The following is a 99,703-nucleotide window of genomic DNA, read 5'->3' as shown; positions in this document are numbered from 1 at the left end:
GCCGGGGGGAAAGAGGGGAGGGGAGGGAGGGGTTCTGGGGCGGTGGCCTTGGCCTCGGGGGGGGGGAAGGGTGGGGGGGAAAGGGGGGGGGGGCCCCGGACAGGGGGTGTTCCCTCCCCCCGCCGTCGTTTTCCGCCCGCCCCTCCAGGGGGCGGGGCGACGCATGATCGGGACGTGTGCGGCGGAGCCGCCGAGCGCCCGCCGGCCCTACGCGGTGTGCTGCGCCACCAGGGCCAGAGCCGCCACGAGGACCACCAGGAGCGCGATGAGCACCATGGGGTTCAGGCCTGCGAAGGGACCCTCCTGCTGGAGGCGCTCCCGGTTCGCCCGGCACACCGGGCAGCGGCCCTGACTGACGGGCGCGGCGCAGTTCGCGCACACGAGCCGGTCATATGTCATGCGCTCTCCTCCTCTCGTCCCCTTGTACAACGCGCGGGGGAACGAGACCGTTCCCCCTACCACTGTGCCAGCTCCGGAGGCATTCGGCGCGGCCCGTCCGGGCAATCGCGGACAGCCTCCCCCGTCCCGCGGGACATATCGGGCAACTACGGGCGCCGGGTCCCCACCCGGTGCCCGTTCGCGTATGGTCACGCACACCTACTCCCGGCGACCGTGGTGCACCCGTGATCCGATTCGACAACGTCTCCAAGTCCTATCCGAAGCAGAACCGCCCCGCACTCAGAGATGTCTCCCTGGAGATCGCGAAGGGCGAGTTCGTCTTCCTGGTCGGCTCCTCCGGCTCCGGCAAGTCCACCTTCCTGCGGCTCGTCCTGCGGGAGGAGCGGGCCACCCACGGCCAGGTCCACGTCCTCGGCAAGGACCTCGGCAAGCTCTCCAACTGGAAGGTCCCGCAGATGCGGCGCCAGTTGGGGACCGTCTTCCAGGACTTCCGGCTCCTGCCCAACAAGACGGTGGCGCAGAACGTCGCCTTCGCGCAGGAGGTCATCGGCAAACCGCGCGGCGAGATCCGCAAAGCCGTCCCGCAGGTGCTGGAACTCGTAGGCCTCGGCGGCAAGGAGGACCGCATGCCGGGCGAGCTCTCCGGCGGTGAGCAGCAGCGCGTCGCGATCGCCCGCGCCTTCGTCAACCGCCCCGCCCTGCTCATCGCGGACGAGCCCACCGGCAACCTCGACCCCCAGACGTCCGTCGGCATCATGAAGCTGCTGGACCGCATCAACCGCACCGGCACCACCGTGATCATGGCCACGCACGACCAGCAGATCGTCGACCAGATGCGCAAGCGCGTCATCGAACTCGAACGGGGCCGCCTCGTCCGCGACCAGTCGCGCGGCGTCTACGGCTACCAGCACTGAAAGGGCCCACCCAGACGTCATGCGCGCCCAGTTCGTCATGTCGGAGATCGGGGTCGGTCTCCGCCGCAACCTGACCATGACCTTCGCGGTCGTCATCTCCGTGGCCCTGTCGCTGGCCCTGTTCGGCGGCTCCCTGCTCATGCGCGACCAGGTGAGCAAGATGAAGGGCTACTGGTACGACAAGGTCAACGTCTCCATCTACCTGTGCAACAAGAGCGACGCGGAGGACAGCAGCGAGCTCGGCAGCCGGGCCTGCGCCAAGGGCGCGGCGACGCCCGAGCAGAAGCAGCAGATCCAGACCGACCTGGAGAAGATGGAGCTCGTCCAGACCGTCCACTACGAGTCCTCCGACGAGGCGTACAAGCACTACAAGGAGCGCTTCGGGCACACTGCGCTCGCCTCGGTGATCACCCCCGACCAGATGCCCGACTCCTTCCGGGTGAAGCTGGTGAAACCGGAGAAGTACAAGGTCATCACGACGGCGTTCGCAGGCCGCGACGGCGTCCAGTCGGTGGCCGACCAGCACACCGAGCTGGACAACCTCTTCCAGATGCTCGGCTACCTCAACTGGGCCGCCCTCGGCATCATGCTGATCATGCTGGTGGTGGCGCTGCTGCTGATCGTCAACACGGTGCGGGTGTCGGCGTTCAGCCGGCGCCGCGAGACCGGGATCATGCGGCTGGTCGGCGCCTCCAGCTTCTACATCCAGGTGCCGTTCATCATGGAGGCCGCGTTCGCCGGGCTGATCGGCGCCGTGTTCGCCTGCGTGATGCTCGGTGCGGGCCAGTACTTCGTCATCGACCACGGCGCCTCGCTCCGCACGAAGATGGAGCTGATCAACTTCATCGGCTGGGACGAGGTCCTGACCAAGCTGCCGCTCGTGCTGGCGATCGGCGTGCTGATGCCGTCGCTTGCGGCGTTCCTCGCGCTGCGCAAGTACCTCAAGGTGTGACGAGTGCCCCGTGTGCGCCGGGTCCAACGGGCCGTGCCCGAAGGGCCCTTGTCCTAGACTCGGCCGTATGCAGGGTCTCCCCAGCTTCTGTCTGCGGCCCCGCGACCTGCGTCGCGGGGCCGTCCTCACGTGGGCGTTCGCCACGGCCGTCACCACCGCCGCCGCCATGGGCTGCTGGGACGGGGCCGGCGCCGCCGGCGCCTCCTCCGGCACCTTAACGGCCGCCGCAGCGCCCGCCGGAGGGGCCGGTCCCGGGCCCGGCGCGGCGGCCACCGCCCCGGGGGGCGGCACCGCCGACCGGGAGGCCGTCGCCCGCGCCGCCGCCGAGGCCGTCGCCGAGGGCAAGTCCGGCAAGAAGGCCGCGCAGGAGGTGGTCAGCCGCAGCGGCGACCGCTGGGGCGTCGTCTACGACCGCGGCGAGTTCCAGGACTTCGCCGACGAGCTCGACGGCCGCTGGACCGGCGTCGGCCTCTGGCCCGAACGCGGCGCCGACGGCGCCATCGGGATCGCCCGCGTCCAGCCCGGCGGGCCCGCGGCCCGCGCCGGCATCGCCGCCGGGGACCGCCTCGTCGCCGTCGACGACCGCCCCGTCACCGGCCTGAAGACCGCCGAGGTCGTCGCCCTCCTGCGCGGCGAGGCCGGCACCCCCGTCGCCCTGCACACCGCCCGCGAGGGCGCCGAGACCTCCCGCACCGTGCGCCGCGAGCAGCTGCGGGCCGAGCCCGTCACCGTCCGCACGCTGCCCGGCGGGGTCACCGTCATCAAGGTCGCCGCCTTCACCCGCGGCTCCGGCGCCCGCGTCCGCGACGCCGTACGGGCCGCCCCGCCCGGCGGGGGCGTCATGCTCGACCTGCGCGGCAACCCCGGCGGGCTGATCACCGAGGCCGTCGCCGCCGCCTCCGCCTTCCTCGACGGCGGGCTCGTCGCCACGTACGACGTCAGGGGCGAGGAGCGCGCCCTGTACGCCGACCGCGGCGGCGACACCGCCCGCCCCCTGGTGGCCCTCGTCGACGGCGGGACCATGAGCGCCGCCGAGCTCGTCGCCGGCGCCCTGCAGGACCGCGGCCGGGCCGTCGCCGTCGGCACCCGCACCTTCGGCAAGGGGTCCGTCCAGATGCCGACGCAGCTCCCCGACGGCTCGGTGGCCGAGCTGACGGTGGGCACGTACCGCACCCCCGGCGGCCGCAGCCTCGACGGGACCGGGATCACCCCCGACCTGGCCGCCCCCGACCGGGCCGAGGAGCGGGCGCGCACGGTATTGGGTGGCCTCGGGGTGGGCCCGTAGTGCGAAAATGACCAGCACTATGGCTAAGGAAAAAGGGCGCAAGCTGATCGCCCAGAACAAGAAGGCGCGGCACGACTACGCCATCCTCGACACCTACGAGTGCGGCATCGTGCTCACCGGCACCGAGGTGAAGTCCCTGCGCCAGGGACGGGCCTCGCTCGTCGACGGCTACGTGTCGGTGGAGGGCCGCGAGGCCTGGATGTACAACGTGCACGTGCCGGAGTACAGCCAGGGCACCTGGACCAACCACAGCGCCCGGCGCAAGCGGAAGCTGCTGCTGCACCGGGAGGAGATCGACAAGCTGGAGTCGAAGGCGCAGGAGAGCGGCCACACCGTGGTGCCGCTGGCCCTGTACTTCAAGGACGGCCGGGCCAAGGTCGAGATCGCGCTGGCGAAGGGCAAGAAGGAGTACGACAAGCGGCAGGCGCTGCGCGAGAAGCAGGACACGCGGGAGACGAGCCGCGCGATCGCGGCGGCCCGGCGCCGGCAGCGCGGCGAGCGTTAATCACCTGGCACGCGGTGGTCCACTTCGCGTACCATGGGCTGCGCACCCACCCCGCGGGGCGGGCGCACCTTGAAAAATCAACATGGGGATGATCGGTTTCGACAGCGGATGTCGATGTAGGGGAAGCGAGCCGAGGAAGCGGCAATGATCTCGCTAACCACATGTCGCAAAAAAATAATCGCCAACTCCAAGAGCGATAACTCCCGCTTCGCCCTCGCTGCCTGATAGCAGTGAGCTGAAGCCTCTGTGAGGAGCGTCAGCCCGGAAGTGGTCCCGGTCCGGATCCTGGCGTCGACTAGGGATCTAAACCTCTAGCCCCGGTCACGGGGGTTGGAGGGAAATCAAACAGTGACTGAGCCCGTCGGAGACTTGTCCGTGTGATCTCCGGGGCCGAGAAAATCGCAGCGGACTGCGCTCGGAGAAGCCCTCCTTTGGCACCGTTGGACGCGGGTTCGATTCCCGCCATCTCCACTCATCCCATGTGGGCGAAGGCCCCCTGACCTGCGAATCTCGCCAGGTCAGGGGGCCTTCGTCATGCGGGAGCACGACGGGAGCACCGCCTTTCGGGGAGCGTCGCGGATACGGTGGTGTGTCAGGTGCCTGGGCGCGGAGGCGGACCGCTGTCGGCAGTGATGACCTCGATCTGGCAACGCGGCTGCTGAACGCCTCGTTTGATGCGCACGTCCGCCGTCAGCAGGGGGACGCCCAGTGCCTCGGCGAGCGCGACGTACGTGGCGTCGTAGGCGGAGAGGTTGGCGTACAGCTTTCGGATCCGGGGGAGCAGGGGGCCCGTCTCGTGCCGCTGTACGCGCAGCCCCTGGTAGGTCTTGAAGTGCTCGTCGAGGCTCGCGGGGGCGATTTTGGAGCCGCGTGCCATACCCAGAAGGACGGAGGTGATCTCGGTGTCCAGCAGGTAGGGAGCGCCGAGAAGGTCTTCCTCGCCGATGCGCCGGCGCGCAGCGGCGCCCCGGGAGCCCCTGTCCGTGAGGAACAGGACCAGGGCGGAGGAGTCCACGACGATCAACGGCCCGTCCTGCCCGCGTCGATGGCGTCGAGGACGTCCTGGATGTCGATGTCCTCCGTGGCGTAGCGCTCGGCCCGGTCGGCCATTTCGGCGAGCGTGGGCTGGGTGGCATCTCGGATGACGAGGCTGAGCAGGTAGCTCTGGAGGGACTGCCCGGCCTCGGCGGCCCGGACCTTTATGCGGCGGGCGATGTCATCGGGGACTTCCCGGATCGTGAACGCAGTCATGACCGCATTTTATCGTCGGTGCAGTCACTTTGCAGTCAATCCGGATGGCGCGACCGCCGAGCCTCCGGTCGCCTGCCGGCCGCGGGGCCTTCGTCATGCCGCCCCGCCTTCCGGCGAACCGATGTCAGTCGGAGTAGTGGTACCGAGCCATGAGAATCTTCACTTCCTTGTCGTCGGCCCGGTAGACGAGGCGGTGTTCGTCGTCGATCCTGCGGGACCAGTAGCCGGTCAGGTCGCCCTTGAGTGGTTCGGGCTTCCCGATCCCCGTGAAAGGAGACCGCTGGACTTCGCCGATCAGGCGGGTGATGCGCCTCGCCATCTTCCGGTCCGCCCCCAGCCGGAAGAGGAAGTCCTCCCAGGCCGCCGGGTCGAAGTGGATGCTCCTCACTCCTCACCGGCCAGCGCTTGGAGCTCTTCCATGCTCTTGGCGACGGCAGCCGTACCGGCCCGGTCCCGTTCCACGGCCTCCATGAGTCGCCGTGCATTCGCCGGCGAGCGCAGGAGGTACACCGTTTCCTGCCAGGCGTCGTAGTCGTCCGCGGACATCAGAACCGCATCCCCGCTCTTGGAGCTGATCCGCACGGGTGTGTGGTCGTTGTTGACGCGCTCAATGAGGGGGAACAGGGTCTTGCGGGCTTCGCTCGCACTGATGGGCACGTGGCGCACCTCCTCTGGTACCCAAAAGGGGTACCAGTCTGGTACCTGCTTACGGTACCGGTTGAGTCGCTCGGCGGCGCAGGGTGGCGGACAGGAGGAGGGCCGTGGCGGCGGCGGCCGCGGGGAGGGCGTAGGGGACGGTCGTGCCGAAGCGGTCGACCAGGGCGCCCGCCGTGGCGGAGCCCGCGGCTATGCCGGCCAGGGTCGCCGTGACCGCGAGGGTCATGCCCTCGTTCAGGCGCTCCGGCGGGACCGCCGCGTGGACGCGGGACATCGCCGTCACCATCGTCGGGGCCGTGGACATGCCGGCCAGGAGCAGGGCGCAGCCGGTCAGGGCCACCGAGTCCGCGGCCGCCGCCGCCCAGGGCAGGGCCATGGCCGCGGCCGTCGCCGCCAGGCACAGCCGGAGGTCCAGCGGCCTGCGGGTGCCGTACAGCAGGCCCGCCGCGCACGAGCCGGCGGCCTGGAGGGCGAGGATCGGGCCGGTGGCCGCGCCCAGGCCGTGCCCGTCCAGGTAGGCGATGGACGCGACCTCCATCGTGCCGAACACCGCGCCCAGGGGCAGGAACAGCGCGAGCAGCGGGCGGACGGCGCGCAGCGGGGCGGAAGTGCGGAGGACCGGGGAGGCGGGCGGCTCGGTGGCGCGCTGCGAGGTGAACAGCAGCATCCCGGCGAGGAGGAGCACGGCTCCGGCCAGGGTGCCGGCCTCGGGGAAGACGGCCGAGCACAGGAGCGCCGCCACGACTGGACCCAGCATGAAGCACAGTTCGTCGGCGGCCTGCTCGAAGGACATCGCGGTGTGGTGCGCGGCCGGGGAGCCCTTCAGCAGGTGGGTCCAGCGGGCCCGCGACATGCCGCCGATGTTCGGGGTCGTCGCGGTGGCCGCGTAGCTCGCGAACAGCGTCCAGGCCGGCGCGCCGGTGCGGACGCACGCGACGAGCGCGAGCGAGCCGAGCACCGCGACCAGCGTCGCGGGTACGGCGATCCGGGCCTGCCCGTACCGGTCGACCAGGCGGGCCGTCCACGGCGCGACCAGGGCCGTCGCCGCGAGGCCCGTCGCGGTGACCGCGCCGGCCAGGGCGTACGAGCCGCGCTGCCCGGCGATCATCATGATCGCGCTCACTCCGAACATCCCCATCGGCAGCCTGGCCAGCAGGTTCCCGGCCGTGAAGGCGCGGGTGCCGGGCAGGGCGAACAGCCGCGCGTACGGGCCGGGGGCCCTGCGGCGGGCGGGGGCCTGGGCGGTGCGGGCGATGACCAGCGTCGAGCCGGTGACCGTGAGGCGCGGGCCGTCCGCCGCGGGGCGGTGGGCGCGGGCCGGGCGGAACGGCGCGGGGGAGGGCAGGCGGCGGGGGGAGGGCAGGGCGCGGTCGGGGGCGGTGGTCGTGTGCGGCATGCATCCAGGTTCGGCGGCGGGGGGCCGCCCGGTCCAACACCTCTTCCCCGCCCATTGACCGCATCCTGTTGTTAGTCTCGGCGCGTGAATCCCCGCGACGTCGACCCCCGGCTGCTGCGCGGCTTCCTCGCGGTCGCCGAGGAGCTGCACTTCACGCGTGCCGCCGCCCGCCTGTACACCGCCCAGCAGGCCCTCAGCCGCGACGTGCGCCGCCTCGAACAGGGCCTGGGCGCCGCCCTGTTCACCCGCACCACCCGAGCCGTCGAGCTGACCGCCGACGGCGAGCGGCTGCTGCCGCTGGCCCGCCGGGTGCTCGCCGCCCACGAGGAACTCGCCGCCGCGTTCACCGGCCCCCGCCCGCTCCTCGTCGACGTCAACACCGACGGCCCCAGCAGCGCCCGCACCGTACTGGACCGGGCCCGCGAACTCGCCCCGGACTGCGAGCTGATGGCCCGCTTCGAGAGCGGCCTCACCCACGCCGCCGCCGAGCTCGCCGCCGGCCGGCTGGACGTGGCGTTCGGCTACGTCCACGGCCTGGAGCCCGCGCTGCGCCGCCGCCTCGACCACATGCCCGTACGCTACGAGCCGCTCGCCGCGCTCCTGCCCGACGGGCACCCGCTGGCCGACCGGCCCGGCGCCCCGCTGCCGGTCGGCGCGCTCGCCGGGCAGCAGGTGTACGCGGGCGCCGGCAACCCGCGGACCCTGGAGTGGACCCGGCTCGCCCGCGAACTCTTCGAAGGGCGCGGCATCGCCCTCGCGCCGCACGCCCCGGTCGCCATCGGCAAGGAGGAGTTCCGCCGGGTGATGGCCAAGACCCGCAACCCGGTCCTCGTCACCGTCGACTTCACCGACCTGCCCGCCTGCACCAAGCACCCGCTCGCCGACCCGCTGCCGCTGTCCCCGCTGTCCATGGTGTGGCGCAGGGGCTTCGCCCACCCGGGCCTGGACGCGCTGCGGCGCGCCGCCCGCGGACTCGCCGCCGAACGCGGCTGGCTGGAGGTGCCCGCCGGCGCCTGGCTCCCCGCCGCGGCGCTCACAGGGGCCCCGGGCAGCGGGTGAGTGCAAGGTTTCCCGCCGGTCATCCGGCGGGGACCAGGGCCGAAACGCGCCGTTCCTAACGTCGTCCCCACGGACCGACGGCAGTGGAGGCCTGTGATGACCCGTACGACCGCACCGCGCAAGGGGGGCCGCTGGATCGAGCGGTGGGACCCGGAGGACGAGCAGTTCTGGAAGGAGACCGGAGAGCGGATCGCCCGCCGCAACCTGCTGTGGTCGGTGGTGAGCGAGCACATCGGCTTCTCCATCTGGTCCCTGTGGTCGGTGATGGTGCTGTTCATGGGGCCCGAGTACGGGATCGACCCGGCCGGGAAGTTCTTCCTGATCGCCACCGCCACCTGCGTCGGCGCCCTCGTCCGCATCCCGTACACCTTCGCCGTCGCCCGGTTCGGCGGCCGGAACTGGACCGTCGCCAGCGCCCTGCTGCTGCTCGCCCCGACCACGGCCGCGCTGGTCGTCATGGAGCCCGGGACCCCGTACGGCGTCTTCCTCGCGGTGGCCGCCCTGACCGGCGTCGGCGGCGGCAACTTCGCCTCCTCCATGACGAACATCAACGCCTTCTTCCCGCTGCGCAAGAAGGGCTGGGCGCTCGGCCTGAACGCGGGCGGCGGCAACATCGGCGTCCCCGTGGTGCAGCTCGCCGCGCTCCTCGTCATCGGGACCGCGGGCGCCGGCCACCCCCGGCTGCTCCTCGCCTGCTACCTGCCGCTGATCGTCCTCGCGGCCGTCCTCGCCCTGCTGCGGATGGACAACCTCGCGCCGCTCCGCAACGACGGCGGCGCGCTCCGCGAGGCGGCCCGCGAGCGCCACACCTGGCTCATGGCGCTCCTGTACGTCGGCACCTTCGGCTCCTTCATCGGCTACAGCTTCGCCTTCGGGCTGGTGCTCCAGACACAGTTCGGCCGGACGCCGCTCCAGGCGGCCTCGATCACCTTCGTCGGGCCGCTCCTCGGCTCGCTGGTCAGGCCGGTCGGCGGGGCGCTCGCCGACCGGTTCGGCGGGGCCCGCATCACCCTCGGCAGCTTCGCGGCCATGGCGGCCGCGACCGGCGTGGTCATCCACGCCTCCCTGCGGGAGTCGCTGCCGGTCTTCCTCGTCGGGTTCACCGCGCTGTTCGCCCTCAGCGGCATCGGCAACGGCTCCACGTACAAGATGATCCCGGGGATCTTCCAGGCGCAGGCCCTCGCCCGCGGCATGTCCGGCGAGGCCGCCGCCGCGTACGGGCGCAGGCTCTCCGGCGCGGCCATGGGCCTGATCGGGGCGGTGGGCGCGCTCGGCGGACTCGGCATCAACCTCGCCTTCCGCGAGGCGTTCCGCACCACCGGGTCCGGCACCGGTGCCTTCGCCGCCTTCCTCGCCTGCTACGCCGTGTGCGGCGCGGTCACCTGGGCGGTATACCTTCGCCGGCCCTCGGGGCCGTCCCGCCCGGAGCCCGAGGTCGAGGCGAAGCCGCAGCTCACCTCCGTGTAACGGCGGTTAACGGCCCCGAAATACGACGGAACCGGCCCTGACACGCAGAGTTGACAGGCTCGGTTCCGTCACGCGGCACCCGCGCCGCGAACGTGCTACAGAGCCACCGCCGAGGCAGGTCACCATGGACGACGACACGCACCCCGCCGCCCCCGCCGACACCGCCGACGCCGCGCCCGCGGCCCCCGCCGCCGGCGCGCCCGCTGGGGCGGGGCCCGGGCCGGGGCCGCTGGCCGGGTTCACCGTCGGGGTCACCGCGGCGCGCCGCGCGGACGAGCTGATCGCCCTGCTGCGCCGGCGCGGGGCCGCCGTCCTGCACGCCCCCGCCCTGCGGATCGTCCCGCTCGCCGACGACAGCGAACTCCTCGCCGCCACCGAGCAGCTCCTCGACCGGGCGCCCGACGCCGTCGTCGCCACCACCGCGATCGGCTTCCGCGGCTGGATCGAGGCCGCCGACGGATGGGGCATCGGCGAGGAGCTGCTGGGCCGGCTCCGGGCCGCCGAACTCCTCGCCCGCGGGCCCAAGGTCAAGGGCGCCATCCGGGCGGCCGGGCTCGTCGAGGCCTGGTCCCCGCAGTCCGAATCGCTCGCCGAGGTCCTCGACCGGCTCCTCGCCGCCGGCGTCGCCGGCCGCCGCATCGCCATCCAGCTGCACGGCGAACCCCTCCCCGGGTTCGTCGAGGCGCTGCGGGCCGGCGGCGCCGACGTCGTCGTCGTGCCCGTCTACCGCTGGATGGCCCCCGAGGACCCCGCGCCGCTGGACCGGCTGCTCGACGCGGTCGCCGCCGGGAGCGTCGACGCCGTCAGCTTCACCTCCGCGCCCGCCGCGGCCTCGCTGCTGGCCCGCGCCGAGGAGCGCGGCCTGTCCGGCCAGGTGCTGGCCGCGCTGCGCGGCCCCGTCCTGCCCGCCTGCGTCGGCCCCGTCACCGCCGTACCGCTCCAGGCCCGCGGCATCGACACCGTGCAGCCCGACCGGTACCGCCTCGGACCCCTCGTCCAGCTGCTGTGCCGGGAGCTGCCCGGCCGGGCCAAAACCCTGCCGGTCGCCGGCCACCGCCTGGAGATCCGCGGCCACGCCGCCCTCGTCGACGGCGGGCTGCGCCCCGTCCCCCCGGCCGGCATGGCCCTGCTGCGGGCGCTCGCACGGCAGCCCGGCTGGGTCGTCGCCCGCGCCGAGCTGCTGCGCGCCCTGCCGGGGGCCGGCCGGGACGAGCACGCCGTCGAGACGGCCATGGCCCGCCTGCGCGGCGCCCTCGGCACACCGAACCTCATCCAGACGGTGGTCAAACGGGGCTACCGGCTGGCCCTGGACGCCGGCGAGTGCACACCGGACCGCTGACCGCGCGCCGCCCCGCCTCCTGGATGCGGCGACCCGCTCGGGCTACCGTGCCCGGATGATCATCGACGGGGTGGGGATGCGGTACGCCGAGCCGGGCGACGCCGCCGCGCTGGCCGGCGTACTGGCGCGCAACCGGGCGTACATGGCTCCCTTCGAGCCCTGGCGGTCCGAGGTGTTCTACACCGAGGCCGGCCAGCGCGCCCGCATCGAGGGCCTGCTCGCCGAACGCGACGAAGGGCGCCTCCACCCCTACGTGGTCACCGACGCCGCCACCGACGCGCCCATCGGCGTGATCAACCTGGGCGGCGTCTCCCTCGGCCCCTTCCGCAGCGGCGGCGTCGGCTACTGGATCGACCGGGCCCACACCGGCCGCGGCGCGGCCACCGCGGCCCTCAGGGAGGTCTGCCGGATCGCCCGCGACGAGCTGCGCCTGCACCGCGTCGAGGCGTCGACCCTCGTCGACAACCCCGCCTCCCAGCGGGTCCTCGCCAAGGCCGGCTCCAGCCGGATCGGCCTCGCCCCCGGATACCTGCACATCAACGGCGCCTGGCGCGACCACGTCCTCTTCCAGCGGCTCCTGAACGACGACCCGCCGCTGTAGCCCCGGCCGCCCCGCCGCCCGTACGGGGGGTTCCGCAACCACCGCGGGCGCGGCACTCTGAAAGGCGCGTCCCTCGACACGAGGCGGTGACGGGCATGTGGTTCGACTCCGGGCGCGTGTGCCTGGACCTGGTGGCCACCTCCTCCGCCCCCGCGGGCGCCGAGGAGCTGTACGACGGCGACGAGCTGCGGCTGTGGCTCGCCGGAGCCGGGCTCGTGCCCGACCGGACGCCGCTCGCCCGCGTCGGCCCCGACTGGGTCGCGGCCTTCCGGGCCCTGCGCGCCGACGTGGCCTGCCTCGTGCGCGCCGCGCTCACCGGGACCACCCCCGACGGGGGCGCACTGGCCCGGGTCAACGCGCTGGCCGCCGGCCCACCCCCGGGTCTGTGCGCCGTACAGGACCGCGAGGGGCACCTCGTACGGGAGCTGTGCGGGGGCGTCGAGTGCGGGGCGCTGCTCGCCGCGGTCGCCCGCGACGCGGTGGAACTCCTGACGGACCCAGGCGACCGGGCCCTGCTGCGGTGCTGCTCCTCTGCCGGCTGCACCCGCATCTACCTGGACACTTCCCGCGGGCACCGGCGCCGCTGGTGCTCCAGCGAGCTGTGCGGGAACCGGGAGCGCGTCGCCCGCCACCGCCGCCGCACCACCGGGTCCCGCCCACGGCGGTGATCCTCCCCCGGCGACCGGAACGGGAGTGCGGACAGGGTGCGGCTTCGCGTACGGTTGACGGTCGCCCATGCACGTCAGAAGGGGGCCTTTGGTGGCCGCGCAGGATGCCGCTGTCGACAACACGGCGGATTCCGTCCGCGATCGGGAGATCGCGATCGAGCAGACGCACCTGGACCAGGTGTACCGGCGCCTCGAGGAGAAGATCGACGAGGCCGAGTTCCTCATGAACGACGCGGCCAAGCGGGGGCAGGTCGGCACGCCCGGCGCGCTCGCCGAGCGCGACGCGCAGGTCTTCCGGGCCGGGATCCACCTCAACCGGCTGAACAACGAGTTCGAGGACTTCCTCTTCGGCCGCATCGACCTGCTGCTCGGCAAGGACGGCGAGCGCGGTCCGGACGGCGCCCACACCTCCGTCGAGCCGGCCGACGACGCGATCCGCGAGGACCTCACCGCCGACATCGCCGAGACCCTGCACATCGGCCGCATCGGCGTCCTCGACGCCGACTACTCGCCGCTGGTCATCGACTGGCGGGCGCCGGCCGCCGCCCCGTTCTACCGGTCCACGCCCAAGGAGCCCGGACGGGTCGTGCGCCGCCGCGTCATCCGGTCCAAGGGGCGCCGCGTCCTCGGCGTCGAGGACGACCTGATGCGCCCCGAGGTCACCGCCTTCCTCGACGGGCGCGAGCTGCCCGCGATCGGCGACGGCGCGCTGATGGCCGCCCTCGGCCGGGCCCGCACCCACTCCATGCGCGACATCGTCTCCTCCATCCAGGCGGAGCAGGACCTCGTCATCCGGGCGCCCGCCGCGTCCGTCGCCGAGGTCGCGGGCGGCCCCGGCACCGGCAAGACCGCCGTCGCCCTGCACCGCGCCGCCTACCTGCTCTACCAGGACCGGCGCCGCTACTCCGGCGGCATTCTGATCGTCTCGCCGACCCCGCTGCTCGTCGCGTACACCGAAGGAGTCCTGCCCTCCCTCGGCGAGGAGGGCCAGGTCGCCATCCGCGCGCTGGGCTCGCTCGTCGACGGCGCCGAGGCGACCGCGTACGACGAGCACGCCGTGGCCCGCGTGAAGGGCTCCTCCCGGATGCTCAAGGTGCTCCGCAAGGCCGTCCGCGGCGCGCTCGAACTGGGTGACGCCCCCGAACGGCTGCGTGTCGTCGCCTTCTCCCGCCGCGTCGAGCTGGAGGCCGAGGAGCTGGACCGGATCCGGCAGAACGCCCTCGGCGGCACCGCCCCCGTCAACCTGCTGCGCCCCCGCGCCCGCAAGCTGCTGCTGGACGCCCTGTACGCGAAGACGGGCGCGGCCGGGCGGCACAGCGACCCGGAGCTGGCCGCCGAGCTGCGGCAGGCCTTCGACGAGGACGTCTCCACCGAGGACGCGTTCATCGACTTCCTGAACGCCTGGTGGCCCGAGCTCACCCCGCGCGCCGTGCTCGCCGCGATGGCCGACGAGCGGCGCCTGGGCCGCTGGGCGCGCCGCGTCCTCGCCCCGCGCGAGGTCCGCAGGCTGGCCCGCTCGCTGCGCCGGGTGGGTCCCGCCGGGGACGGCCCGCTGTCCGTGCACGACGTGGCGCTGCTGGACGAGCTGCAGCAGCTGCTCGGCGCCCCGGCGCGGCCGAAGCGGAAGCGGGAGGCGGACCCGCTGGACCAGCTCACCGGCCTGCAGGAGCTGATGCCGGTGCGCGAGGAGAGCCAGTGGGAGCGGGCGGAGCGGATCGCCGCCGAGCGCACCGAGTACGCGCACGTCATCGTGGACGAGGCGCAGGACCTGACGCCGATGCAGTGGCGGATGGTGGGCCGCCGCGGGCGGCACGGCACCTGGACGGTGGTCGGCGACCCGGCGCAGTCCTCCTGGATCGACCCGGAGGAGGCGGCCGCGGCCCGTGACGAGGCGTTGGGCACCCGGCCGCGCCGGCGGTTCACCCTGACCGTGAACTACCGCAACCCGGCGGAGGTCGCCGAGATCGCGGCCCGCGTGCTGAAGCTGGCCATGCCGGGGATGGAGCCGCCGTCCGCGGTGCGCTCGACCGGGCTGCGGCCCCGCTTCACCGTCGCCCACGGCGACCTGGCGGCGGCGGTGCGGGAGGAGGCCCGGAGGCTGCTGGAGCAGGTGGACGGCACGGTCGGCGTGGTCGTCTCCATGGACCGGCGCGAGGAGGCGGCGGGCTGGCTCGCCGAGCTCGGCGAGCGGGCGGTGGCGCTGGGCAGCCTGGAGGCCAAGGGCCTGGAGTACGACGCGACGGTGGTGGTCTCCCCGGCGGAGATCGCCGGCGGCAACAGCCGCGAGGAGGTCGAGGCGGGCGAGTTCCCGGCGGGCCTGCGCGTGCTGTACGTGGCGCTCACCCGGGCGACGCAGCAGCTGACGGTGGTCTCCACCGAGCGGGACGCCCCGGACGCGTCGGGCCTGCCCTCGCTGCTGCGCCCGTAGGGCCGGCGGCCCCGCCCGGGCTGCGGCCCGCGGGCGTAGGCCACCCGCGTGGCGGCGCGAGCGGGACTCGACCGGAGGGGGACCGCCCCGGCGGATCCTTTGTTAGCCTGGGTACGACACCGGCTCGATCCAAGCCCCCGGGCCCAACCTTCGTCGCTTCGAGCGACCACTTGCCGCGAGGCGAGCATGGCGGGCCGGTGTCTCGGCTTCAGGGTCCGCGCCCCTCACCACGAGGGGCGCGGACCCTTTTTCGCGTCCCGGTTCGGGTTCCACGTGCCCCACTTCTCTCGTATGGTGGAAGAGTTCTTCCGAATTTCGTAGCTGGTTACCGGCTACCGGTCGGTAGGTGGGACGATCGGACAACAGGTCCCGCCGCGCCCAAATGCAGCGGGCCTGTGCACAGACGTAAAAACAGGGACAGAAGAGGAAACACGGCCATGGCAACGGCGCCCAGCGTCTCGTACTCGATGACGGTCCGCCTGGAGGTGCCCGCGAGCGGAACCGCGGTCTCCCAGCTCACCACGGCCGTGGAGTCGTCCGGCGGGTCGGTCACCGGCCTCGACGTGACCGCGTCCGGCCACGAGAAGCTCCGCATCGACGTCACCATCGCCGCGACCTCCACCGCCCACGCCGACGAGATCGTCGACAAGCTGCGCGGCATCGAGGGCGTCAGCCTCGGCAAGGTCTCCGACCGCACCTTCCTGATGCACCTCGGCGGCAAGATCGAGATGGCGTCCAAGCACCCCATCCGCAACCGCGACGACCTGTCGATGATCTACACGCCCGGCGTGGCCCGCGTCTGCATGGCGATCGCCGAGAACCCCGAGGACGCCCGACGCCTCACCATCAAGCGCAACTCCGTCGCAGTCGTGACGGACGGCTCCGCCGTGCTGGGCCTCGGCAACATCGGCCCGAAGGCCGCCCTGCCGGTCATGGAGGGCAAGGCCGCCCTCTTCAAGCGGTTCGCCGGCATCGACGCCTGGCCGATCTGCCTGGACACCCAGGACACCGACGAGATCGTCTCCATCGTCAAGGCGATCGCCCCCGGCTTCGCGGGCATCAACCTGGAGGACATCTCCGCGCCGCGCTGCTTCGAGATCGAGGCCCGCCTGCGCGAGGCCCTCGACATCCCCGTCTTCCACGACGACCAGCACGGCACCGCGATCGTCGTGCTCGCCGCCCTCACCAACGCACTGCGCGTCGTGGGCAAGGCAGTTGGGGACGTGAAGGTCGTCATGTCGGGCGCCGGGGCGGCCGGCACGGCCATCCTGAAGCTGCTCCTGGCCGCCGGCGTGAAGAACGTCGTCAGCGCCGACATCCACGGCGTCGTGCACGCGGGCCGCCCCGACCTGGTCGACGCCGCCGAGGACTCGCCGCTGTGCTGGATCGCCGCGAACACCAACCCCGAGGGCTACACGGGCACGTTGAAGGAGGCCGTCGTCGGCGCCGACGTGTTCATCGGCGTCTCCGCCCCGAACGTGCTCAGCGGGGAGGACGTCGCCGCGATGGCCGAGGGCGCGATCGTGTTCGCGCTCGCGAACCCGGACCCGGAGGTCGACCCGGCGGTGGCCCGCCAGACGGCCGCCGTAGTCGCCACGGGCCGCTCCGACTTCCCGAACCAGATCAACAACGTGCTGGTCTTCCCCGGCGTCTTCCGCGGCCTGCTGGACGCCCAGTCCCGCACCGTGAACACCGACATGATGCTCGCCGCCGCGACCGCCCTCGCCGACGTCGTCGGCGAGGACGAGCTGAACGCGAACTACATCATCCCGTCCGTCTTCAACGACAAGGTCGCGGGCGCGGTCGCCGGCGCCGTCCGCAAGGCCGCCCAGGGCGCGGCCGCCGCTGTGACGACGCCCACGTCCGGCTGAGCCGCGTCCCGGCGCGTCGCGGGATGCGGGCCGGGCGGGCCCCCTCTAGTGTTGCGGGGATGCCCACGAGGACCGGGACGCGCATCCCACCAGTGCGGACGGAGCGTCACCGGGGCGTGACTGTGGCGCTTTTCGTGTGACCCTGGCGGGTGCCGGATTGGCGTTCCCGCCGCTGGTGGGGGCAGGATGCGTAACCGGGCGCGAGGGTCTGACGTTCAGACCCGGGTCCGGGGACTGTCCGAGGGCCCTGGCAGCATCGGCTTCGATCTCACGCCTCCAAGGCAAGTTGAACACGGGAGTACAACATGAACCGCAGTGAGCTGGTGGCCGCTCTGTCCGAGCGCGCCGAGGTGACCCGCAAGGACGCCGACGCCGTTCTGGCCGCGCTCGCCGAGACCGTCGGCGAGATCGTCGCCAAGGGCGACGAGAAGGTCACCATCCCCGGCTTCCTGACCTTCGAGCGCACCCACCGTGCCGCTCGCACCGCGCGCAACCCGCAGACCGGCGACCCGATCCAGATCCCGGCCGGCTACAGCGTGAAGGTCTCCGCGGGCTCCAAGCTCAAGGAAGCCGCCAAGGGCAAGTAACTCCGCCCTTGCGCCGAGGGCCGCACAGGCACTCGGGACGGCAGCGGTACGGAGAACGCCGAAGGGCGGCCACCCCGCGGGGGTGGCCGCCCTTCGGCCTGTCTGGATGCCCGGTCCGGTGCTGCTGCCCGGATCGGCCCGGCAGGGCCCCCGCAGGGGCCCCCGACGCCTCAGACGAGGTCGCCGCCCGGCAGCTCGACCTTCGCACCGAGCTCGACGAGCTTCTCCATGAAGTTCTCGTAGCCGCGGTTGATCAGGTCGATGCCGTGCACCCGCGAGGTGCCCTCGGCCGCCAGCGCCGCGATCAGGTACGAGAACCCGCCGCGCAGGTCGGGGATGACCAGGTCGGCGCCCTGGAGGCGGGTGGGGCCGGAGACGACCGCCGAGTGCAGGAAGTTGCGCTGGCCGAAACGGCACGCGGAGCCGCCCAGGCACTCGCGGTACAGCTGGATGTGGGCGCCCATCTGGTTCAGCGCCGAGGTGAAGCCGAGCCGGGACTCGTAGACCGTCTCGTGGACGATCGACAGGCCCGCCGCCTGCGTCAGCGCCACGACGAGCGGCTGCTGCCAGTCGGTCTGGAAGCCGGGGTGCACGTCCGTCTCCAGGGCGATGGCGTTCAGCGGGCCGCCGGGGTGCCAGAAGCGGATGCCCTCGTCGTCGATCTCGAAGGCGCCGCCCACCTTGCGGTAGGTGTTCAGGAAGGTCATCATCGAGCGCTGCTGGGCGCCGCGCACGTAGATGTTGCCGCCGGTCGCCAGGGCCGCGGAGGCCCACGAGGCGGCCTCCAGGCGGTCCGGGAGCGCCTTGTGGTTGTAGCCGCCGAGGCGGTCCACGCCGGTGATCCGGATGGTCCGGTCGGTGTCCATCGAGATGATGGCGCCCATCTTCTGCAGGACGCAGATCAGGTCCTCGATCTCGGGCTCCACCGCGGCGTTGCTGAGCTCGGTGACGCCCTCGGCCAGCACGGCCGTCAGCAGCACCTGCTCGGTCGAGCCGACGGACGGGTACGGGAGGCGGATCTTGCAGCCGCGCAGCCGCTGCGGGGCCTCCAGGTACTGGCCGCCCTCGCGCTTCTCGATCGTCGCGCCGAACTGGCGGAGCACGTCGAAGTGGAAGTCGATCGGCCGGCCGCCGATGTCGCAGCCGCCGAGGCCCGGGATGAAGGCGTGGCCGAGGCGGTGCAGCAGCGGGCCGCAGAAGAGGATCGGGATGCGGGACGATCCCGCGTGGGCGTCGATGTCGGCGACGTTCGCGCTCTCGACGTGCGTCGGGTCGAGCACCAGCTCGCCCGGCTCCTCGCCGGGGCGCACGGTCACGCCGTGCAGCTGGAGCAGCCCGCGCACGACCCGCACGTCGCGGATGTCGGGAACGTTGCGGAGCCGGCTGGGTTCGCTGCCGAGCAGAGCGGCGACCATGGCCTTGGGCACGAGGTTCTTCGCACCGCGGACACGGATCTCGCCCTCCAGCGGGGTACCGCCGTGGACAAGCAGGACATCGTCTGTGCCGGTCATGAATCTCGCGTTCCGGAGGGGGTCCACCCGGCAGGGCCGGGGGAGACGGGCAGGGGCCAGGGAAAAGGGTAAGGGGCACGGGGGGTCTGTCCGTAAGGCCGACGCGGCCGTGGGGCTGTCATGAATTGGCCACAACACCCACCGTGTCCACCCCATGGCGGAGTGTCGTATTCCGCCGGGTCGGAGCGGCCGGGCGCCGCCGTGCGCCGCACGGAACCGGAACAGGCGCTCGGCGCTGCCGCCGTGCGCCCGCCGTCCCTCCGGTCCGATGCCGCGCCCGCTCCCCCGAAAGGCGAATGTGCGGGATCATGTCGGCATGACCGAGGTGTCCTCCCTCACGGGGCGGCTGCTCGTGGCCACCCCCGCCCTCGCGGATCCGAACTTCGACCGCGCGGTCGTCCTCCTGCTCGACCACGACGAGCAGGGCTCGCTCGGCGTCGTCCTCAACCGCCCCACCCCCGTCGGCGTCGGGGACGTCCTGCTGCCGTGGGCGGCACTGGCCGGCGACCCCGGAGTCGTCTTCCAGGGCGGCCCCGTGGGCCTCGACTCGGCCCTCGGCATCGCCGTCATCCCCGGCGAGGAGGGCCCCCTGGGGTGGCGCCGCGTGCACGGGGCGATCGGCCTCGTCGACCTGGAGGCCCCGCCGGAGCTCCTCGCCGCCGCGCTCGGCTCGCTGCGGATCTTCGCCGGGTACTCGGGCTGGGGCCCGGGCCAGCTGGAGGCCGAGCTTGGCGAGGGCGCCTGGTACGTGGTGGACTCCGAGCCCGGCGACGTCTCCTTCCCCGACCCCGAGCGGCTCTGGCGGGCGGTGCTGCGGCGGCAGCGCAGCGAGCTCGCCATGGTCGCCACGTACGCCGACGACCCGTCGCTCAACTGAGCCGGGCACGGATCGGTACCCTGGCTGCATGAGCACTCTTGAGCCCGAGCGCGGGACTGGTACGGGAACCCTCGTAGAGCCGACGCCGCAGGTGTCCCACGGCGACGGCGACCACGAGCGCTTCGCCCACTACGTCCAGAAGGACAAGATCATGGCGAGCGCCCTCGACGGGACCCCCGTCGTGGCGCTGTGCGGCAAGGTGTGGGTGCCGGGCCGCGACCCGAAGAAGTACCCGGTCTGCCCCATGTGCAAGGAGATCTACGACTCCATGGGCCCCGGCGGCGACAAGGACAAGGGCAAGGGCGACAAGGGCAAGTAGCCGGCGGCCCCCCGCTGCGGCGCGGAGGCCGCCACCGGCGAGCCGGTGCGCAGGCCGCGGCCGCCCGCCCGTTCGGACCTGCCCCGCCCCTGCGGGGCCGAGGCCCCCGCAGTGCGCTCGCGCGTACCGCGGGGGCCTTCGCCGTACCGGCCGCACACGCGGCCGCGCGGTGCGCCGGGGCGCGACGGCCCGGCCGTCTGCCCCGTACGGCGGAACATCGGGGCGCGTGCGTGCGTGGGGCGGAGGCGCAGCAGGGCCCCCGCCGGGCGTGCGCGGGCCGGAGGCGCCGCAGGGCCCGTCGCGGGGGTCCGTCCGCGCGCCGGAAGCGCCGCGGGACCCCTGTCGGGGTCCGTTCGGGGGCCGGAAGCGCCGCGCAACCCGCAGGGGGCGTGCGTACGCGGCCGGAGGCGCCGCAGGATCCGTACGGGAGGGCCGCGGCCCGGTGACGTTTCCCGGCTGCCGCACTAGGGTCGGCCGCTACGAGCGACCCGGGGGGACCGCCTGCCCCGCCGGGCGCAACGTGCCGCTGCGAAGGGCCGCCGCATGGACCTGATCCCCGCACCCCGCACCCACGCCTTCCGCCCGGACGCGCCGCCCTGCCTCCTCGGGCCGAGCCCGTGGCTCGACGCCGGCCCCGGAACCGCCGGCACGGCGCGCTGGCTGCGCCGGGAGCTGGGCGCCGCCACCGGCTGGGACCTTCCCCCGCCGGGCCCGGAGGACACGGACGCGGCCGAAGGCGGCGGCGCCGCGGGCATCCGGCTGCGCCTCGACCCCGCCCTCGCCGCCCGCCTGGGCCCCGAGGGGTACGCCCTGGCCGTCGGCGGCGCCGGCGCCGACCTCGCCGGGGCCTCGCCCGCCGGGCTGTTCTGGGCCGCGCAGACGCTGCGCCAGCTCCTCGGGCCCGACGCCCACCGCCGCGCCGCCCCCCTCGGCCGCGGCCGCACGTGGAGCCTGCCGTGCGGCACCGTCGAGGACGGCCCCCGCTTCGCGTGGCGCGGCATGATGCTCGACGTCGCCCGGCACTTCACGCCCAAGGAGGGGGTGCTGCGCCACCTCGACCTGCTGGCTGCGCACAAGCTCAACGTGCTGCACCTGCACCTGACGGACGACCAGGGCTGGCGCATCGAGATCGCGCGCCACCCGCGGCTGACGGAGGTCGGCGCGTGGCGGCCGCGCAGCCGCCGGGGCCACCGGGCGTCGCCGCTGTGGGACGAGAGCCCGCACGGCGGCTTCTACACCCGGGACGACATCCGCGAGATCGTCGCGTACGCGGCCGAGAGGCACATCACGCTCGTCCCGGAGATCGACCTGCCGGGCCACTCCCAGGCGGCGATCGCCGCCTATCCGGAACTCGGCAACACCGACGTCGTCGACACGGCCGCGCTGGGGGTGTGGGACGACTGGGGCGTCAGCGAGCACGTCCTCGCGCCCACCGAGGCCGTCCTGCGGTTCTACGAGGGCGTGTTCGAGGAGGTTCTGGAGCTCTTCCCCGCCGAGGTCTCGCCGTTCGTCCACGTGGGCGGTGACGAGTGCCCGAAGGCACAGTGGCGGGCGTCCCCGACGGCCCGGCAGCGGATCCGCGAACTCGGTGTCGACGGCGAGGACGGCCTCCAGGCCTGGTTCATCGGGCACTTCGGCCGCTGGCTCGCCGAGCGCGGCCGGCGCCTCATCGGCTGGGACGAGATCCTTGAGGGCGGCCTCGCCCCGGGCGCCGCGGTGTCCTCGTGGCGCGGCTACGCGGGCGGGATCGCCGCAGCCCGCGCCGGCCACGACGTGGTGATGTGCCCCGAGCAGCACGTGTACCTGGACCACCGTCAGGCGCCCGGCCCCGACGAGCCGGTGCCGATCGGGTACGTGCGGACACTGGAGGACGTGTACCGGTTCGAGCCGGTTCCTGCCGAGCTGTCAGGGGAGGCGGCGCAGCACGTCCTCGGGGCGCAGGCCAACGTGTGGACCGAGGTCATGGAGGACCAGGGGCGCGTCGACTACCAGGTCTTTCCGCGGCTCGCCGCGTTCGCCGAGGCCGTGTGGTCGCCGCTGCCGGGCCCGGCCGAACGGGACTACGCCGGCTTCGAGGCCCGGATGGCCGTTCACCGGCGGCGGTTGGACGCGATGGGCGTCCGACACCGGCCGCCCGGAGGCCCGTTGCCGTGGCAGCGGCGCCCCGGCGTGCTCGGGCGGCCGCTCGACGGGGAACCCCCGAACGTGTGAGGAGGGTGGCCCGGGGCGCCGCGCGGGGTGCGGCGAGCCGTCTGCGCCGGGGGTGTGCGCGGCGCCGGCGGGCGGGCGTGGCGGGCGCCGCGGAGCCGGGAAGTCACGGGAGGGTCGGGACTCTCGTGATCTGCGGGACGTGTGGGGAACCGCAGGGGATTCCGGGGCGTCCACGACCTTGGGTGCTGTCGGGAACTTTCGTCTGCCGAGGGCGAATTCACCCCTTCCTCGGCCCTTTCGTGCGTACCGAGCCATACGGGGGAAAACGGACGCCGTGGGGTCGAGGGGGCGCCCGGCCGACCCTCGCGCCAGGCGGGGCGGATGATGTGCCAGAGTTGCCACGTCCCGGCGGTGAGCACGTACCGTACGGCGGACAGGCGTGAGCGCCGGGACCGGGACATCGGGAAGGGGCAGCGGGTTGACCACGCACGCACCGCACACACCTCAGGCGGCGCAGTCCGTGATGCTGCCGGCCTCGCTCGACGAGGCCGTGGCGGCTCTCGCAGCCATGCCCGCCGCCGTGCCGGTCGCCGGGGGCACCGACCTCATGGCCGCCGTCAACGCGGGACTGCTCAGGCCGGCCGGCCTGGTGAGCCTCGGCCGGATCAACGAGATCCGCGGCTGGCAGTACCAGGAGGACGGCCACGCCCTCCTCGGCGCCGGCCTCACCCACGCCCGCATGGGCCGCCCCGACTTCGCCGCGCTGATGCCCGCCCTGGCCGCGGCCGCGCGCGCCGCCGGCCCGCCGCAGATCCGCAACGCCGGCACCCTCGGCGGCAACATCGCCAGCGCCGCGCCGACGGGCGACACGCTGCCCGTGCTGGCTGCGCTGGAGGCCGCCCTCGTCGTCGTCGGCCCGGACGGCAGCAGGGAGATCCCGGTCTCTTACCTGCTGGCCGGCCGCGAGATGCTGCGCACCGGCGAGCTGATCGGCTTCGTCCGGGTGCCGCTGCTGCACGCCCCGCAGGTGTTCCTGAAGGCGACCGGGCGCACGGGCCCGGGGCGCGCCGTGGCGTCCGTGGGGCTCGTGCTGGACCCCGCACGGCGGGGGGTGCGCATCGCGGTCGGCGCGGTCGCGCCGATGCCGCTGCGCCCGCTGGACGCCGAGCAGTGGGTGGCGTCGCTGATCGACTGGGACGGGGAGCGGCAGCTGGCCCCCGAGGCGCTGGAGGCCTTCGGCGACTACGTCGCCGCCGCCTGCGTCCCCGACCAGGGGGAACCCGTCGCCCCCGGCGTACTTCACCTGCGGCGGACGGTGGCCGTGCTGGCACGGAGGGCCCTGGGGAGGGCGCTGACCTCATGAGTGGGAACGAGAACGTGAGCGGAACGACGGGCGACCCGGGCGCGGGCGCGCCCGGCTGGGGCTGGGAGCCGGTGCCGCAGGGCGGCGAGTACGACTCCGACGCCACGGCCTTCGTGAGCCTGCCCCCCGACATGCTGGAGGGCCTCGGCACCGGGGAGCCGCTGGCCGCGCCCGGGCACGGCTACGTGCCCCCGCCGATGATCGTCCCGCTGGGCACCGGCACCGCCGACCCGGCGGCGACGGGGACCTGGTCGATGCCGGTGCAGTGGCCCGAGGCCGACGCGGCCCCGGCCGCGGGCGGCGGCACGGGCGGCGGGGCTCCCGTCGGGGCGCCGATCCCGGCGTCCGTCCCGATCCCGGCGTCGGTCGCCGCGGCGTTCGCGGACGCCGGCGCGGGCCACGCCCCCGCCGAGGCGGAGCCCGACTCCGCGGACGGCGAGGACCCGGGCGCGACCGCCGAGTGGCACTTCCCCGACGCGGTGCGCGGCGCCGACCCGGTGTCGACGGGCCAGTGGACCCTGCCCGAACTGCACGACGGCACCGGCGAGTTCCACACCGGCGCCCTCGACGCGGGCTTCAGCGGCGCCCCGGCGACCCTGCCGGGCGGCGCCCCCGCCCCCTGGACGGCGCAGCCCCACCACGAGGCGGCCGCGCCCGTGGACGCCCCGCTGACCTCGGGCGTGCTGCCGGACGACCGGACCGACGGCTCCGACAGCGGCCGCCGCCGGCTCGGCGGTCCCGGCGTCGGCGGGCCCGCGGGCGCCCCGCGCGTGCTCGGCGGCCCCGGCGTCGGCACCCTCCCCGAGGGGGAGCCGCACGGGGCCGACCACGGCCCCGCGGACACCCCCGCGGGCGGCACCGCAACGCCGCACACGGCCGCGTATGCGCACGCCCACGACGGCCGCCACGCGCACCCCTACGCCACCGACCTGCCCGGCCACCCGCACGCACCCCAGGAGCCCGCACAGACCCCCGCGCACGGCGTGCCGTACGGCCACGCCGAGGCCCCGCAGCAGGGCGGGGCGGGGCAGTACGACGGACACCCCGGGCACGGGCTCTACGACGGGCGCGCCGGGGACGGGCTGTACGACGGGCGCGCCCTGTACGACCAGGGCGGGCATGGCGCGCAGGGCGGGCATGGCGCGCAGGGCGGGCATGGCCCGTACGACGAGCATGGCCCGCACGAGGGTCACGCCCCGCACGAGGGTCACGCCCCGCACGAGGGCCACGCCCCGCACGAGGGCAGCGCCCCGCACGATGGCCACGCCCCGCACGACGGGGCCGCGCCCTACGGCGGCCGCGGCCGCGGGGAGGCGCACGCCGGGGAGCACAGCGCCGCGGAGTACGCCCCCGCGGGCACCGCGGGCACTCCGGCCGGGCATGCCGGGCCCGACGGCCACGACCGCCTGGAGCCGGCCGCGGCGCAGCCCGCGCCCGCCCCTGCACCCGAGCCCGCGCCGGAGCCGTCGCCCGAGCGGGAGGCGGAGGCGGCGGCCGCCGCCGCGCCCGAGCCGGCCGAGCCCGAGCCCGCCGCGCAGGCCGCGGACGCCGCCGGGCAGGAGCCGGGCCCGCGGGCCGCCGCGGAATCCGGACCGGCGCACGAGCACGGCCTCACCGAAGCCGCCCACGACCCGGCGCCCGATCCGGCCGCCACCGACGGCCGCGGCCTCGCCGCAGCCCCCGCGGCCGAAGCGGGCAGTGCGCCCGTGCCGGGTGCGGACACCGCCGACCCTGCCGGGGCACCGCCGGGTGCGGACACCGGGGAAGGGATCCCGGGCGGGGAGGCCCCGTACGCGGAGGAAACGGCTCCGGCCGTCGCGCACCACGAGCACCCGCTGTCCTCGTACGTGCTGCGCGTCAACGGCGCCGACCGGCCCGTCACCGGCGCATGGATCGGCGAGTCGCTGCTGTACGTGCTGCGCGAGCGCCTCGGCCTCGCCGGCGCCAAGGACGGCTGCTCCCAGGGCGAGTGCGGGGCCTGCGCGGTGCAGGTCGACGGCCGGCTCGTCGCCTCCTGCCTGGTCCCGGCCGCGACGGCCGCCGGGAGCGAGGTCCGGACCGTCGAGGGGCTCGCCGCGGGCGGGGAACTCTCCGACGTGCAGCAGGCGTTGTGCCGTTCGGGTGCGGTGCAGTGCGGATTCTGCGTACCCGGCATGGCCATGACCATCCATGACCTGCTGGAGGGCAACCACGCCCCCAGCGACCTGGAGACCCGCCAGGCGCTGTGCGGGAACCTGTGCCGCTGCTCCGGCTACAAGGGCGTCCTGGAGGCCGTCCGCGAGGTCGTCGCCGAGCGGGAGGCCGCCGAGGCCGAGGCGGCCACCGCCGCGCAGGCACAGGGACAGGCCCAGGTGCAGGGGCAGGCGTACGCCGCCGGGCCGGGGGATCCGTACATCCCGCACCAGGCCCAGCCGGGCGAGGGCGGCATCCACAACGGAGGCATGGCGTGAGCGGGCAGGACGCGGCCACGGCGACGTCGACGACGACCGTGACGTTCACCACGACCACCGCGGCGGGCGGCGCCGCCGACACCCCCGGAGCCGCACCCGGCCCCGGCCCCGAGCAGGCCGCCCCGGCGGTGCCGCGCGGCATCGGCGCGTCCGTTCCCGCCGCCGACGCGCGCGCCAAGACCGAGGGCACCTTCCCCTACGCCGCCGACCTGTGGGCCGAGGGCCTCCTGTGGGCCGCCGTGCTGCGCTCCCCGCACGCCCACGCCCGCATCCTGTCCGTCGACACCTCCGCCGCCGAGCGGATGCCGGGCGTCCGCGCCGTCGTCACCCACGCCGACGTCCCCGGCGCCACCACCCACGGGCGGCGCATCGCCGACCGGCCCGTCTTCGCGCACGACGTCGTACGCCACCACGGCGAGCCCATCGCGGCCGTCGCCGCCGACCACCCCGACACGGCCCGCCTCGCGGCCGCCGCGATCACCGTCGAGTACGAGCTGCTCGAAGCGGTCACCGACCCCGAGCAGGCGTTCGGCGCCCCGCCACTGCACCCCGACGGCAACCTGATCCGGCACATCCCGCTCCGATACGGCGACCCGGACGCCACCGGCGAGGTCGTCGTCGAGGGCCTCTACCGCATCGGCCGCCAGGACCCCGCCCCCATCGGCGCCGAGGCCGGGCTGGCCGTGCCGCGCCCCGACGGCGGCGTCGAGATCTACACCGCCTCCACCGACCCCCACCTCGACCGCGACCTGGCCGCCGCCTGCTTCGGCCTCGAACCCGACCGGGTCCGCATCGTCGTCACCGGCGTGCCCGGCGCCACCGCCGACCGCGAGGACGCCGCCTTCCAGCTCCCGCTCGGCCTGCTCGCCCTGCGGACCGGCTGCCCCGTCAAACTCGCCGCCACCCGCGAGGAGTCCTTCCTCGGCCACACCCACCGCCACCCGACGCTGCTGCGCTACCGCCACCACGCCGACGCGGAGGGCCGCCTCGTCAAGGTCGAGGCGCAGATCCTGATGGACGCCGGCGCCTACGCCGACTCCTCCTCCGAATCCCTCGCCGCGGCCGTGGCGTTCGCCTGCGGCCCGTACGTCGTCCCGCACGCCTTCGTCGAAGGCTGGGCCGTGCGCACCAACAACCCGCCGTCGGGCCACGTCCGCGGCGAAGGCGCCATGCAGGTGTGCGCCGCGTACGAGGGCCAGATGGACAAGCTGGCCGCCGCCCTCGGCCTCGACGGCGCCGAACTGCGGCTGCGCAACGTCCTCGCCACCGGCGACCTGCTGCCCACCGGGCAGACCGTCACCTGCCCGGCGCCGGTCGCCGAACTGCTGCGCGCCGTACGGGACTCCGAGTTGCCGCCGCTGCCGAAGGACACCCCGGAGGAGGAGTGGCTGCTGCCGGGCGGCCCGGAGGGCGCGGGCGAGCCCGGCGCGGTGCGGCGCGGCGTCGGATACGGCGTCGGCATGGTGCACATGCTCGGCGCGGAAGGCACCGACGAGGTGTCCACGGCGACGGTGAAGGTCGTCGACGGCGCGGCGACCGTCATCTGCGCGGCCGTCGACACCGGCCAGGGCTTCGCGACGCTGGCCCGGCAGATCGTCCAGGAAGTCCTCGGCGTGGACGAGGTGGCGACGGCCCCCGTTGACACCGACCAGCCGCCGGCCGGCCCCGCCGCGCACGGCCGCCACACGTGGGTCTCGGGCGGCGCCGTGGAGCGCGCCGCGAAGATGGTCCGCACCCAGCTGCTCCAGCCGATGGCCCACAAGCTCGGCATGTCCACGGAACTCCTCCAGGTCAAGGACGGCCGGATCACGTCGTACGACGGCGCGTTCTCGACGACGGTCGCGGAGGCGATGGCCGGCAAGGAACTGTGGGCGACGGCCCAGTGCCGCCCGCACCCCACGGAACCGCTCGACGGCGACGGGCAGGGCGACGCGTTCGTCGGCCTCGCGTTCTGCGCGATCCGCGCAGTCGTGGACGTCGACATCGAACTGGGCACGGTGCGCGTGGTCGAGCTGGCGGTCGCCCAGGACGTCGGCTGCGTCCTCAACCCCCGCCAGCTGGAGGCCCGCATCGAAGCGGGCGTCACCCAGGGCGTGGGCGCTGCCCTCACGGAGAACCTCCGCTCGGTCGGCGGCCTGGTCCGCCACCCCGACCTGACGGGCTACGCACTGCCGACGTCGCTGGACGCGCCGACGGTACGAATCGTCAAACTGGTCGAGGAACGGGACGTGGTAGCCCCGTTCGGCGCGAAGGCGGCAAGCGCGGTCCCGGTGGTCACGACCCCGGCAGCCGTGGCCTCAGCGGTCCGCGCAGCCACGGGACGCCCGGTCAACAGGCTCCCGATCCGCCCCTCGGCGGCAGTCGCGACGGCCAACTCCTGACCGTGTGACCCGCATTGCACGTGCAACCCGAGGTTGGGGCTGTCGCTGCCGGTCGCTAGAGTGATCGGTAAGCCCTGTGGCACGCCCGCGCGAACGGCAGCTCACAGGAGCGAACGGGGTCGGAGAAGCGGCGGCAACGCCGCCCTCCCACGGGGAACGGGTAAACGGGGAGGCCATCGTGGCAGAGGAATCGGTATTCAGCTTCTTGGAAGGGTCGGCGAAGAGCCAGTCGGCGGCCATCATGGCGCAGGCCAAGGCACTCGCAGTCGACTACGAGACGATCAGCGGCTACAAGAAGGTCGTCGACGACCTGCTGACGAAGCTCGGCAACTCGGAGGCCTCCGACAAGAAGCTGGCCCACACGACCCTCCCCGAGGGCACCTTGGGCACGGGCTTCGCTGAGGCGACGGACCTGTTCAGCGCGTACGAGAAGGTCCAGACCGAGCTGCAAAACCTCTCGAAGGGCCTGGCGGGGCACATCGAAGCGCTGGGCCTTGCGGTCCGGACGGCGGGCAAGGATCTCGCCGCGGTAGACGAAGAGACCAAGTACCGCCTGGCGGCAATCGCCAGGCAGGCGGAGGCCGCGTACGTCAAGGAACGGGACCCGTTGGCCAAGGAGCAAAAGTTGAAGCAGGACGAGGCAAGGCACGGCACCAAGGGCACCGGCAGCACGGCTGGAGGCGACGTCTGATGGCAACGAACTTCGAGGGGTACACCCACCAGCAGCTGCTGGTGATGGTCAAGACGCTCAACCCCGAGCTGGTCCAGACGCGCAGCACGCAGCTGACCAAGGCCGCAACGACGATCGAGTCGATCGGCAAAGCGCTGAGGTCCCACAAGGTCACAGGCTGGGAAGGCGAGACGGCCCAGGCCTTTGAGCAGTGGGCACGCCAGGCGGGCAACGCGACGGTGCAGCTGTCCGAGTACAGCAAGGCCGCCGGTACGTGGATGCAGCGCGCCTCGGAGACCATGTACGACGTCAAGAACAACATGCCGGCGTACGACGCGACGGCCGCGAAGAACCTCGAGGTCTCCAAGGACTTCCGCAACGACCCGGACGCGCAGCAAATGGGTCGGGAGGCTCACGCCAAGCTGTCGGGCGACCACACCAAGGCGATCGACGCGCTGACGAAGCTCGCTCAGTCGTACGAGCAGTCGAAGACCCAGATCACCGCCCAGCCGATCCCGACGTTTCCCAAGATGCCGGATCCGTTCGTGCCGAAGGGTTATGCGGGCGAAAACGGTTACCTCCAGAGCTCCGGAGGAACCGGATCCTACGGCGGTGTTGGGCAGGCCCCTGGCTACGGCCCGTCGTCTCACCGTGAAGGCTCGTCAGGGGATTCAGGTTTCACTCCCCGACTGCCGGATGCTTCCCTGTCGCCGACAGGTGGTCCAACCCCGGCCCCGAGCCTGCCGGACCGTGACGTGAACGTGGACCTCGACAACGTCGCCGTCCTCCCGGACAAAACGATGCCGCCGGTTACCAACATGCCGCCAACCTCCGGTCTCGGGCCGGTCACGCCGGGGCCTGTTGCACCGATGCCACCGGTGCTGCCTCTCCCGCCCGGTGCCGGTCCGACGCATGGCGGCGGGGGCAGTTCGTTCAACAAGGTCCCGTCCGTGGCGGGCCCTCCCGGCGGCGGCAAGCTCGGCATGCCGCCCCTGATGCCGCGTGACACGGGCATCATTGGCGGCCGCCAGGTGCCCAGCGCGACGGGTCCCACCGCGGGGCTTCCCCGCGGCCTCGTGGTCGGCTCCGAGGGGGGCCACCCCGGCGCTCGTCCGCCCGTAGGCTCGGGGATGCACCCCGGCATGGGGGGAGCGCACCCGAGCGGTCCTGGCGGCACTCCTACCGGTCGCCGACTGGCCATGGAACCGGGCGGCGTCATCGGTGGAGCCCGTCAGCCCGGCGCGATGCCGCCCGGTGTGGTCGGCCGTGCGGCCCCGAGCGGGCAGCCGTTCACGCACGGTGGCTCCGGCCTCGTGCGGAACAGACCTGCCGGTGAGTCGGCTCGTGGGGCGATGGGGCACGCTGGTGCGGGCGCCCACGCGCCGGGCAGCCGGAACGAGCGCCAGGGCGGCGAGCGCCCCGATTATCTGGCCGAGGACGAAGAGACGTGGCGGAGCAATGACCGTGTCGTTCCGCGAGTGATTGACTGACAGAACGGACGTTGCACGAGATGCGCATGCGCAAGGCGACCTCGGCTCTCCTGGGCCTCCTGCTGGCCGGGGTCGCCGCGACCCCGGCTCACGCGAAGACCATCCGTGAGCAGCAATGGCATCTCGACGCCATGAAGGCCGACGACATCTGGAAGATCAGTACGGGCAAGGGTGTGACCGTTGCCGTGATCGACAGCGGGGTTGAGAGGGTTCCCGAGCTGGAGGGTCAGGTCCTGCCGGGCAAGGACTTCGCCACGTCGTACGGCAATGACGAGCGCACTGACTATGACAAGCACGGCACCAGCATGGCCGCGATCATCGCTGGTTCAGGCAAGCGTCAGGGCGGTGACGGTGCGGTCGGCCTCGCCCCAGGAACCAAGATTCTTCCGATCCGTGTCCCCCACGAGGAGAGCGCGGTGGCGCCTTCCTGGACGGAGGCCATTCGCTACGCGGCGGATTCGGAGGCGAAAGTCATCAACATCTCGATGGGGATATCCCGGGACGACCCGGCTCGCCTCGACGCGGTCAAATATGCCTTGTCCAAGGGTAAGTTGATATTTGCGGCTGTGGGCAACAGTGGCACCCGCGAGCTCAAGTACCCGGCCGCAACGCCCGGCATTGTGGGAGTGGGAGCAGTAGGGCCGGACGGAAAGGCGACAGAGGAGTCGCAGCGCGGACCGCAGGTGGACCTCGCAGCCCCCGGCGTCGACATCGTCTCCGCGTGTGCCGGCGGTACGATGCTCTGCAAGGCGCACGGGACGAGCCACGCGACCGCCATCGCCTCCGCCTCGGCCGCGCTCCTGTGGTCCGCGCACCCCGAGTGGACCAACAACCAAGTGCTGCGAGTTCTGCTGAATACCGCCGGCAAGCCGACCGATGGTGTGCAGCGCAACGACTACATCGGCTACGGCATTGTGCGCCCGAAGGTTGCGCTGCCAACCCCAGGGGATCCCGGGCCCGCCGACGTGTTTCCGTTGCCTGACCTTGCAGCGGCCGATGCGAAGAACTCGCCCGCTCCGTCGGCCTCGGCGAAGGCGCCCGAGTCCGCCGCACCGCAGGCGGAGGTGAAGGCTGGCGGCGTCAGCGGTATGACGTGGATCGCGCTGGGGCTAGGAGCCTGTGTGCTGGTCGGCGGTGCGGTCACTGCAGTGGTCGTCCGCCGCCGGAACGGCTGACCGGGTGCAGGCACGCAAGGCGGCTTCGGCGCTGGTGAGCCTTCTGCTGGTCGGCGTCGCCGCGACCCCTGCTCACGCGAAGACCATCCGTGAGCAGCAATGGCATCTCGACGCCATGAAGGCCGACGACATCTGGAAGATGAGTACCGGCAAGGGCGTCACTGTTGCGGTCATCGACAGTGGCGTCGACCGGATCCCCGAGCTTGAAGGCCAAGTCCTTCCAGGTAAGGACTATGCGACGCAGAACTCAGGAGACGAGCGCACAGACTACGACAAGCACGGCACCACGATGGCTGCACTGATTGCCGCTACAGGCAAGCATCCGAGCGGTGACGGAGCATTTGGTCTTGCTCCGGGTTCCAAGATCCTTCCGATCCGAGTGCCGCACGAGTTCAACGACACGAGCCCGACCTGGACTGAGGCGATCAGGTATGCGGCAGACTCCGAAGCTAAAATCATCAACATATCCATGGCCACGGAACAGGATGATCCTGGGCGGCTCGATGCAGTGAAGTACGCCCTGGCCAAGGGGAAGTTGATTTTTGCTGGCGTGGGCAATGACGGCGACACCCTTAACAAGGTCATGTACCCCGCGGCGACGCCCGGTGTTGTGGGTGTGGGAGCCGTGGGACCTGACGGCGTTGCGACCAAGGAGTCGCAGCACGGCCCCCAGGTCGACATGGCTGCTCCTGGTGTAGGCATTCTGACGGCATGCGGCGGCAAGACTGGCCTTTGCAAGAACCGTGGCACTAGTGACGCAACCGCGCTGGCCTCCGCCTCGGCAGCGTTGCTCTGGTCCGCCCATCCGGAGTGGACGAACAACCAGGTGCTTCGTGTCCTTCTGAACACAGCAGGCAAGGCCGACGACGGCAAGGAGCGCAACGACTACCTCGGCTACGGCATCGTGCGTCCGAAGGTGGCCCTGCCGACGCCGGGGGATCCTGGGCCCGCCGATGTGTTCCCGCTGCCCGACCTGGCCGCGGCCAATGCGAAGGACTCGCCCGTGCCTTCGCCCCCGGCGAAGACGCCCGAGTCCGCCGCACCGCAGGCGGAGGCGAAGGCCGACGACGTCAGCGGTATGACGTGGATCGCGCTGGGGCTCGGTGCGTGCGTGTTGGGCGGCGGTGCGGTCACTGCGGTGGTCGTCCGCCGCCGGAACGGCTGACCGGATGTGCATGCGCAAGGTGATCTCGGCACTGGTGGGCCTCCTGCTGGTCGGGGTTGCCGCGGCCCCGGCTCACGCGAAGACCATCCGTGAGCAGCAATGGCATCTCGACGCCATGAAAGCCGACGACATCTGGAAGGTCAGCACCGGCAAGGGCATCACGGTCGCCGTGATCGACACAGGTGTCGCTCAGATCCCTGAGCTTGAAGGCCAAGTCGTTCAGGGCCGAAACTTCGCTTCACCCGGATACAAGGGTGACGAACGAACCGACTACGACAACCACGGCACGAAAATGGCGGCCGTCATCGCCGGTAACGGCAAAGGCGCAGGCGGTATTGAAAGCGCCTTCGGCCTAGCTCCCGGTGCCAAGATCATGTCTTTGAGGATTGACCCCGGTGGTGACGGGACGAAGCCCTACAAGGCCATGATCGAAGCCGTCCGCTATGCCGCTGACACGGACGCGAAGATTGTCAACATTTCCATGGGCAACCTGCACGACAGTGCGGAGCTTGCAGAAGCGGTCAAGTACGCGCTCGGTAAGGGCAAGTTGATATTTGCTGCTGTCGGGAACGACGGGGCTTCGCTGAACGACCTCCGGTATCCCGCGGCGACTCCTGGAGTGGTGGGTGTCGGGGCTGTGGACCCTAACGGGGCGGCAACAGAGGAGTCCCATCACCACGCGTACGTGGACATGACTGCCCCTGGCGTCGACATCATCTCCGGTTGCAGTGGCGGCTCCGGCCTCTGCAAGGCCAACGGAACCAGCCACGCCACGGCCCTCGCTTCCGCTTCGGCCGCGCTGTTGTGGTCGGCGCACCCCGACTGGACGAACAACCAGGTGCTGCGGGTGTTGCTGAATACAGCCGGCAAAGCCGACGACGGCAAGGAGCGCAACGACTACCTCGGCTACGGCGTCGTGCGGCCGAAGGTGGCCCTGCCGACGCCTGGGGATCCCGGGCAGGCCGATGTGTTCCCGCTGCCAGACCTGGCTGCGGCCGATGCCAAGAACTCGCCCGCTCCGTCGGCCATGGTGAAGGCGCCCGAGTCCGCCGCACCGAAGGCGGAGGCCGGCGGCGTCAGCGGTATGACGTGGATCGCGCTGGGGCTCGGCGTGTGCGTACTGGTCGGCGGCGCGGTCACTGCGGTGATTGTCCGCCGCCGGAATGGCTGACCAGGTGCACATGCGCAAGGTGATCTCGGCCCTGGTGGGCCTCCTGCTGGCTGGGGTTGCCGCCGCCCCGGCTCACGCGAAGACCATCCGTGAGCAGCAATGGCATCTCAATGCAATGAACGCTGACGCGATCTGGAAGATCAGTACGGGCAAGGGAGTGACCGTCGCTGTCATAGACAGCGGCGTCGGCCGCATCCCCGAACTAGCAGGTCAAGTCGTCCCGGGCAAGGACTTTGCCACGTCGTATGGCAACGACGAGCGCACCGATTACGACAAGCACGGCACGGCCATGGCGGCAATCATCGCCGGCTCCGGCAAGCACCCGAGCGGTGATGGTGCCTTCGGCCTTGCCCCCGGGGCCAAGATCCTCCCGATTCGCGTCCCGCACGAGACGAATCAGCTGGCCCCTTCGTGGACCGAGGCCATTCGGTATGCAGCCGACTCGGAGGCGAAGGTCATCAACATTTCGCTGGGGATGTCCGAGAAGGACGACCCGGGTCGCCTCGATGCCGTCAAGTACGCCTTGTCAAAAGACAAGCTGGTCTTCGCGGCAGTTGGCAACGACGGAGACACGACGAACGACGTCAAGTACCCCGCCGCCACGCCAGGCATCGTCGGAGTCGGGGCAGTCGGGCCCGACGGAAAGGCGACCTTGGAGTCACAGCACGGGCCGCAGGTGGACATCGCCGCTCCCGGCGTGGACATCGTCACCGCATGCCTCGGTAACACCGGTGTCTGCAAGAATCACGGAACTAGTGACGCGACAGCCCTCGTATCTGCTTCCGCCGCGCTGCTGTGGTCCGCGCACCCCGAGTGGACCAACAACCAGGTGCTGCGGGTCCTGATGAACACCGCCGGGAAGCCGACCGATGGTGTGCAGCGCAACGATTACATCGGTTACGGCATCGTGCGGCCGAAGGTGGCGCTGCCGACGCCCGGGGATCCCGGGCCCGCTGATGTGTTCCCGCTGCCCGACCTGGCCGCGGCCGATGCGAAGAACTCGCCTGCGCCATCGGCCGACGCCAAGGCCCCAGAGTCCCCCGCTCCGCAGGCCGAGGCGAAGGCCGACGGCGTCAGCGGCATGAAGTGGATCGCGTTGGGGCTCGGTGCCTGCGTGCTGGTCGGCGGTGCAGTCACTGCGGTGGTCGTCCGCCGTCGGAACGGGTGACCCGGTGGTGCACGTGTGGCTGCAGAGGCGGTAGAGCGGGCCCCGGGGCCGGCGGTTGTGCCTGGCCCCGGGGTCCTGGGAGAAGCCGTGACCGGATTCGAACCGGTGTAGTCCGCTTTGCAGGCGGGTCCCTGGACCACTCGGGCACACGGCCGGGTTGTGCTGACAGCGACGACCGTACGGGCGGCCCCGCGCCGCTGGAAGGCCCCGGCGGGGGCTGCCATGTGACTGTCATGTGCCGTTCACAGGTGACCCCGCCCAGCCCCCCGGCGTAGGTCCTCCGGACGAGCCGGGATCCGTCGTACGGACAGGGGCGAAACCCCGCTTCGCGGCTTACTCTGGGGCGATGAGCGCCCTCGAACCCGGCCTGTCGGAGCCGCAGTCCACCGCACCGGTCCCGCCCCCGCCCGAGGGAGGGATCCTCTCGTCGGCGTACCGGACGCTCAGCATCGGCATCGTGTCCGTCATCTTCCTCATCGCCTTCGAGGCCACCGCCGTCGGCACCGCCATGCCGGTCGCCGCCCGCGATCTCGACGGGATCGGGCTGTACGCGTTCGCGTTCTCCGCCTACTTCACCACCAGCCTCTTCGGCATGGTCCTCGCCGGCCAGTGGTCCGACCGGCAGGGCCCGCTGCGCCCGCTGGGCCTCGGTATCGGGGCGTTCGCGGCAGGGCTGGTGCTGGCCGGGACGGCGGGCGCGATGTGGGTGTTCGTCCTGGGCCGGGCCGTGCAGGGCTTCGGCGGCGGGCTCGTCATCGTCGCCCTGTACGTGGTGGTGAGCCGGGCGTACGAGGAGCGGCTCCGGCCCGCGATCATGGCGGCGTTCGCGGCGAGCTGGGTCGTCCCGTCGATCGTGGGCCCGCTCGCCGCGGGGACGGTGACCGAGCACCTCGGGTGGCGGTGGGTGTTCCTCGGGATCCCCGTGCTGGTGGTCGTCCCGCTCGCCGTGGCGCTGCCGGCGATCCGGCGGACCGCCTCGGGGCCGGTCGATCCGCAGGCGCCGCCCGCGGCGTTCGACCGGCGGCGGATCCGGCTGGCGCTCGCGATCTCGGTCGGGGCGGGGCTGCTCCAGTACGCCGCCCAGGACCTGCGGTGGCTGTCGCTGCTGCCGGGTGCGGCGGGGGCGGCGCTGCTGGTGCCGGCCGTGCTGGGGCTGCTGCCGCGCGGCACGTACCGGGCGCGGCGCGGGCTGCCGTCGGTGGTGCTGCTGCGCGGGCTGGCGGCGGGCTCGTTCATCGCGGCGGAGAGCTTCGTTCCGCTGATGCTGGTCACGCAGCGGGGGCTGAGCCCGACGCTGGCCGGGTTCTCGCTGGCGCTGGGCGGTGTGACCTGGGCGGGCGGGTCCTGGCTGCAGGCCCGCGGCTGGGCGGAGCCGTACCGGGAGCGGCTGATGGTGCTCGGCATGCTGCTGGTGGCGTCGGCGATCGCGGCCGCGCCGGCCGTGCTGGTGCCGTGGGTGCCGGTGTGGACGCTGGCCCTGGCGTGGGGCGTGGGCTGCCTCGGGATGGGGCTGGTCCTCGGCTCGACGAGCGTGCTGCTGCTGAAGCTGTCGGCGCCGGAGGAGGCCGGCGCGAACTCGGCCGCCCTGCAGATCTCCGACGCCCTCGCGAACGTCGTGCTGCTGGCCGCGGGCGGTGCGGCGTTCGCCGCGCTCGGCGGCGGCTCGGTCGGCGCGGCCGCGCACACGGCGGGCGGGGCGGCGGCCGCGGGGGCCTCGCACCCCGCCGCGTTCGTCATCGTCTTCCTTCCGATGGCTGCGGTCGCCCTGGTCGGCGCCTGGGTGGCCACCCGCCTGCACGAGCGGCCCGCCCCGAAAACCGGCTGACCGGCGGGCGGGCCGTCGCTAGCCTCGGCGCATGGACGACCTGACCATCCGGCTCTCCGCCGCCGAGTACGCGGACCTCGCCGACCTCGCCGACGCCACCGGCTCCACGCCCGAGGAGCACGCCCTCGCCGCCGTACGGGCACACCTGCGCCGGGAGCGGCAGCAGGTCGGCGACGCGGCGGCCCGGCTCGCCGAACGGCACGCGCCCCTGCTGAAAAGGCTCGGCGAGTGAGCGCGCCCCGCGCGGCCGAGGCCGTGCGCGGCACCCGCCACCTCACCGTCGCGGAGGTCCTCGACCTGGCCCGGCACGCCTGCCTGGCCCACGACCAGCCCGTCGTGCTGCGCAGCCCCCGGCTGCTGGAGTCGGCGGTGCACCGGCCGCGGGCCCGCATGTTCGGGACGCCCGCGTACGAGGACCCGTTCGAGCAGGCCGCCGCGCTGCTGCACGGCCTCGCGAAGAACCACCCGCTGGTCGACGGGAACAAGCGGACGGCCTGGCTCGCGGCGGCGGTCTTCCTCGCCGTGAACGGGATCGACCTCGCCGACGCCGACCAGGACGCCGCATACGAACTGGTCGTGGACACGGCGGGCGGCGCGCCCGGCGACATCCCGGCGATCGCGGCCCGGCTGCGGGGGCTGTGCCCGGGGGAGCCGGTGTGACGCCTGGGCGGCCTCCGAACGGCGACGCGGCAACCCGCTGAGGCGGGGCGGAGGTTTCCGGGGGCGGGATCGACCTCCACCACCCACCCGCATCAAGGACCTCAGCCCTGCCGCCCGGCCGCCGCTGATCGCTACGCGGTCCCGGCTGGGCGGCGGCTGCCCGCCGTCCGGGCCCCCGGGGCGCCGCCGATCGCCATGTGGTCCCGGTGGTGCGGCGGCTGGCCGTCGTCCAAGCGCCGGGGCGCCGCGGATCGCTGCGCGCTTCCGGCCCGCCCCGGACACCATCGGACTGCGCGGGACGCCCGTCCGCCCGCGCCTTTCCGTCCCCTTGGCCACTCCGCCGCGCCCCGTACCGCCGCTCCGCCTTCCACCCCCGCCCCCCGGCTGGGCCTTCTCCCCCCGCGGCCCCCGGCCGCCGTCCGGGCGTCCGCCGCCCCCCGATGTGACGCTCGCCGCACCCCCCGAGGTCGCGGCCCCGCCCGCCCGCGGGGGCGGGCCGGCCCCGGTAGGGTGGCCCGGTTGTCTTTCGAACGACCGCCGCCGAGAGCCCGAACCGGAGACCGTGACTACTACCGCCTCCCACCACCTCTCACCCGCCTTCCCCGGCCGTGCGCCGTGGGGTACCGCCAGCAAGCTGCGTGCCTGGCAGCAGGGCGCGCTGGACAAGTACATCCAGACCCAGCCGCGTGACTTCCTCGCCGTCGCCACCCCCGGCGCCGGCAAGACCACCTTCGCGCTCACCCTCGCCTCCTGGCTGCTGCACCACCACGTGGTGCAGCAGGTGACGGTGGTCGCGCCGACCGAGCACCTGAAGAAGCAGTGGGCGGAGGCCGCCGCCCGCATAGGCATCCGGCTGGACCCCGAGTATTCGGCGGGGCCGCTGAGCCGCGAGTACCACGGCGTCGCCGTCACCTACGCGGGTGTCGGCGTCCGGCCGATGCTGCACCGCAACCGCTGCGAGCAGCGCAAGACCCTCGTGATCCTCGACGAGATCCACCACGCCGGCGACTCGAAGTCGTGGGGCGAGGCCTGCCTGGAGGCGTTCGACCCGGCGACGCGCCGGCTGGCGCTGACCGGGACGCCGTTCCGCTCGGACACCAACCCGATCCCGTTCGTCACGTACGAGGAGGGCAACGACGGCATCCGCCGCTCCGCCGCCGACTACACGTACGGCTACGGCAACGCGCTGGGCGACGGCGTCGTCCGGCCGGTGATCTTCCTCTCGTACAGCGGCAACATGCGCTGGCGCACCAAGGCCGGCGACGAGCTGGAGGCCCGCCTCGGCGAGCCGATGACGAAGGACGCGATCAGCCAGGCCTGGCGGACCGCGCTCGACCCGCGCGGCGACTGGATGCCGAACGTGCTGCGGGCCGCGGACCGCCGGCTGTCGGAGGTCCGCAAGAGCATCCCCGACGCGGGCGGCCTCGTCATCGCCTCCGACCAGGACGCGGCCCGCGCGTACGCCAAGCTGATCCGGGAGATCACCGGCACGAAGGCGACGCTCGTGCTGTCCGACGACGCGGGCGCCTCGAAGCACATCGACACCTTCAGCGGAAACGACGACCGGTGGATGGTCGCCGTCCGGATGGTGTCCGAGGGCGTCGACGTCCCCCGCCTCGCGGTGGGCGTGTACGCGACGACGATCTCGACGCCGCTGTTCTTCGCGCAGGCCGTCGGCCGTTTCGTGCGTTCGCGCAGGCGCGGCGAGACCGCGTCCGTGTTCCTTCCGACGATCCCCTACCTGCTCGGCTTCGCCAACGAGATGGAGGTCGAGCGCGACCACGTCCTCGACCGGCCGAAGAAGGCGGGCGAGGACGCCGACCCGTATGCCGAGTCCGAGAAGGAGATGGCGGAGGCCAACCGGCAGGAGGACGAGGACACCGGCGAGGACGAGCAGATGTCCTTCGAGGCGCTGGAGTCCGACGCCGTCTTCGACCGGGTCCTGTACGACGGCGCCGAGTTCGGCATGCAGGCCCACCCGGGCAGCGAGGAGGAGCAGGACTACCTCGGCATCCCGGGCCTGCTGGAGCCGGAGCAGGTGCAGCTGCTGCTGCAGAAGCGGCAGTCGCGGCAGATCGCGCACAGCCGGCGCCGGCCGGACGCGGAGGCGGACCTGCTGGAGCTGCCGGCGGAGCGGCGGCCCGTCGTCTCGCACAAGGAGCTGCTGGAGCTGCGCCGGTCGCTGAACACGATGGTCGGCGCGTACGTCCACCAGAGCGGCAAGCCGCACGGGGTGATCCACACCGAGCTGCGCCGCGTGTGCGGCGGTCCGCCGAGCGCGGAGGCGACGGCCGGGCAGTTGAAGGAGCGCATCAAGAAGGTCCAGGAGTGGGCCACCCGGATGCGGTGATACGTCCGCGGATGCGGTGATCCTCCCGTTGTGCGGGGCGGGCCGGTGCAGAGCTTCGTACGGGGCTGCGCCGGTCCGCCCCGCCGCCGTTTCGACATGCGGCCGGTCGCCGCCCAACTCGTGGGATGCGACAGGGGTTCCGGGGCGCGTGGGGCGCATTCCCGTACCGAAAGCGGTCGTGAACCGACACAAAAGACCCGTTCGCGCCCGGATTCTGGACGAGGACTTCCGCTGAGCGGACCCGCTCGCTACTGTCCCCGCATCGAAACGCCCCGTGGCAGCGCCGCCGCGGGAGCGCAGCCGGTGCCATGGCCGCTACCGGCGGCCTCTCCGTGCGTCGCCGTGGGACCGGCGCCGCTCAACCGAAGAGAGTCACCGCCGCTCACCAACGAGGGAGGGGCGTCGTGACCGCGGAAACCTCACAGACTCTCGACCGGGGGCTCCGAGTCCTCAAGCTGCTCGCGGACACCGACCACGGTCTGACCGTCACCGAGCTCTCCAACCGCCTCGGCGTCAACCGCACCGTGGTGTACCGCCTGTTGGCGACGCTCGAACAGCACGCCCTGGTCCGCCGCGACCTCGGCGGCCGGGCCCGCGTCGGGCTCGGCGTGCTGCGGCTGGGCCGGCAGGTCCACCCGCTCGTACGGGAGGCAGCGCTGCCGGCCCTGCGGTCGCTCGCCGAGGACATAGGCGCCACCGCGCACCTGACGCTCGTCGACGGGACGGAGGCCCTGGCCGTCGCCGTCGTGGAGCCCACCTGGACCGACTACCACGTGGCCTACCGCGCCGGCTTCCGGCACCCCCTGGACCGGGGGGCCGCCGGCCGGGCGATCCTCGCCGCCCGCCAGGGCACCCTCATCGAGCCCGGGTACACGCTGACGCACGGCGAACTGGAGGCAGGCGCGAGCGGCGCCGCCGCCCCGCTGGTGGGCATCACCGGGCTGGAGGGCAGCGTCGGCGTGGTCATGCTCTCCGACGCCGTGCCCGAGCGGGTCGGCCCGCGGGTCGTGGACGCCGCCCGCGAGGTCGCCGACGCCCTGCGCTGACGGGCCCGGGCGTCCGTACCGCCGGACGCCGGATCCCGGACGCCTGCCCCACCGGCCACCGGACGCCGGACGCCGGACGGCCGCCCCGCCGGGCGCCGGAGGCCGGGCCGGGCGGGCCGGCGGCGGCGCCGCCCGCCCGGTGGGCGCGGGCGTGACCGGCGGGCCCGATAGATTGGCCGGGTGCTCTCCGTCCTCACACGCCTCTCGCGTCCCGCCGCCCTGGCCGTCTGCGCCGTGCCCGTGCTCGGCCTGCTCGCCGTGGCGGCCCTGGCGCCGCTGCCGTTCGTGATCGCCCAGCCCGGGCTCACGGCCGACGTGCTCGGCGCCCGCGACGGCAAGCCCGTGATCACCGTCAGCGGCGCGCCGACCAGGCCGACCAAGGGCGAGCTGCGGATGACCACGATCCAGGCGACCGGCCCGTCGGCCGTGGTCCGCCTGCCGCAGCTCCTGGACGACTGGTTCGACGGCAGCCGGTCGGTGCTGCCGAAGGAGGCCGTCTACCCCTCCGGCGGCAGCGACGAGGAGATCGAGGCGCATAACCTCAAGCAGATGACCGCCTCGCAGACGAACGCGACCTCGGCCGCCCTCGGCTACCTGCGCCTCGACCCGAAGGACGTGAAGGTCGAACTCAACCTCGCGGACGTCGGCGGGCCCTCCGCGGGCCTGCTCTTCTCCCTCGGCATCGTCGACAAGCTCGACGGCGACGGCAGCGGCGGCGACCTGACGGGCGGCCGGAGCATCGCCGGTACGGGCACGATCAGCGCGGACGGCCGGGTCGGCCCGGTCGGCGGGGTGGCCCTGAAGACGCAGGCCGCCCACCGGGACGGCGCGAGCGTCTTCCTCGTCCCGGAGGCGGAGTGCGCGGACGCGAAGGCCGAGGCCCCCGAGGGGCTGCGGCTCGTCCCCGTCAGCTCCCTGAAGGGCGCGGTGGAGTCGCTGCGCTCGCTGAACCGGGGCGAGGAGCCCCCGTCCTGCTGACCGCGGCGGCGGGTCCGCCCTCCCCGGCTGCCGGCAGCGGCGTGCGCTCCATCGACCGCCAGGACGGGAAGACCAGCGGGGCGAGCGTCACCACCAGGTAGACCCCGCCGAACGCGAGCAGGGCGGCCGGCGCGCCGTACGCGTCGGCCAGCAGACCGGCGGCCAGGCCGCCCATCGGCATCGCCAGCTCGCATCCGGCGGTGCCGACGCCGGCGACCCGGCTGCGCAGCTCCTCGGGGACCTTCTCGTACATCACGGTCGTCAGCACCGGGTTGAGCATGCCGGCGCCGAGTCCGGCGAGCGCCATCGTCACGGCGAGCGGCAGCGCGGTGTCGGTGAGGGCGGCGACGGTGTAGCGGGGCGCGCCGGAGAGGAGGAACGCGGCGGCGAAGACGGTGCGGCGGGGGAACCGCTCGCCCCACGCCCCGTAGAGCAGGGCGCCGAGGAGCGCGGAGCCGCCGAAGAGGGACATGAGCAGGCCGACGGCGGTGGCGCCGCCGAGGTCGTCGCGGCCGTCGACGGGCAGCAGGACGGCGGCCCAGCCCTGGTCGAGGCCGTTCGTCGCCATGACCATCACGGTGATGCCGAGCAGCAGCCGGGACCGGGTGAGGAAGGCCCAGCCCTCGGCGAGTTCGGCCCGGTACCGGGCGAACGAGGCCTTGCCGGCGGCGGGTTGGGGGTCGGCCGCGGGGACGCCGCGGACGAGCGCGGTGACGAGCAGCGCGGAGACGGCGTAGGTGGCGGCGTCCACCAGCAGGACGGCCTCCGCGCCGAGGGCCGCGATGAGGACGCCGGCCGCGGCGGCCCCGACCATGCGGGCGCCGCGGGAGGCGGCGTCGTAGAGGCTCGCGGCGCGGACGACGGTCGTCCCGGCGTGCTCGGCGAGGTTCGGCAGGAGGACGCCGCGGGCGGTCAGCCCCGGGGTGTGCACGAGGCCGGTGAGGGCCATCAGCGCGCACAGCATCCAGAACTCCAGCAGGTGCGCGCCGTGCAGCAGGGGGATCGCGGCGACGGCGAGCGCGCACACGAGGTCGGAGGCGGCGGAGATGCGGCGGCGGCCGATCCGGTCGATGACGGGACCGCCGACGAGGGCGGCGACGACGACGGGCAGGGTGGCGCAGAAGGCGACGACCCCGGCCCGCCCGGCGCTGCCGGTGGTCTGGAGCACGAACCACGGGACGCCGATCAGGGTGAGTGAACTCCCGGCGGTGGAAACGGTGTTGGCGGCGAGCACGGCCGCGAGGGGCCGCCTGCTCACGCGGCGGCCCGGGTGGAGCGGCGGGCGGCCTCGACGGGCTCCAGCAGCCGGGTGCCGGCCTGGACGAGGGCCTCGCCGAGGCGGGCGCGCAGGGCGGGCGCGAGGGGTGTGCGGGGGCGGGCCGCTTCGCGGGCGAGGTGCTCGGCCGCGGCCTCGGCGGCGAGTTCGGCGGTGCGGGCGGCGTGGGCGCGGGTGGCGAGGCCGGCGACGACCTCGGTGTGGGCGAAGGTGTGCATGACAAGACTCCTTCTGTGAGGCGTGGAGGCGTGAGGGCGCCCCGGCGGGCAGCGGCCCAGCAGGGCGGGCGCGGGCGCGGCGGCGGGATGCGGAGGGCGGCCCCGGTGCGACGGCTGCCGGTACGGGCTCCCTGTGTGGCGCCCCGGTGCGGCGTCCTCGGTGTTGTGCTGCCGACAGGGCCTACTCGGCCGAGCGGCGCGGGAAGGCGTGCGTGTGGATGCGCACGGTCTCGGCGTCCTCGCTCTGCGGCAGATCGCGGTAGGACTCGACCAGCTCGTGCATCCGGGCCACCAGCTCCCGCGTCTGGTCCGCGGTGAGCCGGAGCGTGAAGTCGCTGGTGTCGGAGCTGTTGCGCCACTGCGGGGCCCAGGTGTGGGCGGTCCCCAGCCAGGTGCCGATCTCCTGCGTGTGGATCGTCGCGATCTCGTGCAGGAAGAGGTCGGCGGCGCCGCGGGTGGCGGGGTCCTCGTCGTACAGGAGCTGCTCGTCGAAGACGGTGCCGTCGTGGGCCGCCTGCCACCAGCGCTCGCGTCCCTTGCCGTGGCCCGGGGCGTCCTCGACGAACCCGTGCGCGGCGAGCTGGCGCAGGTGGTAGCTGGTGGCGCCGCTGGACTCGCCGAGCCGCTCGGCCAGTCGGGAGGCGGTCGCGGGCCCGTCGTGGCGCAGGGCGGCCAGCAGGCGGATGCGCAGGGGGTGGGCGAGGCCGCGCAGGGAGCGGGCGTCGAGGGTGCGGTTCTGGAGCTGCGGGGCCTCGGGCTTCTCGGGCATGCCCCCACCCTAAGCATGCAAAGAAATCTGTGCAAGGATTTCTTTGCAACGCTTTCTTTGGAGGCTTTGCCTCCGGATTCAGCCCTCCTGTGCCGCCTGCTCCACCAGTGGGATCACCCGCAGCGGCACCGGGTTCTCCATCACGATCGCCGTCGACGCCCGCACGATCCCCTCGAAGCCGACGACCTTGTCGATCACCCGCTGGAGGTCGGCGTTCGAGCGGGCCACCAGCCGGCACAGCATGTCCCCGTGCCCGGTCGTGGTGTGCAGTTCCAAGACCTCCGGCACCCCGTCCAGGTGCGCCCGTACGTCCGCGCCCTGGCCCTGCTTGATCTCCAGCGTGGCGAACGCCGTCACCGGGTAGCCCAGCGCCGCCGGGTCTACCTGCGGGCCGAAGCCGCGGATCACCCCGTTCGACTGGAGCCGGTCCAGCCGCGCCTGCACCGTGCCCCGCGCCACGCCCAGCCGGCGCGAGGCCTCCAGTACGCCGATCCGCGGCTCGCGGGCCAGCAGGACGATGAGGCGGCCGTCGAGTCCGTCGATGCCCATGACGCGTCCCTGTCTCCTCGGTACTGCGCGGGAGTGGTCATCCTGCACAGATGTCTCAGCCATGCTGCGCCAGGGCTGGGCAATGTGTACAGCAGATCAGGGAACTATTGCGCAGCTTGTGGATCGGCGGGACTCTGCGCTCATGACTGAGACCTTGGAAACCACCCCGCACACCGCGCGAGAGGCGGACCCCTTCCCGGTGAAGGGCATGGACGCGGTCGTCTTCGCCGTCGGCAACGCCAAGCAGGCCGCGCACTACTACTCCACCGCGTTCGGCATGAAGCTCGTGGCCTACTCCGGACCGGAGAACGGCGTCCGCGAGACGGCGAGCTACGTCCTCACCAACGGCTCCGCCCGCTTCGTGCTGACCTCGGTCATCAAGGCGAGCACGGACCGCGGCCGCTTCATCGCCGAGCACGTCGCCGAGCACGGCGACGGCGTCATCGACCTGGCGATCGAGGTCCCCGACGTCCGCGCCGCGTACGCCTACGCCGTCGAGCAGGGCGCCCGCGGCCTGGACGAGCCGTACGAGGTGTCCGACGAGCACGGCACGGTCGTCCTCGCCGCCATCGCCACCTACGGCCAGACCCGCCACACCCTGGTCGAGCGCAAGGCGTACACCGGCCCCTACCTGCCGGGCTACGTCGCCGTCGACCCGATGGTCGAGCCGCCGGCCAAGCGCACCTTCCAGGCGATCGACCACTGCGTCGGCAACGTCGAGCTCGGCCGCATGAACGAGTGGGTCGGCTTCTACAACAAGGTCATGGGCTTCACGAACATGAAGGAGTTCGTGGGCGACGACATCGCGACCGAGTATTCGGCGCTGATGTCCAAGGTCGTCGCGGACGGCACCCTCAAGGTGAAGTTCCCGATCAACGAGCCGGCGATCGCGAAGAAGAAGTCGCAGATCGACGAGTACCTCGAGTTCTACAACGGCCCGGGCGTCCAGCACATCGCCCTCGCCTCGAACGACATCGTGGCCACGGTCCGCTCGATGCGCGCCGCCGGCGTGCAGTTCCTCGACACCCCGGACTCGTACTACGACACCCTCGGGGAGTGGGTCGGCGACACCCGCGTCCCGATCGAGACGCTGCGCGAGCTGAAGATCCTCGCCGACCGCGACGAGGACGGCTACCTGCTCCAGATCTTCACCAAGCCGGTGCAGGACCGCCCGACCGTCTTCTTCGAGATCATCGAGCGGCACGGCTCGATGGGCTTCGGCAAGGGCAACTTCAAGGCCCTGTTCGAGGCGATCGAGCGCGAGCAGGCCAAGCGCGGCAACCTCTGACCGCACCGGGCGCCCCGCGTCCCGCACCGCGACGCGCTCCCGGCGGCCTAGGCCCCCGGGAGCGCGACGCGCGTACGGCCGCCTAAGGCTTCGCGGCACCCGACGCCGCGGGCGACGGTGACGGCTTCGGCCGCTCCGCAGCGGCCGCCGTCCCCTTCGGCCGGGGCTTCGGCTCGGGCTTCGGCGTCGGCTTCCGCACCGGCTCCGGCAGCTCCGGCGCGACCCACGGCGTCGGCGGCCGCAGGTTCTCCGGGCCGCCCGGCGGCGGCTCCCCGATCGACGCCAGCGCCTGCTTCGCGAGCGGCACCCGCACCGGCGAGAACGCCGGGTTCGTCCGCAGCGCCTCCTCCAGGTGCCGCCGCGCCGAGGCGTCGTCCCCGAGGGCCTGCTCGACGATCCCGCGGTGGTAGGCGAAGTCCGCGCTGCGCAGGCCCGGCTCGGTCGCCTTCTTCGCGTACTCCAGGGCCGCCACGTCGTCGCCCGCCCGGTGCAGCGCCCACCCCAGCGCATCCGCCACCTGCATGCTCCTGTGCCGCGACCACTCCGCCGTCAGCCGCCGCACCGCGTCCGCCGGGTCCCCGTGGTCCGCCTCGAACAGCCCCAGCACCACCTGGTCCTCCGCCGCCCCGCCCGCCCCCCGGGACGCCGCCGCCTGCAGCAGCGCGAACGCCTCCTTCGCCTCGTCGTCCCGCCCCAGGGACTCCAGCAGCTCGCCCAGCTCCAGCGCCAGCCGCGGCGCCGAGCCCCGCCCCAGCGCCATCCGGTAGTCCCGCACGGCCTCCCCGCTGCGGCCCAGCCCGGCCAGCGCCCTGGCCCGGCCGCCCAGTGCGTCCGCCCGGCCCGGATCCGCCCGCAGCGCCGCCTCGAACTGGCGCAGCGCCGGCGCCGCCTCGCCCCGCTCCCACGCCAGCTCCCCGAGCCGGTACATCACGTACGCCTTCTCCGCCGGGGTCTTCGCCGCGCCCGCCGCGTGCTCCATCGACAGCGCCGCGTCCTCGCGCCAGCCCCGGTCCCGGTAGACCTGCGAGGCCCGCATGAACGCCGCCAGGCCCGGCCGCAGCTCCACCAGCCGCTCCATCGCCTTCTCGGCGGCCTTGTAGTCGCCCAGGCCCGTGTACGCGTCCACCAGCACCGGGTACGCCGTCCACCGCTGCGGGGCCTGCGCCCGCACCAGCTCGCCCCACCGCTTCCCCGTCCCGAAGTCCCCCCGGGCGTTGGCCAGCGCGCCCATGCCCGTCATCGCGTCGTGGTTGCCCTTCTCCGCGGGCCGCAGCTCCAGCGACCGCTTCAGCGCCTTCTCCGCCTTCGGGAACCACGCCGGGTCCGCGCTGCGGCGCGCCTGCTCCAGGTACGCCGACCCGAGCACCGACCACGCCCCGTCGTCCCGCGGATGCGACCCGAGCCACCGCTCCCGGTCCGCGATCAGCGCCGACAGGTCGACCGCCGCCGCCGGCGCGCCCCGCCCGACCGCCGAGGCGGCCCGCTGCGTCGGCCCCGGCGGCCGGGCGTCGTCGCCCTGGCCGGCCGGCCGGACCAGCAGCGCCCCGGCGATGAGGACCACCGCGACCGCGGCCGCCACGAGCGTCTTGCGGCCGGTGAACGCCGCGTAGGGCGCGACCTGCCGCACTTCGTTGTCGATACGGTCCATGCGCTCACTGTGCGTCAATATGAAGAGCATCCCGGCGTGCAACGGAGTCGCGCGCGGCCGTGTTCACACCGATGGCCCCGGATGCCACGCTGGGCGCATGGATCCCAAGGACCACGACGAGCGCACCGCACGGCTCCGGGCGGCGCTCCTCGCAGGACTCCCCGCCGAGGCCCTCGTCACCGACCCCGACGTGACCACCTCCTACGCCACCGACATGGCCGCCTTCTGCCCGGCCGGCACCCCGGCCGTCCTGGTCCTGCCCCGCACCGTGGAGCAGGTCCGCCACGTCATGCGCACCGCCACCGCCCTACGGGTCCCCGTCGTCCCCCAGGGCGCCCGCACCGGGCTCTCCGGCGGCGCCAACGCCACCGACGGCTGCATCCTGCTCTCCCTCGTGAAGATGGACCGCATCCTGGAGATCAACACCGTCGACCGCACCGCCGTCGTCGAACCGGGCGTCGTCAACGCCGTCCTCTCCCGGGCCGTCGCCGAGAAGGGCCTCTCCTACCCGCCCGACCCCTCCAGCTGGGAGCAGTGCACCATCGGGGGCAACATCGGCACCGGCTCCGGCGGCCTGTGCTGCGTCAAGTACGGCACCACCGCCGAGTACGTCCTCGGCCTCGACGCCGTCCTCGCCGACGGCCGCCTGCTGCGCACCGGCCGCACCACCGCCAAGGGCGTCGCCGGGTACGACCTCACCCGCCTCTTCGTCGGCTCCGAGGGCAGCCTCGGCATCGTCGTCCGGGCCGTCCTCGCGCTGCGGCCCGCCCCGCCCCGGCAGCTCGCGCTCGCCGCCGAGTTCCCCTCCGCCGCGGCCGCCTGCGCCGCCGTCTGCGCCGTCATGGAGGCCGGGCTGACGCCGTCCCTGCTGGAGCTGATGGACGGCACGACCGTGCGCGCCGTCAACGCCCTCACCCGGATGGGGCTCCCCGAGACCACCGAGGCGCTCCTCCTCGCCGCCTTCGACACCCCCCGCGCCGCCGAGGAGCTCGGCGAGACCGGCCGGCTCTGCACCGCCGCCGGCGCCACCGCCGTCGTACCGGCCGAGGACGAGGCGGAGACCCAACTGCTGCTCCAGGCCCGCCGGATGGCCCTGCCCGCCCTCGACGCCCTCCGCCCCGCGACGATGATCGACGACGTGTGCGTCCCCCGCTCGCGGCTCGCCGAGATGCTGGAGGGCACCGCAGCCGTCGCCCGCACCCACGGCCTCGTCGTCGGTGTCTGCGCCCACGCCGGCGACGGCAACACCCACCCCGTGGTCTGCTTCGACCCCGCGGACGAGGAAGAGGCGCGCCGCGCCAGGGCGTCCTTCGACGAGATCATGGCGCTCGGGCTGTCCCTGGGCGGCACGATCACCGGGGAGCACGGGGTCGGCGTCCTGAAGAAGGAATGGCTCGCGCGCGAACTCGGGCCGGTGGGCGTGGAGGTGCAGCGCGCGGTCAAGCAGGCCTTCGATCCGCTCGGCCTGCTCAACCCCGGAAAGCTCTTCTGACTCCGGCTGCCGCTCCGGCTCCGGGCGGCGCCCCGGGCCCCCGGTGCGTATGAGGTACAGGTGGCGCGCGGGGCGCCGGCCGGTTCTGGTGCGGCGGCTCACAGCTCGGCGTCCCCCGCCTCGTCGGACGGCCACGGATCGCGCATCCACAGCTCGTCGGCCGGGGTGGGGGCGAGCAGCTCGGCCAGGGCCGCGTCCAGGCCGAGCCGCTCGGCCTCCGTTCCCGGCGGGACCACGCGCAGGGTCCGCTCCAGCCATGCCGACACCGCGCCCGAGGGGGCCTGGAGCAGGGCGTCGCCGTCGGGGGAGCTGAGCGCCATGCACAGCACCGCCCGGTCCTCCGCCTTGACGGGCCAGATCCGGACGTCCCCGTGCCCGGAGGGGCGGAAGACGCCCTCGACGAGCAGTTCGCGGGCGAACGTCCAGTCCACCGGGGCGCTGGAGCCGGTGTGGAAGGTGATGTGGACGGCGTACGGGTCGTCGGTGAGGTAGCGCAGCAGGGCCGGCACCGGGACGCTGCGCTCGGGTGACAGGACCAGTTTCAGTTGCAGCTCGCGCTCGATGACGGGGTGGTGCATGGAGGCCTCGCTTCGGTCGGATCCGGGGGCCGGCGTGTGGCCCCGCACCCGCAGAGAGCGCCCATGCGGCCGGATGTGACGCGACTTCGGGCACCCGGGCACGGAATGGCCGAAACCTTTCGCTTGGCTGAAACCCGACGGGCGGGGCGGTGTTCGCCCGAAGGCTTGGATTCTCCCGTTACCGGACCGGTCGGGAGGAGGTTCTTGGCTATGGTCCTCCCCTTGCACAAGCCTCAAGCCACGATCGGAGTTGGGGACATGACGGCCTCCCCTGGTGACGGCGAGCACGCGGCCCGCGAGGGCTACTACCCCGATCCGTCCATCCCCGGCTACGTCCGGTACTGGAACGGCCGCTCGTGGGTGCCCGGTACGAGCCGCCCCGCCGGGCCGGGCGACCCGGTGGGCCCGCGGCGCCCCCGGCCCGAACCGGAGCCGGAGCCGGTGCGCGACGCCGCGGGGGAGCGGGAGGCGGACCCGGGCGGCCCGGCCCGGCCCGCGGACTCCGCGGCCCCCGCCTGGCAGGCCGACCCCCAGCACCAGGCCGGCTTCGGCGGCCCGCACGACCACCGGGTCTCCTGGGGCAGCCCGGCGGCCGGGCCGGAGCCCGAGGCGGGCCACGCCCCCGCCCGCCCGTCCGGGGCCTCCCTCGGCCGCGGGCCGCACCCGGAGCCGCCGGACGGCAGAGGCCCGGCCGGGGCGGCGGAGCGCGGGCCGGGCGTCTCCCTCGCCCGTACGCCGGCCGCCGCCGCGGCGGGCGCGGAGCGCCGGCCCGCCCCCGCCCCGGCCGCGCAGGCCCCCGAGGGCACCGGGATCCTGTCGGCGCGCTCACCCGCCGCGGCCGCCGCCCCCGCGGCCACCGCCTGGCCCAGCGTCCCCGGCGGCACCGCCGGGTCCGGGCTCACCTCCTCCTGGCCCGAGGCGACCGTCCGCCCCGACACCGATCCCGACGCCGATCCCGACGCCGACGCCGACGCCGAGCCCGCCCCGGCCCCCGGCCCGCCCGCCCCGCGCCGGGTGGACCCGCCGGCCGCCGCCGAAGCCCCCCGCCGCGAGTCCGGCACCGCACTCCCGGAGGCCGGGGCGGCCGTGCCGCCGCCCGCCCGGCGGCCCCTCGACGACGCGCCCCGCCCGGCCGCCGCGGCCGCGCCCTCCGCAGCCGCCCGGAGGGCCGCTCCCGAGCGCCGGACCCGCCGGGAGGAGTGGCCCGCCGCTGCCGCCGCCCCGGCCTTCCCGTCCGCCCCTGCCGCGGGCTTCCGGCCCACCGGCCGGACCGTGTTCGAGGAGATGGCGGAACGGGCCGTCCGCCCCGCGGGGCTCGTCCGCCGGGCCGCCGCCCGCACCCTGGACACCCTCGTGCTCGCCGGAGTCGCCGCGGCCGCCGCCCGGCCGCTCCTCCCGGCGGTGGAGGCCCATCTCCAGGCCAAGGTGGAGGCGGCGCGCGGAGCCGATAGGGCCACCACCGTATGGCTGTTCGACACCACGACCGCCGGATACCTCGGCGTCGTCCTGGCCGTCCTCGTCCTCTTCGGGCTGTGCTACGAGGTGCTGCCCACCGCCCGCTGGGGCCGCACCCCGGGCAAGAAGCTGTGCGGCGTCCGGGTGCTGTCCTCGGCCACGCTCCGTCCGCCCGGCTTCGGCGCGGCGCTCGCCCGCTGGCTCGTCGGCGCCTTCCTCGGGCCCCTGGGCTGGCTCTGGTGCCTCGGTGACCGCTCCCGCCGCCGCGGCGCCCACGACAGGGCCGCAGGCACGTACGCCGCGCGCTGACGCCCCGTCGGACGCCTTCCGCGGGCCGCTCCCCGGGACCTCCCCCCAACGGACGCCCCCGCGTTGCGGGCCCCGCGCGGCCGGGTTCGACTCGGGGCATGAGCTCCGACCAGCCGCCGCAGGGCCAGCCGCCCGAGGACGACCCCTTCCTCAAGAGGCCCCACGACCCGACGCCGCCGCCGGGCGGCTCGCCGTACGACACCCCGCCCTCGGGCGGCACGCCCCCCGGCGGAACCCCGCCCGGCGGCACGGGCGGCACCCCGCCCGGCGGCCCGCCCCCCGGCGGCCCCGGCGGCCCGGGGGGATACCCGCCTCCGCCGCCCCCGTACGGCAGCGACCCGTACGGCTCCGGCGGCGGCTACGGCATGCCCGACCCGCTGGCCGGGATGCCGCCGCTCGCCGACTTCGGCAGGCGGCTCGCCGCCCGCATCATCGACCTGGTCATCGTGTTCGTCCCGCTGTTCCTGATCCAGCTGGCGCTCGGCACCAACCGGTACGTGGTCGAAACCGACCGCGGGGAGGACGTCACCGAGGTCGTCACCCGGTCCTACAGCGGCGCCGGCCTCGCCATGACGCTCCTGTCGATCCTCGCCTACGTCGGCTACGACTGGTTCTTCACCAGGAAGGACGGCAAGACCCTCGGCAAGAAGGCGATGGGCCTGCGGGTGGCGATGCTCAACGACGGCAGCGTCCCGCAGTCCGGCCCCGCGCTCGGGCGGGCGGCGGTGCTCTGGCTGCCCACGCTCATCTGCTGCTTCTGCCTGTGGCCGCTGGCCCTCATCGTGTCGATCCTGGTGGACAAGCCGTACCGCCAGGGCCTCCACGACAAGGTGGCCAAGACGGTGGTCGTCACCGCGCCCTAGCGGAGACTCACCGGTGGGCGGGGTGTTCGGCGGCGGCCGGCCGGGGTTCGGGCACCCGGGCGGCCGCCGCCTCGTGCGTACGGCCCCTGCGGCGCGGGTCGGCGGCGGCGACCGCGACGAGCACGCCGAAGACGAGGGAGGCGGTGGCGACGGCCCCGACGCCGGCCGCGGTGCGCGCCTGCGTCAGCAGCAGCAGGGCGAGCGTCGAGACGACGACGGCGGCGGACCCGTACACGAGCTGGGCGGCGGTCGGGCGCGGCGGCATGGGTGTCCGTCCTCGGGGCGGGAGGGGGAGTCAGCGGGGCGGGGTCGCGCGCAGGCGACTCTACGCGGACGCATGCCCGTACGGAACGGGCCGTAAGCGTGACCTGACCCACGGTCGCCGGTGCGCGGGGGGCGCACGGGCTCACGCTCCCGTCTCACATGCCGGTCAGGACGCGCCCTTCGTCCCGGATGGCCGGAGAACGTCCGGATAGCGGAACTCGCCCACCGCATAGTGCAGTTGTAAGGAAGAAGTCAAGGTCTGTCTTTTCTTTAGACTCTCCGGTCAAATGTCGTCACTTGAGACGCGCGCCGCGCGGAACCCCCCGCTCCTACGGAGACGTTCCGACCTGTGTCGCGGCCGCGGGAGGGGAACGACATCAAGTGACCAGCAATTCCAGCCGTCGGCGTGCCCTGCGCGCGGCGGCCATCGGCGTGACCATGGCCGCCACTGCGGCCTCCGGCGCCTTCTTCACCACCGTCCAGGCCCACGAGGCCCCGTCGGCCGCGCCCGCCGTGGACCGCCAGGACCCGACCGCTCCCGCCAAGGAGAAGGTCAAGCACGACCTCGAAGGCCCGTACAGCAAGCAGCAGACGCAGGCGCGTGAGGCTGCCCTTGACCAGGTGCTGGCGGGCAAGAAGGGCGTGGAGCAGCGGGGCGCCTCCAAGGTCGTCAAGCTCGACGACAAGAAGTACGTCGAGCTCGGCCGCGAGAAGACCGACAAGATCTTCACGATCCTCGTCGAGTTCGGCGACCAGGTCGACAACGAGACCACCTTCGACCCGGACGGCCCGGACGGCCCGAAGCCGCCCGTCGCCAAGTACGGCGGCACGCCCGGCCCGCTGCACAACACGATCGCCGAGCCGAACCGCGCCGACAACAACAGCACCGCCTGGCGCAAGGACTTCAGCCGCGAGTACTTCCAGGAGCTGTACTTCGGCACGGGCGAGGGCAAGCACTCCCTGAAGACCTACTACGAGCGGGCCTCCTCGGGCCGCTACTCGGTCGAGGGCGAGGTCTCCGACTGGGTCAAGGTCCCGTACAACGAGGCCCGCTACGGCTCGAACTACTGCGGCCAGAGCAACTGCTCCAACGTGTGGGACACCGTCCGCGACGGCGTCACCGCCTGGACCGAGGCGCAGAAGAAGGCAGGCAAGACCGACGAGCAGATCAAGGCGCAGCTGTCCCAGTACGACCAGTGGGACCGCTACGACTTCGACGGCGACGGCAACTTCAACGAGTCCGACGGCTACATCGACCACTTCCAGATCGTCCACGCGGGCGAGGACGAGTCGGCCGGCGGCGGCAAGGAAGGCGCCAACGCCCTGTGGGCGCACCGCTGGTACGCCTACGGCACCAACGCGGGCAAGACCGGCCCGGAGAACAACAAGGCCGGCGGCACCCAGATCGGCAACACCGGCATCTGGGTCGGCGACTACACGATGCAGCCGGAGAACGGCGGCCTCGGCGTCTTCGCCCACGAGTACGGCCACGACCTCGGCCTGCCGGACCTGTACGACACCTCCGGCGGCGGCGAGAACGGCGTCGGCTTCTGGTCCCTGATGTCCGCCGGCTCCTGGCTCGGCGAGGGCAAGGACTCCATAGGCGACATGCCGGGCGACATGACCGCCTGGGACAAGCTCCAGCTGGGCTGGCTGAACTACGACACGGCCAAGGCCGCGACGAAGTCCACCCACAAGCTCGGTGTGTCGGCGTACAACACCAAGGACAAGCAGGCGCTGGTCGTCGAGCTGCCGAAGAAGCAGGTCAAGACCGACATCACCGCCCCCGCCGAGGGTTCCTCGCAGTGGTGGAGCGGCATGGGTGACGACCTCAAGAACACCCTGACCCGCTCGGTCGACCTGACCGGCAAGAAGTCCGCCACCCTGTCCCTCAAGGGCTGGTGGGACATCGAGAAGGACTACGACTACCTCTACACCGAGGTGTCCACCGACGGCGGCGCCACCTGGACCGCCCTCGCGGGTACCGCCAACGGCAAGGCCCTCCCGGTCGACGCCGCGGGCGCCCCGGCCCTGACCGACGTCTCCGGCGGCTGGCAGGACCTGAACTTCCCGCTCGACGCCTACGCGGGCAAGAAGTTCGACCTCCGCTTCCGCTACCAGACGGACGGCGGCGCGGGCGGCAAGGGCTTCACCGCCGACGCCGTCACCCTGACCGCGGACGGCTCCGCGCTGTTCACCGACGGCGCCGAGAACGGCGACAACGGCTGGACCGGCAAGGGCTTCTCCCGGATCGGCGCGGGCTTCACCAAGGACTACGCGCAGTACTACATCGCGGAGAACCGCCGCTACGTCTCGTACGACTCCACCCTCAAGGTGGGCCCGTACAACTTCGGCTGGGCCAACTCCCGTCCGAACTGGGTCGAGCACTACCCGTACCAGGACGGCCTGCTGATCTGGCTGTGGGACACCTCCCAGAAGGACAACAACACCAGCCAGCACCCCGGCCAGGGCCTGATCCTGCCGATCGACGCCAACGCCAAGCCGATGAAGTGGTCGGACGGCACGCTGCTGCGCAACAAGATCCAGCCGTACGACGCGACCTTCAGCGCGTACTCGACGGACGCGTTCACGCTGCACAAGAACGGCGAGTCGCTCTTCCTGAAGCCGAAGCCCGCGAACATGGTCTTCGACGACCACAAGGGCAAGTACTACTACGACGAGAACCCGACCGGCTCGGTGAAGGTGTCCGACACCAACACCAAGATCAAGATCAAGAAGGAGACCTACGACGGTCTCCAGATGACGGTCGAGGTCGGCCCCTCCAAGTAGTGATCCGGTAAAACAGCAGGTCACGCCATGATCGGCCGTCGCCCACTAGCGGGCGGCGGCCGATCGCGGTTTGATGCGGAAACGACCACCGCTCTTGACGTCCAGCTGACGGGGGAGACGCAGCGCATGCCCGCAGGAGGTTTCACCAGGCTCCCGAACGGGAGCGTCGTCGTGGCGCTGACCCTGCCGCGACCCGTGGGGAACGGGGAGGCCGGGCCCGTGCGGGTCCTGGTCCACGCCGCGAACCGGGCCCGCGCCCTGACCCGGCTGCGCAACCTCGGCCTGCGCGCCGTGTACCTGCGCGGCAACACGGAACCGCCGACCCCGGACGAGGTCACCGCGGTCCTGCACCACCCGGACGGGCTCCTGTGGCGGGCCGTCCCGGACCGCGGCGACCTCTGGCGCCCGATACGCGCCCTGCTGCGCGGCGCCTGACGACCGGGGCGGCGGGGGCGGGAGCGGCCCCTCAGGCGCCCCGTACGACGGGCTTGCCGCTGAGTTCCACCCCGGCCTGCCGCAGCTCCTCCAGGGCCCGCTCCGTGGTGTGCGGGGCCACGCCCGCCGTCAGGTCGAGCAGCACGCGGGTGCGCAGCCCGGCGCGGGCAGCGTCCAGCGCGGTCGCGCGGACGCAGTGGTCGGTGGCGATGCCGACGACGTCGACCTCGGAGACCTCGCGCTCGCGCAGCCAGTCGGCGAGCGGGGTGCCGTTCTCGTCGGCGCCCTCGAAGCCGCTGTAGGCGGCCTCGTAGGCGCCCTTGCTGAACACGGCGGCGACGGCCCCGGAGGCGACCGCGGGCGCGAAGTTCGGGTGGAACCCGACGCCCTCGGTTCCGGCGACGCAGTGCACCGGCCAGGAGCTCTCGTAGTCCGGCTCGGCGGACGGCGCGGCGAAGTGCGGGCCCGGGTCGACGTGGTGGTCGCGGGTGGCGACGACGTGCCGGTAGCCGGCGGTGGACTGCCCGATCAGCTCGGTGATGGCGGCGGCCACCTCGGCCCCGCCGGCGACCGCGAGGCTGCCGCCTTCGCAGAAGTCGTTCTGTACGTCGACGACGATCAGTGCGCGGTGCATGTCGCATGCCCTTCGGCTCGGTGTGGTGTGCTGCGGCGGGCCCCTGCACGGGGGCTCTTCCCCCGCGCCGCGCCACCAATGCAGCCCCGGTCGCAGATCCGGCCCCGCCGGCGGTCGCAGATCCAGCCCCGCCGGCGTTTGAGGCGCGGGGGTCCGGGAGGCGGAGCCCCCGGTTTCGGGAAGGGGCGGGGCGGGGAGAAGACCCCGCCCGGCGGCCGAGACCCCGCCCGGGGTCAGACGTACTCGGTCGGGATGACCGCCTCGCCCCGCGAAAGCTGCGTCGCGGACAGCGGCAGGCCGCCCCGCGCCCGCACATGCCGCTCCCGCACCGCATCGAGCGGCTCCCGCGCGACGACCTCGCCGCCCTTCACGAGCGGCACGAGCAGCTGCTCCCCGGCGAGCCCGGCCGGCACGGCCCCGGTCCCGACGACCTCGGCCTCGGCGACCCCGTCGGCGTCCCGCCGCCGCGCGGCCCACTTCCGCCCCCCGATGGACGTCTTCCCGCTGGCGGACTTCTTCGCGACGGGCACGAGCGGCGCCTTCGGGTCGGCGGATTCGGCGCGCGCGACGAGCTTGTAGACCATGGAGCAGGTGGGGTGCCCGCTGCCGGTGACGAGCTGCGTGCCGACCCCGTACGCGTCGACGGGCGCCGCGGCGAGCGAGGCGATGGCGTACTCGTCGAGGTCGGAGGTGACGACGATCCGGGTGTCCTCGGCGCCGAGCTCGTCGAGCTGCTGCCGGACCCGGTGGGCGACGAGGAGCAGGTCGCCGGAGTCGATGCGGACGGCGCCGAGCCCGGTGCCGGCGACCTCGACGGCGGTGCGGACGGCTTCGGCGACGTCGTACGTGTCCACCAGCAGGGTGGTTCCGCTGCCGAGGGAGGCGACCTGCGCGGTGAAGGCGTCGCGCTCGGTGTCGTGCAGCAGGGTGAAGGCGTGCGCGGAGGTGCCGACGGTGGGGATGCCGTAGCGGAATCCCGCGGCGAGGTCGGAGGTGGAGGTGAAGCCGCCGACGTAGGCGGCGCGCGAGGCGGCGACGGCGGCCAGCTCGTGGGTGCGCCGGGCGCCCATCTCGATGAGGGGCCGGTCGCCGGCGGCGGAGGCCATCCGGGAGGCGGCGGCGGCGATCGCCGAGTCGTGGTTGAGGATCGACAGGATGACGGTCTCCAGCAGCACGCATTCGGCGAAGCTGCCCTCGACGCGCATGATCGGCGAGCCGGGGAAGTAGACCTCGCCCTCGGGGTAGCCCCAGATGTCGCCGGAGAAGCGGTACGAGGAGAGCCAGTCGAGGGTGCGCATGTCGACGACGGCGCGTTCGCGCAGGAATTCGAGGACGGCGCTGTCGAAGCGGAAGTTCTCGACCGCGTCGAGGACGCGGCCGGTGCCGGCGACGACGCCGTAGCGGCGTCCTTCGGGGAGCCGCCGGGTGAAGACCTCGAAGACCGAGCGGCGGTCGGCGGTGCCGTTCGCCAGGGCGGCCTGCAGCATCGTGAGCTCGTAATGGTCCGTGAAGAGCGCTGTCGACGGCACGTCCACCGGCAGGCCCAGGTCCGCAGGGTTCATGGCAGGGATGCTAGCGCACATTTCGTCAGAGTGACGAAATGTGGGGGCCTGTTTGTGCGACGGGCCCGTCACAGTGGCAGCATGGGACGGGTGAGTGTTGCTCCCATTGAGATCGAACGCACCGAGTCCGCCGAAGAGGCATCCGCGGTCCCCGAACCCGACGTCCCATGGGTGACCCTGGTGCACAACGACCCCGTCAACCTCATGAGCTACGTGACGTACGTGTTCCAGGCGTACTTCGGCTACTCGAAGGACAAGGCGCACAAGCTGATGCTCGACGTCCACCACAAGGGGCGGGCCGTCGTCTCCGCCGGCACCCGCGAGGAAATGGAGCGCGACGTGCAGGCCATGCACGGCTACGGCCTGTGGGCGACCCTCTCCCAGGACCGCATCTGATGGGGCGGACCGCGGGCATGTTCGAGCCCCTCAAGGGCGGCGGAGCCGCCATCGCGCTGGACGAGATCGAGGTCTCCATCCTGCGCTCCCTGGCCGTCCAGCTCCTGGAGCTGATCGGGCCGGGCGCCCCCGAGCCGGCCGCCGACGCCGACCCGCTGGCCGTGCTGTTCGCCGAGGCGGGCCAGGGGCCCACCGAGCGGCCCGCCGACCCGGCGCTGGCCCGCCTCTTCCCCGACGCGTACGGGGGTCCTGGCACTCCGGAGGGCGCGGACCGGGCCCGGCTGGACGACTGGTCGGCGGAGTTCCGCCGGTACACCGAGAACGACCTGCGTTCGCGCAAGCGGGAGGACGCGCTGGCCGTCGTCCGCAGCCTGGACGGGCTCGCCGCGGGCGGCGGCGGGGCGGCGTCCCGACTGGAGCTGACCGGGGAGCTGCCGCTGCGCTGGCTCGGCGCGCTCAACGACCTGCGGCTGACGATCGCGGCCCGCCTGGAGATCACCGAGGACGACGAGAGCGCGGCCCTGTTCCGGCTGCCGGACGACGATCCCCGCAAGCCGATGGTGATGGCGTACCTGTGGCTCGGCGGGCTCCAGGAGACCCTCGTCGAAACCCTCTGACAACGCTCAAATCCGGATAACGATCAGGTCACCTCCATGCAATGGCCATGCAATGACCGGGCGATGGCCATGCAATGAACCGACGGGCTTATCTCCACTTGTCCTGATTTTGGCGTGCGCCGCGTCACATATACGGCCTGGGGCCATTCGTACTCCCGTGATAGATCTTGCCGATCGCCGCCGGGGCGCCACCCATGCCCCGCGGCCTGCCGGGACCGGCTGACCGCCGGCGTGCAACTCCATCCGTATCCGGGGGGATCGAGGACCCGATCCGCAGCCGCTTCCAGGCGCGGGTCGGCGCGGAGAAAGGCGCACCACACCATGACCTCTGAGCAGGTCGAGCAGCACCACCAGGCGTCCGGGGAGGGCGCCGCGGCCGAGGGCGGCGAGGGGTACCACCGCACGCTCGGCGCCCGCCAGATCCAGATGATCGCGATCGGCGGGGCCATCGGCACCGGGCTCTTCCTCGGCGCCGGCAAGGCGATCTCGAAGGCCGGGCCGAGCCTCATCCTGGCCTACGCCCTCGCGGGCCTGGTCATCTTCTTCGTCATGCGGGCCCTCGGCGAACTGCTGATGTACCGGCCCGTCGCCGGCTCCTTCTCCGACTACGCCCGGGAGTTCATCGGCCCGTTCGCCGGCTTCGCCACCGGCTGGACCTACTGGCTCTTCTGGGTCGTCACCGGCATCACCGAAGTCACCGCCGCAGCCCAGTACATGGCGTACTGGACGGGCGACGGCTTCCCGCAGTGGGCGTACGCGCTCATCTTCACCGTCGTCCTCTACGGCGCCAACCTGATCTCCGTGAAGCTCTTCGGCGAGCTGGAGTTCTGGTTCTCCATGGTCAAGGTCACCGCCATCGTCGGCATGATCCTGATCTGCGCCGGCATCCTCACCGTCGGCTTCTCGGACGCCGCGGAGACCGCCTCCGTCACCAACCTGTGGAACGACGGCGGCTTCTTCCCCAAGGGCATCGGCGGGACGCTGATGACCCTCCAGATCGTGATGTTCGCCTTCCTCGCCGTCGAACTCGTCGGCGTCACCGCCGGCGAGTCCAAGGACCCGGCGAAGACCCTGCCCAAGGCCATCAACACCGTGCCCTGGCGCATCGCCGTCTTCTACGTCGGCGCCCTCGTCATGATCCTGTCGGTCGTGCCGTGGACGCACTTCCAGCCCGGCGTCTCCCCGTTCGTCGCCGCCTTCGAGCGCATGGGCCTCGGCATCGGCGCCGCCATCGTGAACTTCGTGGTGCTCACCGCCGCCCTGTCCTCCTGCAACTCGGGCATGTACTCCACCGGCCGCATGCTGCGCGACCTCGCCCTCAACGGCCAGGGCCCGAAGCTGTTCACCCGGCTCACCAGGAGCGGCACCCCGCTGATCGGCACCACCTTCTCGGCCTCGCTGATGCTGGTGGGCGTCTGGATCAACTACGTCGCCCCCGGCAAGGCCTTCGACTACGTCGTCTCCTTCGCCACCATCTCCGGCATGTGGGCCTGGATCATGATCCTGGTCTGCCAGATCCGCTACCGCGCCCGCGCCGACCGCGGCGAACTCCCCGCCTCACCCTTCCGCGCCCCCGGCGCCCCCTGGACGAGCTGGTTCGCCCTGCTGTTCATCGGCATGGTCATCGTCATGATGGGCGCCGACAAGGACGCCCGGGTCTCCCTGTACTGCGCCCCGCTGTGGGGCCTCGCCCTCGGCCTGGCCCACCTCGCCATCCGGCGCGGCGGCGGCAGCGGCGGCGGGGCCTCCGCCACGCCCAAGATCCCCGCCGGCACCGGCGCCTGACCCGCGCGGGGCGGCCCCGGCGGCCCTGCCCCGCGGACGCCCTGTCCGGCATGCGGGCCCTCCCGTACCACACCTCGGTACGGGAGGGCCCGTCTGCTTATCCTGTCGGTCATGCTGACCCTCACCCAGGCCCTGTACGACCAGATCGTCGCGCACGCCCGCAAGGACCACCCCGACGAGGCGTGCGGCGTCGTCGCCGGCCCCGCGGGCACCGGCCGGCCCGAGCGGTTCATCCCCATGCTGAACGCGGCCCGCTCGCCCACGTTCTACGAGTTCGACTCCAAGGACCTGCTGCGGCTCTACCGCGAGATGGACGACCGGGACGAGGAGCCCGTGATCGTCTACCACTCGCACACCGCGACCGAGGCCTACCCCTCGCGCACCGACGTCACGTACGCCAACGAGCCCGGAGCCCACTACGTCCTGGTCTCCACCGCCGACACCGACGGCCTCGGAGAGTTCCAGTTCCGCTCCTACCGGATCGTCGACGGCGTGATCACGGAGGAGGAAGTACGGGTCGTCGAGGCCTACTGACCGGCATGTGAGCGGATTCCGTCCACGATGCGGGATCACACTCCATTCGGGCGACCGGGAATCGTTAACATGACCGCATGGTTTTCCCCGACGTGAGCACCGAGAAGCCCGGCAGGCCCCTGCTCGTGGCACGGCTGCACGTCGACCTGTGCCGCCTCGCCAGCAGTATCTGTCCTGCCGCCTGAGCACCGCAGCCCCTCGCGCGGGGGCCATCGAGCCGCGCGCCCTTCTCCTCCCCGCACCCATCCGACTGGAGCCTGCCATGGCCATCGAGGTCCGCATCCCGACCATCCTCCGCACCTACACCGACGGCGAGAAGGCCGTCACCGGCGAGGGCGGCACCCTGTCCGAGCTCTTCGCGGACCTGGAGACGCGCCACCAGGGGATCGAGGAGCGCATCGTCGACGGCGGCAAGCTGCGCCGCTTCGTGAACGTCTACCTCAACGACGAGGACGTCCGCTTCCTCGACGGCATCGCCACCCCCCTCAAGGACGGCGACAGCGTGACGATCCTCCCGGCGGTCGCCGGCGGCGCCGCCTGATGCGCTACGACTCCCCGCTGGCCGCGGTCGGCAACACCCCGCTCGTCCGGCTGCCCAGGCTGTCGCCCTCCGAGGACGTCCGCATCTGGGCCAAGCTGGAGGACCGGAACCCGACCGGCTCGATCAAGGACCGCCCCGCGCTCCACATGGTCGAGCAGGCCGAGAAGGACGGCAGGCTGTACCCCGGCTGCACCATCCTGGAGCCCACCTCCGGCAACACCGGCATCTCCCTGGCGATGGCGGCGAAGCTCAAGGGCTACCGGATCGTGTGCGTCATGCCGGAGAACACCAGCCAGGAGCGCCGCGACCTTCTCGCCATGTGGGGAGCCGAGATCGTCTCCTCGCCCGCGGCGGGCGGCTCCAACACCGCGGTCCGCGTGGCGAAGGAGCTGGCGGCCGAGCACCCGGACTGGGTGATGCTCTACCAGTACGGCAACCCGGACAACGCGGGCGCCCACTACGCGACCACCGGGCCCGAGATCCTGCGGGACCTCCCCTCGATCACCCACTTCGTGGCGGGCCTGGGCACCACCGGCACCCTGATGGGCGTCGGCCGCTACCTGCGCGAGCACGTCGACGGCGTGAAGATCGTCGCCGCCGAGCCGCGGTACGACGACCTCGTCTACGGCCTGCGCAACCTCGACGAGGGCTTCGTGCCGGAGCTGTACGACGCCTCGGTCCTCACCACCCGCTACTCGGTGGGCTCCGCGGACGCGGTGGCCCGCACCCGCGAACTCCTCCGGGAGGAGGGCATCTTCGCGGGCGTCTCCACCGGAGCCGTCCTCCACGCGGCGATCGGCGTGGGCCGCAAGGCGGTCGCCGCCGGCGAAACCGCCGACATCGTCTTCGTCGTGGCCGACGGCGGCTGGAAGTACCTGTCCACCGGCGTCTACACGGCGGCGACCACGGAGGAAGCGGTCGAGGTCCTCCAGGGCCAGCTCTGGGCCTGACCGCAGCCCGGCCCGGCGGGCGGGGCCCCGCCCCGCCCGCGGCCCCGGCCGTCAGGAGGACAGGAGGGCCGCCAGGACCGCCGCATGGCCGGAGTCCGGATCGCGGACCGCGGTCAGCAGGGTCAGCGGGCCCCGCTCCGCCAACCCCCGCAGCCGGTCCAGTTCCGCGGCGGGCTCCGGTTCCGCCAGTTCCGCCTCGTACCGCTCGCGGAACTCCTCCGCGGAGACGCCGCCCGCGTGGTACCGCCTGCGGAGTTCCGCGGACGGGGTGACCGCCTTCGGCCACTCGTCCACCGCCGCGTCCGCCTTCGCCAGGCCGCGCGGCCACAGCCGGTCCACCAGCACCCGCACGCCGTCCGCCTCCGGCTCCGGAGGGTCGTAGACGCGCCGCACCCGCACCGCCGCCCGTGCCATCAGCGTCCTCCTCCGAGCCCCTTGACCTCGTCCCACACCGCCGGGTCCAGCACGCCCAGCCGGCCCCGGAACTCCCACACCCACACCTCCGCCGGACGGTCCGCCTCCAGGTACCCCACCCGGCCCGGCGTCACCCCGACCGTCCCCGGCGGCAGCGGGATCACCCCGGCCCGCCGGTCGTCGTACTTCCCGGTGATCCACGCGACGCGCGCCCGGTGCGCCCGTACCGGCCGGGACGCCAGCACCAGGCACGGCCGCCCGTCCGCCAGACACCACAGCTCGCCCGGCTGCGGCTGCGGCGCCGGCCCCCGGCCGTGCGGCGGCGGCGCCCGCCGGCCGGCGCCCGGCCGGACCTCCGCGACCAGCACCAGCAGCAGCACGGCCACGACCGCCGCGGCCGCCGGCCACCAGGACGTGTCCATAAGTCCGACGGTAGTCGCGCCCGCAGGCCCCGGCACGGCCGTGCACCGCCGGCGCGCCGCCCCGCCCGGCAACTCCCGGGCCCCGCTTCGCTCTGCCGGGTGACAGCACAGGTGATTCCCCCCACAACGGCCCGCCGCGGAGGAGCGACCCGACGTTTCGCGCCTTACGCTCGACCCACGCACGGCCCGCACTCCGTCCACGGACCGTCCCGGAGGTTGTCACTCCATGAAGCTCACCGTCGTCGGCTGCTCGGGGTCGTTCCCGTCCGCGGAATCGGCCTGCTCGAGCTACCTCGTCGAGGCCGACGGCTTCCGGCTGCTCCTCGACATGGGCAACGGCGCCCTCGGCGAGCTGCAGCGCCACTGCGGCCTGTACGACCTCGACGCGATCTTCCTCAGCCACCTGCACGCCGACCACTGCATCGACATGTGCGCGTACTTCGTGGCCCGCTACTACCGGCACGAGGGCGGGCGCTGCGGCCCCCTCCCCGTGTACGGCCCGGAAGGCACCGAGAAGCGCCTGACGACCGCGTACGACGACGTCCCCGACGAGCGCTCGATGAGCGAGGTCTTCGACTTCCGCACCCTGAAGCCCGGCGCCTTCGAGATCGGCCCGTTCCAGGTCCGCACCGAGCGGGTCAGCCATCCCGTGGAGGCCTACGGCATCCGCGTCGAGCACGGCGGCCGCTCGCTGGCGTACTCGGGCGACACCGGGGTCTGCGCGGAACTGGGGGCGCTCGCGGAGGGCGTCGACCTGTTCCTGTGCGAGGCGTCGTTCACGCACGGCAAGGAGGACATCCCCGACCTCCACCTCAACGGCCGCGAGGCGGGCGAGTGCGCACGCGACGGCCGCGTCGGAAGGCTCGTCCTCACCCACATCCCGCCGTGGACGGACGCCCGCCAGAACCTCGCCGACGCCCGCGCGGTCTACGGCGGCCCGGTCGACCTGGCGTACGCGGGCGCCGTGTACGAGGTCTGAGAACCCCCGCCGCCCGCGCCTACGGCGAAGCCCCCGCCCTCCCTTCCGGGGAGAGCGGGGGCTTCGGCGGTTTCCGGCTGCGGCGGCCCCTACTTGGCCTCGGCCTTCTGCAGCTCGGCGAGCTCCTCGTCGGACTCGCGGCCCGGTGTCGGCAGGTTCCACTTGGTGATCGCGAAGCGGAAGATCACGTAGTAGACGACCGCGAAGCACAGGCCGACGAGCGCCAGGCCCCACGGGTTCGTGGCCTTGCCCAGGTTCAGCCCGAAGTCGATGGCGCCGGCGGAGAAGCCGAAGCCGTCCTTCATGCCGAGCGCCCAGGTCAGCGCCATCGAGACACCGGTCAGCACCGCGTGCACCGCGTACAGCACCGGGGCGATGAACATGAACGTGAACTCGATCGGCTCCGTCACACCGGTGACGAAGGAGGTCAGCGCGAGGGAGAGCATCATGCCGCCGACGACCTTGCGGCGCTCGGGCCGGGCGCAGTGGACGATGGCGAGGCAGGCCGCCGGCAGGGCGAACATCATGATCGGGAAGAAGCCGGTCATGAACTGGCCGGCGGTCGGGTCGCCCTCGAGGAAGCGGGCGATGTCGCCGCTCTTGCCGTTGTACTCGCCCGCCTGGAACCACGGGAAGGAGTTCAGCAGGTGGTGCATGCCGATCGGGATCAGCGCGCGGTTGGCGACACCGAAGATACCCGCGCCGACGGCGCCGGAGCCCACGAGCCACTCGCTGAAGCTGTGCAGACCGGTGCCGAGGACGGGCCAGATGAGGCCGAAGACGATGCCGATCACCAGGCCGGCGAACGCGGAGAGGATCGGCACCAGGCGGCGTCCGCCGAAGAAGCCCGCCCACTCCGGCAGCTTCGTCCGGTAGAACTTCTGGTAGATCAGGGCGACCACGATGCCCATCACGACACCGCCGAGCACCTTGGCGTCGACCGGGGCGTCGGTGTGCACGATCTTGCCGTCGACGACTTCGGCGACCTTCGGCAGGCTGGGATCGGTGAACTTGGCCAGCACGTTCTTGAAGACCAGGTAGCCGGTCACTGCGGCCAGCGCCGTCGAGCCGTCGGACTTCTTCGCGTAACCGATCGCGATGCCGACGGCGAACAGCAGCGCCATGTTGGTGAGGATGGCGCCACCGCCGGCCGACATGTAACCGGCGATCTTGGTGACGAAGTCCGGGAACGAGGGGTCGCCGAGCATGTCCTTGTCGCCGAGGCGGACGAGCAGCGCGGCTGCCGGCAGTACCGCGACGGGGAGCATGAGGCTGCGGCCGATGCGCTGCATGACAGCCATCGCGCCGGCGCCCTTCTTCTTCTCGGCCGCGGGGGCGGCAGCCGTGGTCACAACTTCCTCCAGGGGCAAGGCGCCGCCAGAGGAGCACAGGGGGACGGCGGCGTCTTCGTTGGGGTGACGCGGACTCCCGATGGACCCGCGTGGTCTACACCAATGCGTGGTGTAGACCAGTTGTAGCACGGTCGGGGATAGATAAGGAACCTTCGATTTTCTGTGGCCTGCGCCACATTCCACACCCGTGCACCCATCCCCGGGAGCACCCCCTCCCGCGCGCCCTCCCGCGACCCGGATCCGGGCAAGCGGAAGGCCCCCGGACCGAGGTCCGAGGGCCTGCGCCGACCGGCGGCGAAAGGGCGTCGGGGCGCGGCCAGGGGGTGTTGCGAAAGTCCCGCACGGCGCCCACGGCGCCCGGCACGCACTCTCGCCGCACCGGCCGAAGCCCCGAGTACGCCCAGTACGAGGGCCTTCGGCCGGCACGCCGAGAGCACGCACCGGGCACCGCGGGCGCCGCACAGGAACTTCGCGACACCCCCTAGGCCTTCGTGTTGTCGGCCTGCATCGCCGCGATCTCCTCGTCCGACTCCCGGCCCGGCGTCGGGATGTCGAACCTGGTGATCGCGAAGCGGAAGACCGCGTAGTACACCGCGGCGAACCCCAGCCCGATCGGGACGATGAGCCACGGCTTAGTCGCCAGACCCCAGTTGATGATGTAGTCGATCAACCCCGCCGAGAAGCTGAACCCGTCCTTCACGCCCAGCGCCCACGTCACCGCCATCGACACGCCCGTCAGCAGCGCGTGGACCGCGTACAGCGCCGGCGCCACGAACAGGAACGAGTACTCCAGCGGCTCCGTGATCCCCGTGACGAACGACGTCAGCGCCACCGACAGCATCAGCCCGCCCACCTCCTTGCGGCGCTGCGGCTTCGCGCAGTGCGTGATCGCCAGCGCCGCGGCCGGCAGCGCGAACATCATGATCGGGAAGAAGCCCGTGAGGAACAGGCCCGCGTCCGGGTCCCCGTTCAGGAACATGTTGATGTCGCCGTGCACCGTCTTCCCGTCCGGCGTCGTGTAGCTGCCGAACTGGAACCACATCGGCACGTTCAGGAACTGGTGCAGCCCGATCACCAGCAGCGCGCGGTTCGCCACCCCGAAGATCCCGCCGCCCCACGCCCCCAGCCCCGTCAGCCAGTCCGAGAAGCTCTCCAGCCCCGCCCCGACCGCCGGCCACACCCACAGGCACAGCCCCGCGAACCCGATCGCCACGAACGACATCACGATCGGCACCAGCCGGCGCCCGTTGAAGAAGCCCAGCCAGTCCACCAGCTTCACCCGGTGGTACCGCTGCCAGAACCAGGCCGACAGCAGGCCCATCACGATTCCGCCGAACACCCCCGGGTTCTGGTATGAGAACTCCACGAACGTGTTGTTGTCGTCGGTGAGGCAGCCCGTCCCCACCACCCGCGTCCCCTCCGGGCAGTCGTTCGGGAACGCCCGCAGCACCCCCCGGTACACCAGGAAGCCCGCCACCGCCGCCAGCGCCGTCGAGCCGTCCGCCTTCTTGGCCATCCCGATCGCCACACCGACACAGAACAGCAGCGGCAGCCCCAGCTCCGGATTGAGCAGCGCCCCGCCTGCCCCGGCCATGACCTTCGCCACCACGTCCCAGTCCAACCCGTCCGGCCCGAACACGTCGTTCTGGCCCAGCCGGGTCAGGATCCCCGCCGCGGGCAGCACCGCGATCGGCAGCTGCAGACTCCGCCCCATCTTCTGCAGCCCCTGGAACAGGCCGCTCCGCCAGTGCCGCCGCGGCGCTGCCGCCGCGCTGCCGTTCGCGCTCATCGGCTTCCTCCCTCGCGGGCCCGTTTGGGCCCGTGCGGTCCGTGCGGCACACTGGTGTAGACCACTTCGGGTGCGGTCGCATACGCCCCCGCCCGGAGGGCAGGTTGCTGCTGATCGTCATCATTCGGCAGACGCAGGAACCGCGCTCGCGAAACTGGGCCAACAGTGGGCTACCGTGACGAAACGGTTCCCGCGGCCCGCCCGGAACCGCCGAGACCGTTCTTCGGAAAACAGGGAGAAACGTATGGCCACCAAGGCTGAGAAGATCGTCGCCGGGCTCGGCGGCATCGACAACATCGAAGAAGTCGAAGGCTGCATCACCCGCCTGCGCACCGAGGTCAACGACCCCGAACTCGTCGACGAAGCCGCCCTCAAGGCCGCCGGCGCCCACGGCGTCGTCAAGATGGGCACCGCCGTCCAGGTCGTCATCGGCACCGACGCCGACCCCATCGCCGCCGAAATCGAAGACATGATGTGACCTGAGCGCACCGCGTCACCACCACGCCGGACCCCGTCATCCGCAACCGCCGCGACGGGGTCTTCGCGTACCGCCGCACCCACTAGGCTCGACGCCATGTCTCGCATCGACGGCCGAACGCCCGAACAGCTCCGCCCCGTCACCATCGAACGCGGATGGAGCAAGCACGCCGAGGGCTCCGTCCTCATCTCCTTCGGAGACACCAAGGTCTTCTGCACCGCCTCCTTCACCGAAGGTGTCCCCCGCTGGCGCAAGGGCAGCGGCGAAGGCTGGGTCACCTCCGAATACTCGATGCTGCCCCGCTCCACCAACACCCGCGGAGACCGCGAATCCGTCCGCGGCAAGATCGGCGGCCGCACCCACGAGATCTCCCGCCTCATCGGCCGCTCCCTGCGCGCCGTCATCGACTACAAGGCGCTCGGCGAGAACACCGTCGTGCTCGACTGCGACGTCCTCCAGGCCGACGGCGGCACCCGTACCGCCGCCATCACCGGCGCCTACGTCGCCCTCGCCGACGCCGTCGCCTGGGGCCAGTCCAAGAAGCTCATCAAGGCCGGCCGCAAGCCCCTCACCGGCACCGTCGCCGCCGTCAGCGTCGGCATCGTCGACGGCGTGCCCCTCCTCGACCTCTGCTACGAGGAAGACGTCCGCGCCGAGACCGACATGAACGTCGTCTGCACCGGCGACGGCCGCTTCGTCGAGGTCCAGGGCACCGCCGAAGGCGAACCCTTCGACCGCAAGGAACTCAACGCCCTCCTCGACCTCGCCGCAGGCGGCTGCGCCGACCTCGAAGCCATCCAGCGCACCGCCCTCGGCCTCTGAGAACCACCGGACGCCCCGCGGCGTCCTCACCGGTACGGGCGCACGGTCTCACAGCCGTGCGCCCGTCCACATCCCCGCCCGCAGCCGACCGACCGGACGCACGACCTCGTGAGGGAACACGCATGAAGCTCCGCATAGCCGCCGCGGCGGCGGCCGTCGCACTCGCCATCCCGGCCCTGACCGCCTGCGACGCCATCTCCACCGCCATGGACTGCGCCAACACCGCCGTCGCCATCACCGAAGGCGTCGGCGACCTCCAGCAGGCCGTCTCCAACGCCGGCAACAGCCCGCAGGACGCCCAGAACGCCCTCAACAAGATCGACGAGAACCTGAAGAAGATCGGCGACCAGACCGACAACACCGACCTCGGCGCCGCCCTCGACTCCATGAACAAGGCCGTCCAGAGCGTCCGCACCTCCCTGCAGAGCGGCAACACCACCCCCGACGTCACCCCCGTCGCGGACGCCGCCAAGGAGATCTCCAAGGTCTGCACCCCGGGCTGAACCCCGCAGGCGGGACCTGCCCGGACGGAATAATGGGCGCCATGACCTCGACGCCCCCGCGCCTCATCCTGGCCACCCGCAACCAGGGCAAAGTCTCCGAACTGCGCGCCATCCTGTCCGACGCCGGCCTGCCCTACGAGCTGGTCGGCGCGGACGCGTACCCCGACGTCCCCGACGTCAAGGAGACCGGCGTCACCTTCGCCGAGAACGCCCTCCTCAAGGCGCACGCCCTGGCCCTCGCCACCGGCCTGCCCGCCATCGCCGACGACTCCGGCCTCTGCGTCGACGTCCTCGGCGGCGCCCCCGGCATCTTCTCCGCCCGCTGGGCCGGCCGCCACGGCGACGACAAGGCCAACCTCGACCTGCTCCTCGCCCAGCTCGCCGACATCGCCGACGGGCACCGCGGCGCCCACTTCGCCTGCGCGGCCGCCCTCGCCCTGCCCGACGGCACCGAAGCCGTCGTCGAGGGCCGCCTCACCGGCACCCTCCGCCACGCCCCGGCCGGCAGCGGCGGCTTCGGCTACGACCCGATCCTCCAGCCGCTCGGCGAGACCCGCACCTGCGCCGAGATGACTCCGGCCGAGAAGAACGCGATGTCCCACCGCGGCCAGGCCTTCCGCGCCCTGATCCCGGCGATCCGCGACCTGCTGGGCTGAGGCCGGTGATGCAGCGAAGACCCTGTACGCGGCTGCGTACAGGGCCTTCTGCGTACCTGTGCGGTTGGGGGGACTCGAACCCCCACGGGTTTTACCCCACTGGGACCTAAACCCAGCGTGACTGCCAATTCCACCACAACCGCGACATCTTGCCCAATGCGGACATCGCGTCAGCCTGGGCTGCGCCCAGTCTAACGGGGCGGAGTTCGCGGAGGTGAGGGACTTCCGAGGGTGGGGCCGTCAGATACCCAGGTCCTTGATGATCTTCGCTACGTGGCCCGTGGCCTTGACGTTGTACAGGGCGCGCTCGACCTTGCCCTCCTCGTCCACGACGACCGTCGAGCGGATGACCCCGGTCACCGTCTTGCCGTACAGCTTCTTCTCGCCGAACGCGCCGTACGCCTCCAGCACCTTCTTGTCGGGGTCGCCGACGAGGGTGACCTTCAGGTTCTCCTTCTCGCGGAACTTCGCGAGCTTCTCCGGCTTGTCCGGGGACACGCCGATCACGTCGTAGCCGGCTCCGGCCAGCAGTTCCAGGTTGTCCGTGAAGTCGCAGGCCTGCTTGGTGCAGCCCGGGGTGAGGGCCGCCGGGTAGAAGTAGACGATCACCTTGCGGCCGAGGCGGTCGGCGAGCGAGACGTCGTTGCCGTCCGCGTCGGGCAGGGTGAAGGCGGGGGCGGTGTCGCCCGGCTGGAGTCGCTCGCTCATCTCGACAGTCTCCTCGGGAGGTGGATCGCTACGTGACGAGACTAAGCTGACAGACTGTCCACGGCGGATCACGCCCCCCATGGGACAGGACCACGACGACGGAGGCAGCGCGGTGCCGGAAGCCAGGACCCCCGCACAGATCGAGGCGGACATCGTCCGCCGCCGCGAGCAGCTCGCCGAGACGCTCGACGAGATCGGCGTGCGCATGCACCCGAAGACGATCGTCGGGGACGCGAAGGCCAGGGTCGCCTCCACGGTCGACGAGACGGCCGGGCGGGCCGTCGTGGCGGTGAACCGGGTGTGGACGGACGTCAGGGACGGCCTGCGGAACGAGGACGGTACACCGCGGATCGAGCGGCTGGTGCCGGTCGCGCTGGTGGCCGTCGGCGTGGTCGGCCTGCTGGTGGTGTCGGCGCGCCGCCGCCGCTGACCACCCCTGCGGCGGACAGGCCGGGCCCGGGCGGGTAGGTTCGTGACGTGAGCGACGACACCAACACCACCACCCACGACAAGCTGCCCATCCGCATGCTGCACGACCGCGTGCTCGTGAAGTCCGACAAGCCCGAGGGCGAGCGGCGCTCGGGCGGCGGCATCCTGATTCCGGCGACGGCGGCCGTGGGCAAGCGGCTGGCCTGGGCCGAGGTGGTCGCGGTCGGGCAGAGCGTGCGCAGCGTGGAGCCGGGTGACCGGGTGCTGTACGACCCCGAGGACCGGGCCGAGGTCGAGGTGCGGGGTGCGACGTACGTGCTGATGCGTGAGCGCGATCTGCATGCCGTGGCCGCGGAGCGTCTGGAGGGGGCGGAGGACTCCACCGGTCTGTATCTCTGAGCCGACTTGGGCGTGTGGGGGCCGGTGGCCGAGGTCACCGGCCCTTTTGCGTGCGTTTTGCTACGGTGGGCGGTGAACCCGACGAGACGCGCCGTACCGGGCAGGAAAAGACGACGCACCTGTTCCGCTCCCGTCTCGGAGGTGCCTGTCATGGCCTGGGTTCTTCTCGTTGTCGCCGGTCTGCTGGAGGTCGGCTGGTCGGTCGGCATGAAGTTCACGGACGGGTTCACCCGGCTGTGGCCGAGTGTGTTCACCGGCGCGGGCATCGTGGCGAGCATGCTGCTGCTGTCGTACGCGGCCCGGAGCCTGCCGATCGGTACGGCGTACGGGGTGTGGGTGGGTATCGGTGCCGCGGGCGCGGCGGTGCTGGGGATGGCGGTGCTGGGGGAGCCGGTGACGGCCTCCCGGATCTTCTTCATCGTGCTGCTGCTGGTGGCGGTGGTGGGGCTGAAGGCGACGTCGGGGCACTGAGCGGGCCCGGGGGCGCTGTTCCCGGCGGGCCCGCGGGGCGTCATTCCGGGTACTCCGAGGGCGGACGGGGCCGGTAGGGGCCGGGGCCGCCGGGGGTGTCCCGGGCGGTGCGCTGTCCGCCGGTGGCGCCGCGGAACAGGCCGCCGATCCCGCCGGGGCCGGTGGGGCCGCCGCGGGTGTCGGGGGCGGGGGCGCCGGTGTCGCCGCGGTTGCCGCCCGGGGTCTGCCCGTCCTGGCCCGGGTTGCCCTGCTCGCGGCCGTCCTCCTCGGGGCCGCCGGTGGGCGGGCCGGGCCGGCTGGGCGGTGCGGTGGGTTCGGGGCCGGTGGGCTCGCCGGGCGGCGGGGGCGTGTCGGGCTGCGGCGGGGGTGGCGGGGAGGGGGCCGAGCCGGGCTGGAGGTCGAGGTCGAAGTCGACGGGGTCGGTGCCTTCGAGGGCGGTCCGGGTGTACTGGGCCCAGATGCGGGCGGGGTAGCCGCCACCGCCGATGCGGGCCTCGCCGAGGGCGCCGTACAGGGATTGCGGGGTGCCGGTGTCGGGGTCCTGGCCCATCATCGCGACGACGGTGACGAGGGTGGGGGTGTAGGCGGCGAACCAGGCGGAGCGGTCCTCCTCGGCGGTGCCGGTCTTGCCCGCGGCGGGGTGTCCGGCGGCGAGGGCGGCGGTGCCGGTGCCGTTGTCGACGACGCTGAGCAGCATCGAGGTGGTGGTGTCGGCGGCTTCGCGGCTGATGGCCTGTTCGGGGGTGCGGTCGGGCAGCTCCAGGGTGTCGCCGCCCTTGGTGATCTTCTCGATGAAGGTGTGCGGGGTGCGGCGGCCGTGGTCGGCGAGGGTGGCGTAGGCCTGGGCCATGTCGAGGACGCTGGCCTGGAGGGTGCCGAGGGCCATGGCGGGGCCGGCGGTGAAGTTGGGGGTGTTCTCGGGGATGCCGAGGGCGATCGCGGTCTTCTTGACGTTGTCGGTGCCGACGTCGACGACCATCTGCGCGAAGACGGTGTTGACGGAGAGGTCGGTGGCGGTGGTGACGGTGATGTCGCCGTACGACTGCCGGCCCTCGTTCTCGGGGGCGTAGGAGACGCGGGTGCCGGTGACAGGGCGCTTGTTGTCGCCGTTGTAGACGGTGTGGGGGGTGATGGGGCGGCCGTCCTGGGTGCGGGAGCGGTTCTCGACGGCGGCGGCGAACACGAACGGTTTGAAGGTCGAGGCCACCTGGTGGTCGTGGCGGGTGGCGTTGTTGACGTACTGGCGGGTGTAGTCGACGCCGCCGTACATGGCGAGGACCCTGCCGGTGGCGGGGTCGACGGAGACGCCGCCGGTCCGGACGAAGCGGTCGACGGGGCGGGCGGCGGGGTCGAGGCGGGTGAGCATGCGGTCGTTGACCGCTTCGACGAGGTCGGCCTGCCTGCGGCGGTCGATGGTGGTGGTGATGCGGTAGCCGCCCGCGGAGAGGGTCTTCTCGTCGAGGATGCCGCGTTCGGTGATGTGGTCCTTCACGGCTTCGACGAGGTAGCCGCGCTGCCCGGAGAGCCCGGCGGCGGGGCGGATGCGGCCCGGCTCGGGGAAGGTGGTCGCGGCTCGCTCTGCCGCGCTGAGCCATTCCTTCTTCACCATGCCGTCGAGGACGTAGTTCCAGCGGGCGAGGGCCCGCTCGCGGCTGCGGGGGTGGGTGACGACGTCGTAGGTGCTGGGGGAGTTGAGGAGGGTGGCGAGGTAGGCGCCCTCGGCGGTGGTGAGGCGGCCGACGTCCTTGCCGTAGTAGGCCTGGGCGGCGGCCTGGACGCCGTAGGCGTTGCGGCCGAAGTAGCTGGTGTTGAGGTAGCCCTCCAGGATGTACGCCTTGGACTTCTCGCGGCCGAGTTTGACCGCGATGAAGAACTCCTTGACCTTGCGTTCGATGGTCTGTTCCTGGCGCAGGTAGTAGTTCTTCACGTACTGCTGGGTGATGGTGGAGCCGGACTGGCGGCCCTTGCCGGTGAGGGTGTTCCAGGCGGCGCGGAGCATGGCCTTGGGGTCGACGGCCCGCTCGGTGTGGAAGTCCCGGTCCTCGGCGGCGAGTACGGCCTCCTGCACCGTCCGGGGGATCTGCGAGAGCGGGACGTTGACGCGGTTCACCTCGCCGTCGCGGGCGAGTTGGGTGCCGTCGGAGTAGAGGTAGACGTTCGACTGGGCGGTCGCGGCGGCGTTGGCGGGCGGGATGTCGACGAGGAGGTAGCCGGCGGTGAGGGCGCCGCCGAGGAGCAGCGCGAGCGCCAGCAGGGTGCCCAGGGCGAGGCGCCGGCCGGGGACCAGGCGGCGCCATCCGGTCCGCTTGTGCCGGCCCTTGCGGTCCGGGGCTGCGGCGCCGGTGTACGGGGGCGTGCCGGGGCGGTGGGGGGTGTCGGGGTCGCGAGGGGGCCAGCCCGGTGGTGGTGACGGGTCGCTCATCGCCAGGACTCCTCGTGGCCGTTCGAAACATCCATGTCCGTACCGAAAAAAGGTGTCTACCTGATGGCCGGTCGTTCCGAGCGGGACGGGCGTAAACCGGTCGCAGTGGTTCGCCCCTCCGCACTAAGCTCGCGCGTCTTTGGCCGATGCGGGTACGACGTGGCAACGACGTGGGAAAACGGAGGGATACGGTGCGCCTGCGGACGGGGCGAAGAGCGGGGCTGTACCTGGCCGTTGCGGCAGGCGGCTTCCGGCGGTACGCGGCGTACGGGGTGGCGACGGCGGCGGGCGTGTTCACGAACACGGTCTTCGGGTTCATCGTCGCCTGTACGTACCTGGCGCTGTGGGCCGAGCGGCCGGGGCTCGGCGGCTACGACCAGGGGCAGGCGCTGGCGTTCGTGTGGGTGAGCCAGTCGATGCTGGCCGCGTGCGCGCTGCTGGGCGGCGGCTTCCAGGAGGAGGTGCAGGAGCGGATCCGGACCGGGGACATCGCGGTCGACCTGTACCGGCCGGCGGACCTCCAGCTGTGGTGGCTCGCCGCCGACTTGGGGCGGGCGGCGTTCCAGTTGCTGGGGCGGGGGGTGGTGCCGCTGGTGGCGGGTGCGCTGGTGTTCCCGCTGGCGCTGCCGGCGGATCCGCTGCGCTGGCTGCTGTTCCTGGGGTCGGTGCTGCTGGCGCTGGTGGTGAGCTTCGCGCTGCGGTGGCTGCTGGCGCTGTCGGCGTTCTGGCTGCTGGACGGGTCGGGGGTCAACCTGGTGGCCGTGGTCGCCTCGGTGTTCTTCTCCGGGATGCTGCTGCCGCTGACGGTGTTCCCGGGCGGCTTCGGGGAGTTGGTGCGGGTGCTGCCGTGGGCGGCGATCCTCCAGGTGCCGCTGGACGTGCTGCTGGGGCGGCACACGGGGGCCGCGGAGGTGCTGCGGGCGCTGGGCTTCCAGGCGGTGTGGGCGCTGGTGCTGCTGGGGGTGGGGCGGCTGGTGCAGTCGGCCGCGACGCGGAAGGTGGTGGTCCAGGGTGGCTGAGGAGGTCCTCGCCGAGGAGGTCCTCGTACGGGGCGGGGAGCGGCGGGAGCGGCGGGAGCGGCGGGCGGCCGGTGCGGGTGCGGCCGGGTGGCGGGGGCGGGCCGGCGCGGGGCTGCGCGGGTACCGGCTGATCGCCGGGATGTGGATCCGGTCGACGATGGCGTACCGGGCGTCGTTCGCCCTGGCGTTGTGCGGGAACGCGGCGACCACGTTCCTCGACTTCGTGGCGATCTCCATCATGTTCACGCACGTGGAGGCGCTGGGCGGTTTCACACTGCCCGAGACGGCCCTGCTGTACGGGACCGCGTCGGCCTCCCTCGGGCTGGCCGACCTGCTGCTCGGCAGCAGCGACCGGGTCGGATCCCGGATCCGGGACGGCTCGCTGGACACGATGCTGGTGCGGCCGGTGCCGGTGCTCGCGCAGGTCGCCGCGGACCGGTTCGCGCTGCGGCGGGCGGGTCGGGTCGTACAGGGGCTGGCCGTGCTGGGGTGGGCGGTGGCGCGGCTGGAGGTGGAGTGGACGGCCGCGAAGGTGCTGCTGCTGCCGGTGGCGGTGACGGCCGGGGCGGCGATCTTCGCGGCGGTGCTGGTGGCCGGGGCGGCGTTCCAGTTCGCCGCGGGCGATGCGGCGGAGGTGCAGAACTCCTTCACGTACGGCGGGAACACGATGCTCCAGTACCCGCCGACGGTGTTCGCGAAGGATCTGCTGCGGGGCGTGACGTTCGTCGTCCCGCTGGCCTTCGTCAACTGGCTGCCCGCGCTGTACGTGCTGGGGCGGCCGGATCCGCTGGGGCTGCCGGACTGGGCGGCCTTCGCGAGCCCGGCGGTGGCGCTGGCGCTGTTCGTCCCCGCGTCGCTGGCGTGGCGCGCGGGGCTTCGTTCGTACCGGAGCACGGGGAGCTGAGGGACGTGGACGTGGACGCGGGTGCAGGTGCGGGCGGCGGGCCGGACATGCTGATCGAGCTGGACGCGGTGGAGAAGGTGTTCGGCGTACGGCGCCGGGCCGGCCTGCTGCGCCGGGAGAAACGGCAGGTCAGGGCCGTGGACGGGATCAGTTTCGAGGTGGCGCGGGGCGAGGTGGTCGGCTACATCGGGCCCAACGGGGCGGGCAAGTCGACGACGGTGAAGATGCTGACGGGCATCCTCACCCCGAGCGCGGGCCGGCTCCGGGTCGCCGGGATCGACCCGGCGCGGGAGCGGATGCGGCTCGCGCACCGCATCGGGGTGGTCTTCGGGCAGCGCACCACGCTGTGGTGGGACCTGCCGCTGAAGGACAGCTACGGGCTGATGCGGAGGCTGTACCGGATCCCGCGGGCGCGGTTCGCGGAGAACCTGGAGCGCTGCGTGGAGCGGCTGGACCTCGGGCCGCTGCTGGACGTGCCGGTGCGGCAGCTGTCGCTGGGGCAGCGGATGCGCGGGGACATCGCGGCGGCGCTGCTGCACGACCCGGACGTGCTGTACCTGGACGAGCCGACGATCGGGCTGGACGTGGTCAGCAAGGCGAAGGTGCGGGAGTTCCTGCGGCAGTTGAACGCCGAGCGCGGCACGACGGTGCTGCTGACGACGCACGACCTCCAGGACATCGAGCAGCTGTGCGGGCGGGTGATGGTGATCGACCACGGTCGGCTGGTGTACGACGGGACGCCGGCCGGGCTGCATGCGGCCGGGGCCGCGGGGGAGAGCGAGCGGATGCTCGTCCTGCACCTGGAGCGTGAGCTTCCGGCGGTGTGCGTGGAGGGTGCGCGGGTGGTGAAGGTGGAGGGGCCGCGGCAGTGGCTGGCGTTCCCGGCGGGGGCGTCGGCGGCGCCGCTGGTGGCGGAGGTCGCGGCGCGGTACCCGCTGTCGGACCTGTCGGTGCGCGAGCCGGACATCGAGGACGTGATCGCGCGCATGTACGCGGGACGGGGCTGAGGGGGCCCGGGGCGGTCGGGGCGGTCCCCGGCAGGGGATGGGGGGTGGAAGCTGCTACATGTTTTCTAGTCATTGATAGTCACCTCTAGTCGGCTATGTTGCGTACGTTGGTCTTGTGAAGCTTTCGGAGTGGGCCCGTCAGCAGGGCGTGAGCTACCAGACGGCGTGGCGGTGGGTGAAGGACGGGAAGATGCCCGTGCCGGTCCGTCAGGCGCCGTCCGGGACGTGGCTGGTCGATGAGCCTGCTCCGGCCACCGTCGTGGAGGCGGGGCGGGTGGTGGCGTACTGCCGCGTGTCGTCGGTCGACCAGAAAGCGGATCTTGACCGGCAGGTGGCCCGGGTCGTGGCCGGTGCGAACGGGCTGGGCCTGGCCGTCGCCGAGGTCGTGACCGAGGTCGGTTCCGGGTTGAACGGCCGGCGCCGGCAGCTGCACCGGGTGCTGTCCGACCCGCAGGCCGCGGTGATCGTGGTCGAGCACCGCGACCGGCTGGCCCACTTCGGTGTCGAGCACCTCGAAGCGGTCCTGTCGGCGTCCGGGCGGCGCCTGGTCGTCCTCGACCCTACCGAGACCGCCGACGACCTCGTACGGGACATCACCGAGGTGCTCACCTCCATGTGCGCCCGCCTGTACGGGAGCCGGGCCGCGAAGGACCGGGCCGCCCGCGCGGTGGCCGTGGCGACTGCCGCGGACGACGAGTGAAGAAGTTCCAGGCGCAGCCGGGGTTCCAGGTGCAGGCGTTCCGGTTCGCCCTGGACCCGAACGCCTCCCAGGAGGCAGCGCTGCGATCGCACTGCGGCGCCGCGCGCGCCGCCTACAACTGGGCCGTCGGCTGGGTGACCGCGTCGTGGTGGCAGCACCGGGCTGAGGAGTCCTACGGCGTCCCCGAGACCGGCCTGACCGCGTGGCGGCCGTGGTCGCTGCCCACCCTGCGGAAGGCGTTCAACGCCGCCAAGCACACCGACCCCCACTTCGCCGGGTGGTGGGAGGAGAACTCGAAAGAGGCGTACTCCACGGGGCTGGCGAACGCGTCGGCCGCGTTCGACAACTACGCGAAGTCCAAGCAGGGCAAGCGGCGCGGCAAGCGGATGGGCGTGCCCCGGTTCAAGTCGAAGCGGAAGGCGCCTTTGGCCTGCCGGTTCACCACCGGCACGATCCGCGTGGACGGTGACGGCCGGCATGTGACACTGCCGAGGCTGGGCACGATCCGTACCCACGAACCCACCGCCGGCCTCCACGCCCGCATCCAGGCCGGGACCGCCCGCGTCTTGTCCGCGACCGTGCGACACGAGCGGGGACGCTGGTTCGTGTCCTTCCAGGCCGAGATCAAGCGCGACCTGCAACGCGTCGCGCGCCCGGATGTGGCGGTCGGGATCGACCTTGGCGTGAAGACCCTCGCGGTCATGGCCGACAGCACGGGCGAGATCCGCACCGTCGCGAATCCCGGGCACTATGACGCCGTGCGCAAGCAGCTGCGCCGCGCCTGCCGGACCGTGTCCCGCCGGCAGGGCCCCGACCGCAGGACCGGACGCAAGCCGTCGAAGCGGTGGGAGAAAGCCAACGCCATCCGCAACCGCGTGCATCACCGGGTGGCGAACCTCCGCGAGGACGTGCTGCACAAGCTGACCACGGCCGTGGCGGCCGAGTACGGCACGATCGTGGTCGAGGACCTCAATGTCGCCGGGATGCTCCGCAACCGGCGCTTGGCCCGGCGCATCGCCGACGTCGGATTCGGTGAGATCCGCCGTCAGCTCGCCTACAAGACCCGCCGGCGCCACGCCACCCGCCTCGTGGTTGCAGACCGCTGGTACCCCTCCTCCAAGACCTGTTCCGGGTGCGGCGCGGTGAAAGCCAAGCTGCCGCTGCACGTCCGGACCTACGAATGCGACGCCTGCAACCTGGTCATCGACCGGGACGACAACGCCGCACTCAACCTCGCCCCTCTCGCGGCGGCCTGCACCACTGGTACCGGAGTGGCCGGAGACCAGGACACCGCCCCGGCGGCGTCGAAGCCTCGTGGAGCCGACCGTAAGACCCGCGCCACCACCCGCAGCCGCAAGGCCACGGGTGGGCGGGCAGGTGGCGCAACCCTGCCGCACCAGCGGCAGCAGGAAACGAGAGACCGTACTCAAGCCGAAGCCCTCACACTTTGGTGATGTGACGGACCTTCCGGGCCGGAATGCCCGGAATGCTGAGACCTGACCACGGCCTCAGCAACGGATGAATCAGGGTACGGGCCCGGGGTGGAGGCGGGGTTGAACCCGTACACCTGCGGGCCGCCCGCTGCTTAGGCTGGCCCCATGACTGACGAGGGGCAGCACCAGGGGCCGCAGAAGCCGTTGCCGGAACTCCGGGCGTCGGACGCCGACCGGGACCGCGTCGTGGAGCGTCTGCGCGACGCGCTCGCCGAGGGCCGGCTCGACATGGAGGAATTCGAGGAGCGGCTGGAGTCGGCGTACAAGTCGCGCACGTACGCCCAGCTGGAGACCCTGACCCGGGACCTCCCCGCCGCCGGAGCCGCCCCCGCGGGCGTCGCCGCGGCCGGGGCGGCCGCCGCGCCGGCCGGCTCCTGGGCGGGGCGGATCGGCGGCGGGGGGCCGGCGGCGTCGTCCGCGACGGCGGTCGCGGTCATGTCTGGGTTCCAGCGCCGCGGGAACTGGACCGTGCCGGGCCGCTTCAACGCGGTGGCGTTCTGGGGCGGCGGGGAGCTGGACCTGCGCGAGGCGCACTTCGCGGAGCGCGAGGTGGTGATCAACTGCGTCGCGATCATGGGCGGTATCGAGATCACCGTCCCTCCGGGCGTGGACGTCGACGTCCGGGGCATCGGCATTATGGGCGCCTTCGACCAGCGGCACAGCCCCGGGCCGGTGGCGCCGGGCGCCCCCCGCGTGGTCGTGACGGGGCTGGCGTTCTGGGGCGGCGTCGACATCAAGGTGAAGGCGCCGAAATCCTGGCCGGGCCTCGAAGGGGGCCCCGACCTGCGCAAGGAGCTGTGAGGACGGCGCGCCGGGAACTCGCCGGGCGTGCCGGGAGTCGGATGCTTTGAGACAAGACCGGCACCCGGGAGAAGGCAGGAGCTTGTGGACGAACGCACCACCGCCGGGGGCCCCGAGCCGGGCGCGGACGACGGCCGGGCCCCGAGCCGGACCGCCGTCCTGCGCGGTGGCAGCGGCGGCCGCCCGGCCCCGGCCCCCGGCGGCTTCGTGTTCAGCGAGGCCGACGAGGAGCGCCGGCGCGGCGTACGGCGTATGAAGGCGACCGCCACCGGGCTGCTCGTCCTGGTCGCGCTGGTGTACGTGCTCGCCACCTGGGCCGAGCACGCGGGCGCCGGCGCCTGGGCGGGGTACGTGCAGGCGGCCGCCGAGGCGGGCATGGTCGGCGCGCTCGCCGACTGGTTCGCGGTGACGGCGCTGTTCCGGCGGCCCCTCGGCCTGCCGATCCCGCACACCGCGATCATCCCGACGAAGAAGGACCAGCTGGGGGCGTCCCTCGGCGAGTTCGTCGGCGAGAACTTCCTCTCCGCGGACGTGGTGCGGGCGCGGCTGCACGCCGTCCGCATCGGCAGCCGGTTCGGCGCATGGCTCGCCGAGCCGGCGCACGCCGACCGGGTCACCGCCGAACTCGCCACCGCGCTGCGCGGGGCGCTCACGGTGCTGCGGGACTCCGACGTCCAGGCGGTCGTCGGCGAGGCGATCACCCGGCGGGCCGAGACGGCGGAGATCGCGCCGGGCATCGGCAAGACCCTGGAGCGGGTCGTCGCGGACGGCGGGCACCGGCGGGTCGTCGACCTCGTCTGCGCCAAGGCCCACGACTGGCTCGTCACGCACGCGGACTCCGTCATGGACGCCGTCCAGGGCGGCGCCCCCGGCTGGACCCCCCGGTTCGTCGACCGCAAGGTCGGCGAGCGGGTCTACAAGGAGCTGCTCCGCTTCCTGACGGAGATGCGGGACATGCCCGAGCACCCGGCGCGCGGAGCGGTGGACCGCTTCCTGCACGACTTCGCGGCCGACCTCCAGGCGGACACGGACACCCGGATGCGGGTGGAGCGCCTGAAGTCGGAGATCCTGGAGCGGGAGGAGATCCAGGACGTCATCGCCTCCGCGTGGACGGCGATCCGCGCGATGATCCTCTCGGCCGCGGAGGACGAGCAGAGCGAACTGCGGCTGCGGGTCCGCGCATCCCTGCTGTCGCTCGGCGCCCGCCTCGCCACCGACGGGCGCCTCCAGGACAAGCTGGAAGGCTGGATCGAAGGCGCGGTGGTCTACGTGGTCACCACATACCGGGCCGAGATCACCTCCCTGATCACGGACACGGTGGCCGGCTGGGACGCTGAACACACCTCCCGCAAAATCGAGGCCCACATCGGCCGCGACCTCCAGTTCATCCGCATCAACGGCACGGTGGTCGGCGCCCTGGCAGGCCTCCTGATCCACACGGCGACGCGGGCACTGGGGGCCTGAGGGGGCGGGCAGCCGGCGGGCCTTGGGGGCGTCCCGGCGCCCTTGGGGCGCCCAGGCGCCCTGGGGCGTCCCGGCGCCTTGGGGCGTCCCCGCACCTTGGGGGCCCGGCGGCTTGGGGCGTCCCCGGGCCGGGGCGGCGGGCGGGCCCGGGCCCGGGGCCCGGGCGGCGCGCAGGGCGTCCGGCCGCGGCCCGCCCGGACACGGGGGCGGGGTGCGCCCCCGGTGGGGCCGGGCGTGCGCCGGGGCGGCGGCGGCGGGCCCCGGCCCCTGACCTCGGGCCCGCGGGGCCGCCTACGGCCGCTGCCCGGGCCCCGGCCCGGCCCGGGCCCGTCCCTGCAGGGGCCCGCCCCCTTCCGCCCGGGCAGGTCTGCCGGCGCCAGCACCCCGTACCTGGCCGCCGCCATCGCCTTGGTTACGGCCCCTGCGCTTGCCCGGGCCCCTGCCCTGCCCGCGTCACGTCCCTGCCGGGGCCCCGGCCCTGCCTGGGCCCCGGCCCTGCCTGGGCCCCTGCCTTGCCTGGGCCCCTGCCTTGCCCGGGCCCCTGCCTTGCCCGGGCCCCTGCCTTGCCCGGGCCCCTGCCCTGCCCGCGTCACGTGCCTGCCTGGGTCACGTGCCTTGCCCGGGTCCCTGCCCTGCCCGAGCCACGTTCTTGCCCGGGCCCGGCCCGGGCCGAGCCGGGCCCCCGCCCGGGCAGCGCTGCCAGCGCCGGCACCCCGGTGCCTGGCCGCCGCCGCCGCCTTGGTTGGGGCCCCTGCCCTGACCGCGGCTCCTGCTCGGGTCACGGCTGCTTCGCTGGTCAGGGGCCGCTGCCCTGACTACGCGAGGGGCCCGCCACGCTCAACCCCGGCGCCCAGCCGCCTGGGCGGCCGCTGTGGTTGCCGCCGGTCGCCGCAGGCGGGGTCCGGGCGGAGCCCGGGGAACGGTGGAAGGGCGGGGCGGGGAGTTGGCCCCGCGCAGCGGACCGGGACCTGCACTCCGGCCGCGCCTCCGCTGCGGTCGGCGCCCGGCCGCGTACGGGCTGCCGGGCGGGGCCGGCCCCGCCGGCGTGGCCCGGGCGCCGACCAGGGGCGAACGGCTTGGCCCGTGGCCGGGTGGCGGTGCGGCGGGGGGCCGCCCGCGGCCGGGATGGCGGGCCGGGCGGGATCCGCCCCGCGGGCCCGCGGGCCTCGGCCGGCGGGTGTCAGTGGCGGTCGGAGATGAGCCAGGCCGCCGTGGAGACGACCGCGGCCGCGCCGAAGACCGCCGGCCAGGCGCCGACCTTCTTCGCCAGCGGGTGCGCGCCGGCGAAGCCGGCCACGTACAGCGCGCCCAGGCCCGCCGCCGCGGGGACACCGCCGCTGCGGTGCCATTCGCGCCCCGCCGCCAGCCCGGCCGCGCCGAGCACGACACCGCCGAGCGGCCGCTTCCCGCTCCAGCGGGCGGCGGCGTACCCGCCGACCAGCCCGGCGGCCGCCATTGCAGCACTCGGTACCCGTACCCGCGCCATGTCCAACTCCCTCGTTCGTCCTTGTACACCGTGTCCGTGGGGACGTCCGCACCCCGGAGTCGCAGCCCGCGGCGCGCCCTGCCCTGAGGCTAACGCGGCGGCTTGACGGCCCGCCGGGCCCCCACCGCCCCGAGCACCAGCACGGCGCCGCCGATCACCCCGTCCGGTACGGCGTCCTGCACCGCCCGCGGAAGCAGCGCCACCACGCCCAGTACGAGCAGGAAGGCGAGCGCGCACCGGCACGCCATCCGCAGCAGTCTGTCCACGCGCTGCTCAACGCGCCGCCGGGCCCGCCGACACGCGTTCCGGCGGGGGATTTGCCACACACTCGCCGGATCTGCACGAAACGCTCCCCCCGGCCCCGGGCGGGCGTACAGTCGCCTCCTCCCACTCCCTCCAGAGAGGCCGGGGCATCGTGATCTGCTACGGAGAGGCCGTCCTCGACCTCGTCGACGAACTGGTCGACGCGTACGCGGAGGTGTTCTCCGCCCCACCGTGGAACGAGGACGCAGAAACCATTCGCCGATTCGGCCCCCGGCTGCGCGCGGACAGCCGCCGCCACGGCTTCCGCACGGCGCTCGCCCAGTCCGCAGCAGGCGTCGACGGCTTCGCCACGGCCTGGCTGACCCCGGCGGACTTCCCCGCGGACCGCGGGTACGGGCAGGTCGCCGCCCAGCTCGGCCCGGCCCGCCTCCGCCGGCTCCTGACGGGGGCGCTGGAGGTCGACGAGCTCGCCGTACGCCCGTGGGCCCGCGGCCGCGGCACCGGCCGCGCCCTCCTCGCCGAGATCACCGCCGACGCCCCGGACGGCCGCGCCTGGCTGCTGACCTCCCGCCTCGCCACCGACACGGTGGCCACGTACCGCCGGCTGGGCTGGCACGAGGTGCCCCCGCTGCCGGGCGCGCCGGAGCGCACCGCGGTCGTCGTCTTCCTGGCACCGCACCACCCGGGCGCCGCCGGGCCGTGACCGGCGCGCCGCGGCCGGCGGCGTCGTCGGCCCACCCCGATCGCCCCGCGGCCGGGGGTGCCGTCCGCCCGGCGGTGACCGCCTTGTGAGGGAGGGGGGTGCCGTCCACCCGTCCCTGCCGCCGCGCCGTGGCCGGCGGTGTCGTACGGCCCCGTACCTGACCGCGCTGTGGGCGGCGGTGTCGGTGCGCCCCATGGCCTGACCGCCGCGCCGCGCCGTGGCCGGCGGTGTCGTACGCCCCGTACTTGACCGCCGCGCCGTGGCCGGCGGTGTCGTACGCCCCGTACCCTGACCGCCGCGCCGTGGCCGGCGGTGTCGGTGCGCGCCGCTCCTGACGGCCCCGCCGCGCCAGGGGCGGTGTCGGCCCGCCTGTCCCTTCCGCCGGGCCGCGCCAGGCGGTGTCCCGACCGATGCCCCGGGGCATACCCGCGGCATGATCACACCGCGCACGCGCACCCCCCAGGCCCGTACACCCGTACGCCCCCGGCGGCGCCCCCCGGCCCCGCCCGCCGCGTCGCCGTTCGGGCGGCAGCTTCGCCTGGCCACCCGGAGGCAGCTCGCCGCGTCCGGGATCCCCGCCGGAACGATCGCCTCGCGGAGCCGGCCCGGCGGCCCGTGGCAGCGGCTGCTGCCCCGCGTCTACCTCCTGCAGACAGGCCCTCCGGACCACCGCCAACGCGCCCTCGGCGCCGTCCTGTACGCCGCCGACCCGGCCTCCGAACCGCTGTCCGGCGACACCGCGGCCCTGACCGGCGGCGCCGCCCTGTCCCTGCTCGGCATCCCCGAAGCGCCCCGCACCCCGGCCGACGTGCTGGTCCGCAGCCCGCGCCGCCCGGCGGGGACCCCGGAGGTCCGTGTCCTGCCGACGGCGCGGTGGCCGCAGACGATCGCGGTCGCCGGCGTGCCGAGCACCCGCCCGGTCCGGGCGGCGGCCGACTACGCCGCCCGCGCCACCGACCCGCAGCAGCTCCGCGCGGTCCTGGCCCGCGTCGTCCAGTCGGGCTGGTGCCGCCCGCACGACCTGCACGCCGAACTCCGCACCGCCCGCCTCCTGCGCCGCCCGCAGATCCGCGCCGCCGCGGACGAACTCCTCGCCGGGATCCGCTCGCCCGCCGAGGCGCAGGCCCGCGACGCCCTCAGCGCGGCCGGCCTCCCGCCCCCGCTGTGGAACGCCCGCCTCTACACCGCCGACGGCACCTTCCTCGCCGCCCCGGACGCGTACTGGCCCGATGAGGGCGTGGCCCTGGAGATCGACTCCGCGGAGTACCACTACACCCGCGACGCCTGGCAGGCCACACTCCGCCGCCGCCTGCGCCTGGAGGCCCACGGCATCCTGGTGGTCAGCGCGACCCCGTCGATGGTCCGCGACACCCCGACCCAGGTGACGGCGGCGATCCGCACCTTCCTCACCCTGGCCGCAACCCGCCCCACCCCACCGACGGCAGCCCTGCGCGGCCACCACCAGCTGCTGCTCCCGTTCCCATGACGGTGCGGTGCGGCAGTCCGGACCGTCGAGAATGGAGGCGTGGAGAGACTCGAGACGACGGCCCAGATACGCCGACGCATGAGCCGTCAGAAAAGCCGCGACACCGGGGTCGAGGTGGCGCTGCGCAAGCTCCTGCACGCCGCCGGCCTGCGCTACCGCGTGCATCGGCGCCCGGTGAAGGGCGTGCGCCGGGAGGCGGACATCGTCTTCGGCCCGGCCCGCGTGGCGGTCTTCGTGGACGGCTGCTTCTGGCACGGCTGCCCGGAGCACGCCACGTGGCCACGGAACAACGCCGACTTCTGGCGGGCGAAGATCGAGGGCAACCGGAACCGGGACGTGGACACGGACGCACGCCTCGCCGAGGCCGGCTGGCTGGCGGTGAGGATCTGGGAGCACGAGGATCCGGTGGCGGCGGCGGACCGGGTGAAGGCGACCGTCGCCGAGCGCCGCGTCGTGCGAGCTGCGTCAGGCACGCCGACCACGTTTGGCACAGGTGCGGGTGTGGGCCCGGATGCTCAGGCGCCGTGGCATTCCGAGTAGGGCTTGGTGGAGGTGCACCAGCAGGGGGCGTTCGGGGGTGGGGGCCAGGGGGTGGCCTTGCCTCGGGCCGCCAGGGTCGTCGCGTACTCCGGGAGGAGGGACGGGGACGCCGGGGAGGTCTTCTCCGACGCCGCGAACGCCTCGTACGACGGCACGCTTGCCGTGACGATGCCGAGGTTCGTCGTGCCGGAGGCGGCGAGGGCGCGCAGGGACGCCTCGACCTGGGCCAGGTGCGCGTCGTGCGAGGGGTACTCCGCCGCGAGTGTCGGGTAGCCCGTCAGGAGTTCGGCCAGCTCGCGCTGCGGCCAGTGCAGGATCGCCACCGGGAACGGGCGGGACAGGGCCGCGCGGCGGTCGCCCAGCTCCGCGCGGAGGCGGGCGATCTCGGCGCGGAGCTCGGCCGGGTCGTCGGAGCCGAGGGCCCAGATGCGCTTGGGGTCGTGCAGCTCGTCCAGCGGGATCGGGCCGGTGTGGCGGGTGTCCGCGACCATGTCCCAGTCGTCGTGTGGGAGTCCGAGGAGGCGGCGGACCCGGTGCCGGCCGGTCAGCAGGGCCGTCGTCGCCGGGGTGAGGGGGGCGTCCTCGGAGATCAGGAGCGTGGCCGCCTGGGTGAAGCACTCCTCCGACGCGGCCAGCTCGTCGTGGGTCTCGAGGGCCTCGGCGATGACCTCCCAGGGGGCCGGGTCCGTGGGGGCCGCGGCGCGGATGCCCTGGATGAGGGCGCGCGCCTCCGGCTCGTGCCCGTACTCCCACAGGTTCGCGGCCTGGAGCGCCTTGATCAGGTGCGGGTCGGCCGGCTCGCCGGCGAGGAGGCGGTCGTAGAGGGCGCTCGCCCGTTCGCGTGCGTCGGCCAGTTCCAGGTGGGCGGCGGCCTGGAGCAGCAGGGGCTCCTGGTCCTCGGGGTAGCGGGTCGCCGTGCGGATCAGGCGCTCGGCTTCGGCGATGTGCTCTGCAGGCGTGTCGGGGCGCATGGTTCACACCGTACTGCCGCTGGTCACTTGGCGGGGGAGGTCTTAAGGTGCGCCCCGTGCGGGATCACATGCGTGTGGTGGTGCAGGGGCGCGGCGGGCGCTCGCGCCGGGCCGGTCTCGCGCGGGTGCTGTGGGCGGCCGCCGAGTCGGCCGTCACGGTGGGCGTGGTGCTGTTGTTGCTGGTGGTGCACCAGGTGTGGTGGACGAACCGGGAGGCCGCGGCCGCCGCGGGGCGGCGGGTCGCCGCGCTGGAGGAGGCCTGGGGGGCGGTGGTGCCGGGCACTGGGGCGGGGGAGGCCGCGGAGCCTGCCGCGTCCCCGGAGCCGGGAGGGCCGTCGCCGTCGCCGTCGCCGGCCGCCGGCGCAGGGGGCTCCGCGGGTGGGGCAGACCGCCCGCGGGACGGGGCGGCGTACGGGGTGCTGCGGATTCCGCGGCTCGGGGTGGCGGTGCCCGTCGCGCGCGGCGTCGACAAGCGGAGCGTGCTCGACAAGGGGTACGCCGGCCACTACCCCGGGACCGCCGAGCCCGGCGCGCAGGGCAACTTCGCGCTGGCCGGGCACCGCAACACGCACGGGGAGCCGTTCCGGTACGTGAACCGGCTGCGGCCCGGCGACGAGCTCGTCGTCGAGGTCCGGGGGCGGCGGTACACGTACACCGTCGACCGGATCCTGCCCGAGACGGGGCCGCGGGACATCGGCGTGATCGCCCCGGTGCCGCGGAGCGCGGTCCGGCCGGGATACGGGTACACCGAGCCCGGCGCGTACATCACTCTGACCACCTGCACGCCCGAGTACAGCTCCCGGTACCGGCTCGTCGTGTGGGGCGTGCTCGCGGGGAACTGAGCCGGGGCCCGGGGCGTTGTCGGTATGGCTGGTCGAGAGGGGGGGGCGGTGTGGACGGGCTGGACAGCCCGCGCCGGGCGCGTTCGTGCCGGGCGCTGATCGCGGCGTTCGCCGGCGCCGCCGCGCGCCTCGCGCCCCTGCTGCTGCTCGCCGGCGTCCTCGGGCTGATCGCGGGGCAGGGCGGGCAGGGTGCCGTCGCCGTCGCCCTCGCGGCGACCGCCGCCGCCGTGTCCGTGGGCGCCGCCGTCCTCGCGGCGCGCCTGGTGCGGCCCGTGCCGCCGCACCGAATACGCACAGCGATCCGTGATCGCGAGCAGCGCACGGCGTTCCTGCCGCAGCGCGATCCCGACGCCTCCGGCCGCTCGCGGCCCAGGGCACCCGGCCGTCTCGTCCCGACGGCCGCGTAGGGGCGCGCACCGCGCACCGCCACCCCGGATCGCCTTCGCACCACCCGCTGTCGCGCCCCGCGTGGCTCGTCACGCCGAAATGCACCGCTTCGACGTTCGACGAGACCCCTCGGAGGGCCCGCGTGTCCGTTTTCACCCGTGTAGTTGTCGAGTTGGGCCGGTTCCTGGAGCCGGCGCTCGATGAGTCCGCGACCGCTGCCGCGATCGTGCTGTTCACCATCCTGGTACGGCTCGCCCTGCACCCCCTGAACAGGGCCGCATTCCAGGGCGCCACCCCGGTGGCCGGCTGCCTGCCTGTGCTGCTCCAGCTGCCGGTGTTCTTCCTCATGTACCAGGCGTTCACCACGTCCGGGGAGCTGCTGGGGCACCGCCTGTTCGCGGCGCCCCTCGGCGGGACGTGGGCCGGCGCCCTGGGGGAGGGCGGCCTGTTCGGCGCGCAGGGGCTGGTCTACCTCGCGCTGTTCGCGGTGATCGCCGCCGTCGCCGCGTGGAGCGCGGTACGCGGTCGGCGGGCCGCGGCGTCCGCGGCCGCGACCGCCGCCGCGCCGGTGGTACGGGTCAAGGGCGCGGCGCGCCGCTCCCCGGCCGGCGTGCCGGAGCTGACCGCCGAGCAGCAGGAGGCGATGCGTCGGCTGGGCGGCGTACTGCCGCTGCTGTCGTTCGGGACGCTGGTGACCGCTGCCGTCGTACCGCTGGCCGCCGGGCTGTACCTGGCCGCCACCACGGCGTGGTCGGTCGCCGAGCGGGCGTGGCTGGAGCACCGCAGGGCGCGGCTGGCGGCCGCCGCCGAGGGCGCGGCGGGCGCCTGGGCGGCGACGCCGAGCGCCTAAGCGACGCGCTGTGCGCCGACGTGCTGTGCGCCGACGTGCTGTGCGCCGACGCGCTGTGCGCCGACGCGCTGTGCGCCGACGTGCCGAGCGCGGACGCGCCGAGCGCCGACCTGCTGTGCGCCGACGCGCTGTGCGCCGACGCGCTGTGCGCCGACGTGCCGAGCGCCGCCGCCGACGCCGACGCCGGTGCGGCCGGTGCGTCGGCGGGCGGGGCTGTCGCCGCGTCGCGGTGCCGCCGCCGCGGTCATGGGTGCCGCCGCGTCCGGTCCGTGCGGCCGTTGGGTGCCGTTGCGGGGTGCCGTCGGGGCGGTGGGGCGGCGGGGGTGTTCCAGTCCGTGAACAGGGGCTTGCGGGTGGGACGCGGTTCTTGGAGGATCAACCAATCCTCCGATGGCCGCACCCCATCGTCCGGCCCGGGGCACGCCCATGGGCCGACCACCCACGACCACGGGAGAATGCCCATGAAGCTGCTGCGTGTCGGACCGGTCGGGGCGGAGCGCCCCGCACTCCTCGACCAGGACGGGATCCTGCGCGACCTGTCCGGCCTGGTCGCGGACGTGGACGGCGCCCTCCTCGCCGACGGCGCCGCCCTGTCCCGGGTGCGCGCCGCGGCGGAGGCCGGGTCGCTCCCGGTGCTCGACCCGGCGGGGATGCGGATCGGCGCCCCGCTGGGCCGCATCGGCAAGATCGTGGGGATCGGGCTGAACTACTTCGGGCACGCCGCCGAGATCGGGGCGGAGCCGCCCGCCGAGCCGATCCTGTTCCTGAAGGCCGCCGACACGGTGGTCGGGCCGGACGACACCGTGCTGATCCCGCGCGGCAGCGTGAAGACGGACTGGGAGGCCGAGCTGGGCGTCGTCATCGGCAGCACAGCCCGGTACCTGCAGTCCGCGGAGGAGGGCCTGGCGCACGTCGCCGGGTACGTCCTCGTCAACGACGTCTCGGAGCGCGAGTTCCAGACCGAGCGCGGCGGCACCTGGGACAAGGGCAAGAACTGCGAGACGTTCACCCCGGTCGGCCCGTGGCTGGCGACGGCCGACGAGGTCCCGGACCCGCAGGCGCTGGATGTCCGGCTGTGGGTGAACGGGGAGCTCCGGCAGGACGGCAGCACCGCGGACCAGATCTTCCCCGTCGGCGAGGTCGTCCACTACCTGAGCCGGTTCATGACGCTGCACCCAGGCGACGTGGTCATCACGGGCACGCCGGGAGGCGTGGCCATGGGCCGGCCGGAGCCGAAGCCGTACCTGCGGGCCGGCGACGTCGTCGAGCTGGAGATCGACGGGCTGGGGCGGCAGCGGCAGGAGTTCAAGGACGCCTGACCCCGAGCCGTACGGGCGCCCCCGCCCCGGCCCCGGCCCCCGCTTCAGGGCCGGGCCCGGGGCCCCGGGGCGCCCCGTGTCAGCGGGCGGCTTCGGCCGCGCGGCGGCGGCGGGCGGCGACCAGCAGGCCGGCGCCCGCGCCCAGCGCGGCCGCTCCGGCACCCGCGGCGACGGCGAGCTGCGCGTTCGCGCCGGTGCTCGCGAGCGGGCCGGTGCCCCCCGCCGGGGTGGCGTTGCCGCCGCTGCCCGAGCCGTCCGCGGCGCCCGAACCGGATCCGGAGCCCGAGCCGTTCGTGCCGGCCCCGGCGCCCTTGTCGGCGCCCGAGCCGCCCTTGCCGTCGCCGTCCTTGCCGCCGTTCCCGCCGCCCGCGGCCTTGTCCTTGTCGCGCGCCGTGTGCTGCCCGGTCGCGAGGAACTCGGCGCGGTCCGCGGGCGTTCCCTTCAGAGCGGCGTTCGCGGCCTTCTTCAGCTCCGGCCCGGCGTCGGCGAGCATGGCCCGGATCAGGGCGGTGTTGTCGGCGTCGCGCAGCTCGTGCTGCGTGGTCGTGACGAAGGTGCGCAGCTCCGCCGGCGTGGGGTTCTTCTCCAGCAGCGCGATGACGGCCGCCTTCAGGCTCGGCCCGGCGTCCTTCAGCGCGCCCAGCAGCAGGGCCCGGTCGTCCTCGGCGCGGACCTTGTGCTGCCCGGTCTCGACGAACGCGCGGACCTCGTCGCGCGTCCCGCCCTCCAGCAGCTTGTTGACCGCCTGGGTGATGCCCGGACCGGCGCCCTTCAGCATCTTCACCAGCTCGACCTTGTCGTCCTCGAACCGGGCGGTGTGCTGCCCGTTCTGCAGGAACTCCGTGATCGCCTCGCGCGTGTTGGCCTGCAGCGCCTTGTCGGCTGCCGCGCGCACCGCCTTGCCGCCTGCCTCCCCGATCTGCGCGACGCGCACCCGGTCGTCCTCCAACTGCTCCCGGGCCAGATCCACTTCCAGGAAGTGCCGCATCTCCGCGGCCGTGCCCTTCAGCGCCTTCTCGGCGGCCTCGCGGACGCCCGGCCCGCTCGCCGGGTCCGCGAGGATGGCCTGGATCGCGGCCCGGTCCTTCGCCGCCTGCGGGTCCTCGTAGGGCTTCGGCGCCGTCTCGCCGTCGGGCCCGGGGCCGGTGTCGGGGGCGGTCGGGGACGCCGGAAGGCCCGGCGCCGTGGTCGTGGCGCCGGTGGCGAAGGCCGGCGAGGCGATCAGGACGGCCGGGGCCATCGCGGCCGTCGCGGCCGTCGCCACGATCGAGGCGATCCGGGGCAGCTTCACAGGAACAGTCCGTTCTTCACACGTGTGATCATCATTCAGTTTTCGAAGGATACGGTCACCCCGTTCCGGGAGGAGGTCCGCGCGGCCTCCAGCACCGCCAGGCACTGCGCCGCCTCGTGCGCGCCGACCGGCGCGGGGCCCCCGTCGCGCAGCGCCGACGCCACGGCCGCGTAGTACGCCGGGTAGTCGCCCGGCAGCGTCGGCACCGGCGTGCCGCCGCCGGTCGCCGGGGACTCCCCGGACCCCAGCCGGCCCCACAGGTGCTCCGGCTCGACACCCCACGGCATGTCGGTGGCGCCGGGCCGGTGGCCGTCGCGCAGGGCGGCCTCCTGCGGGTCCAGGCCGTACTTGACGTACCCGGCGCGGGAGCCGAGGACGCGGAAGCGGGGGCCGAGCTGCGCGGCGGTCGCGCTGACGTAGAGGTGGGAGCGGACGCCGCTCTCGTGGGTGATCGCGATGAACGTGTCGTCGTCCGCCTCGGCGCCCGGCCGCCGCACGTCCGTCTCCGCGTACACGGCCGCGGCCGGGCCGAACAGGACCAGCGCCTGGTCCACGACGTGGCTGCCCAGGTCGTACAGCAGGCCGCCGATCTCCTCGGGCGCGCCGGACTCGCGCCAACCGCCCTTGAGCTGCGGGCGCCACCGCTCGAAGCGGGACTCGAAGCGCTGGACGTCGCCGAGTTCGCCGTCGGCGATGAGGCGGCGCACCGTCAGGAAGTCGTTGTCCCAGCGGCGGTTCTGGAACACCGAAAGGAACGTGCCGGTCCGGTCCGCCAGTTCGGCGAGTTCGCGCGCCTCGGCGGCGGTCCCGGCGAGCGGCTTGTCGACGACGACGGGCACGCCGGCGGCGAGGGCCGCCGACGCGAGCGGGGCGTGCGTCTTGTTCGGGGAGGCGACGACGACCAGGTCGACGGCGCCGCCGCCGCTCCACAGCTCCTCGGCGGACGCGGTCACCCGCACGCCGGGGTACGCCTCCTCGGCCTGCGCCCGGCGCGCCGGGTCGGAGGTGACGACGGTGTCGAGGACGAGCCCCTCGGTCGCGGCGACCAGCGGGGCGTGGAAGACGGAGCCGGCGAGGCCGTAGCCGACGAGCCCGACACGCAGCGGGCCCCCGCCGGCGTACGGAGACGGGGAGGCGGGAGCGGACGCGGCGGCGGTCGAGGAGGGGTCCGGGGCGGTGGGGTTCATGCCGTCCACTTTGGCAACAGTGTTGCCTAAGTGCAAGGAAGGGGGACAATGGCCTGGTGGAACGAGGCAGCGGCACCCCCGGCGACAGCAGCAGCATCAGCCGGGACCTGCCCGGCGCGAACCTGGGGGCCCTCCGCGGCCACAACGACGCCCTCGTCCTCGGCCTGCTCCGCGTCGCCGGCCCCGCCGGCCTCGGCCGCCCCGAACTGGCCGCCCGTACGGGCCTCACCCCGCAGGCCGTCAGCAAGATCACGGCGCGGCTGCGCGCCGAGGGCTTCGTCGCGGACGCCGGCCGCGGCGCCTCCACCGGCGGCAAGCCGCGCACCCTGCTGCGCCTCGCCGCGGACGCCCGGCACGCGGTCGGCGTGCACGCCGACCGGGACGAACTCGATGCGGTACGGGTCGACCTGGCGGGCACCGTCGTCGACCGGCTCCGCGGCCCCCTCGACTTCGCGGCCGGCCCGGACGCGGTCGCCGCCGCCGTCGCCCGCACCGTCCACCGGCTGGCCGGACCCGCCGGACCGCCCGCCCTCGCCGGCGTCGGGGTCGCCGCACCGGGCCCGCTCGACTGGCGCACCGGCGTCATGGGGCGCGTGACGGGCCACCCGCAGTGGGAGGGCCACCCGCTGCGGCAGGCCGTCGCCGACCGGCTGGGGCCCGCCGGCGGCGGCCCGCCCGTGGTGCTGGACAAGGACACCAACGCGGGCGCCGCCGCCTCCGGCCCCGACTCGGGAACCTCCCTGTACCTGCACCTCGGCACCGGCCTCGGCGCGGGCATCCGGCTCGGCGGCGGGGTCCACCGCGGGCCGCGGTCCGCCGCGGGCGAGTTCGGCCACCAGGTGCTGCTGCTCGACGGCCCGCCCTGCCGCTGCGGGGGCCGCGGCTGCGCGGAGGTGCTGTGCCTGGCGGCCGTCGCCCGCGGGGACCTGCCCGAGGCGGCCCGGATCCTCGGCGAGGGCGCCGCGAACGCCGTTGCCCTGCTCGACGCCGACCGCGTGTGGCTGGGCGGACGGGTGGTGCGGCAGGCGCCGGAGGTGTTCACGGCGGGCGTCCGGCGGGTCCTGGCCGCCCGCGCCTTCGGCGGCCCCGCCCCCGAGGTCGCCGCGGCCCGCGCGGGCGTGGCGGAGGGCGCGGCGGAACTGGCGCTGGCGCCGCTGTTCGGCCGTACGGTGTGACGCACCGCGGACCCGGCCCGGAAGGACCTGGCGGACGGTCAGAACCCGTCGGCCGGTGGGACAGCGGCCTGTGAGCCCTGCGGCCGGCGGGACCCAGCGGCCGGCGGGACCCAGCGGCCGGCGGGGCCCCGGAGGCTGTGGGCCGATCAGGGGGAATGCGGCCGGCCCGGGCGCGGCACCGGCGGCACGGCCTCGCGCGCGTGGGAACGTGCGGGGCAGGCCGTGGTGATTGTCGCCTCGTCCGACCGTCAGCCCGTCCGGCGAGCAGCGAAGCGAAGGTCAGCCATGCGACTGCGCAAAGCCCTTGCCCTCTCCGCCCTCCTGGCGGCCGTGGTCGCCCCGGCCGCCGCCGCGGCGCCCGCCGCCGCGGACGTCGGCAACGGCAGCGGCGCCCGCCCCGCCCCCGCGCTCCCCTCCCGGGCCCGCGCCACCTGCGGCGACGGCAAGAGCACCGCCTTCCCCATCGGCGCGCGGATCCGCGGCGGCCCGTCCGTCTACCGCACCGGCGGCGGCTCGCAGAGCTGGTTCCTGGACCTCACCAACACCACGGCGAGCCGGTGCACGGCCATCCACCCCGTCGTGGTGCTGTCGGACGAGGCGCGCGGCCTGCGCGCCGAACACCTCCGGATGGAGTTCGACACCCCCGAGGGGGCCCTGCCCGTCAGCCTGGAGGAGAGCGACCGCGACGAGATCATCGCCGTCTTCGACGGCGGCGACGCCTTCTCCGGCTACACCCTCCCGGCCGGCGGCGCCCTGACCGTCACGGTCCACCTGGCGTTCGCGCCGGACGCGCCCACCGGCGAGGTCGTCGCGGACGCGGCCGTCGTCCAGCGGCGCGGCGACGACGGCGACTGGGTCGGCGAGGCGGGCGGCTACCGCTTCACGGTCGAGCCCCCGCAGGACCCCTTCCAGGCCGGCTCCCTCGCCGACACGGGCCCGCCGGCCCGCCACGCGGCCACCGCAGCCGCCGCCCTCGCCACGGGCGCGGCCCTCCTCGCCGCCGCCCGCCGCCTCCGCCGCCTCCCCCCGCCCACCCGCCGCCGAACCGGCCCCTGACCCGCCCGCCTGCGGGCAGGGCCTCCCGCCGCGCCTGCCTGCACGCGCCCACCCGCCGACACTCAGCCCGGCGCCAACTCCGGCACGGACGCCGGTGGTTCACCGAGAGAGCAGGACGGGCCTTCGCCGCCGACGAGTTGCGGCCCCCTCACCCCTCCGCGACCGGAACCGCGAGCCGAACGCCCGCTCCGGCGACGCCGTCGTCCGCGGCCCGAAGCACCCCCGGTTTGTCGCCCTCGGTGATGCATCGACCACACGCCGAGGCCACGAAGAAGGCCCTCCCGCGATACCGGGAGGGCCTTCTTCTTTGCAGCGGGAATGCCGCGATCAGACGAGGTCGATCAGGTCCGCGATCGAGTCCACGACCTTCGAGGGCGTGTACGGGAAGCGGTCGACCTCGTTCGGCTGGGTGACGCCGGTCAGGACGAGGAACGTCCGCATCCCGGCCTCAAGGCCCGCGAGTACGTCGGTGTCCATCCGATCCCCGATCATGGCCGAGGTCTCCGAGTGGGCACCGATCGCATTCAACCCGGCACGCATCATTAGCGGATTCGGCTTGCCGACAAAGTACGGCTTCTTGCCGGTCGCCGCAGTGATCAGCGCCGCGACTGCCCCTGTGGCCGGCAATGCGCCTTCGGTGGAGGGGCCAGTCTCGTCAGGGTTGGTGGCGATGAACCGGGCACCGTTGTTGATCAGTCGTACCGCCTTCGTCATGGCCTCGAAGGAGTAAGTTCGCGTTTCGCCCAAGATCACGAAGTCGGGGTCGTGGTCCGTGAGGACGTACCCGATGTCATGCAGAGCGGTCGTGAGGCCCGCCTCGCCGATAACGTACGCGGTGCCGTTCGGACGCTGGTCCGCGAGGAACTGCGCCGTCGCCAGGGCCGAGGTCCAGATGTTCTCCTGCGGCACGTCCAAGCCCATGCGAGCGAGGCGGGCGTGCAGGTCGCGTTGGGTGTAGATCGAGTTGTTGGTCAGGACCAGGAAGGGCTTCCCGGATTCCTTCAGCCGCTTGAGGAACTCCTCGGCGCCAGGGATGGGGATGCCTTCATGGATCAGCACCCCATCCATGTCAGTCAGCCACGACTCGATCGGCTTGCGCTCTCCCATAAGGGTGTTTCTCCTGCCGGACGCTTGTACGAGGCGGCTTGCGCTCGTCGTAAACGTTACCGCCGATCATGCGTTCGATTCCGGTGTGGCTGGATCTGTCCGATATTCGGATGCCAATCCCCTCTTAACGAACAGTAAAAACGTGACCATGCTCACCGCATCCGGTGCAATCCTCAACGTTTGAACATCAAAACGATCCCCTTCTGCGTGATTGGATTCACCGGAAGGGCACATTCCGAGCTGACGGCCGTCGCGGAGCAGATAGCGGAGGCCCCAGGGGGCCGCGCGCGAAGAGGGCGCGGCTCCCGTGGGGGCCATGGAGGGCTAGGAGTGGGCGGTCTCCACCGCCTCGAAGATGTCGCTATCCGTCTCCTTCTGCCAGTCCGGCAGCTCGGGCCAGTCAGCGACGTACGCGGGCTTCGGGTCACCAAAGTGCCGGTACATCTGCGCCGTCCAGCACGTTGCGACGAAGCGGCCCTTCTGATCGCGGGAGAGCCGCTTCGCGTGCCCCTCGGACAGGTCGAGGAACTGCGCGATCTGCGCCCAGACTGACGCGGCGGCGTCACGCTCCCAGTCCGGCGTTTCCTCCCACGGGGTGACGTAGCTCGGCTTCGGCTCGCCGGGGAAGTGCTTGCGCACGCCCGCGATCCATGCCTCGCGGAACCGTCGCCCGTTCTCCTCCGTCACGCTGTCCCCTCTCGTCAGGCGGCCAACTCGGCAAGCTCGGCGTCCAGCTCGGCCGCGCGCGTATCGCTGGCGACCGGCCGCAGTTCGACCCGGAGCACTCGCAGCTTACGGGCCACGTACCCGGAGCCCGAGCGTCGAGCGAGACCCATTGCTTCGCGGGCGTACGCCGCCGCCTCGTCGAGGTCTCGCCGCTTGGCGCCGACTATGGCGAGGTCGGCCAGGACGGCGCCCCTGCGCCGGTATGACTGGCCCCGGCCAAGCTCGGCCTGTTCGAGGGCCCCGAGGAGGGCGGTCTCGGCGAGGTCCAACCTGCCCAGCTCGACGTACCGGGCTCCGCGCTCCTCGGCCAGGCGGGAGGAGTCGAATCGCAGCCATCCGCCGTTCACGGAATCCGCGGTGAGGCCGAGGACTCGCTCGGCCTCATCGAGGCTCCGCTCGCAGGCGTCGAGGTTGCCCATGCCGGCGTACGCCTGGGCCTGCACGGCTGCGACCCAATGCCGAGTGGCGAGGCGGCTGTCCCCCTGCCGAGCCACTTTTTCGGCTGCCGTGAGGACGCCCACCGCGTCGGCCCACTGCCGCTCGTACAGCGAGACGTACGCGTGCCTGGTGAGTGCGCAGGCCCACAGGTCGTAGTGCCTCGCCTCGCGGCTGGCAGAGGCCGCCAGGGTGTACGAGGCTGCCGCGTCGGTGTAGCGGTTCTGGTCGAACGCAAGCTCGCCCGCGAGTTGGAAGAGGTCCCCGGCCGCCATGCACAGGCCGGTCGTGTCCCGACCGTCCCTCAGCTCATCTGCTAAAGCGGTCAGTTGGTCTCTTACGATCGGATACACGCCTCGTTTCGAGCGGGCGAGCTGGTACACCTGCCACAGGTGCTTGTTCATCGCGCGGAAGTCGGTCGCCCCGCCGAGAATCTCGTCCGCCGGCAGGGCGGGCAGGGCTCCGGCGACCGCGAGAAGGCGCAGGAAATCGCGTCGGATCATGTCGTCACCACTGTCACTGGTCAGGTCGTCGAGGTGCCCCTCGGCCTCCTGCGTGACGGCTTGTGGCGATAGCAGGGCGCCCAGGCCCGCCAGGTCCAGCCCTAAGAGCTTGGCGAGCTTTGGCCGCAAGGGCGGCTGTGGTTCTGTTTCCCCTCGCTCCCAGCGGCCAACCGTCGTGCGGTCGACGCCTGCTGCGGCGGCGAAGGTCTCCTGACTGTAACCGCAGTCCTTCCGGCGCTTCATGAGACCGCTCATGGGCCTCCCTCCCTCGCTGCCTGCCTCCGGTCTACCCGGCGCAACGACGTGCATCACGGATGAGTCATCACTGCGTCAATCCTGCCGTGGTGTGGCTGCTCGTGCGGGCGAACACTGGAAGCCAGGGGGAGTTGGCGATGGAGGACGGATAGGAGAGACGCGGTGCCGACTGCGAGACAGCTCATGATCGACAGCGACGGCAAGGTTGGTGAGTACCAGGGCTCGGTCGGCGGTCGCTGGCTGCTCCGCCCCCTCGGTGGAGGCCGGGAGTGGGAGGTCCCGAAAGGCACCGCACGCCGCGCCACCACTGAAGAGGAGAGGCGACTTCGGCCGAGCCCCGACCCGGATGAGCCCGAGTACGACTTCGGAGAGGCCGAACAGTGACCGCACGCACCTTCGCCATGGCGGATTGGACCATCACCCCGGACCGCGAGGCGGGCTCCGAGCCCGTGACGCACGCCATGCAGTGCAGGGCCTGTGAGGAGAAGTCGGATGACAGCGGCGACTGGGAAGGGCCGCAGACGTGGGCGCTGACGCACTCGGGCCGCAACCCGGCCCACACCTCGTACCGCGAGATCATCACGCGGCCGTACCGAACGTTCATGAAGCAGTGATGCGGGTCGTCGGCAGGTATGCCGGGATCTTGTTCGTCTTCGCGATCAGCGGCTCGTGCGGTCTGGTCATCGGCGCCGCGCTGGCCAATAGCTCCCCCTAGGAGTTGTCGTCAAAGTGTCAGGCCCACATCAGGATCGATGCGAGGGTGACGGCTGCTTTGTAGGACTGGGCGGTCTTGTCGTAGCGGGTGG

The 99,703-nt window shown here is 73.3% G+C and carries 100 protein-coding genes, 2 tRNA genes, 1 other RNA gene and 1 riboswitch; of the genes, 70 read left to right on the top strand and 33 right to left on the bottom strand.

Translation table 11 applies throughout. The features are described from left to right. Nucleotides 1-207: 207 nt before the first annotated feature. Nucleotides 208-399 carry a hypothetical protein gene (locus ACZ462_RS29650; protein ID WP_467806980.1) on the bottom strand — a complete coding sequence of 64 codons (192 nt, stop codon included), beginning with the start codon at nt 397-399 and terminating at the stop codon, nt 208-210. Between the two features lie 224 nt (nt 400-623). Between ACZ462_RS29650 and ftsE the strand changes: the two genes are divergently transcribed. From ftsE to ssrA, 5 genes are all read left to right on the top strand, one after another. After that, the gene (ftsE, locus tag ACZ462_RS29645) at nt 624-1,313 is read left to right on the top strand and encodes a cell division ATP-binding protein FtsE (RefSeq protein WP_467806981.1); all 690 of its coding nucleotides are present in this window, start codon (nt 624-626) and stop codon (nt 1,311-1,313) included. A gap of 19 nt (nt 1,314-1,332) precedes the next feature. Further along, a complete protein-coding gene (gene ftsX / locus ACZ462_RS29640) occupies nt 1,333-2,265 on the top strand; it encodes a permease-like cell division protein FtsX (RefSeq protein WP_467806983.1) in 933 nt (310 codons plus the stop codon). Between the two features lie 67 nt (nt 2,266-2,332). Then, complete coding sequence (locus tag ACZ462_RS29635) at nt 2,333-3,550, top strand: S41 family peptidase (protein WP_467806984.1); 1,218 nt, start codon at nt 2,333-2,335, stop codon at nt 3,548-3,550. Between the two features lie 19 nt (nt 3,551-3,569). Then, a complete protein-coding gene (gene smpB, locus ACZ462_RS29630; protein WP_467806986.1) occupies nt 3,570-4,055 on the top strand; it encodes an SsrA-binding protein SmpB in 486 nt (161 codons plus the stop codon). Nucleotides 4,056-4,139: 84 nt separating this feature from the next. Continuing rightward, nucleotides 4,140-4,529: a transfer-messenger RNA gene (gene ssrA / locus ACZ462_RS29625) on the top strand. A 118-nt stretch (nt 4,530-4,647) separates the two neighbouring features. On the opposite strand, the gene ACZ462_RS29620 is transcribed toward ssrA, so the two are convergent. The 5 genes from ACZ462_RS29620 to ACZ462_RS29600 form a co-directional block, all read right to left on the bottom strand. Continuing rightward, a complete protein-coding gene (locus tag ACZ462_RS29620; RefSeq protein WP_467807057.1) occupies nt 4,648-5,070 on the bottom strand; it encodes a type II toxin-antitoxin system VapC family toxin in 423 nt (140 codons plus the stop codon). A gap of 5 nt (nt 5,071-5,075) precedes the next feature. Then, the gene (locus ACZ462_RS29615) at nt 5,076-5,306 is read right to left on the bottom strand and encodes a FitA-like ribbon-helix-helix domain-containing protein (RefSeq protein WP_467806987.1); all 231 of its coding nucleotides are present in this window, start codon (nt 5,304-5,306) and stop codon (nt 5,076-5,078) included. A gap of 124 nt (nt 5,307-5,430) precedes the next feature. Further along, nucleotides 5,431-5,694, bottom strand: coding sequence for a Txe/YoeB family addiction module toxin (locus tag ACZ462_RS29610; protein ID WP_467806989.1), 264 nt, complete (start codon nt 5,692-5,694; stop codon nt 5,431-5,433). Then, nucleotides 5,691-5,963, bottom strand: coding sequence for a type II toxin-antitoxin system Phd/YefM family antitoxin (locus ACZ462_RS29605; RefSeq protein ID WP_467806991.1), 273 nt, complete (start codon nt 5,961-5,963; stop codon nt 5,691-5,693). Before ACZ462_RS29605 ends, ACZ462_RS29610 begins: the two co-directional genes overlap by 4 nt. Nucleotides 5,964-6,012: 49 nt before the next feature. Beyond that, a complete protein-coding gene (locus tag ACZ462_RS29600) occupies nt 6,013-7,359 on the bottom strand; it encodes an MFS transporter (RefSeq protein WP_467806992.1) in 1,347 nt (448 codons plus the stop codon). 84 nt (nt 7,360-7,443) lie between these two features. Here ACZ462_RS29600 and ACZ462_RS29595 point away from each other — a divergent pair, with 84 nt between their 5' ends. From ACZ462_RS29595 to ACZ462_RS29560, 8 genes are all read left to right on the top strand, one after another. Next, nucleotides 7,444-8,418 carry a LysR family transcriptional regulator gene (locus tag ACZ462_RS29595; RefSeq protein ID WP_467806993.1) on the top strand — a complete coding sequence of 325 codons (975 nt, stop codon included), beginning with the start codon at nt 7,444-7,446 and terminating at the stop codon, nt 8,416-8,418. A gap of 96 nt (nt 8,419-8,514) precedes the next feature. Beyond that, a complete protein-coding gene (locus ACZ462_RS29590; RefSeq protein WP_467806994.1) occupies nt 8,515-9,885 on the top strand; it encodes a nitrate/nitrite transporter in 1,371 nt (456 codons plus the stop codon). 124 nt (nt 9,886-10,009) lie between these two features. Further along, nucleotides 10,010-11,224, top strand: coding sequence for a uroporphyrinogen-III synthase (locus ACZ462_RS29585; RefSeq protein ID WP_467806995.1), 1,215 nt, complete (start codon nt 10,010-10,012; stop codon nt 11,222-11,224). A 55-nt stretch (nt 11,225-11,279) separates the two neighbouring features. Then, nucleotides 11,280-11,825 (top strand): GNAT family N-acetyltransferase, encoded by a 546-nt coding sequence (locus tag ACZ462_RS29580; protein ID WP_467806996.1) that lies wholly within the window; start codon nt 11,280-11,282, stop codon nt 11,823-11,825. Between the two features lie 95 nt (nt 11,826-11,920). Next, nucleotides 11,921-12,493 carry a CGNR zinc finger domain-containing protein gene (locus ACZ462_RS29575; RefSeq protein WP_467806997.1) on the top strand — a complete coding sequence of 191 codons (573 nt, stop codon included), beginning with the start codon at nt 11,921-11,923 and terminating at the stop codon, nt 12,491-12,493. Nucleotides 12,494-12,584: 91 nt separating this feature from the next. Next, nucleotides 12,585-14,921, top strand: coding sequence for a HelD family protein (locus tag ACZ462_RS29570; protein WP_467806998.1), 2,337 nt, complete (start codon nt 12,585-12,587; stop codon nt 14,919-14,921). A 437-nt stretch (nt 14,922-15,358) separates the two neighbouring features. Then, nucleotides 15,359-16,792: an NAD-dependent malic enzyme gene (locus tag ACZ462_RS29565; RefSeq protein ID WP_467806999.1), complete on the top strand. Its 1,434-nt coding sequence runs from the start codon at nt 15,359-15,361 to the stop codon at nt 16,790-16,792. Nucleotides 16,793-17,097: 305 nt separating this feature from the next. Further along, nucleotides 17,098-17,379 carry an HU family DNA-binding protein gene (locus tag ACZ462_RS29560; RefSeq protein ID WP_007264399.1) on the top strand — a complete coding sequence of 94 codons (282 nt, stop codon included), beginning with the start codon at nt 17,098-17,100 and terminating at the stop codon, nt 17,377-17,379. 170 nt (nt 17,380-17,549) lie between these two features. Here ACZ462_RS29560 and murA read toward each other — a convergent pair whose 3' ends face one another. After that, nucleotides 17,550-18,890 carry a UDP-N-acetylglucosamine 1-carboxyvinyltransferase gene (murA, locus tag ACZ462_RS29555; RefSeq protein ID WP_114057733.1) on the bottom strand — a complete coding sequence of 447 codons (1,341 nt, stop codon included), beginning with the start codon at nt 18,888-18,890 and terminating at the stop codon, nt 17,550-17,552. A gap of 316 nt (nt 18,891-19,206) precedes the next feature. Between murA and ACZ462_RS29550 the strand changes: the two genes are divergently transcribed. The 12 genes from ACZ462_RS29550 (at nt 19,207) to mycP (ACZ462_RS29495) (ending at nt 35,270) form a co-directional block, all read left to right on the top strand. Then, nucleotides 19,207-19,767: a YqgE/AlgH family protein gene (locus ACZ462_RS29550; protein ID WP_467807001.1), complete on the top strand. Its 561-nt coding sequence runs from the start codon at nt 19,207-19,209 to the stop codon at nt 19,765-19,767. A gap of 28 nt (nt 19,768-19,795) precedes the next feature. Continuing rightward, nucleotides 19,796-20,086 (top strand): DUF3039 domain-containing protein, encoded by a 291-nt coding sequence (locus ACZ462_RS29545; RefSeq protein ID WP_467807002.1) that lies wholly within the window; start codon nt 19,796-19,798, stop codon nt 20,084-20,086. A gap of 543 nt (nt 20,087-20,629) precedes the next feature. After that, a complete protein-coding gene (locus ACZ462_RS29540; RefSeq protein ID WP_467807003.1) occupies nt 20,630-22,297 on the top strand; it encodes a beta-N-acetylhexosaminidase in 1,668 nt (555 codons plus the stop codon). Nucleotides 22,298-22,715: 418 nt separating this feature from the next. Then, on the top strand, nt 22,716-23,600 hold the full coding sequence (locus ACZ462_RS29535; RefSeq protein WP_467807004.1) for an FAD binding domain-containing protein: 885 nt from the start codon (nt 22,716-22,718) through the stop codon (nt 23,598-23,600). Between the two features lie 14 nt (nt 23,601-23,614). Next, entirely contained in the window at nt 23,615-26,050 is a 2,436-nt protein-coding gene (locus ACZ462_RS29530; protein WP_467807006.1) for a (2Fe-2S)-binding protein, read from the top strand. Nucleotides 26,051-26,088: 38 nt separating this feature from the next. After that, on the top strand, nt 26,089-28,431 hold the full coding sequence (locus tag ACZ462_RS29525; protein WP_467807059.1) for a xanthine dehydrogenase family protein molybdopterin-binding subunit: 2,343 nt from the start codon (nt 26,089-26,091) through the stop codon (nt 28,429-28,431). Nucleotides 28,432-28,609: 178 nt separating this feature from the next. Further along, nucleotides 28,610-29,122, top strand: coding sequence for a hypothetical protein (locus ACZ462_RS29520; protein ID WP_467807008.1), 513 nt, complete (start codon nt 28,610-28,612; stop codon nt 29,120-29,122). Continuing rightward, nucleotides 29,122-30,591 carry a WXG100 family type VII secretion target gene (locus ACZ462_RS29515; protein WP_467807010.1) on the top strand — a complete coding sequence of 490 codons (1,470 nt, stop codon included), beginning with the start codon at nt 29,122-29,124 and terminating at the stop codon, nt 30,589-30,591. The genes ACZ462_RS29520 and ACZ462_RS29515 overlap by 1 nt, the downstream gene beginning before the upstream one ends. 20 nt (nt 30,592-30,611) lie before the next feature. Further along, the gene (mycP, locus tag ACZ462_RS29510) at nt 30,612-31,766 is read left to right on the top strand and encodes a type VII secretion-associated serine protease mycosin (RefSeq protein WP_467807011.1); all 1,155 of its coding nucleotides are present in this window, start codon (nt 30,612-30,614) and stop codon (nt 31,764-31,766) included. A 34-nt stretch (nt 31,767-31,800) separates the two neighbouring features. Further along, the gene (mycP, locus tag ACZ462_RS29505) at nt 31,801-32,931 is read left to right on the top strand and encodes a type VII secretion-associated serine protease mycosin (protein WP_467807013.1); all 1,131 of its coding nucleotides are present in this window, start codon (nt 31,801-31,803) and stop codon (nt 32,929-32,931) included. Nucleotides 32,932-32,941: 10 nt separating this feature from the next. Further along, a complete protein-coding gene (mycP, locus tag ACZ462_RS29500; protein ID WP_467807015.1) occupies nt 32,942-34,102 on the top strand; it encodes a type VII secretion-associated serine protease mycosin in 1,161 nt (386 codons plus the stop codon). A gap of 10 nt (nt 34,103-34,112) precedes the next feature. Then, a complete protein-coding gene (mycP, locus tag ACZ462_RS29495) occupies nt 34,113-35,270 on the top strand; it encodes a type VII secretion-associated serine protease mycosin (RefSeq protein WP_467807016.1) in 1,158 nt (385 codons plus the stop codon). 82 nt (nt 35,271-35,352) lie between these two features. Here mycP (ACZ462_RS29495) and ACZ462_RS29490 read toward each other — a convergent pair. Then, nucleotides 35,353-35,424 (bottom strand) — tRNA-Cys (locus ACZ462_RS29490). 192 nt (nt 35,425-35,616) lie between these two features. Here ACZ462_RS29490 and ACZ462_RS29485 point away from each other — a divergent pair. From ACZ462_RS29485 to ACZ462_RS29460, 6 genes are all read left to right on the top strand, one after another. Beyond that, nucleotides 35,617-37,095: an MFS transporter gene (locus ACZ462_RS29485; protein ID WP_467807018.1), complete on the top strand. Its 1,479-nt coding sequence runs from the start codon at nt 35,617-35,619 to the stop codon at nt 37,093-37,095. A gap of 31 nt (nt 37,096-37,126) precedes the next feature. Then, on the top strand, nt 37,127-37,327 hold the full coding sequence (locus tag ACZ462_RS29480) for a hypothetical protein (protein WP_467807020.1): 201 nt from the start codon (nt 37,127-37,129) through the stop codon (nt 37,325-37,327). Then, the gene (locus tag ACZ462_RS29475; RefSeq protein WP_467807022.1) at nt 37,324-37,755 is read left to right on the top strand and encodes a type II toxin-antitoxin system death-on-curing family toxin; all 432 of its coding nucleotides are present in this window, start codon (nt 37,324-37,326) and stop codon (nt 37,753-37,755) included. Before ACZ462_RS29480 ends, ACZ462_RS29475 begins: the two co-directional genes overlap by 4 nt. Nucleotides 37,756-38,317: 562 nt before the next feature. After that, the gene (locus ACZ462_RS29470; protein WP_467807023.1) at nt 38,318-40,105 is read left to right on the top strand and encodes a DEAD/DEAH box helicase; all 1,788 of its coding nucleotides are present in this window, start codon (nt 38,318-38,320) and stop codon (nt 40,103-40,105) included. A 404-nt stretch (nt 40,106-40,509) separates the two neighbouring features. Then, on the top strand, nt 40,510-41,151 hold the full coding sequence (locus ACZ462_RS29465) for an IclR family transcriptional regulator (protein ID WP_112448133.1): 642 nt from the start codon (nt 40,510-40,512) through the stop codon (nt 41,149-41,151). 180 nt (nt 41,152-41,331) lie between these two features. Continuing rightward, on the top strand, nt 41,332-42,129 hold the full coding sequence (locus tag ACZ462_RS29460) for a S16 family serine protease (RefSeq protein WP_467807026.1): 798 nt from the start codon (nt 41,332-41,334) through the stop codon (nt 42,127-42,129). Here the strand turns inward: ACZ462_RS29460 and ACZ462_RS29455 are convergent. From ACZ462_RS29455 to ACZ462_RS29440, 4 genes are all read right to left on the bottom strand, one after another. Further along, nucleotides 42,059-43,387, bottom strand: coding sequence for an MFS transporter (locus tag ACZ462_RS29455; RefSeq protein ID WP_467807027.1), 1,329 nt, complete (start codon nt 43,385-43,387; stop codon nt 42,059-42,061). The genes ACZ462_RS29460 and ACZ462_RS29455 overlap by 71 nt on opposite strands. After that, on the bottom strand, nt 43,384-43,623 hold the full coding sequence (locus ACZ462_RS29450) for a hypothetical protein (protein WP_467807029.1): 240 nt from the start codon (nt 43,621-43,623) through the stop codon (nt 43,384-43,386). Before ACZ462_RS29450 ends, ACZ462_RS29455 begins: the two co-directional genes overlap by 4 nt. 181 nt (nt 43,624-43,804) lie before the next feature. Continuing rightward, nucleotides 43,805-44,392: an ArsR/SmtB family transcription factor gene (locus tag ACZ462_RS29445; RefSeq protein ID WP_467807030.1), complete on the bottom strand. Its 588-nt coding sequence runs from the start codon at nt 44,390-44,392 to the stop codon at nt 43,805-43,807. 78 nt (nt 44,393-44,470) lie between these two features. Further along, nucleotides 44,471-44,941 (bottom strand): Lrp/AsnC family transcriptional regulator, encoded by a 471-nt coding sequence (locus ACZ462_RS29440; RefSeq protein ID WP_467807031.1) that lies wholly within the window; start codon nt 44,939-44,941, stop codon nt 44,471-44,473. 142 nt (nt 44,942-45,083) lie between these two features. On the opposite strand from ACZ462_RS29440, the gene hppD reads away from it, so the two are divergent. Further along, on the top strand, nt 45,084-46,229 hold the full coding sequence (hppD, locus tag ACZ462_RS29435) for a 4-hydroxyphenylpyruvate dioxygenase (RefSeq protein ID WP_467807033.1): 1,146 nt from the start codon (nt 45,084-45,086) through the stop codon (nt 46,227-46,229). Between the two features lie 82 nt (nt 46,230-46,311). Here the strand turns inward: hppD and ACZ462_RS29430 are convergent, their stop codons facing one another. Next, nucleotides 46,312-47,877, bottom strand: a complete 1,566-nt coding sequence (locus ACZ462_RS29430; protein ID WP_467807035.1) for a tetratricopeptide repeat protein — start codon at nt 47,875-47,877, stop codon at nt 46,312-46,314. A gap of 97 nt (nt 47,878-47,974) precedes the next feature. Between ACZ462_RS29430 and ACZ462_RS29425 the strand changes: the two genes are divergently transcribed. Next, complete coding sequence (locus ACZ462_RS29425; RefSeq protein ID WP_467807036.1) at nt 47,975-49,369, top strand: FAD-binding oxidoreductase; 1,395 nt, start codon at nt 47,975-47,977, stop codon at nt 49,367-49,369. 98 nt (nt 49,370-49,467) lie between these two features. Here ACZ462_RS29425 and ACZ462_RS29420 read toward each other — a convergent pair whose 3' ends face one another. Beyond that, nucleotides 49,468-49,947, bottom strand: coding sequence for an SsgA family sporulation/cell division regulator (locus ACZ462_RS29420; RefSeq protein ID WP_467807037.1), 480 nt, complete (start codon nt 49,945-49,947; stop codon nt 49,468-49,470). A gap of 258 nt (nt 49,948-50,205) precedes the next feature. On the opposite strand from ACZ462_RS29420, the gene ACZ462_RS29415 reads away from it, so the two are divergent. Then, nucleotides 50,206-51,711, top strand: a complete 1,506-nt coding sequence (locus tag ACZ462_RS29415; protein WP_467807039.1) for an RDD family protein — start codon at nt 50,206-50,208, stop codon at nt 51,709-51,711. A gap of 98 nt (nt 51,712-51,809) precedes the next feature. Beyond that, a complete protein-coding gene (locus ACZ462_RS29410) occupies nt 51,810-52,574 on the top strand; it encodes an RDD family protein (RefSeq protein ID WP_467807040.1) in 765 nt (254 codons plus the stop codon). A gap of 7 nt (nt 52,575-52,581) precedes the next feature. On the opposite strand, the gene ACZ462_RS29405 is transcribed toward ACZ462_RS29410, so the two are convergent. Further along, a complete protein-coding gene (locus ACZ462_RS29405) occupies nt 52,582-52,839 on the bottom strand; it encodes a hypothetical protein (RefSeq protein ID WP_467807042.1) in 258 nt (85 codons plus the stop codon). Nucleotides 52,840-53,276: 437 nt separating this feature from the next. On the opposite strand from ACZ462_RS29405, the gene ACZ462_RS29400 reads away from it, so the two are divergent. Next, the gene (locus ACZ462_RS29400) at nt 53,277-55,628 is read left to right on the top strand and encodes an immune inhibitor A domain-containing protein (protein WP_467807060.1); all 2,352 of its coding nucleotides are present in this window, start codon (nt 53,277-53,279) and stop codon (nt 55,626-55,628) included. Nucleotides 55,629-55,754: 126 nt separating this feature from the next. Further along, on the top strand, nt 55,755-56,063 hold the full coding sequence (locus ACZ462_RS29395) for a hypothetical protein (RefSeq protein WP_467807043.1): 309 nt from the start codon (nt 55,755-55,757) through the stop codon (nt 56,061-56,063). Nucleotides 56,064-56,094: 31 nt separating this feature from the next. Here the strand turns inward: ACZ462_RS29395 and ACZ462_RS29390 are convergent, their stop codons facing one another. Together ACZ462_RS29390 and ACZ462_RS29385 are read right to left on the bottom strand one after the other, a co-directional pair. Further along, nucleotides 56,095-56,697 carry an isochorismatase family protein gene (locus tag ACZ462_RS29390; protein ID WP_467807044.1) on the bottom strand — a complete coding sequence of 201 codons (603 nt, stop codon included), beginning with the start codon at nt 56,695-56,697 and terminating at the stop codon, nt 56,095-56,097. A gap of 233 nt (nt 56,698-56,930) precedes the next feature. Then, entirely contained in the window at nt 56,931-58,259 is a 1,329-nt protein-coding gene (locus tag ACZ462_RS29385) for a nicotinate phosphoribosyltransferase (RefSeq protein ID WP_467807045.1), read from the bottom strand. 81 nt (nt 58,260-58,340) lie between these two features. Between ACZ462_RS29385 and clpS the strand changes: the two genes are divergently transcribed. The 7 genes from clpS (at nt 58,341) to ACZ462_RS29350 (ending at nt 63,082) form a co-directional block, all read left to right on the top strand. After that, a complete protein-coding gene (gene clpS, locus ACZ462_RS29380; protein WP_467807046.1) occupies nt 58,341-58,655 on the top strand; it encodes an ATP-dependent Clp protease adapter ClpS in 315 nt (104 codons plus the stop codon). Next, nucleotides 58,655-59,272 carry a DUF2017 domain-containing protein gene (locus tag ACZ462_RS29375; RefSeq protein ID WP_467807048.1) on the top strand — a complete coding sequence of 206 codons (618 nt, stop codon included), beginning with the start codon at nt 58,655-58,657 and terminating at the stop codon, nt 59,270-59,272. Before clpS ends, ACZ462_RS29375 begins: the two co-directional genes overlap by 1 nt. Nucleotides 59,273-59,593: 321 nt before the next feature. Then, nucleotides 59,594-61,057 carry an amino acid permease gene (locus tag ACZ462_RS29370; RefSeq protein WP_467807050.1) on the top strand — a complete coding sequence of 488 codons (1,464 nt, stop codon included), beginning with the start codon at nt 59,594-59,596 and terminating at the stop codon, nt 61,055-61,057. A gap of 111 nt (nt 61,058-61,168) precedes the next feature. Further along, nucleotides 61,169-61,591, top strand: coding sequence for a M67 family metallopeptidase (locus ACZ462_RS29365; RefSeq protein WP_467807051.1), 423 nt, complete (start codon nt 61,169-61,171; stop codon nt 61,589-61,591). 77 nt (nt 61,592-61,668) lie between these two features. After that, entirely contained in the window at nt 61,669-61,776 is a 108-nt protein-coding gene (locus ACZ462_RS29360) for a putative leader peptide (protein ID WP_312845931.1), read from the top strand. A gap of 77 nt (nt 61,777-61,853) precedes the next feature. Next, nucleotides 61,854-62,132 carry a MoaD/ThiS family protein gene (locus ACZ462_RS29355; RefSeq protein ID WP_467807053.1) on the top strand — a complete coding sequence of 93 codons (279 nt, stop codon included), beginning with the start codon at nt 61,854-61,856 and terminating at the stop codon, nt 62,130-62,132. Then, nucleotides 62,132-63,082: a PLP-dependent cysteine synthase family protein gene (locus ACZ462_RS29350; RefSeq protein WP_467807054.1), complete on the top strand. Its 951-nt coding sequence runs from the start codon at nt 62,132-62,134 to the stop codon at nt 63,080-63,082. The genes ACZ462_RS29355 and ACZ462_RS29350 overlap by 1 nt, the downstream gene beginning before the upstream one ends. A gap of 51 nt (nt 63,083-63,133) precedes the next feature. Here the strand turns inward: ACZ462_RS29350 and ACZ462_RS29345 are convergent, their stop codons facing one another. Together ACZ462_RS29345 and ACZ462_RS29340 are read right to left on the bottom strand one after the other, a co-directional pair. Then, complete coding sequence (locus tag ACZ462_RS29345) at nt 63,134-63,496, bottom strand: DUF488 domain-containing protein (RefSeq protein WP_467809306.1); 363 nt, start codon at nt 63,494-63,496, stop codon at nt 63,134-63,136. Next, nucleotides 63,496-63,918 (bottom strand): hypothetical protein, encoded by a 423-nt coding sequence (locus ACZ462_RS29340; RefSeq protein WP_467809307.1) that lies wholly within the window; start codon nt 63,916-63,918, stop codon nt 63,496-63,498. The genes ACZ462_RS29345 and ACZ462_RS29340 overlap by 1 nt, the downstream gene beginning before the upstream one ends. 226 nt (nt 63,919-64,144) lie before the next feature. On the opposite strand from ACZ462_RS29340, the gene ACZ462_RS29335 reads away from it, so the two are divergent. Continuing rightward, the gene (locus ACZ462_RS29335) at nt 64,145-64,897 is read left to right on the top strand and encodes an MBL fold metallo-hydrolase (RefSeq protein WP_467809308.1); all 753 of its coding nucleotides are present in this window, start codon (nt 64,145-64,147) and stop codon (nt 64,895-64,897) included. A gap of 89 nt (nt 64,898-64,986) precedes the next feature. On the opposite strand, the gene ACZ462_RS29330 is transcribed toward ACZ462_RS29335, so the two are convergent. Further along, nucleotides 64,987-66,198, bottom strand: coding sequence for a PTS transporter subunit EIIC (locus ACZ462_RS29330; RefSeq protein ID WP_467809338.1), 1,212 nt, complete (start codon nt 66,196-66,198; stop codon nt 64,987-64,989). A gap of 532 nt (nt 66,199-66,730) precedes the next feature. Then, nucleotides 66,731-68,038 (bottom strand): PTS transporter subunit EIIC, encoded by a 1,308-nt coding sequence (locus ACZ462_RS29325; protein WP_467809309.1) that lies wholly within the window; start codon nt 68,036-68,038, stop codon nt 66,731-66,733. Nucleotides 68,039-68,108: 70 nt separating this feature from the next. Between ACZ462_RS29325 and ACZ462_RS29320 the strand changes: the two genes are divergently transcribed. The 4 genes from ACZ462_RS29320 (at nt 68,109) to rdgB (ending at nt 70,497) form a co-directional block, all read left to right on the top strand. After that, complete coding sequence (locus ACZ462_RS29320) at nt 68,109-68,516, top strand: PTS sugar transporter subunit IIB (protein WP_467882593.1); 408 nt, start codon at nt 68,109-68,111, stop codon at nt 68,514-68,516. A 96-nt stretch (nt 68,517-68,612) separates the two neighbouring features. Continuing rightward, nucleotides 68,613-69,338, top strand: coding sequence for a ribonuclease PH (gene rph / locus ACZ462_RS29315; RefSeq protein ID WP_125547799.1), 726 nt, complete (start codon nt 68,613-68,615; stop codon nt 69,336-69,338). A 122-nt stretch (nt 69,339-69,460) separates the two neighbouring features. Continuing rightward, complete coding sequence (locus tag ACZ462_RS29310; protein ID WP_467809311.1) at nt 69,461-69,841, top strand: hypothetical protein; 381 nt, start codon at nt 69,461-69,463, stop codon at nt 69,839-69,841. A gap of 41 nt (nt 69,842-69,882) precedes the next feature. Next, on the top strand, nt 69,883-70,497 hold the full coding sequence (rdgB, locus tag ACZ462_RS29305; protein ID WP_467809312.1) for an RdgB/HAM1 family non-canonical purine NTP pyrophosphatase: 615 nt from the start codon (nt 69,883-69,885) through the stop codon (nt 70,495-70,497). A 59-nt stretch (nt 70,498-70,556) separates the two neighbouring features. Here the strand turns inward: rdgB and ACZ462_RS29300 are convergent. Then, a tRNA-Leu gene (locus ACZ462_RS29300) sits at nt 70,557-70,640 on the bottom strand. A gap of 97 nt (nt 70,641-70,737) precedes the next feature. Next, nucleotides 70,738-71,205 carry a thioredoxin-dependent thiol peroxidase gene (gene bcp / locus ACZ462_RS29295; protein ID WP_467809313.1) on the bottom strand — a complete coding sequence of 156 codons (468 nt, stop codon included), beginning with the start codon at nt 71,203-71,205 and terminating at the stop codon, nt 70,738-70,740. Between the two features lie 79 nt (nt 71,206-71,284). Between bcp and ACZ462_RS29290 the strand changes: the two genes are divergently transcribed. From ACZ462_RS29290 to ACZ462_RS29280, 3 genes are all read left to right on the top strand, one after another. After that, nucleotides 71,285-71,635, top strand: coding sequence for a DUF3618 domain-containing protein (locus ACZ462_RS29290; protein WP_467809314.1), 351 nt, complete (start codon nt 71,285-71,287; stop codon nt 71,633-71,635). Nucleotides 71,636-71,730: 95 nt separating this feature from the next. Further along, on the top strand, nt 71,731-72,033 hold the full coding sequence (locus ACZ462_RS29285; protein ID WP_467809339.1) for a GroES family chaperonin: 303 nt from the start codon (nt 71,731-71,733) through the stop codon (nt 72,031-72,033). Between the two features lie 54 nt (nt 72,034-72,087). After that, a riboswitch (guanidine-III (ykkC-III) riboswitch) is annotated at nt 72,088-72,153 on the top strand. Nucleotides 72,154-72,183: 30 nt separating this feature from the next. Continuing rightward, the gene (locus ACZ462_RS29280) at nt 72,184-72,504 is read left to right on the top strand and encodes a DMT family transporter (protein WP_125547788.1); all 321 of its coding nucleotides are present in this window, start codon (nt 72,184-72,186) and stop codon (nt 72,502-72,504) included. 40 nt (nt 72,505-72,544) lie between these two features. Here the strand turns inward: ACZ462_RS29280 and ACZ462_RS29275 are convergent, their stop codons facing one another. After that, nucleotides 72,545-74,926: a transglycosylase domain-containing protein gene (locus ACZ462_RS29275; RefSeq protein WP_467809315.1), complete on the bottom strand. Its 2,382-nt coding sequence runs from the start codon at nt 74,924-74,926 to the stop codon at nt 72,545-72,547. 191 nt (nt 74,927-75,117) lie between these two features. On the opposite strand from ACZ462_RS29275, the gene ACZ462_RS29270 reads away from it, so the two are divergent. The 7 genes from ACZ462_RS29270 to ACZ462_RS29240 all read left to right on the top strand — a co-directional run bounded on the left by ACZ462_RS29270 (nt 75,118) and on the right by ACZ462_RS29240 (nt 82,314). After that, entirely contained in the window at nt 75,118-75,945 is an 828-nt protein-coding gene (locus tag ACZ462_RS29270) for an ABC transporter permease (RefSeq protein WP_467809316.1), read from the top strand. A 139-nt stretch (nt 75,946-76,084) separates the two neighbouring features. Further along, entirely contained in the window at nt 76,085-76,849 is a 765-nt protein-coding gene (locus ACZ462_RS29265) for an ABC transporter permease (protein ID WP_467809340.1), read from the top strand. A 47-nt stretch (nt 76,850-76,896) separates the two neighbouring features. After that, entirely contained in the window at nt 76,897-77,856 is a 960-nt protein-coding gene (locus ACZ462_RS29260) for an ABC transporter ATP-binding protein (protein ID WP_467809341.1), read from the top strand. 115 nt (nt 77,857-77,971) lie between these two features. Further along, entirely contained in the window at nt 77,972-78,556 is a 585-nt protein-coding gene (locus ACZ462_RS29255; RefSeq protein WP_467809317.1) for an IS607 family transposase, read from the top strand. Beyond that, complete coding sequence (tnpB, locus tag ACZ462_RS29250) at nt 78,553-80,010, top strand: IS607 family element RNA-guided endonuclease TnpB (protein ID WP_467809318.1); 1,458 nt, start codon at nt 78,553-78,555, stop codon at nt 80,008-80,010. The genes ACZ462_RS29255 and tnpB overlap by 4 nt, the downstream gene beginning before the upstream one ends. 144 nt (nt 80,011-80,154) lie before the next feature. After that, complete coding sequence (locus ACZ462_RS29245; RefSeq protein WP_467809319.1) at nt 80,155-80,850, top strand: DUF1707 SHOCT-like domain-containing protein; 696 nt, start codon at nt 80,155-80,157, stop codon at nt 80,848-80,850. 159 nt (nt 80,851-81,009) lie between these two features. After that, nucleotides 81,010-82,314: a DUF445 domain-containing protein gene (locus ACZ462_RS29240; protein ID WP_467809342.1), complete on the top strand. Its 1,305-nt coding sequence runs from the start codon at nt 81,010-81,012 to the stop codon at nt 82,312-82,314. A gap of 1,180 nt (nt 82,315-83,494) precedes the next feature. On the opposite strand, the gene ACZ462_RS29235 is transcribed toward ACZ462_RS29240, so the two are convergent. Further along, nucleotides 83,495-83,800 (bottom strand): hypothetical protein, encoded by a 306-nt coding sequence (locus ACZ462_RS29235; RefSeq protein ID WP_467809320.1) that lies wholly within the window; start codon nt 83,798-83,800, stop codon nt 83,495-83,497. A gap of 89 nt (nt 83,801-83,889) precedes the next feature. Then, complete coding sequence (locus ACZ462_RS29230; RefSeq protein ID WP_467809321.1) at nt 83,890-84,066, bottom strand: hypothetical protein; 177 nt, start codon at nt 84,064-84,066, stop codon at nt 83,890-83,892. Nucleotides 84,067-84,215: 149 nt separating this feature from the next. Here ACZ462_RS29230 and ACZ462_RS29225 point away from each other — a divergent pair, with 149 nt between their 5' ends. The 3 genes from ACZ462_RS29225 to ACZ462_RS29215 all read left to right on the top strand — a co-directional run bounded on the left by ACZ462_RS29225 (nt 84,216) and on the right by ACZ462_RS29215 (nt 86,793). Continuing rightward, nucleotides 84,216-84,767 (top strand): GNAT family N-acetyltransferase, encoded by a 552-nt coding sequence (locus ACZ462_RS29225; RefSeq protein WP_467809322.1) that lies wholly within the window; start codon nt 84,216-84,218, stop codon nt 84,765-84,767. 433 nt (nt 84,768-85,200) lie between these two features. Continuing rightward, nucleotides 85,201-86,253 (top strand): hypothetical protein, encoded by a 1,053-nt coding sequence (locus ACZ462_RS29220; protein ID WP_467809323.1) that lies wholly within the window; start codon nt 85,201-85,203, stop codon nt 86,251-86,253. Nucleotides 86,254-86,331: 78 nt separating this feature from the next. Next, nucleotides 86,332-86,793 (top strand): very short patch repair endonuclease, encoded by a 462-nt coding sequence (locus ACZ462_RS29215; RefSeq protein WP_467809324.1) that lies wholly within the window; start codon nt 86,332-86,334, stop codon nt 86,791-86,793. Here ACZ462_RS29215 and ACZ462_RS29210 read toward each other — a convergent pair. Continuing rightward, entirely contained in the window at nt 86,769-87,764 is a 996-nt protein-coding gene (locus ACZ462_RS29210) for a tetratricopeptide repeat protein (protein ID WP_467809325.1), read from the bottom strand. The two genes, ACZ462_RS29215 and ACZ462_RS29210, sit on opposite strands and share 25 nt — an antisense overlap. 68 nt (nt 87,765-87,832) lie before the next feature. Here ACZ462_RS29210 and ACZ462_RS29205 point away from each other — a divergent pair, with 68 nt between their 5' ends. From ACZ462_RS29205 to ACZ462_RS29195, 3 genes are all read left to right on the top strand, one after another. Further along, complete coding sequence (locus ACZ462_RS29205) at nt 87,833-88,606, top strand: class E sortase (RefSeq protein ID WP_467809343.1); 774 nt, start codon at nt 87,833-87,835, stop codon at nt 88,604-88,606. 59 nt (nt 88,607-88,665) lie between these two features. After that, nucleotides 88,666-89,013: a DUF6412 domain-containing protein gene (locus ACZ462_RS29200; RefSeq protein WP_467809344.1), complete on the top strand. Its 348-nt coding sequence runs from the start codon at nt 88,666-88,668 to the stop codon at nt 89,011-89,013. 122 nt (nt 89,014-89,135) lie between these two features. Next, complete coding sequence (locus ACZ462_RS29195) at nt 89,136-89,843, top strand: YidC/Oxa1 family membrane protein insertase (protein WP_467809326.1); 708 nt, start codon at nt 89,136-89,138, stop codon at nt 89,841-89,843. On the opposite strand, the gene ACZ462_RS29190 is transcribed toward ACZ462_RS29195, so the two are convergent. Further along, complete coding sequence (locus tag ACZ462_RS29190; protein WP_467809327.1) at nt 89,840-90,091, bottom strand: hypothetical protein; 252 nt, start codon at nt 90,089-90,091, stop codon at nt 89,840-89,842. The two genes, ACZ462_RS29195 and ACZ462_RS29190, sit on opposite strands and share 4 nt — an antisense overlap. 213 nt (nt 90,092-90,304) lie before the next feature. Between ACZ462_RS29190 and ACZ462_RS29185 the strand changes: the two genes are divergently transcribed. Then, nucleotides 90,305-91,162: a fumarylacetoacetate hydrolase family protein gene (locus ACZ462_RS29185; protein ID WP_467809328.1), complete on the top strand. Its 858-nt coding sequence runs from the start codon at nt 90,305-90,307 to the stop codon at nt 91,160-91,162. Between the two features lie 79 nt (nt 91,163-91,241). Here the strand turns inward: ACZ462_RS29185 and ACZ462_RS29180 are convergent, their stop codons facing one another. Beyond that, complete coding sequence (locus ACZ462_RS29180; protein WP_467809329.1) at nt 91,242-92,453, bottom strand: ALF repeat-containing protein; 1,212 nt, start codon at nt 92,451-92,453, stop codon at nt 91,242-91,244. Between the two features lie 35 nt (nt 92,454-92,488). After that, the gene (locus ACZ462_RS29175) at nt 92,489-93,640 is read right to left on the bottom strand and encodes a Gfo/Idh/MocA family protein (RefSeq protein WP_467809330.1); all 1,152 of its coding nucleotides are present in this window, start codon (nt 93,638-93,640) and stop codon (nt 92,489-92,491) included. Nucleotides 93,641-93,696: 56 nt separating this feature from the next. Between ACZ462_RS29175 and ACZ462_RS29170 the strand changes: the two genes are divergently transcribed. Beyond that, nucleotides 93,697-94,815, top strand: a complete 1,119-nt coding sequence (locus tag ACZ462_RS29170; RefSeq protein WP_467809331.1) for an ROK family transcriptional regulator — start codon at nt 93,697-93,699, stop codon at nt 94,813-94,815. A gap of 285 nt (nt 94,816-95,100) precedes the next feature. Further along, nucleotides 95,101-95,871: a hypothetical protein gene (locus ACZ462_RS29165; protein WP_467809332.1), complete on the top strand. Its 771-nt coding sequence runs from the start codon at nt 95,101-95,103 to the stop codon at nt 95,869-95,871. Between the two features lie 327 nt (nt 95,872-96,198). On the opposite strand, the gene ACZ462_RS29160 is transcribed toward ACZ462_RS29165, so the two are convergent. The 3 genes from ACZ462_RS29160 to ACZ462_RS29150 all read right to left on the bottom strand — a co-directional run bounded on the left by ACZ462_RS29160 (nt 96,199) and on the right by ACZ462_RS29150 (nt 98,897). Further along, nucleotides 96,199-96,978: an HAD-IIA family hydrolase gene (locus ACZ462_RS29160; RefSeq protein ID WP_467809333.1), complete on the bottom strand. Its 780-nt coding sequence runs from the start codon at nt 96,976-96,978 to the stop codon at nt 96,199-96,201. A 324-nt stretch (nt 96,979-97,302) separates the two neighbouring features. After that, nucleotides 97,303-97,665, bottom strand: a complete 363-nt coding sequence (locus ACZ462_RS29155; protein WP_467809334.1) for a hypothetical protein — start codon at nt 97,663-97,665, stop codon at nt 97,303-97,305. 14 nt (nt 97,666-97,679) lie between these two features. After that, the gene (locus ACZ462_RS29150) at nt 97,680-98,897 is read right to left on the bottom strand and encodes a helix-turn-helix transcriptional regulator (RefSeq protein ID WP_467809335.1); all 1,218 of its coding nucleotides are present in this window, start codon (nt 98,895-98,897) and stop codon (nt 97,680-97,682) included. Between the two features lie 162 nt (nt 98,898-99,059). Between ACZ462_RS29150 and ACZ462_RS29145 the strand changes: the two genes are divergently transcribed. Together ACZ462_RS29145 and ACZ462_RS29140 are read left to right on the top strand one after the other, a co-directional pair. Continuing rightward, nucleotides 99,060-99,281 (top strand): hypothetical protein, encoded by a 222-nt coding sequence (locus ACZ462_RS29145; protein ID WP_467809336.1) that lies wholly within the window; start codon nt 99,060-99,062, stop codon nt 99,279-99,281. Next, nucleotides 99,278-99,511: a DUF7848 domain-containing protein gene (locus tag ACZ462_RS29140; RefSeq protein WP_467809337.1), complete on the top strand. Its 234-nt coding sequence runs from the start codon at nt 99,278-99,280 to the stop codon at nt 99,509-99,511. Before ACZ462_RS29145 ends, ACZ462_RS29140 begins: the two co-directional genes overlap by 4 nt. Nucleotides 99,512-99,703 lie beyond the last annotated feature (192 nt).

The organism is Streptomyces sp. NPDC031121 (genome assembly GCF_055570615.1).
Note: the sequence above shows the minus strand (reverse complement) of the source record. Positions and strands in the feature narration are given on the sequence as shown.

What these genes read in the sequence shown, in the direction of transcription:
- ACZ462_RS29650 (WP_467806980.1), bottom strand. Translation starts at nt 399, where the DNA reads ATGACATATGACCGGCTCGTGTGCGCGAACTGCGCCGCGCCCGTCAGT.
- ftsX (WP_467806983.1), top strand. Translation starts at nt 1,333, where the DNA reads ATGCGCGCCCAGTTCGTCATGTCGGAGATCGGGGTCGGTCTCCGCCGC.
- ACZ462_RS29635 (WP_467806984.1), top strand. Translation starts at nt 2,333, where the DNA reads ATGCAGGGTCTCCCCAGCTTCTGTCTGCGGCCCCGCGACCTGCGTCGC.
- smpB (WP_467806986.1), top strand. Translation starts at nt 3,570, where the DNA reads ATGGCTAAGGAAAAAGGGCGCAAGCTGATCGCCCAGAACAAGAAGGCG.
- ACZ462_RS29615 (WP_467806987.1), bottom strand. Translation starts at nt 5,306, where the DNA reads ATGACTGCGTTCACGATCCGGGAAGTCCCCGATGACATCGCCCGCCGC.
- ACZ462_RS29600 (WP_467806992.1), bottom strand. Translation starts at nt 7,359, where the DNA reads ATGCCGCACACGACCACCGCCCCCGACCGCGCCCTGCCCTCCCCCCGC.
- ACZ462_RS29590 (WP_467806994.1), top strand. Translation starts at nt 8,515, where the DNA reads ATGACCCGTACGACCGCACCGCGCAAGGGGGGCCGCTGGATCGAGCGG.
- ACZ462_RS29585 (WP_467806995.1), top strand. Translation starts at nt 10,010, where the DNA reads ATGGACGACGACACGCACCCCGCCGCCCCCGCCGACACCGCCGACGCC.
- ACZ462_RS29580 (WP_467806996.1), top strand. Translation starts at nt 11,280, where the DNA reads ATGATCATCGACGGGGTGGGGATGCGGTACGCCGAGCCGGGCGACGCC.
- ACZ462_RS29575 (WP_467806997.1), top strand. Translation starts at nt 11,921, where the DNA reads ATGTGGTTCGACTCCGGGCGCGTGTGCCTGGACCTGGTGGCCACCTCC.
- ACZ462_RS29565 (WP_467806999.1), top strand. Translation starts at nt 15,359, where the DNA reads ATGGCAACGGCGCCCAGCGTCTCGTACTCGATGACGGTCCGCCTGGAG.
- ACZ462_RS29560 (WP_007264399.1), top strand. Translation starts at nt 17,098, where the DNA reads ATGAACCGCAGTGAGCTGGTGGCCGCTCTGTCCGAGCGCGCCGAGGTG.
- murA (WP_114057733.1), bottom strand. Translation starts at nt 18,890, where the DNA reads ATGACCGGCACAGACGATGTCCTGCTTGTCCACGGCGGTACCCCGCTG.
- ACZ462_RS29550 (WP_467807001.1), top strand. Translation starts at nt 19,207, where the DNA reads ATGACCGAGGTGTCCTCCCTCACGGGGCGGCTGCTCGTGGCCACCCCC.
- ACZ462_RS29545 (WP_467807002.1), top strand. Translation starts at nt 19,796, where the DNA reads ATGAGCACTCTTGAGCCCGAGCGCGGGACTGGTACGGGAACCCTCGTA.
- ACZ462_RS29540 (WP_467807003.1), top strand. Translation starts at nt 20,630, where the DNA reads ATGGACCTGATCCCCGCACCCCGCACCCACGCCTTCCGCCCGGACGCG.
- ACZ462_RS29515 (WP_467807010.1), top strand. Translation starts at nt 29,122, where the DNA reads ATGGCAACGAACTTCGAGGGGTACACCCACCAGCAGCTGCTGGTGATG.
- mycP (WP_467807011.1), top strand. Translation starts at nt 30,612, where the DNA reads ATGCGCATGCGCAAGGCGACCTCGGCTCTCCTGGGCCTCCTGCTGGCC.
- mycP (WP_467807015.1), top strand. Translation starts at nt 32,942, where the DNA reads ATGCGCAAGGTGATCTCGGCACTGGTGGGCCTCCTGCTGGTCGGGGTT.
- mycP (WP_467807016.1), top strand. Translation starts at nt 34,113, where the DNA reads ATGCGCAAGGTGATCTCGGCCCTGGTGGGCCTCCTGCTGGCTGGGGTT.
- ACZ462_RS29485 (WP_467807018.1), top strand. Translation starts at nt 35,617, where the DNA reads ATGAGCGCCCTCGAACCCGGCCTGTCGGAGCCGCAGTCCACCGCACCG.
- ACZ462_RS29480 (WP_467807020.1), top strand. Translation starts at nt 37,127, where the DNA reads ATGGACGACCTGACCATCCGGCTCTCCGCCGCCGAGTACGCGGACCTC.
- ACZ462_RS29450 (WP_467807029.1), bottom strand. Translation starts at nt 43,623, where the DNA reads ATGCACACCTTCGCCCACACCGAGGTCGTCGCCGGCCTCGCCACCCGC.
- ACZ462_RS29445 (WP_467807030.1), bottom strand. Translation starts at nt 44,392, where the DNA reads ATGCCCGAGAAGCCCGAGGCCCCGCAGCTCCAGAACCGCACCCTCGAC.
- ACZ462_RS29440 (WP_467807031.1), bottom strand. Translation starts at nt 44,941, where the DNA reads ATGGGCATCGACGGACTCGACGGCCGCCTCATCGTCCTGCTGGCCCGC.
- hppD (WP_467807033.1), top strand. Translation starts at nt 45,084, where the DNA reads ATGACTGAGACCTTGGAAACCACCCCGCACACCGCGCGAGAGGCGGAC.
- ACZ462_RS29430 (WP_467807035.1), bottom strand. Translation starts at nt 47,877, where the DNA reads ATGGACCGTATCGACAACGAAGTGCGGCAGGTCGCGCCCTACGCGGCG.
- ACZ462_RS29425 (WP_467807036.1), top strand. Translation starts at nt 47,975, where the DNA reads ATGGATCCCAAGGACCACGACGAGCGCACCGCACGGCTCCGGGCGGCG.
- ACZ462_RS29420 (WP_467807037.1), bottom strand. Translation starts at nt 49,947, where the DNA reads ATGCACCACCCCGTCATCGAGCGCGAGCTGCAACTGAAACTGGTCCTG.
- ACZ462_RS29415 (WP_467807039.1), top strand. Translation starts at nt 50,206, where the DNA reads ATGACGGCCTCCCCTGGTGACGGCGAGCACGCGGCCCGCGAGGGCTAC.
- ACZ462_RS29410 (WP_467807040.1), top strand. Translation starts at nt 51,810, where the DNA reads ATGAGCTCCGACCAGCCGCCGCAGGGCCAGCCGCCCGAGGACGACCCC.
- ACZ462_RS29405 (WP_467807042.1), bottom strand. Translation starts at nt 52,839, where the DNA reads ATGCCGCCGCGCCCGACCGCCGCCCAGCTCGTGTACGGGTCCGCCGCC.
- ACZ462_RS29400 (WP_467807060.1), top strand. Translation starts at nt 53,277, where the DNA reads ATGGCCGCCACTGCGGCCTCCGGCGCCTTCTTCACCACCGTCCAGGCC.
- ACZ462_RS29395 (WP_467807043.1), top strand. Translation starts at nt 55,755, where the DNA reads ATGCCCGCAGGAGGTTTCACCAGGCTCCCGAACGGGAGCGTCGTCGTG.
- ACZ462_RS29390 (WP_467807044.1), bottom strand. Translation starts at nt 56,697, where the DNA reads ATGCACCGCGCACTGATCGTCGTCGACGTACAGAACGACTTCTGCGAA.
- ACZ462_RS29385 (WP_467807045.1), bottom strand. Translation starts at nt 58,259, where the DNA reads ATGAACCCTGCGGACCTGGGCCTGCCGGTGGACGTGCCGTCGACAGCG.
- clpS (WP_467807046.1), top strand. Translation starts at nt 58,341, where the DNA reads ATGGGACGGGTGAGTGTTGCTCCCATTGAGATCGAACGCACCGAGTCC.
- ACZ462_RS29375 (WP_467807048.1), top strand. Translation starts at nt 58,655, where the DNA reads ATGGGGCGGACCGCGGGCATGTTCGAGCCCCTCAAGGGCGGCGGAGCC.
- ACZ462_RS29370 (WP_467807050.1), top strand. Translation starts at nt 59,594, where the DNA reads ATGACCTCTGAGCAGGTCGAGCAGCACCACCAGGCGTCCGGGGAGGGC.
- ACZ462_RS29365 (WP_467807051.1), top strand. Translation starts at nt 61,169, where the DNA reads ATGCTGACCCTCACCCAGGCCCTGTACGACCAGATCGTCGCGCACGCC.
- ACZ462_RS29360 (WP_312845931.1), top strand. Translation starts at nt 61,669, where the DNA reads ATGGTTTTCCCCGACGTGAGCACCGAGAAGCCCGGCAGGCCCCTGCTC.
- ACZ462_RS29355 (WP_467807053.1), top strand. Translation starts at nt 61,854, where the DNA reads ATGGCCATCGAGGTCCGCATCCCGACCATCCTCCGCACCTACACCGAC.
- ACZ462_RS29350 (WP_467807054.1), top strand. Translation starts at nt 62,132, where the DNA reads ATGCGCTACGACTCCCCGCTGGCCGCGGTCGGCAACACCCCGCTCGTC.
- ACZ462_RS29345 (WP_467809306.1), bottom strand. Translation starts at nt 63,496, where the DNA reads ATGGCACGGGCGGCGGTGCGGGTGCGGCGCGTCTACGACCCTCCGGAG.
- ACZ462_RS29340 (WP_467809307.1), bottom strand. Translation starts at nt 63,918, where the DNA reads ATGGACACGTCCTGGTGGCCGGCGGCCGCGGCGGTCGTGGCCGTGCTG.
- ACZ462_RS29335 (WP_467809308.1), top strand. Translation starts at nt 64,145, where the DNA reads ATGAAGCTCACCGTCGTCGGCTGCTCGGGGTCGTTCCCGTCCGCGGAA.
- ACZ462_RS29330 (WP_467809338.1), bottom strand. Translation starts at nt 66,198, where the DNA reads ATGGCTGTCATGCAGCGCATCGGCCGCAGCCTCATGCTCCCCGTCGCG.
- ACZ462_RS29325 (WP_467809309.1), bottom strand. Translation starts at nt 68,038, where the DNA reads ATGAGCGCGAACGGCAGCGCGGCGGCAGCGCCGCGGCGGCACTGGCGG.
- rph (WP_125547799.1), top strand. Translation starts at nt 68,613, where the DNA reads ATGTCTCGCATCGACGGCCGAACGCCCGAACAGCTCCGCCCCGTCACC.
- ACZ462_RS29310 (WP_467809311.1), top strand. Translation starts at nt 69,461, where the DNA reads ATGAAGCTCCGCATAGCCGCCGCGGCGGCGGCCGTCGCACTCGCCATC.
- rdgB (WP_467809312.1), top strand. Translation starts at nt 69,883, where the DNA reads ATGACCTCGACGCCCCCGCGCCTCATCCTGGCCACCCGCAACCAGGGC.
- bcp (WP_467809313.1), bottom strand. Translation starts at nt 71,205, where the DNA reads ATGAGCGAGCGACTCCAGCCGGGCGACACCGCCCCCGCCTTCACCCTG.
- ACZ462_RS29290 (WP_467809314.1), top strand. Translation starts at nt 71,285, where the DNA reads ATGGGACAGGACCACGACGACGGAGGCAGCGCGGTGCCGGAAGCCAGG.
- ACZ462_RS29285 (WP_467809339.1), top strand. Translation starts at nt 71,731, where the DNA reads ATGCTGCACGACCGCGTGCTCGTGAAGTCCGACAAGCCCGAGGGCGAG.
- ACZ462_RS29280 (WP_125547788.1), top strand. Translation starts at nt 72,184, where the DNA reads ATGGCCTGGGTTCTTCTCGTTGTCGCCGGTCTGCTGGAGGTCGGCTGG.
- ACZ462_RS29275 (WP_467809315.1), bottom strand. Translation starts at nt 74,926, where the DNA reads ATGAGCGACCCGTCACCACCACCGGGCTGGCCCCCTCGCGACCCCGAC.
- ACZ462_RS29265 (WP_467809340.1), top strand. Translation starts at nt 76,085, where the DNA reads ATGTGGATCCGGTCGACGATGGCGTACCGGGCGTCGTTCGCCCTGGCG.
- ACZ462_RS29260 (WP_467809341.1), top strand. Translation starts at nt 76,897, where the DNA reads ATGCTGATCGAGCTGGACGCGGTGGAGAAGGTGTTCGGCGTACGGCGC.
- ACZ462_RS29245 (WP_467809319.1), top strand. Translation starts at nt 80,155, where the DNA reads ATGACTGACGAGGGGCAGCACCAGGGGCCGCAGAAGCCGTTGCCGGAA.
- ACZ462_RS29235 (WP_467809320.1), bottom strand. Translation starts at nt 83,800, where the DNA reads ATGGCGCGGGTACGGGTACCGAGTGCTGCAATGGCGGCCGCCGGGCTG.
- ACZ462_RS29220 (WP_467809323.1), top strand. Translation starts at nt 85,201, where the DNA reads ATGATCACACCGCGCACGCGCACCCCCCAGGCCCGTACACCCGTACGC.
- ACZ462_RS29215 (WP_467809324.1), top strand. Translation starts at nt 86,332, where the DNA reads ATGAGCCGTCAGAAAAGCCGCGACACCGGGGTCGAGGTGGCGCTGCGC.
- ACZ462_RS29210 (WP_467809325.1), bottom strand. Translation starts at nt 87,764, where the DNA reads ATGCGCCCCGACACGCCTGCAGAGCACATCGCCGAAGCCGAGCGCCTG.
- ACZ462_RS29205 (WP_467809343.1), top strand. Translation starts at nt 87,833, where the DNA reads ATGCGTGTGGTGGTGCAGGGGCGCGGCGGGCGCTCGCGCCGGGCCGGT.
- ACZ462_RS29190 (WP_467809327.1), bottom strand. Translation starts at nt 90,091, where the DNA reads ATGACCGCGGCGGCGGCACCGCGACGCGGCGACAGCCCCGCCCGCCGA.
- ACZ462_RS29185 (WP_467809328.1), top strand. Translation starts at nt 90,305, where the DNA reads ATGAAGCTGCTGCGTGTCGGACCGGTCGGGGCGGAGCGCCCCGCACTC.
- ACZ462_RS29175 (WP_467809330.1), bottom strand. Translation starts at nt 93,640, where the DNA reads ATGAACCCCACCGCCCCGGACCCCTCCTCGACCGCCGCCGCGTCCGCT.
- ACZ462_RS29165 (WP_467809332.1), top strand. Translation starts at nt 95,101, where the DNA reads ATGCGACTGCGCAAAGCCCTTGCCCTCTCCGCCCTCCTGGCGGCCGTG.
- ACZ462_RS29160 (WP_467809333.1), bottom strand. Translation starts at nt 96,978, where the DNA reads ATGGGAGAGCGCAAGCCGATCGAGTCGTGGCTGACTGACATGGATGGG.
- ACZ462_RS29150 (WP_467809335.1), bottom strand. Translation starts at nt 98,897, where the DNA reads ATGAGCGGTCTCATGAAGCGCCGGAAGGACTGCGGTTACAGTCAGGAG.